Source organism: Kitasatospora sp. NPDC058170 (assembly GCF_042883905.1).
GTDB lineage: Bacteria > Actinomycetota > Actinomycetes > Streptomycetales > Streptomycetaceae > Kitasatospora.
In genome coordinates this window covers 15,674-129,656 of the sequence record NZ_JBHVUV010000024.1, presented here as the reverse complement: position 1 = coordinate 129,656, position 113,983 = coordinate 15,674, and the positions used below count along the sequence as shown (strand labels likewise).

Annotated in this window: 100 protein-coding genes and 5 tRNA genes (1 of these 105 only partly in view); 40 read left to right on the top strand and 65 right to left on the bottom strand. The window is 72.5% G+C overall.

Translation table 11 applies throughout. The annotated features are described in order from the left end of the window. From ACFVVX_RS26290 to ACFVVX_RS26280, 3 genes are all read right to left on the bottom strand, one after another. Positions 1-454, bottom strand: partial view of a DUF2142 domain-containing protein gene (locus ACFVVX_RS26290; RefSeq protein WP_387949088.1) — the beginning only. Its footprint begins 1,130 nt before the window's first position; the window shows 454 of its 1,584 coding nt (coding positions 1-454); it begins with the start codon at positions 452-454; its stop codon lies beyond the left edge, outside the window. Between the two features lie 79 nt (positions 455-533). After that, a complete protein-coding gene (locus ACFVVX_RS26285) occupies positions 534-2,183 on the bottom strand; it encodes a hypothetical protein (protein ID WP_387949087.1) in 1,650 nt (549 codons plus the stop codon). Between the two features lie 215 nt (positions 2,184-2,398). Continuing rightward, positions 2,399-2,995 (bottom strand): DUF1707 and DUF4190 domain-containing protein, encoded by a 597-nt coding sequence (locus tag ACFVVX_RS26280; RefSeq protein ID WP_387949086.1) that lies wholly within the window; start codon positions 2,993-2,995, stop codon positions 2,399-2,401. A 228-nt stretch (positions 2,996-3,223) separates the two neighbouring features. Between ACFVVX_RS26280 and ACFVVX_RS26275 the strand changes: the two genes are divergently transcribed. From ACFVVX_RS26275 to ACFVVX_RS26260, 4 genes are all read left to right on the top strand, one after another. Next, a complete protein-coding gene (locus tag ACFVVX_RS26275; protein WP_387949085.1) occupies positions 3,224-4,030 on the top strand; it encodes an ABC transporter ATP-binding protein in 807 nt (268 codons plus the stop codon). Further along, a complete protein-coding gene (locus ACFVVX_RS26270; protein WP_387949084.1) occupies positions 4,027-5,649 on the top strand; it encodes a transporter in 1,623 nt (540 codons plus the stop codon). The genes ACFVVX_RS26275 and ACFVVX_RS26270 overlap by 4 nt, the downstream gene beginning before the upstream one ends. Before the next feature lie 123 nt (positions 5,650-5,772). Beyond that, positions 5,773-7,092: a DUF2786 domain-containing protein gene (locus ACFVVX_RS26265; RefSeq protein WP_387949083.1), complete on the top strand. Its 1,320-nt coding sequence runs from the start codon at positions 5,773-5,775 to the stop codon at positions 7,090-7,092. Positions 7,093-7,199: 107 nt separating this feature from the next. Beyond that, positions 7,200-8,297 carry an ADP-ribosylglycohydrolase family protein gene (locus ACFVVX_RS26260; RefSeq protein ID WP_387949082.1) on the top strand — a complete coding sequence of 366 codons (1,098 nt, stop codon included), beginning with the start codon at positions 7,200-7,202 and terminating at the stop codon, positions 8,295-8,297. 10 nt (positions 8,298-8,307) lie between these two features. Here the strand turns inward: ACFVVX_RS26260 and ACFVVX_RS26255 are convergent, their stop codons facing one another. The 21 genes from ACFVVX_RS26255 to ACFVVX_RS26155 all read right to left on the bottom strand — a co-directional run bounded on the left by ACFVVX_RS26255 (position 8,308) and on the right by ACFVVX_RS26155 (position 32,294). Then, positions 8,308-9,657 (bottom strand): serpin family protein, encoded by a 1,350-nt coding sequence (locus ACFVVX_RS26255; protein ID WP_387949081.1) that lies wholly within the window; start codon positions 9,655-9,657, stop codon positions 8,308-8,310. Positions 9,658-9,724: 67 nt separating this feature from the next. Further along, positions 9,725-10,723 (bottom strand): ADP-ribosylglycohydrolase family protein, encoded by a 999-nt coding sequence (locus ACFVVX_RS26250; protein WP_387949080.1) that lies wholly within the window; start codon positions 10,721-10,723, stop codon positions 9,725-9,727. A 36-nt stretch (positions 10,724-10,759) separates the two neighbouring features. Continuing rightward, positions 10,760-11,974, bottom strand: a complete 1,215-nt coding sequence (locus tag ACFVVX_RS26245; protein ID WP_387949079.1) for a cytochrome P450 — start codon at positions 11,972-11,974, stop codon at positions 10,760-10,762. A 111-nt stretch (positions 11,975-12,085) separates the two neighbouring features. Then, positions 12,086-12,826 carry an NAD-dependent deacetylase gene (locus ACFVVX_RS26240; protein WP_387949078.1) on the bottom strand — a complete coding sequence of 247 codons (741 nt, stop codon included), beginning with the start codon at positions 12,824-12,826 and terminating at the stop codon, positions 12,086-12,088. Between the two features lie 84 nt (positions 12,827-12,910). After that, on the bottom strand, positions 12,911-13,519 hold the full coding sequence (locus ACFVVX_RS26235; protein ID WP_387949077.1) for a hypothetical protein: 609 nt from the start codon (positions 13,517-13,519) through the stop codon (positions 12,911-12,913). 146 nt (positions 13,520-13,665) lie between these two features. Beyond that, complete coding sequence (locus tag ACFVVX_RS26230; protein ID WP_387949076.1) at positions 13,666-14,355, bottom strand: response regulator; 690 nt, start codon at positions 14,353-14,355, stop codon at positions 13,666-13,668. After that, complete coding sequence (locus ACFVVX_RS26225; protein WP_387949075.1) at positions 14,352-15,557, bottom strand: sensor histidine kinase; 1,206 nt, start codon at positions 15,555-15,557, stop codon at positions 14,352-14,354. The genes ACFVVX_RS26230 and ACFVVX_RS26225 overlap by 4 nt, the downstream gene beginning before the upstream one ends. A gap of 73 nt (positions 15,558-15,630) precedes the next feature. Next, positions 15,631-16,299 carry a DUF4097 family beta strand repeat-containing protein gene (locus ACFVVX_RS26220; protein ID WP_387949074.1) on the bottom strand — a complete coding sequence of 223 codons (669 nt, stop codon included), beginning with the start codon at positions 16,297-16,299 and terminating at the stop codon, positions 15,631-15,633. Between the two features lie 168 nt (positions 16,300-16,467). Then, positions 16,468-16,541: transfer RNA gene (locus ACFVVX_RS26215), tRNA-Met, on the bottom strand. A gap of 181 nt (positions 16,542-16,722) precedes the next feature. Next, positions 16,723-20,616, bottom strand: coding sequence for a DNA-directed RNA polymerase subunit beta' (locus tag ACFVVX_RS26210; RefSeq protein WP_387949073.1), 3,894 nt, complete (start codon positions 20,614-20,616; stop codon positions 16,723-16,725). A 101-nt stretch (positions 20,617-20,717) separates the two neighbouring features. Next, a complete protein-coding gene (gene rpoB / locus ACFVVX_RS26205; protein ID WP_387949072.1) occupies positions 20,718-24,194 on the bottom strand; it encodes a DNA-directed RNA polymerase subunit beta in 3,477 nt (1,158 codons plus the stop codon). A 629-nt stretch (positions 24,195-24,823) separates the two neighbouring features. Further along, on the bottom strand, positions 24,824-25,207 hold the full coding sequence (gene rplL / locus ACFVVX_RS26200; RefSeq protein WP_387949071.1) for a 50S ribosomal protein L7/L12: 384 nt from the start codon (positions 25,205-25,207) through the stop codon (positions 24,824-24,826). 89 nt (positions 25,208-25,296) lie between these two features. Then, positions 25,297-25,860, bottom strand: a complete 564-nt coding sequence (gene rplJ / locus ACFVVX_RS26195; protein ID WP_387949070.1) for a 50S ribosomal protein L10 — start codon at positions 25,858-25,860, stop codon at positions 25,297-25,299. Positions 25,861-26,212: 352 nt separating this feature from the next. Beyond that, a complete protein-coding gene (locus tag ACFVVX_RS26190; protein ID WP_387949069.1) occupies positions 26,213-27,073 on the bottom strand; it encodes a hypothetical protein in 861 nt (286 codons plus the stop codon). Between the two features lie 163 nt (positions 27,074-27,236). Then, a complete protein-coding gene (locus ACFVVX_RS26185; protein ID WP_387949068.1) occupies positions 27,237-28,079 on the bottom strand; it encodes a hypothetical protein in 843 nt (280 codons plus the stop codon). A 112-nt stretch (positions 28,080-28,191) separates the two neighbouring features. Then, positions 28,192-28,977 carry a hypothetical protein gene (locus tag ACFVVX_RS26180; RefSeq protein ID WP_387949067.1) on the bottom strand — a complete coding sequence of 262 codons (786 nt, stop codon included), beginning with the start codon at positions 28,975-28,977 and terminating at the stop codon, positions 28,192-28,194. Positions 28,978-29,180: 203 nt separating this feature from the next. Continuing rightward, positions 29,181-29,903, bottom strand: a complete 723-nt coding sequence (gene rplA / locus ACFVVX_RS26175) for a 50S ribosomal protein L1 (protein WP_387949066.1) — start codon at positions 29,901-29,903, stop codon at positions 29,181-29,183. A 90-nt stretch (positions 29,904-29,993) separates the two neighbouring features. Next, positions 29,994-30,428 carry a 50S ribosomal protein L11 gene (gene rplK, locus ACFVVX_RS26170; RefSeq protein ID WP_387949065.1) on the bottom strand — a complete coding sequence of 145 codons (435 nt, stop codon included), beginning with the start codon at positions 30,426-30,428 and terminating at the stop codon, positions 29,994-29,996. Positions 30,429-30,587: 159 nt separating this feature from the next. After that, on the bottom strand, positions 30,588-31,505 hold the full coding sequence (gene nusG, locus ACFVVX_RS26165) for a transcription termination/antitermination protein NusG (protein WP_387949064.1): 918 nt from the start codon (positions 31,503-31,505) through the stop codon (positions 30,588-30,590). 213 nt (positions 31,506-31,718) lie between these two features. Beyond that, a complete protein-coding gene (secE, locus tag ACFVVX_RS26160; RefSeq protein WP_387949063.1) occupies positions 31,719-32,072 on the bottom strand; it encodes a preprotein translocase subunit SecE in 354 nt (117 codons plus the stop codon). Positions 32,073-32,221: 149 nt separating this feature from the next. Further along, positions 32,222-32,294 (bottom strand) — tRNA-Trp (locus tag ACFVVX_RS26155). 226 nt (positions 32,295-32,520) lie between these two features. On the opposite strand from ACFVVX_RS26155, the gene ACFVVX_RS26150 reads away from it, so the two are divergent. Both ACFVVX_RS26150 and ACFVVX_RS26145 read left to right on the top strand, forming a co-directional pair. Further along, positions 32,521-33,768, top strand: coding sequence for a pyridoxal phosphate-dependent aminotransferase (locus ACFVVX_RS26150; protein ID WP_387949062.1), 1,248 nt, complete (start codon positions 32,521-32,523; stop codon positions 33,766-33,768). Between the two features lie 119 nt (positions 33,769-33,887). Continuing rightward, positions 33,888-34,916, top strand: a complete 1,029-nt coding sequence (locus ACFVVX_RS26145) for an adenosine deaminase (RefSeq protein ID WP_387949120.1) — start codon at positions 33,888-33,890, stop codon at positions 34,914-34,916. Positions 34,917-34,928: 12 nt separating this feature from the next. Here ACFVVX_RS26145 and ACFVVX_RS26140 read toward each other — a convergent pair whose 3' ends face one another. The 6 genes from ACFVVX_RS26140 to ACFVVX_RS26115 form a co-directional block, all read right to left on the bottom strand. Continuing rightward, on the bottom strand, positions 34,929-35,975 hold the full coding sequence (locus ACFVVX_RS26140; RefSeq protein WP_387949119.1) for a UDP-N-acetylmuramate dehydrogenase: 1,047 nt from the start codon (positions 35,973-35,975) through the stop codon (positions 34,929-34,931). 101 nt (positions 35,976-36,076) lie between these two features. Next, a complete protein-coding gene (locus tag ACFVVX_RS26135; protein WP_387949061.1) occupies positions 36,077-36,499 on the bottom strand; it encodes a MaoC family dehydratase in 423 nt (140 codons plus the stop codon). A 4-nt stretch (positions 36,500-36,503) separates the two neighbouring features. Further along, on the bottom strand, positions 36,504-36,962 hold the full coding sequence (locus ACFVVX_RS26130) for a MaoC family dehydratase N-terminal domain-containing protein (protein WP_387949060.1): 459 nt from the start codon (positions 36,960-36,962) through the stop codon (positions 36,504-36,506). A gap of 129 nt (positions 36,963-37,091) precedes the next feature. Next, positions 37,092-37,256, bottom strand: coding sequence for a 50S ribosomal protein L33 (gene rpmG / locus ACFVVX_RS26125; protein ID WP_006604855.1), 165 nt, complete (start codon positions 37,254-37,256; stop codon positions 37,092-37,094). 83 nt (positions 37,257-37,339) lie between these two features. Then, positions 37,340-37,412 (bottom strand) — tRNA-Met (locus ACFVVX_RS26120). A 43-nt stretch (positions 37,413-37,455) separates the two neighbouring features. Next, positions 37,456-37,528 (bottom strand) — tRNA-Thr (locus tag ACFVVX_RS26115). Positions 37,529-37,827: 299 nt separating this feature from the next. Here ACFVVX_RS26115 and ACFVVX_RS26110 point away from each other — a divergent pair. Further along, complete coding sequence (locus tag ACFVVX_RS26110) at positions 37,828-39,099, top strand: hydrolase (RefSeq protein WP_387949059.1); 1,272 nt, start codon at positions 37,828-37,830, stop codon at positions 39,097-39,099. Between the two features lie 25 nt (positions 39,100-39,124). On the opposite strand, the gene ACFVVX_RS26105 is transcribed toward ACFVVX_RS26110, so the two are convergent. From ACFVVX_RS26105 to ACFVVX_RS26070, 8 genes are all read right to left on the bottom strand, one after another. Then, entirely contained in the window at positions 39,125-39,799 is a 675-nt protein-coding gene (locus ACFVVX_RS26105; protein ID WP_387949058.1) for a response regulator, read from the bottom strand. Continuing rightward, positions 39,796-42,339, bottom strand: coding sequence for an ATP-binding protein (locus ACFVVX_RS26100; RefSeq protein ID WP_387949057.1), 2,544 nt, complete (start codon positions 42,337-42,339; stop codon positions 39,796-39,798). Before ACFVVX_RS26100 ends, ACFVVX_RS26105 begins: the two co-directional genes overlap by 4 nt. A 119-nt stretch (positions 42,340-42,458) precedes the next feature. Further along, positions 42,459-43,091, bottom strand: a complete 633-nt coding sequence (kdpC, locus tag ACFVVX_RS26095; RefSeq protein WP_387949056.1) for a potassium-transporting ATPase subunit KdpC — start codon at positions 43,089-43,091, stop codon at positions 42,459-42,461. A 23-nt stretch (positions 43,092-43,114) separates the two neighbouring features. Next, positions 43,115-45,241: a potassium-transporting ATPase subunit KdpB gene (gene kdpB, locus ACFVVX_RS26090; RefSeq protein ID WP_387949055.1), complete on the bottom strand. Its 2,127-nt coding sequence runs from the start codon at positions 45,239-45,241 to the stop codon at positions 43,115-43,117. Continuing rightward, positions 45,241-46,902, bottom strand: a complete 1,662-nt coding sequence (gene kdpA, locus ACFVVX_RS26085; protein ID WP_387949054.1) for a potassium-transporting ATPase subunit KdpA — start codon at positions 46,900-46,902, stop codon at positions 45,241-45,243. Before kdpA ends, kdpB begins: the two co-directional genes overlap by 1 nt. A 1-nt stretch (position 46,903) precedes the next feature. After that, the gene (kdpF, locus tag ACFVVX_RS26080) at positions 46,904-46,993 is read right to left on the bottom strand and encodes a K(+)-transporting ATPase subunit F (protein ID WP_097237446.1); all 90 of its coding nucleotides are present in this window, start codon (positions 46,991-46,993) and stop codon (positions 46,904-46,906) included. Positions 46,994-47,337: 344 nt separating this feature from the next. Beyond that, the gene (locus ACFVVX_RS26075) at positions 47,338-49,380 is read right to left on the bottom strand and encodes an APC family permease (RefSeq protein ID WP_387949053.1); all 2,043 of its coding nucleotides are present in this window, start codon (positions 49,378-49,380) and stop codon (positions 47,338-47,340) included. 240 nt (positions 49,381-49,620) lie between these two features. After that, positions 49,621-51,453: an APC family permease gene (locus tag ACFVVX_RS26070; RefSeq protein WP_387949052.1), complete on the bottom strand. Its 1,833-nt coding sequence runs from the start codon at positions 51,451-51,453 to the stop codon at positions 49,621-49,623. A 423-nt stretch (positions 51,454-51,876) separates the two neighbouring features. Between ACFVVX_RS26070 and ACFVVX_RS26065 the strand changes: the two genes are divergently transcribed. Then, positions 51,877-52,542: an HAD family hydrolase gene (locus tag ACFVVX_RS26065; protein WP_387949051.1), complete on the top strand. Its 666-nt coding sequence runs from the start codon at positions 51,877-51,879 to the stop codon at positions 52,540-52,542. Positions 52,543-52,832: 290 nt separating this feature from the next. On the opposite strand, the gene ACFVVX_RS26060 is transcribed toward ACFVVX_RS26065, so the two are convergent. Beyond that, positions 52,833-53,303: a hypothetical protein gene (locus tag ACFVVX_RS26060; RefSeq protein WP_387949050.1), complete on the bottom strand. Its 471-nt coding sequence runs from the start codon at positions 53,301-53,303 to the stop codon at positions 52,833-52,835. A 498-nt stretch (positions 53,304-53,801) separates the two neighbouring features. After that, entirely contained in the window at positions 53,802-54,536 is a 735-nt protein-coding gene (locus ACFVVX_RS26055) for a hypothetical protein (RefSeq protein ID WP_387949049.1), read from the bottom strand. A gap of 1,291 nt (positions 54,537-55,827) precedes the next feature. Between ACFVVX_RS26055 and ACFVVX_RS26050 the strand changes: the two genes are divergently transcribed. Then, positions 55,828-55,989 (top strand): hypothetical protein, encoded by a 162-nt coding sequence (locus ACFVVX_RS26050; RefSeq protein ID WP_387949048.1) that lies wholly within the window; start codon positions 55,828-55,830, stop codon positions 55,987-55,989. Positions 55,990-56,132: 143 nt separating this feature from the next. On the opposite strand, the gene ACFVVX_RS26045 is transcribed toward ACFVVX_RS26050, so the two are convergent. Further along, positions 56,133-56,819: an HAD family hydrolase gene (locus tag ACFVVX_RS26045; RefSeq protein ID WP_387949047.1), complete on the bottom strand. Its 687-nt coding sequence runs from the start codon at positions 56,817-56,819 to the stop codon at positions 56,133-56,135. Next, positions 56,816-57,664, bottom strand: coding sequence for a GntR family transcriptional regulator (locus tag ACFVVX_RS26040; RefSeq protein ID WP_387949046.1), 849 nt, complete (start codon positions 57,662-57,664; stop codon positions 56,816-56,818). The genes ACFVVX_RS26045 and ACFVVX_RS26040 overlap by 4 nt, the downstream gene beginning before the upstream one ends. A 426-nt stretch (positions 57,665-58,090) precedes the next feature. Here ACFVVX_RS26040 and ACFVVX_RS26035 point away from each other — a divergent pair, with 426 nt between their 5' ends. From ACFVVX_RS26035 to ACFVVX_RS25980, 12 genes are all read left to right on the top strand, one after another. Continuing rightward, positions 58,091-58,369 (top strand): hypothetical protein, encoded by a 279-nt coding sequence (locus ACFVVX_RS26035; RefSeq protein ID WP_387949045.1) that lies wholly within the window; start codon positions 58,091-58,093, stop codon positions 58,367-58,369. A 91-nt stretch (positions 58,370-58,460) separates the two neighbouring features. Further along, positions 58,461-59,462 carry a DUF2637 domain-containing protein gene (locus ACFVVX_RS26030; RefSeq protein ID WP_387949044.1) on the top strand — a complete coding sequence of 334 codons (1,002 nt, stop codon included), beginning with the start codon at positions 58,461-58,463 and terminating at the stop codon, positions 59,460-59,462. After that, entirely contained in the window at positions 59,459-59,866 is a 408-nt protein-coding gene (locus tag ACFVVX_RS26025; RefSeq protein WP_387949043.1) for a hypothetical protein, read from the top strand. Before ACFVVX_RS26030 ends, ACFVVX_RS26025 begins: the two co-directional genes overlap by 4 nt. Next, positions 59,863-60,102 carry a hypothetical protein gene (locus ACFVVX_RS26020; protein ID WP_387949042.1) on the top strand — a complete coding sequence of 80 codons (240 nt, stop codon included), beginning with the start codon at positions 59,863-59,865 and terminating at the stop codon, positions 60,100-60,102. The genes ACFVVX_RS26025 and ACFVVX_RS26020 overlap by 4 nt, the downstream gene beginning before the upstream one ends. Further along, positions 60,102-60,272 carry a hypothetical protein gene (locus ACFVVX_RS26015; protein WP_387949041.1) on the top strand — a complete coding sequence of 57 codons (171 nt, stop codon included), beginning with the start codon at positions 60,102-60,104 and terminating at the stop codon, positions 60,270-60,272. The genes ACFVVX_RS26020 and ACFVVX_RS26015 overlap by 1 nt, the downstream gene beginning before the upstream one ends. Positions 60,273-60,436: 164 nt before the next feature. Further along, a complete protein-coding gene (locus tag ACFVVX_RS26010; protein ID WP_387949040.1) occupies positions 60,437-61,528 on the top strand; it encodes a hypothetical protein in 1,092 nt (363 codons plus the stop codon). A gap of 16 nt (positions 61,529-61,544) precedes the next feature. Further along, positions 61,545-61,952 carry a hypothetical protein gene (locus ACFVVX_RS26005; RefSeq protein ID WP_387949039.1) on the top strand — a complete coding sequence of 136 codons (408 nt, stop codon included), beginning with the start codon at positions 61,545-61,547 and terminating at the stop codon, positions 61,950-61,952. A 5-nt stretch (positions 61,953-61,957) separates the two neighbouring features. Beyond that, entirely contained in the window at positions 61,958-62,926 is a 969-nt protein-coding gene (locus tag ACFVVX_RS26000; RefSeq protein ID WP_387949038.1) for a hypothetical protein, read from the top strand. Between the two features lie 25 nt (positions 62,927-62,951). After that, entirely contained in the window at positions 62,952-63,113 is a 162-nt protein-coding gene (locus tag ACFVVX_RS25995) for a hypothetical protein (protein ID WP_387949037.1), read from the top strand. 117 nt (positions 63,114-63,230) lie between these two features. After that, the gene (locus ACFVVX_RS25990) at positions 63,231-65,228 is read left to right on the top strand and encodes a DUF3987 domain-containing protein (protein ID WP_387949036.1); all 1,998 of its coding nucleotides are present in this window, start codon (positions 63,231-63,233) and stop codon (positions 65,226-65,228) included. 255 nt (positions 65,229-65,483) lie between these two features. Next, positions 65,484-65,672 carry a helix-turn-helix transcriptional regulator gene (locus tag ACFVVX_RS25985; RefSeq protein WP_387949035.1) on the top strand — a complete coding sequence of 63 codons (189 nt, stop codon included), beginning with the start codon at positions 65,484-65,486 and terminating at the stop codon, positions 65,670-65,672. Continuing rightward, positions 65,672-67,048, top strand: a complete 1,377-nt coding sequence (locus tag ACFVVX_RS25980; RefSeq protein ID WP_387949034.1) for a tyrosine-type recombinase/integrase — start codon at positions 65,672-65,674, stop codon at positions 67,046-67,048. The genes ACFVVX_RS25985 and ACFVVX_RS25980 overlap by 1 nt, the downstream gene beginning before the upstream one ends. 165 nt (positions 67,049-67,213) lie before the next feature. On the opposite strand, the gene ACFVVX_RS25975 is transcribed toward ACFVVX_RS25980, so the two are convergent. Beyond that, positions 67,214-67,295: transfer RNA gene (locus tag ACFVVX_RS25975), tRNA-Tyr, on the bottom strand. Positions 67,296-67,510: 215 nt separating this feature from the next. Between ACFVVX_RS25975 and ACFVVX_RS25970 the strand changes: the two genes are divergently transcribed. After that, a complete protein-coding gene (locus ACFVVX_RS25970) occupies positions 67,511-67,999 on the top strand; it encodes a YajQ family cyclic di-GMP-binding protein (RefSeq protein ID WP_387949033.1) in 489 nt (162 codons plus the stop codon). Between the two features lie 177 nt (positions 68,000-68,176). Here the strand turns inward: ACFVVX_RS25970 and ACFVVX_RS25965 are convergent, their stop codons facing one another. Beyond that, complete coding sequence (locus ACFVVX_RS25965; RefSeq protein ID WP_387949032.1) at positions 68,177-68,887, bottom strand: hypothetical protein; 711 nt, start codon at positions 68,885-68,887, stop codon at positions 68,177-68,179. A gap of 175 nt (positions 68,888-69,062) precedes the next feature. Then, positions 69,063-69,554, bottom strand: coding sequence for a hypothetical protein (locus ACFVVX_RS25960; protein WP_387949031.1), 492 nt, complete (start codon positions 69,552-69,554; stop codon positions 69,063-69,065). A 544-nt stretch (positions 69,555-70,098) separates the two neighbouring features. On the opposite strand from ACFVVX_RS25960, the gene ACFVVX_RS25955 reads away from it, so the two are divergent. The 6 genes from ACFVVX_RS25955 (at position 70,099) to mug (ending at position 76,469) form a co-directional block, all read left to right on the top strand. After that, complete coding sequence (locus ACFVVX_RS25955; protein ID WP_387949030.1) at positions 70,099-71,625, top strand: APC family permease; 1,527 nt, start codon at positions 70,099-70,101, stop codon at positions 71,623-71,625. Further along, entirely contained in the window at positions 71,622-72,059 is a 438-nt protein-coding gene (locus ACFVVX_RS25950; RefSeq protein WP_387949029.1) for a hypothetical protein, read from the top strand. The genes ACFVVX_RS25955 and ACFVVX_RS25950 overlap by 4 nt, the downstream gene beginning before the upstream one ends. Before the next feature lie 40 nt (positions 72,060-72,099). After that, a complete protein-coding gene (locus ACFVVX_RS25945) occupies positions 72,100-73,452 on the top strand; it encodes a dipeptidase (protein WP_387949028.1) in 1,353 nt (450 codons plus the stop codon). Positions 73,453-73,493: 41 nt separating this feature from the next. Further along, a complete protein-coding gene (locus ACFVVX_RS25940) occupies positions 73,494-74,612 on the top strand; it encodes a M24 family metallopeptidase (protein ID WP_387949027.1) in 1,119 nt (372 codons plus the stop codon). A gap of 146 nt (positions 74,613-74,758) precedes the next feature. Then, positions 74,759-75,799: a phosphatase PAP2 family protein gene (locus ACFVVX_RS25935; RefSeq protein WP_387949026.1), complete on the top strand. Its 1,041-nt coding sequence runs from the start codon at positions 74,759-74,761 to the stop codon at positions 75,797-75,799. A 94-nt stretch (positions 75,800-75,893) separates the two neighbouring features. Continuing rightward, the gene (mug, locus tag ACFVVX_RS25930) at positions 75,894-76,469 is read left to right on the top strand and encodes a G/U mismatch-specific DNA glycosylase (RefSeq protein ID WP_387949025.1); all 576 of its coding nucleotides are present in this window, start codon (positions 75,894-75,896) and stop codon (positions 76,467-76,469) included. A 185-nt stretch (positions 76,470-76,654) separates the two neighbouring features. On the opposite strand, the gene ACFVVX_RS25925 is transcribed toward mug, so the two are convergent. Next, the gene (locus tag ACFVVX_RS25925; RefSeq protein WP_387949024.1) at positions 76,655-77,596 is read right to left on the bottom strand and encodes a LysR family transcriptional regulator; all 942 of its coding nucleotides are present in this window, start codon (positions 77,594-77,596) and stop codon (positions 76,655-76,657) included. 146 nt (positions 77,597-77,742) lie between these two features. On the opposite strand from ACFVVX_RS25925, the gene ACFVVX_RS25920 reads away from it, so the two are divergent. Beyond that, positions 77,743-78,807 (top strand): NADP-dependent oxidoreductase, encoded by a 1,065-nt coding sequence (locus ACFVVX_RS25920; RefSeq protein ID WP_387949023.1) that lies wholly within the window; start codon positions 77,743-77,745, stop codon positions 78,805-78,807. 158 nt (positions 78,808-78,965) lie between these two features. Further along, on the top strand, positions 78,966-81,071 hold the full coding sequence (locus ACFVVX_RS25915; protein WP_387949022.1) for a DUF262 domain-containing protein: 2,106 nt from the start codon (positions 78,966-78,968) through the stop codon (positions 81,069-81,071). Positions 81,072-81,116: 45 nt separating this feature from the next. Here the strand turns inward: ACFVVX_RS25915 and ACFVVX_RS25910 are convergent, their stop codons facing one another. Beyond that, the gene (locus tag ACFVVX_RS25910) at positions 81,117-81,518 is read right to left on the bottom strand and encodes a YccF domain-containing protein (RefSeq protein ID WP_387949021.1); all 402 of its coding nucleotides are present in this window, start codon (positions 81,516-81,518) and stop codon (positions 81,117-81,119) included. Between the two features lie 679 nt (positions 81,519-82,197). On the opposite strand from ACFVVX_RS25910, the gene ACFVVX_RS25905 reads away from it, so the two are divergent. The 6 genes from ACFVVX_RS25905 (at position 82,198) to ACFVVX_RS25880 (ending at position 90,800) form a co-directional block, all read left to right on the top strand. Beyond that, complete coding sequence (locus ACFVVX_RS25905) at positions 82,198-83,109, top strand: hypothetical protein (RefSeq protein ID WP_387949020.1); 912 nt, start codon at positions 82,198-82,200, stop codon at positions 83,107-83,109. Continuing rightward, on the top strand, positions 83,106-85,361 hold the full coding sequence (locus tag ACFVVX_RS25900) for a hypothetical protein (RefSeq protein WP_387949019.1): 2,256 nt from the start codon (positions 83,106-83,108) through the stop codon (positions 85,359-85,361). The genes ACFVVX_RS25905 and ACFVVX_RS25900 overlap by 4 nt, the downstream gene beginning before the upstream one ends. A gap of 29 nt (positions 85,362-85,390) precedes the next feature. Next, a complete protein-coding gene (locus tag ACFVVX_RS25895; protein WP_387949018.1) occupies positions 85,391-87,253 on the top strand; it encodes a hypothetical protein in 1,863 nt (620 codons plus the stop codon). A 33-nt stretch (positions 87,254-87,286) separates the two neighbouring features. Next, positions 87,287-87,964, top strand: coding sequence for a hypothetical protein (locus tag ACFVVX_RS25890; RefSeq protein WP_387949017.1), 678 nt, complete (start codon positions 87,287-87,289; stop codon positions 87,962-87,964). A 365-nt stretch (positions 87,965-88,329) separates the two neighbouring features. Continuing rightward, positions 88,330-89,220, top strand: coding sequence for a protein phosphatase 2C domain-containing protein (locus ACFVVX_RS25885; RefSeq protein WP_387949016.1), 891 nt, complete (start codon positions 88,330-88,332; stop codon positions 89,218-89,220). Continuing rightward, on the top strand, positions 89,217-90,800 hold the full coding sequence (locus tag ACFVVX_RS25880; protein WP_387949015.1) for a hypothetical protein: 1,584 nt from the start codon (positions 89,217-89,219) through the stop codon (positions 90,798-90,800). Before ACFVVX_RS25885 ends, ACFVVX_RS25880 begins: the two co-directional genes overlap by 4 nt. Positions 90,801-90,810: 10 nt before the next feature. On the opposite strand, the gene ACFVVX_RS25875 is transcribed toward ACFVVX_RS25880, so the two are convergent. The 5 genes from ACFVVX_RS25875 to ctaD all read right to left on the bottom strand — a co-directional run bounded on the left by ACFVVX_RS25875 (position 90,811) and on the right by ctaD (position 95,427). After that, positions 90,811-91,500, bottom strand: coding sequence for a Crp/Fnr family transcriptional regulator (locus tag ACFVVX_RS25875; protein WP_387949014.1), 690 nt, complete (start codon positions 91,498-91,500; stop codon positions 90,811-90,813). Positions 91,501-91,504: 4 nt separating this feature from the next. Continuing rightward, a complete protein-coding gene (locus ACFVVX_RS25870; RefSeq protein WP_387949013.1) occupies positions 91,505-92,002 on the bottom strand; it encodes a Pycsar system effector family protein in 498 nt (165 codons plus the stop codon). Positions 92,003-92,169: 167 nt separating this feature from the next. Further along, complete coding sequence (locus tag ACFVVX_RS25865) at positions 92,170-93,156, bottom strand: M48 family metalloprotease (protein ID WP_387949012.1); 987 nt, start codon at positions 93,154-93,156, stop codon at positions 92,170-92,172. A 13-nt stretch (positions 93,157-93,169) separates the two neighbouring features. After that, positions 93,170-93,595, bottom strand: coding sequence for a BlaI/MecI/CopY family transcriptional regulator (locus tag ACFVVX_RS25860; protein ID WP_387949011.1), 426 nt, complete (start codon positions 93,593-93,595; stop codon positions 93,170-93,172). Positions 93,596-93,708: 113 nt separating this feature from the next. After that, complete coding sequence (ctaD, locus tag ACFVVX_RS25855; protein ID WP_387949010.1) at positions 93,709-95,427, bottom strand: cytochrome c oxidase subunit I; 1,719 nt, start codon at positions 95,425-95,427, stop codon at positions 93,709-93,711. A gap of 200 nt (positions 95,428-95,627) precedes the next feature. Between ctaD and ACFVVX_RS25850 the strand changes: the two genes are divergently transcribed. After that, positions 95,628-96,092: a hypothetical protein gene (locus tag ACFVVX_RS25850; protein WP_387949009.1), complete on the top strand. Its 465-nt coding sequence runs from the start codon at positions 95,628-95,630 to the stop codon at positions 96,090-96,092. 64 nt (positions 96,093-96,156) lie between these two features. On the opposite strand, the gene ACFVVX_RS25845 is transcribed toward ACFVVX_RS25850, so the two are convergent. Then, on the bottom strand, positions 96,157-97,062 hold the full coding sequence (locus tag ACFVVX_RS25845; RefSeq protein ID WP_387949008.1) for a DMT family transporter: 906 nt from the start codon (positions 97,060-97,062) through the stop codon (positions 96,157-96,159). Here ACFVVX_RS25845 and ACFVVX_RS25840 point away from each other — a divergent pair. Then, positions 97,061-98,515 carry a PLP-dependent aminotransferase family protein gene (locus ACFVVX_RS25840; RefSeq protein ID WP_387949007.1) on the top strand — a complete coding sequence of 485 codons (1,455 nt, stop codon included), beginning with the start codon at positions 97,061-97,063 and terminating at the stop codon, positions 98,513-98,515. The genes ACFVVX_RS25845 and ACFVVX_RS25840 overlap by 2 nt on opposite strands. 37 nt (positions 98,516-98,552) lie before the next feature. On the opposite strand, the gene htpX is transcribed toward ACFVVX_RS25840, so the two are convergent. The 11 genes from htpX to ACFVVX_RS25785 all read right to left on the bottom strand — a co-directional run bounded on the left by htpX (position 98,553) and on the right by ACFVVX_RS25785 (position 109,804). Then, entirely contained in the window at positions 98,553-99,416 is an 864-nt protein-coding gene (gene htpX / locus ACFVVX_RS25835) for a zinc metalloprotease HtpX (RefSeq protein ID WP_387949006.1), read from the bottom strand. A gap of 139 nt (positions 99,417-99,555) precedes the next feature. Beyond that, positions 99,556-101,160, bottom strand: coding sequence for an NADH-quinone oxidoreductase subunit N (locus ACFVVX_RS25830; RefSeq protein WP_387949005.1), 1,605 nt, complete (start codon positions 101,158-101,160; stop codon positions 99,556-99,558). 2 nt (positions 101,161-101,162) lie between these two features. Continuing rightward, the gene (locus ACFVVX_RS25825; protein WP_387949004.1) at positions 101,163-102,719 is read right to left on the bottom strand and encodes a NuoM family protein; all 1,557 of its coding nucleotides are present in this window, start codon (positions 102,717-102,719) and stop codon (positions 101,163-101,165) included. A 68-nt stretch (positions 102,720-102,787) separates the two neighbouring features. After that, on the bottom strand, positions 102,788-104,827 hold the full coding sequence (locus ACFVVX_RS25820) for an NADH-quinone oxidoreductase subunit L (protein ID WP_387949003.1): 2,040 nt from the start codon (positions 104,825-104,827) through the stop codon (positions 102,788-102,790). Next, positions 104,824-105,192: an NADH-quinone oxidoreductase subunit NuoK gene (gene nuoK, locus ACFVVX_RS25815; protein WP_387949002.1), complete on the bottom strand. Its 369-nt coding sequence runs from the start codon at positions 105,190-105,192 to the stop codon at positions 104,824-104,826. The genes ACFVVX_RS25820 and nuoK overlap by 4 nt, the downstream gene beginning before the upstream one ends. 6 nt (positions 105,193-105,198) lie before the next feature. Continuing rightward, positions 105,199-105,951, bottom strand: coding sequence for an NADH-quinone oxidoreductase subunit J (locus ACFVVX_RS25810; RefSeq protein ID WP_387949001.1), 753 nt, complete (start codon positions 105,949-105,951; stop codon positions 105,199-105,201). After that, positions 105,948-106,505: a NuoI/complex I 23 kDa subunit family protein gene (locus ACFVVX_RS25805; protein ID WP_387949000.1), complete on the bottom strand. Its 558-nt coding sequence runs from the start codon at positions 106,503-106,505 to the stop codon at positions 105,948-105,950. The genes ACFVVX_RS25810 and ACFVVX_RS25805 overlap by 4 nt, the downstream gene beginning before the upstream one ends. Beyond that, positions 106,502-107,455: an NADH-quinone oxidoreductase subunit NuoH gene (gene nuoH, locus ACFVVX_RS25800; protein WP_387949118.1), complete on the bottom strand. Its 954-nt coding sequence runs from the start codon at positions 107,453-107,455 to the stop codon at positions 106,502-106,504. Before nuoH ends, ACFVVX_RS25805 begins: the two co-directional genes overlap by 4 nt. Positions 107,456-107,457: 2 nt before the next feature. Beyond that, positions 107,458-108,711 (bottom strand): NADH-quinone oxidoreductase subunit C, encoded by a 1,254-nt coding sequence (locus ACFVVX_RS25795; protein WP_387948999.1) that lies wholly within the window; start codon positions 108,709-108,711, stop codon positions 107,458-107,460. Then, positions 108,708-109,406 carry an NADH-quinone oxidoreductase subunit B gene (locus tag ACFVVX_RS25790; RefSeq protein WP_387948998.1) on the bottom strand — a complete coding sequence of 233 codons (699 nt, stop codon included), beginning with the start codon at positions 109,404-109,406 and terminating at the stop codon, positions 108,708-108,710. The genes ACFVVX_RS25795 and ACFVVX_RS25790 overlap by 4 nt, the downstream gene beginning before the upstream one ends. Beyond that, the gene (locus ACFVVX_RS25785) at positions 109,397-109,804 is read right to left on the bottom strand and encodes an NADH-quinone oxidoreductase subunit A (RefSeq protein ID WP_387948997.1); all 408 of its coding nucleotides are present in this window, start codon (positions 109,802-109,804) and stop codon (positions 109,397-109,399) included. The genes ACFVVX_RS25790 and ACFVVX_RS25785 overlap by 10 nt, the downstream gene beginning before the upstream one ends. 333 nt (positions 109,805-110,137) lie before the next feature. Between ACFVVX_RS25785 and ACFVVX_RS25780 the strand changes: the two genes are divergently transcribed. Then, on the top strand, positions 110,138-111,343 hold the full coding sequence (locus tag ACFVVX_RS25780) for a sensor histidine kinase (RefSeq protein WP_387948996.1): 1,206 nt from the start codon (positions 110,138-110,140) through the stop codon (positions 111,341-111,343). Positions 111,344-111,486: 143 nt separating this feature from the next. On the opposite strand, the gene ACFVVX_RS25775 is transcribed toward ACFVVX_RS25780, so the two are convergent. Then, a complete protein-coding gene (locus ACFVVX_RS25775; protein ID WP_387949117.1) occupies positions 111,487-112,551 on the bottom strand; it encodes a S1C family serine protease in 1,065 nt (354 codons plus the stop codon). Between the two features lie 302 nt (positions 112,552-112,853). Here ACFVVX_RS25775 and galE point away from each other — a divergent pair, with 302 nt between their 5' ends. Continuing rightward, on the top strand, positions 112,854-113,840 hold the full coding sequence (gene galE, locus ACFVVX_RS25770) for a UDP-glucose 4-epimerase GalE (protein WP_387948995.1): 987 nt from the start codon (positions 112,854-112,856) through the stop codon (positions 113,838-113,840). Positions 113,841-113,983: the final 143 nt, after the last annotated feature.

The following is a 113,983-nucleotide window of genomic DNA, read 5'->3' as shown; positions in this document are numbered from 1 at the left end:
GGCGCATCAGGTAGATCCCGGCCTCGCCGGACACCAGCAGGCTGGGCCAGCCGACGGCCAGGTAGTAGGCCGGGTTGTAGCGGCCCGCCGCGGTGGTGACCAGCACGTCGGCCTGGCCGTCCTTCAGCGCGGGCGCGCAGGCGGCCGACTTCTCGGACTGGAAGACGTAGCAGGCGTTGACGTCCTTGAGGTCCTGGTAGAACCGCGGGAGCGTCACCCCGGTCTCGGCGAAGTGGCCCTCGATCCCGGCGACCATGTGCGGGACCATCACCTCGCGGCCCTCGATCTGGCCGCGGGCGACGGCTGCGGCCCGGATCAGGTGTGCGTGCTCGTCCGGCGAGGCGCCGATCGGGGTGGCCACCGACCAGGATGCTCCCAGTGCCAGGAACAGCGCGAAGGACACGGCCCAGAGGCGCCTGGGGGTCGTCGCGAGCCGGTCGGCGAGTCGCTTCATGACGTTGATCATCGGATGCTGGGCCTCGATGGGATTCAGGTCGGTCGGGGTGCGCGCCGGGGGACCCGCCGGAGGGCCGTCACCGGATCAGGGATTCCCACGACTGGTCACCGTTCTTGGTGCACGCGCCGTCGGGGGCGAACTTCGGGCAGCTGCCGTCGAGCTTCTGCACGGTGTGCGAGACCCAGGGCAGGATCCGGTAGGTGTTCTCCTTGGCCGGCATGTAGCGGTCCGACATCGACGAGGAGACCGTGCCGAACAGGAACAGCAGGGCGAAGAGCGTGCCGACCACCGCGGCCCGCAGGTTCGGGAAGACCTCGCCGGACGCGGTGGCGGACCCGGCCGCGGTGAGCTCGCCGGTACCGGCACGGCGCTCCGCCAGCCGCAGCGAGACCAGGTGGGCGACCAGGGCGCACAGGATCAGGCCGCAGTAGAGCATCTGGTTGTTGGTGCGGGTGTAGAGCTGGACGGTCTGGGTCTCGTACATGTGCGAGGCGATGTACATCCGCATCACCCAGGCGCTGGCGAACATGCAGCATATGGTGACCACCAGCGGCTTGCGCAGGCCCAGCCAGAGTGCGGCGCCCAGGCAGACGAACATCACCACGGCGAACAGCCCCATGCCGCCGAACTCACCGGGCAGCGGCCACTCCCCCACCTTGCCGGGCATGTCGGTGCGCCACATCAGGAAGTACGCCGGGTCGACGAAGTTGTCGAACCGGAAGTTGAAGTCCTTGGTGTCCTGGCCCTCCGTCAGCATGGTCACCAGGTAGCTCCCCGCGACGGCCAGGAAGGCCGCGCCGGTCGTCCCGAGGTAGGCCAGGCCCTTGAGCCGGCCGGTCCGCCAGGGGAAGTAGAGCAGCACCGCGACCAGGACGCCCGCCGCGCTCCACAGGAACCAGCCGGAGTAGGTGAGGAAGAGCACGCCCAGCACCGCCCCGAAGGCGGCCGCCTTGAGCAGGACGGGGCGCCAGGCGGCCGTCCCGCTGCGGCGCAGCTCGACCACCAGCGCGACCAGCACCGGCACCAGCAGGACCAGCACGGTCTGGCTGTACGGCTTGTAGGCGTCGATCAGTGCGAAGGCCGGCAGCACGCCGAAGGCCAGCGCGCGCACCGGGCTGAGCAGGGTGCGCCAGGACAGGTAGACCAGCGGGCCGAACGCCGCCGCGCCGAGTATCTGCAGGTCCTTGAAGGCGTAGGCGGTGTTGCCGCCGTGGAACCACTCGGCGTAGTAGCCCAGGGTGTAGAGCGGCAGCGGCGGGTAGACGGGGGAGCCGGAGGGCTGTCCGTTGGCCACCGCGTGGGCCCATTCGACTATCCGCCCGCTGTCGCCGTTGAGGCCGAACATCGGCCACGGGGTGCCGAGCAGGGCGATGACCGCGCCGGCCGCGACGAAGCCGCTGGCGAGGCCGGCCAGGCCCGCGCTGGCGAAGCGGGCGGCTAGGTCGAAGTGGCGGCCGGCCCTCAGCCGCATCGCGACGACGACCACGGCGAGCAGGAACAGGCCGATCAGTGCGAACCGCAGCTGGAGTGCGGCGAGACCGCTCACCTGGGCGATCCGGTTGAGCGGGTTGAGGTCGAAGCCGCGGGCCAGCAGCGGCAGGACCAGGGCCGCCAGGAAGGCGGTCACCGCCTCGCCGGCCAGCAGGACGGGTGAGGAGGTCCAGAAGGAGCGGCCGGAGCCGTGGCGCCGGGTCGTCGCCGCCGGCCGGGACCGGATCCCGGTCAAGGAGGGCGTTCTGGTGTCCTCGGCACTGACTGTCACTGGACTGGTCCCTCAGCTGGTGGGTACTCCGACGGGCTGCCCACCGGGTCACGGGCCCGCCACAGGACGCGCGGGGTCCCGGCGAGGGTCCGGGGCAGCTGCTCCGGGAATCCTAAGGCCTGACCGCACAAGAGTTCACGCAGAGATCCGCCCGTCCGGCCCGCCGCAGCGCTGGATGGTCAGCGGGCGAACACGATCGCGGCGAGCATCAGGGCCCAGCCCGCGACCGAGAGCCAGCCGAGGACCAGGCCGGTGACGGCCATGCCGTCCCCTTCCTCGTTCCGGGTGGCCAGCTGGTTCTTGGCGATGTGTCCGCAGATCACAGCGGGTACACCGGTCAGCCCCATGGTCGGGACGGTCAGCACTCCGAGGACCAGGGAGGCCGTCGCGGCCGCGTTGGTGCGGCGCGGCGGCGGGGGCAGGAAGGTCGGCGGGACGAGCGGAACGGGACCGCCCATCGGGGCACCCATCGGTGCACCCATCGGGGCGACCATCGGACCGGACGGCAGGTCCGCGACCAGCATGGCCAGTTCGCCGTAGGTCTGCGCGGCGCTCGCCACGTCGAAGCGCTGGGCGTACTCGTCGGCGGAGAGCCGGCCCTCGGCGTACGCGGCCTTCAGCACGTCGATGGTGCGCTCGCGGTCGGCGTGGGCGGCCCGCATCGCGGTCTGCGGGGTGTGCGCCGGCTGCCACGGCTGGTTGTACGGCTTGGCCGGGACCTGTGGCGGTCGGCCACCCCAACCGGGGCCCTGCTCGCCCCACGGTTGAACGGCCATCCGCCACCTCCGACACCCCGGCACGCCGTGCGCGCTCACTGGCCTTCATAGTGCAGGACGAACGGGGGTCCTGAGTAGTTGCCACTTTTGCGGAGCGAGTGGCGGCGACGCTCCGGGCCTTCCCGGCCGGACCGGACGGCGAAGATCGTCCCCAGGGGAGACAGCCCGGCCGGGCGGTGGGAGGCTGGGCCGGTCCGTCCTCGTACCACCGAGCAGAGTAGGCCGCCAATGCAGGCGTCAGCGCCGCCGCCGTCCCCCGTCCCCGTGCCCAGCGCCCCGGCCGCCGTCAGCATCCAGGGGCTGTGGAAGCACTTCGGCAGCCAGGCCGCCGTCGCCGGGCTGAGCCTGGAGCTGCCCGCCGGCGCGTTCATCGGGCTGGTCGGCCCCAACGGCGCGGGCAAGACCACCACGCTGTCCATGGTCACCGGGCTGCTCCGGCCCGACCAGGGCACCGTGCTGGTGCACGGCGCCGACGTCTGGGCCGACCCGGTCGCGGTCAAGGCCCGGATCGGCATCCTGCCGGAGGGCCTGCGGATGTTCGAGCGGCTCAGCGGGCGCGAGCTGCTCCAGTACAACGGCCGGCTGCGCGGCCTGCCGGGCGCTGAGGTGGACCGCCGCGCCGAGGAGCTGCTGGCCGTCCTGGACCTGCTGGGCGACGCCGACAAGCTGGTCGCCGACTACTCGACCGGCATGCGCAAGAAGATCGGCCTGGCCTCCGCGCTGCTGCACAACCCCGACGTGCTGTTCCTGGACGAGCCCTTCGAGGGCGTCGACCCGGTCTCCGCCCAGACCATCCGCGGGGTGCTCAAGCGCTACGCGGCGGCCGGCTCCACCGTGGTCTTCTCCAGCCACGTCATGGAGCTGGTCGAGCAGCTCTGCGACTGGGTCGCGGTGGTCAACGCCGGCCGGGTGATCGCCCAGGGCCCGCTGGACACCGTGCGCGGCGGGCGCAGCCTGCACGCCGCCTTCCTGGAGCTGGTCGGCGTGCGCGAGGACGACGGCCAGGCCCTCGGCTGGCTCGGGGGCGACCGGTGAGCGCTCCGGTCCGTCCGGCCGTCCCCGACGGCCGGGTCGTCGTCCGCACCCTGGTCTCGCTCAAGCTCCGGCTGCTGCGCAACGGGCTGCGGCGCAGCCCCGGGCGGACGGCGGTCTACGTCGTCGGCAGTGTGCTGGGCCTGCTGTTCGCCGGCGGGATCGCGGTGGCCTTCGCCTTCCTGGGGCGCTTCGAGGGCGCCGGGGACGCGGGCGTGATGCTGGTCGGCGTCCTGACCATCGGCTGGGCCGCGCTGCCGCTCTTCCTCTTCTCCAGCGACGAGAGCTCCGACCCGACCCGGCTCACCATGCTGCCGCTGCGGCCCGGCCCGCTGCTGCGCGGCTCGCTGCTGGCCGCGCTGCTCGGCCCCGGCCCGCTGGTGACGCTGGTGCTGGCCACCGGCGCGGCGCTGGCGGGCGCGGACGGCGCGGGGTCGGCGGTGGCCGCGGTGGTCGGCGTGCCGCTCGCGGTGGTCTCCCTGGTGGCGCTGTCGCGCTCGGTCGCGGCGGGCAACGCCCGGCTGCTGTCCAGTCGGCGCGGCAAGGACTTCGCGATCTTCGGCGGGCTGCTCTTCGCACTGCTGGTCCAGATCGCCAACATCGGCTCGCAGAGCGTCTTCGGCAAGCCCGGCGAGAACGGCCTCGACCTCAGCCCGCTGGCGCCGATCGCGTCGGTGCTGCGCTGGGTGCCGCCGATCAGCGCCGTGGACGCCTCCCGCACCGCCGGGGAGGGGAGCTACGGACTCGCCGTGCTCCAGCTGGCCTCGGCGGCCGTGCTGCTGGCGCTGCTGCTGCGCTGGTGGCTGGGCAGCCTCCAGCAGCTGATGGTCACCGCGGACGCCTCCACCCTGGAGGTGGCGCGCGGTGTGCAGGCCTCGCGCGGCTGGGGCTTCCTGCCCGAGGGGCGGGTGGGCGCGGTGATGCAGCGCCACCTGCGGTACGCGTGGCGCGAGCCGCGGGCCAAGACCGCCGTGTTCACCAGTATCGGGATGACCCTGGTGCTCTGCGTGCTGTCGGTGGTCCAGGGCTGGGCGAGCGTCTACCTGGTGTCGATGACCGGGATGTTCCTCGGCCTGCAGATGCTCAACCTGTTCGGGATGGACGGTTCGGCGTTCTGGATGGTCGCGGCCACCCTGCTCACCCCGGCCGACGCCCGGGACGAGCTGCGCGGGCGGGCGTACGCGGTGCTGTCGTACGCCGTGCCGGTGACGGTACTGCTGGCGGGTTCGCTGGCCGCGGTCACCGGCGACTGGGCGGGCCTGGCACCCGCGCTCGGCCTGGCGCTGGCCCTGCTCGGCTGCGGCCTCGCGGTCGGCGCGGTGCTCAGCGTGCTGGCGCCGTACACGATGCCCTCCGACAGCAACCCGATGCGCAACGCCGCGCCCGGCCAGAGCGGGCTGGTGATCCTCAACAGCATGGGTTCGATGGTCGGCGCCGCGGTGCTCGGCCTGCCGGTCGGCGGCCTGGTGCTGTGGGCGCTGGCGACGGACGGACCGGGCTGGCCCGTCCTGCTGGTCGGCCCGCCGTACGGCGCGCTGATCGCCGTCCTCGGCATCCGGCTGGCCGCCGGCCGGCTGCTGGAGCGGACACCGGAGATCCTCGCCAAGGCCGTCGAGCGCTGAGGCCCCGGCCCGGCCCGTGATGCCGCAGCGCCCGGTCCCACCGGTGGGGCCGGGCGCTCCGGCATCATGGGCGGGAGACCGTTCCGATCCATCGGGCGGACGCGACGAGGAACGGGACACACCGTGGGCAAGCGCAGGCAGCAGGGCGGCGACCGGGCCGACGGGGGCGCCGGACCGCTACTGGAGCAGGCGGTGGCGGCGGTGCTGGTCGCCCCCGAGGACCGGCTCGACCTCGCGCTGGACACCGGGGCCTCGCTGCTGGCCGCCTCGGTCGCGCAGTGGCCGGCCGTGAGCCGGGCGCTGCTCGGGCACGCGGACACCGCGGTGGGCCGGTGCTGGTCGGCGGGGTGGCGCCCGGCCGACCTGGTGCGGGTGGTGCGGCGGGAGCTGAAGCCGGTGCACCTGGCGCTCGCGGTGGACCTGATCGCCGCCGAGGGCCGTCGCCACGCGGCGGCCGCGCCGGACCGCCGCTGGCTGGAGCAGCTGCGCGAGCTGGAGGTCGAGGTGTGGTGGCAGGGCGACGAGGCCTACCTCGCCGCCTTCGCCCACCGGCACCGGCTGGACCGCTTCGCGCTGGCGACCGCCGCACTGGAGCTGCTGCGGACCTGGGGCCGGCTGCCCCCGATCTCACCGGTCGGCCCGGCGCCCGGGCAGGGCCTGGCCGGGGGCGGGCCCCGGGTGGCCCGGCAGCAGAGCGGCCCGGTGCCGGGCGAGCCGCGGATGCTGTCGCGGATCCGGGCGCTGCTGGCGAAGGCCGAGTCCACCGAGTACCCGGAGGAGGCCGAGGCGCTGACCGCCAAGGCCCAGCAGCTGATGGCCCAGCACAGCATCGACGAGGCCCTGCTGGCCGTCGGCGCAGCGGACCGCAACGCCCCGGCGGCGCTGCGGATCGGGGTGGACAACCCCTACGAGAGCCCGAAGACGATGCTGCTGGACGCGGTGGCGGCGGCCAACCGCTGCCGGGTGGTGTGGGCGAAGGAGTTCGGCTTCTGCACCATCGTCGGCTTCGACGGGGACCTGGACGGCGTCGAACTGCTGTACACCTCGCTGCTGGTGCAGGCGACGGCGGCGATGCACAAGGCCGGCTCGCGCCAGCACCTGGACGGCGCCTCCCGCACCAAGGCGTTCCGGCAGTCCTTCCTGGTGGCGTACGCGGCGCGGATCCGCGAGCGGCTCACCGCCGCCACCGAGCAGGCCACCAGCGACGCGGCGGCCGGCCGGCACCTGCGCGAGGACGGCACCGAGGAGCAGCTGACGCCCGACGAGCGGCTGCTGCCGGTCCTGCTGGCGCGTGCCGAGGCGGTGGACCAGGAGGTCGGGCGGATGTTCCCGAAGCTGGTCTCGCAGCGGGTCCGGGTGAGCGACGGCGAGGGCTGGGCGGCCGGCCGCGCGGCCGCCGACCGGGCCGCCCTGCACGGCCGGGCCGGCGAGATCCGTTCCTAGGTGTCCTGTCCTGTGAGGGCGCCGGGCCCCGGCTGCGGTCCGACCGGGCGGGGCCCGCGAGGCGGGCCTGATACAACGGACAGCGTTACGAACAAGGGGGAGCAACGGTGACGGAGCCTGGGTACGCGGACCGGGTACGCGGGGCACTGCTCGGCGGCGGGATCGGAGACGCCCTGGGCTGGCCGGTGGAGTTCCAGCAGCTGTACCAGATCCGGGGGCAGCACGGCCCGGCGGGGGTGACCGGGCTGCCGACCGGCGGCCGGGTCGCCGAGGTCACCGACGACACCCAGATGACCCTGTTCACCGCCGAGGGGCTGATCCGCGGCTTCGTCCGCGGCTGGTCGGGCGACGGCGGGTCGGTGCCGGAGGCCGTCCACGGTGCCTACCAGCGCTGGCTGCTCACCCAGCAGCAGGGCGCGCCGAGCCGTCGGCCGCTCCCCCGCCCGTACGACGGCTGGCTGCTGCGGCACCCCTTCCTGTACGCGCGGCGGGCACCGGGCAACGCCTGCATGAGCGGGGTGTCGGAGCACCGGGAGTTCGAGGCGCCGGCCGCGTTCGGGCAGCCCGGTCCGATCAACGCGCACTCCAAGGGGTGCGGCACGGTGATGCGCTCGGCGCCGTTCGGGCTGGGCCGGCTGGGCGTCGAGCAGTCCTTCGGGCTGGCCGCGCAGTGCGCGCAGCTGACGCACGGGCACCCGACCGGCTATCTGGCGGCGGGCGCGTTCGCCTCGCTGGTCGAGCGGCTGGCGGACGGCACGGAGCCGTGGACGGCGGTCGGGCAGACCGTCGACCAGGTCGGCGAGTGGCCGGGCGGCAAGGAGACCGTCCAGGCGCTGCACCGGGCGGTGCGGGTGGCCGAGGCGAGCGAGCCGTCGGCGGAGGCGGTGGAGCGGGTCGGGCTCGGCTGGATCGCCGAGGAGTGCCTGGCCATCGCGGTGTACTGCCTGCTGGCCGCCTCCGGGCCGGACCCGGCGCGGGAGGCGCTGCTGCTGTCGGTGAACCACTCCGGGGACAGCGACTCCACGGGCGCGGTCTGCGGCAACCTGGTCGGCGCCGCGTACGGGGCCTCGGCCCTGCCGGCGGACTGGACCGAGGCGGTGGAGGGCGGGGAGACGCTGCTGCGGGTCGCGGACGACCTGCTGGTGCTGTTCGGCAGCCGCGAGCCCGCCCATCCGGCGCTCGGCGGCCGCTACCCCGCCTGGTAGCCCCGCCTGCTCAGCCCGCCTGCGGGTCGGTGACCTGGCCGAGGAACAGCGGGCGCCCGTTGGCGGTGTCCCGGATCAGGAACAGGAACGGCCGGTCGATGTGCAGCTGGACGGCCTCCTGCGGGGCGGCCGCGCCGGCCGCCACCATGCCCACGCCGCTGCCGGCCGCGGCCACCGTGCCCTGCTCGTCCACCTGGACGGTGGCCTTCTGCACCACCGCGCCGATCGCCAGGGGCTCCTGCGCCCCCGGCCCGGGGATGCCGCCGAAGTCGGCCGCGTCGAAGGCGGCCGAGACGCCGAGCGCGCGCAGGGCGGGCACCAGGTCGGCGGCGGCGTCGAAGTGGAAGCGCGGTACCGCCAGGTCGACCCCGCGGTCGGCCAGCGAGCCGAGCACCAGGGCGAGCTGCGCCTGGTCCAGGCCCTTGCGGAAGGCCTCGAAGCCGCCCTGCGCGGGCACCACCAGGTCCATCGCCAGCGTGCCGCCCGCGTAGGGCAGTTCGACGGCCTGCCAGGGCTCGCCGAGGATGCCGCCGGAGCCCTCGGCGTAGCGGAGCACGCCGGTCCGGCTCATCGTGGCGACCGCCGGGGCGGAGCCGTCGAGGCGGTGGAACGGCCGGTCGGAGGTGCTCCCGTGCTGGAACGGCGCGGCCCAGTCGGCCTTCAGGTGGAGCGCGTCGGTGAGGACCAGACGGGTGGTGGAGTCGATCGCCCGCTCACCGAAGAGATCCTTGATCCGGCCCTCGGTCTCCTTCTCCACCGCGGCGTTGACGGTCCGCCGGGAGCCCTCGGCGTCCTTGCGGAAGTCGGTGGTGTGGACGCCGGTGTCGAAGGCGGCGGCGAGGGTCGCCAGGTACTGCTGGTCGAGCGGGAATCCCTGCTGGACCCAGAGGTCGTCGGACTGGCGCAGGGTCAGGCCGCCGGTGGCCGGGACCCGGCGGTCGAGGGCGCCGGTGGCGAGGGCGTACTGCTGCGGGGTGAGGTCGGTGTGCAGGGCCCTGGCGAGTTCCGCCGCCGTGGCGCCGCGGGCGCCGGGCAGGACCATCGCGAGCACGGTGGCCAGACCGGACGGGGACAGCACGAGGTTGTGCCCGGCCCGGTCGGGCGCGGCGGTGAGGGTGTGCAGCAGGTCCAGGCCGAAGGCGTTGGTGGCGTCGGCGGTCGCGGCGACCTGGGCGGGGTCGACGGGGGCCGGGGTGGCGGGCGCGGAGGCCCGCAGGACCACGGCCTGCCGGTCGGCTCCCCCGCCGCAGGCGGTGGCGGTGGCGGTGAGCAGCAGTGCGGCGAGCGCGGCGGCGAGGAACGGGAGCGAGGGGCGGCGGCCGCGGCTGGCCCGGCGGGTCCGGCGGGTTCGGCTGGTCATGGCGGTTCGACGCGGCCGGGGCCCGGGAGGTTCCGCCGCGGCCCGCGAGGCCGCCGCGCCCGGAGGCTCAGTCCCAGAGCGCGCCGAGGGCGAGCAGCTCGTCCCGGTACTCGATCCGCTCCACCCAGGCCTCCGGCCAGGCCGCCCCGCCGTGCCGGGCGCCGGCGAAGGCGCCGGCCAGGCAGGCGATCGAGTCGGAGTCGCCGGAGGAGTACGCGGCCCGGCGGACGGCCGCGACCGGGTCGTCCGGGAACAGCAGGAAGCAGAGCAGACTGGTGGCGAGGGCCTCCTCGGCGATCCAGCCCTCGCCGGTGGCCAGGCACGGGTCCGCCTCGACGTCGGGCGCGGCCAGTGCCGCGTCCAGCCGGTCGAGCACGCCCAGGCAGTCCGCCCAGCCGCGGGCGACGAACGCCTCCGGCCCCGGGTCCTGCGCGTGCGCCGCGAGGTCGCCCAGCCAGACCTCGTCGTAGCGGGTGCGGCTCGCCAGCGCGTACGCCCGCAGTACCGCGGGCAGCCCGGCCGGCGGCAGTCCCTCGGAGAGCTTGCGGACGGCGTACGCGGTGAGGTCGCTGGCCGCCAGCGCGGTCGGGTGGCCGTGGGTGAGGGCGGACTGCAGCTGCGCCGCGCCGGAGAGCTGGCGCGGTGTCAACTCCTTGACCAGGCCGATCGGGGCGACCCGCATGTTGGCGCCGCAGCCCTTGGAGCCGACGTCGCTGGCCTCCTGCCAGCGCCGCCCGGGCGTGCTGAGCCGCGCGCAGGAGCTCATACAGGTAACGCCGGGGGCGCGGTTGTTCTCCGGCGAGCGCCACCAGTCGACGAACTCCTCGCGCAGCGGGCCCTCCAGGCTCAGCGGGCCGAGCGGGCCGCTCTCCAGGGCGGTGCGCAGGGCGCGTCCGAGGGCGAGCGTCATCTGGGTGTCGTCGGTGACCATCGCGTTCTCCGGCAGGGGGAGTCGACGCCAGTCCGGGTCGTACGCGGCGATCATCTCGATCGTCCGGAACTCGGTCAGCCGGCCGAGCGCGTCCCCGATCGCCAGCCCCAGCAGTGCCCCCGTCGCCTTGCCCATGTCCCGCTCCCCCTTCTCGGTCCTTCTCGGACCTTCTCAGACCTCGACCCGCAGCTCCTCCAGTCCCCGGATCACGTACCCCGGGCGCCACTCGGGCTCACGGACCAGCCGTAGGCCCGGCGCCCGGCGCAGCAGTGCGCCGTAGGACTCGGTGAGCTCCAGTCTGGCGAGCGGGGCGCCCAGACAGAAGTGGATTCCGGCGCCGAAGGTGATGTGCGGGTTGTCCGCGCGGCCGAGGTCGAGCCGGTCGGGGTCGGCGAACCGGGCCGGGTCGCGGTTGGCGGAGCCGAACAGCAGGGCGATCTCGGAGCCGCGCGGGATGGTGACGCCGCGTACCTCGACGTCCTCCAGGACCCAGCGTTCGAACATCTGCAGCGGGGTGTCCCAGCGCATCAGCTCCTCGACGGCGGTGGGCAGCAGCGCGTCCACCGAGCCGCGCAGCCGGGCGAGTTCGCCCGGGTTGCGGAACAGGGCCCACCAGCCGTTGCCGGTGGTGTTGACGGTCGCCTCGTGGCCGGCGTTGAGCAGCAGGACGCAGGTGGAGACCAGCTCCTGCTCGCTGAGCGCGTCCGAGCCCTCCTGGGCCTGGATGAGCGCGCTGATCAGGTCGTCGCCGGGGGCCGTCCGGCGCTCCCGGACGAGGGCCCGCAGGTAGTCGGAGAACTCGATGCTGGCCGTGACGGCCCGACGGGCGGTCTCCTCGCCGGGGTTGAGCTCGAACATGCCGGTGATGTCGGCGGACCACGGGCGCAGCAGGTGCCGGTCGGCCTCCGGGACGCCGAGCATCTCGGCGATCACCGCGACCGGCAGCGGCTCGGCGACGGCGCCGATCAGGTCGCCGCCGCCGGCCGCGAGCAGTCCGTCGACGAGCTCTCCGGCCAGCCGCCGGACGGTCGGCCGCAGCCCTTCGACCATGCGCGGGGTGAAGGCCTTGGAGACCAGCCGGCGGATCCGGGTGTGGTCGGGGGCCTCCAGGTCGAGCAGCCCGTTGTCGTTGAGGGTGTGGAAGGGCTCGTGCGCCGGGTCGGGCGCGGGCCGGCCGAACTCCTCGTGGCTGAAGCGGTGGGTGTAGGTCCGGCCGAGCCGGCGGTCCCGCAGCAGCGCGCTGACGTCCTCGTGCCGCGAGACCAGCCACTGGCCGGTCGGCTCGTAGTAGGTCACGGGCGCGTGCTCGCGCAGCTCGGCGTACGCGTCGTACGGGTGGGCCACGAACTCCGCCGACCAGGGGTCGAACTTCGCCGTCGTCGTCATCGATCGATCACTCCAGGCCGTGAGGGGGAGCCGGAGCGATCATCGTACGCACGCGGCCTGTCCGGGGTGGGCCCCGCCCGGTCCGGTCCCTTCCGCCCCCACCGCCCCGGTTCAGCCCTGCTCGGCGAGCAGCCTGCGCACCAGGGCCGGCAGCGCCGTGGAGATCGGCTCCCGGACCACCTCGTCCGCCACCTCGTCGAACGGCGTGGGCTCGCCGTTCACCACGACCAGCCGGGCCCCGGACTCCCGCGCGATCTGCGGCAGCGCGGCCACCGGGTAGACCTGCAGGCTGGTCCCGACCGCGACGAACAGGTCGCAGGCCTTCGCGATGGCGTCGGCCCGCTCCAGCACCACCGGGTCGAGGGCCTCGCCGAACATCACCGTGCAGGGCTTCAGCACGCCCCCGCACTCCCGGCAGGCCGGGTCCGGCTCGCCGGCCGCCACCCGCTCCAGCACCTTCTCCATCCCGCCGCGCACCCGGCAGTCCACACACTGCACCTCCCGTGCGGTGCCGTGCAGTTCGAGCACCTTGCGGTCGGGCAGGCCGGCCCGCTGGTGCAGTCCGTCCACGTTCTGGGTGAGCACCCGTACCGGCAGGCCGGCGCGCTCCAGCTCCACCAGCGCCAGGTGGCCCGCGTTCGGCTCCGCGGCCAGCGCGCCCGCGTCCCGGCGCATCAGCCAGGCCCGTCGGCGGACGTCCGGGTCGGCCAGGTACGGGCCGAGGGTGACCAGCTGCTGGGCCTGCGGATCGCGCTGCCAGAGGCCGTTCGGGCCTCGGTAGTCGGGGATGCCGGAGTCGGTGGAGATCCCGGCACCGGTGAGGACGGCGATCAGCGGGCGCTTGGCGTTCATGCCCCGGACGGTACGGGCCCGGCCGCCCGGGCCGCCACCGGAATTCCGGGGGCCCGCCGCACCGCCGACCCGGCCCTGCGCGGGTCAGGCCAGCGCGGGCCGCCCGGCGCCGCGGAACCCGGTCAGCGGGGCCAGCGCCACCAGGTACAGCACGGCGGCCGGCGCGATCATGGCCAGGTCGGCCGCCGTCAGGGCGGTGCCGAGCAGCACCAGCGCCGGGCTCCACCAGCGCAGCGTGCGCGCCGGCCCGACCGAGGCGGCGACCAGCAGCGCCAGCAGGCCGACGTAGAACAGCAGCGGGCCCACCGAGTAGAAGGCCGGCAGCACGCCCGGCTTGCTCTGGACCACGTCGAACAGCCGGTGCTGGTCGGCCTTGTCGACGGCCACCGCCCCGACGTACAGGTCGATCCCGATCTGCACCACCGAGGCCGCCAGGCCCGCGAAGGCCGCGCCGGTGGCCGCCCCGGCCGCGATCCGGCCGGCCGCACCGCGCGGTGCGAGCAGCCGCCGCAGCGCGGCGACGATCGGGGCGAACAGCAGCAGCCCCACCAGCATCAGGGAGTGGCCGACCAGCCATCCGGCGCCGGGCTCCCGGGAGCCGTCCAGCAGCCGGATCCCGCCGTACAGCGCCATCAGAGCGGGGGCGCCGGCGACGGCGTACGGGGTGAGGCGGCTGGTCTGCGAGGTGCTCATGGGCTCTCTCCTGCTCTGCGGGGCCGTTGCGACAGCACAGATCCTGTCCACCGACGCCCTCATCGCGGATCGCCCGCACCGGCGAAGTACCGCCCTCCCCCGCACGGGGGAGCCCCCGGCCCCCAGCCCCCCCGGCCCCCGCCCCCTCAGCCCTCCCCCGCCACCACCGCGCCCGCCTCGTACGCGAACACCACCGCGTGCACCCGGTCGCGCAGCCCGAGCTTGGCCAGCACATTGCTGACGTGCGTCTTCACCGTGTGCTCGCTGACCACCAGCTCGGCGGCGATCTCCGCGTTGGACAGCCCGCGCGCCAGCAGCCGCAGCGTCTCCTGCTCCCGCGCCGTCAGCTGCTCCAGCAGCCGGGACGGCGCCCGTACCGACTGGGCGCCCTGCCCCGCGCCGCCCGGCCGCCGGGCGGCGAACTCGCCGATCAGCCGGCGCGTCACCGAGGGCGCCAGCAGCGCCTCCCCCGAGGCCACCATCCGCACGCCGTGCGCCAGGTCGTCCCGCCGGACGTCCTTCAGCAGGAACCCGCTGGCCCCCGCGTACAGCGCGTCGAAGACGTAGTCGTCGATGTCGAAGGTGGTCAGCATGATCACCTTCGTGGCCGGGTACTCCGCGCACACCCGGCGGGCCGCCTCCAGGCCGTCCATCACGGGCATCCGGACGTCCAGCAGCAGCACGTCCGGGCCGTGCACCCGGACCGCCTCGATCGCCTCGACCCCGTCGCAGGCCTCCGCGACCACCTCGATGTCCGGCTGGGCGTCCAGGATCATCCCGAACCCGGCCCGCACCAGCTCCTGGTCGTCCGCCACGACCACCCGTATCGGCGTCATCCGCCCACCTCCTCCGCCAGACCGGCCGCGCCCAACGGCAGCCGGGCACTCACCAGGAAACCCCTGCCCTCCGGTCCGGGCCCGGCCTCGGCCCGGCCCCCGCAGGCGGCGGCCCGCTCCCGGATGCCGACCAGCCCCCGCCCGCCGGACCAGTCGCTCACCGCGCGGTCCGCCCGCCGGCGCACCCCGTGCCCGTTGTCGGACACCACCACCTCCAGCACCTCCCCCGCCCGGACCACCCGTACCGTCGCAAGGTCCGCGCCGGAGTGCTTGACGGTGTTGGTCAGCGCCTCCTGCACGATCCGGAAGGCCGCCGCCTCCACGTCGGCCGGCCACCCGGCGCCCTCCTCGGCCAGTTGGAGCTCCACCCGCAGCCCCGCCCGCCGCACCCGCCCGACCAGGCCCGTGAGCTCGGCCAGCCGCGGCTGCGGCGCCAGCTCCGGCGCCGCGCCCTCCTCCTTCAGCACCCCGAGCACCCGGCGCAGCTGCACCATGGCGTCGCGGCCCGAGTCGGCGATGGTGTCGAAGGCCTTGACCGCCCGTTCCGGGTCGCGGTGCACCACCAGCGGCCCGGCCTCCGCCTGGATCACCATCAGCGAGACGGCGTGCGCCAGGATGTCGTGCATCTCCCGGGCGATCCTGGCCCGCTCCTGCGCCACCGCGCGCGCCGCGTCGCTGGCGGCCCGCTGCCCGGCCTCCCGGGCCCGCTCGGTCTCCACCTGCGCCAGCCGCCGCAGCTCCCGCACCAGCGAGCCGAAGACGAACGCGCCGACCGAGGTCAGCAGCGAGAACAGCATGCCGTTCGGCGAGCGGGTGCCCACCACGTTGGCGGCCACCACCACGGCCAGCACGGCCCACCGGTGGGAGTCCCGCGCCCGGTCGGCCACCGTGTAGAGGGTGATCACCGCGTACAGCGGCAGCTGCGGCATCACCGGGTGGGCCACCACCGAGAGCGCCGCCGACACCCCGCCGCTGACCGCCAGCACCGTCATCGGTGCCCGCCGCCGCCAGGGCAGCGGCACCGCCGTCCCGAGTGCCAGCAGGTACACCCACCAGGCCCAGCCGCCGTCGTCGTGGTAGACCGACCAGAGCGAGACCGCCGCGGAGCCGAGCGCCAGCAGGCCGTCCAGCAGGTACGGGCTCACCCCGGCGAACCGGGCCCGCCAGGCCCGCCGCCGCGCGAACAGGTCCTCGTCCACCATCCCCCCGAACCCGGGGAGGCCGCCCCCGCGGAGAAGATCATGCCCTACCGGCAGTTCCACCGGTACGGCCCGCTCACGCACTGCCGACCGTCACTCCACCGGTCTCCGTGCGCGCCGTGATGCTGCGCGCCGCGCCGGGCTTGCGGGGCACCTCCACCGACACCCCGCCCGTGCCCGCCCCGGCGTCCACCGCGTACGCCTCCCCCGCCGGTACCCGCACCGTGACCCCGCCGGTCTCCGCCCGCGCCTCCACGGTGTCCGGGGCGGTCGCGAACGAGGCCTCGATCCCGCCCGTCCCGGTGGTCAGCCGGACCACCCGCGAGGTCAGCCCGGTCGCCTCCACCCCGCCGGTGCCGGCCTTCGCCTCCACCTGGCCGGCCAGCCCGCTCAGGCGCACCCCGCCGGTCTCCGAGCCGATCCGCACCTGCGTCCCGGCCGGCACGTCCACCTCGTAGCCGATCCCGCAGTCCTCGCAGTCGTAGGTCAGCGTGAGCGTGCCGTCCCTGACCTCGTGGCTGCTGCGCGGCGCGGCGCCCTTGTAGTTCTGGTGCTCGGTGACCCGCACCGCGTCCCCGCCGCCGCGGACGGTGACCCCGCCCGTGTGCCCCTCGACCACCAGCACCCGCACCGGCTCGGCCACCCCGTACCCGACGTCCCGGCGCTGCTCGTCGTCCAGCAGGCATCCCGACATGCCGACCAGTACCGCCCCGGTGATGGCCATCGCCCCCAGTGCCCGCTTCATGTCCGGCTCCCTCCGCGTCATCCGTTGTCCGACGCCAGGAGACTCCCCCGCCGGGGCCCGCCCCCGCCTCCCCCGCCCGGGCGGTCTCCCCCTCTCCCCCGCGCGGGGGAGCTGCCCGGACAACAGCGAAGGGCCCGGAGGCTTGAAGCCTCCGGGCCCTTCTCTTTGTAGCGGGGACAGGATTTGAACCTGCGACCTCTGGGTTATGAGCCCAGCGAGCTACCGAGCTGCTCCACCCCGCGTCGGTGAACACGACTCTACGCGACGATGGCCGGGGAACCTAATCGATTCCCCTCCGCCCTCGAAAACCCCCACAAATCCAGGCAGAAGGCCCGCGGAACGGCGGAAAGGCAGACCGGCCGGGAACGCCGCAGGGCGGCCACCCCCTGAGGGGTGACCGCCCTGCGATCTGTGACCTTGATCTCAGCCGGTGTACGGGCCGTAGTCGTAGTCGTCCAGCGGGACCGCCTGGCCGGAGCCGGCGCCGAAGGGCGACAGGTCGTAGTCGTCGTAGCCGACGGCCGAGTACATCGCGGCCTTGGCCTCCTCGGTCGGCTCGACCCGGATGTTGCGGTAGCGGGGCAGACCCGTACCGGCCGGGATGAGCTTACCGAGGATGACGTTCTCCTTGAGGCCCAGCAGCGGGTCCGACTTGGCGTGGATCGCCGCGTCGGTCAGGACCCGGGTCGTCTCCTGGAAGGAGGCGGCCGACAGCCAGGACTCGGTGGCCAGCGAGGCCTTGGTGATACCCATCAGCTGCGGACGGCCGGAGGCGGGGTGACCGCCCTCGGAGACCACGCGACGGTTCTCGGTCTCGAAGCGGCCGCGCTCGACGAGCTCGCCCGGGAGCAGCTCGGCGTCGCCCGACTCGATGATCGTCACGCGGCGGAGCATCTGCCGGATGATGATCTCGATGTGCTTGTCGTGGATCGACACGCCCTGCGAGTTGTAGACCTTCTGGACCTCGGCGACCAGGTGGATCTGGACGGCACGCTGGCCCATGATCCGCAGCACGTCGTGCGGGTTGGTGGCACCCATGGTCAGCTTCTGGCCGACCTCGACCGCCTCGCCCTCGCTGACGAGCAGCTTCACACGCTTCGAGACCGGGTAGGCGATCTCGTCGGTGCCGTCGTCCGGCGTGACGACCAGCTTGCGGGTCTTCTCGGTGTCCTCGATGCGGACCCGGCCCTGCGCCTCCGAGATCGGGGCCACACCCTTGGGGGTACGGGCCTCGAAGAGCTCGACGACACGCGGCAGACCCTGGGTGATGTCGTCACCCGCCACACCACCGGTGTGGAAGGTACGCATGGTCAGCTGGGTACCGGGCTCACCGATGGACTGGGCGGCGATGATGCCGACCGCCTCACCGATGTCGACCAGCTTGCCGGTGGCCAGCGAACGGCCGTAGCAGAAGGCACAGGTGCCGACGGCCGACTCACAGGTCAGGATCGAGCGGGTCTTGACCTCGCTGATGCCGTGGCGGATCAGCTCGTCGATCAGCACGTCACCGAGGTCGGTGTTGGCGGTGGCAAGGAGCTTGCCGTCCACCGTGATGTCCTCGGCGAGCATGCGGGCGTAGACGCTGGTCTCGACGTCGTCCGTCTTGCGCAGCACGCCGTCCGCACCCACGGTGCCGATGGCGAGCTTCAGGCCGCGCTCGGTGCCGCAGTCCTCCTCGCGAATGATGACGTCCTGCGAGACGTCGACCAGACGACGGGTGAGGTAGCCGGAGTCGGCGGTACGCAGAGCGGTGTCGGCCAGACCCTTACGGGCACCGTGGGTCGAGATGAAGTACTCGAGAACGGTGAGGCCCTCACGGAACGACGCCTTGATGGGACGGGCGATCGTCTCGTTCTTCGCGTTGGACACCAGACCACGCATACCGGCGATCTGACGCATCTGCATCATGTTTCCTCGAGCGCCCGAGTCCACCATCATGAAGATGGGGTTGGTCTTCTCGAAGTTGGCGTTCATCGCCTCGGCGACCTCGTTGGTCGCCCGGGTCCAGATGCCGATGAGCTCCTGCTTGCGCTCGTCGTTGGTGATCAGACCGCGCTCGTACTGCTTCTGGATCTTCTCGGCCTGCGCTTCGTAGCCCTCGAGGATCTGGGCCTTCTGCGGCGGGACGACGACGTCCGAGATCGAGACGGTGACACCCGAGCGGGTCGCCCAGTGGAAACCGGACGCCTTCAGGTTGTCCAGGGTCGCCGCGACGACGACCTTGGGGTAGCGCTCCGCCAGGTCGTTGACGATCGCGGAGAGCTGCTTCTTGCCCACCTCGTAGTCGACGAACGGGTAGTCCTCGGGCAGCAGCTCGTTGAAGAGCGCGCGGCCCAGGGTGGTGCGCAGGCGGAAGGACTCGCCCTCGAACCAGGCCGACTGACCGTCCTCGTCGACCGGCGGGGTCCAGCCGCGGGGCGGGACGGTGCCGATCGGCAGGCGGACGTCGATGACGGCCTGGACGTCCAGCTCCTTGGCGTCGAAGGCCATGACGGCCTCGGCGGTCGAGGAGAAGGAGCGGCCGGCGCCCTTGACGTTCTCACGGTCCGAGGTCAGGAAGAACAGACCCAGCACCATGTCCTGGGTCGGCATGGTGACGGGGCGACCGTCGGCCGGCTTCAGGATGTTGTTCGAGGACAGCATCAGGATGCGGGCCTCGGCCTGCGCCTCCGCGGAGAGCGGCAGGTGGACGGCCATCTGGTCACCGTCGAAGTCCGCGTTGAACGCGGTGCAGACGAGCGGGTGGATCTGGATGGCCTTGCCCTCGACCAGCTGCGGCTCGAAGGCCTGGATGCCGAGGCGGTGCAGGGTGGGTGCACGGTTCAGCAGGACCGGGTGCTCGGCGATGACCTCTTCGAGCACGTCCCACACGACCGGGCGGGCGCGCTCGACCATGCGCTTGGCCGACTTGATGTTCTGCGCGTGGTTCAGGTCGACCAGGCGCTTCATCACGAACGGCTTGAAGAGCTCCAGCGCCATGGCCTTCGGCAGACCGCACTGGTGCAGCTTGAGCTGCGGGCCGACGACGATGACCGAACGGGCCGAGTAGTCGACTCGCTTGCCGAGCAGGTTCTGGCGGAAACGACCCTGCTTGCCCTTCAGCATGTCGCTGAGGGACTTCAGCGGGCGGTTGCCCGGACCGGTGACCGGACGGCCGCGGCGGCCGTTGTCGAACAGCGCGTCGACGGCCTCCTGGAGCATGCGCTTCTCGTTGTTCACGATGATCTCGGGCGCGCCGAGGTCGAGAAGCCGCTTCAGGCGGTTGTTGCGGTTGATGACGCGGCGGTACAGGTCGTTCAGGTCGGAGGTCGCGAAGCGGCCACCGTCCAGCTGCACCATCGGACGCAGGTCCGGCGGGATGACCGGGACGCAGTCCAGCACCATGCCGTTGGGCTTGTTGGTGGTCTGCAGGAACGCGGAGACGACCTTGAGGCGCTTGAGCGCACGGGTCTTCTTCTGGCCCTTGCCGGTGCGGATGATCTCGCGCAGACGCTCGGACTCCTCCGCCAGGTCGAAGGTCTCGAGGCGGTCCTTGAGGGCCGCCGCGCCCATCGAGCCGGAGAAGTAGGTGCCGAAGCGGTCGCGCAGCTCGCGGTAGAGCAGCTCGTCGCCCTCGAGGTCCTGGACCTTGAGGTTCTTGAAGCGGGCCCACACCTCGTCGAGGCGGTCGAGCTCGCGCTGCGCGCGGTCGCGCAGCTGCTTCATCTCGCGCTCGGCACCCTCGCGCACCTTGCGGCGCACGTCGGCCTTGGCGCCCTCGGCCTCCAGCTCGGCCAGGTCGGTCTCGGCCTTCTTGGCACGGCCTTCGAGGTCGGAGTCGCGGCGGTTCTCGATCTGCTGGCGCTCGACCGAGACGTGCGCCTCCAGGGACGGGAGGTCGCGCTGGCGGCGCTCGTCGTCCACCCAGGTGATCATGTAGGCGGCGAAGTAGATGACCTTCTCGAGGTCCTTCGGCGCCAGGTCGAGCAGGTAGCCCAGGCGGGACGGGACACCCTTGAAGTACCAGATGTGGGTGACCGGGGCGGCCAGCTCGATGTGGCCCATCCGCTCACGGCGCACCTTGGCGCGGGTCACCTCGACGCCGCAGCGCTCACAGATGATGCCCTTGAAGCGGACGCGCTTGTACTTACCGCAGTAGCACTCCCAGTCCCGGGTGGGGCCGAAGATCTTCTCGCAGAAGAGCCCGTCCTTTTCCGGCTTCAGGGTGCGGTAGTTGATGGTCTCCGGCTTCTTGACCTCGCCGTGCGACCACTGGCGGATGTCGTCGGCGGTGGCCAGGCCGATGCGGAGCTCGTCGAAGAAGTTGACGTCAAGCACTGGTCGTCAAGCCCTCTTTCGTAAGTCGAGAGTCGTTCATGTGGTCTGAGGGGGGCCTGGGGGCGGGCCGGCTGCTCAGCGGGCAGCCGGCCCAACCTCCGTCAGACCTCTTCGACGCTGCTCGGCTCGCGCCGGGACAGGTCGATGCCGAGCTCCTCGGCGGCGCGGAACACGTCCTCGTCGGAGTCCCGCATCTCGATGGACTGGCCGTCCGAGGACAGCACCTCCACGTTGAGGCAGAGCGACTGCATTTCCTTGATGAGAACCTTGAAGGACTCGGGAATGCCGGGCTCGGGGATGTTCTCGCCCTTGACGATGGCCTCGTAGACCTTCACGCGGCCGAGCACGTCGTCGGACTTGATGGTGAGCAGCTCCTGCAGCGCGTAGGCCGCGCCGTACGCCTCAAGGGCCCACACCTCCATCTCACCGAAGCGCTGACCACCGAACTGCGCCTTACCACCGAGCGGCTGCTGGGTGATCATCGAGTACGGGCCGGTCGAGCGGGCGTGCAGCTTGTCGTCGACCAGGTGGTGCAGCTTGAGGATGTACATGTAGCCGACCGAGACCGGCATCGGGAACGGCTCACCGGAGCGGCCGTCGAACAGCCGGGCCTTGCCGGTGGAGTTCACCAGGCGCTCACCGTCACGGGTGAGGGTGGTGTTGTCCAGCAGGCCGGTGATCTCGTCCTCGCGGGCGCCGTCGAAGACCGGGGTGGCGAGGTTGGTGCCGCCCTGGACGGTGTCGGCGCCGATCGCCTGCAGGCGCTGGGCCCACTCGTCGGCGAGGCCGGAGACGTCCCAGCCCTGCTTGGCGAGCCACCCGAGGTGAATCTCCAGGACCTGCCCGGGGTTCATTCGGGACGGGACACCCAGCGGGTTGAGGATGATGTCGACCGGGGTGCCGTCCTCCAGGAACGGCATGTCCTCGACCGGCAGGATCTTCGAGATGACGCCCTTGTTGCCGTGGCGGCCGGCGAGCTTGTCACCGTTGGTGATCTTGCGCTTCTGGGCCACGTAGACGCGGACCAGCTGGTTCACGCCCGGGGGCAGCTCGTCGCCCTCTTCGCGGTCGAAGACGCGGACGCCGATGACCTTGCCGGACTCACCGTGCGGCACCTTCAGCGAGGTGTCGCGGACCTCACGGGCCTTCTCACCGAAGATCGCGCGGAGCAGGCGCTCCTCCGGGGTGAGCTCGGTCTCGCCCTTGGGCGTGACCTTGCCGACCAGGATGTCGCCGGTGACGACGTCGGCGCCGATCCGGATGATGCCGCGCTCGTCGAGGTCCGCGAGGACCTCCTCGGAGACGTTCGGGATGTCCCGGGTGATCTCCTCGGGGCCGAGCTTGGTGTCACGGGCGTCGACCTCGTGCTCCTCGATGTGGATCGAGGAGAGGACGTCGTCCTGCACGAGGCGCTGCGACAGGATGATCGCGTCCTCGTAGTTGTGACCCTCCCACGACATGAACGCCACGAGCAGGTTCTTGCCGAGGGCCATCTCGCCGGAGTCGGTGCAGGGGCCGTCGGCCAGCACCTGGTTGACCTCGACCCGGGAGCCCTCGTCCACGAGCACCTTCTGGTTGAAGGCGGTGCCCTGGTTGGAGCGGGTGAACTTGGCGGCCCGGTACGTGGTGTAGGTGCCGTCGTCGTTGGCCACGGTGACGTAGTCGGCCGAGACCTCCTGGACCACGCCCGACTTCTCGGCGGTGATCACGTCGGCGGCGTCGACCGCGCAGCGGTACTCCATGCCGGTGCCGACCAGCGGGGCCTCGCTCTTCAGCAGCGGCACCGCCTGGCGCATCATGTTCGAGCCCATGAGCGCGCGGTTGGCGTCGTCGTGCTCGAGGAACGGGATCATGGCGGTCGCGACCGACACCATCTGGCGCGGCGAGACGTCCATGTAGTCGATCTCGGTGCCCGGGATGTAGTCGATCTCGCCGCCACGGCGGCGGACCAGGACACGCGGCTCGGCGAAGGTCAGCTCCGGCGTCAGCGGGGCGTTGGCCTGCGCGATGACGTAGCGGTCCTCCTCGTCGGCGGTGAGGTAGTCGACCTGCTCGGTCACGGCACCGTCGACGACCTTGCGGTACGGGGTCTCGATGAAGCCGAAGGCGTTGACCCGGCCGTACGAGGCCAGCGACCCGATCAGACCGATGTTCGGGCCTTCCGGGGTCTCGATCGGACACATGCGGCCGTAGTGCGAGGGGTGCACGTCACGGACCTCGAAGCCGGCGCGCTCACGGGAGAGACCGCCGGGACCGAGTGCGGACAGACGGCGCTTGTGGGTCAGGCCCGACAGCGGGTTCGTCTGGTCCATGAACTGCGACAGCTGGCTGGTGCCGAAGAACTCCTTGATGGAGGCGACGACCGGCCGGATGTTGATCAGGGTCTGCGGCGTGATCGCCTCGACGTCCTGGGTCGTCATGCGCTCGCGCACGACGCGCTCCATACGGGCGAGACCCGTACGGACCTGGTTCTGGATGAGCTCGCCGACGTTGCGCAGGCGGCGGTTGCCGAAGTGGTCGATGTCGTCGACCTCGACCACGATGTCGCGGCCGGCGCCGTCCTGCCACTCGGTCTCGCCCGCGTGCAGCTTCACCAGGTACTTGATCGCACCGATGATGTCGGGCTCGGTGAGCACGCCGGAATCCAGCGACTCGGCGTTGCCCAGCTTGCGGTTGACCTTGTAGCGACCGACCTTCGCGAGGTCGTAGCGCTTCGGGTTGAAGTAGAGGTTCTCGAGCAGCGTCTGCGCGGCCTCACGGGTCGGCGGCTCGCCGGGGCGCAGCTTGCGGTAGATGTCGAGCAGCGCGTCGTCCTGGCCCTGGGTGTGGTCCTTCTCCAGGGTGGCGCGCATCGACTCGTACTCGCCGAACTCCTCGAGAATCATCTCGTTGGTCCAGCCGAGAGCCTTCAGCAGCACGGTGACGGACTGCTTGCGCTTGCGGTCGATGCGGACGCCGACCATGTCGCGCTTGTCGATCTCCATCTCCAGCCAGGCACCACGCGAGGGGATGACCTTGCAGGAGTAGATGTCCTTGTCGGACACCTTGTCCAGGGTGGAGTCGAAGTACACACCCGGGGAGCGGACGAGCTGCGACACGACGACACGCTCGGTGCCGTTGATCACGAACGTGCCCTTGTGGGTCATGAGCGGGAAGTCGCCCATGAAGACCGTCTGAGACTTGATCTCACCGGTCTCGTTGTTGGTGAACTCGGCCGTGACGAAGAGCGGGGCCGCGAACGTGAAGTCGCGGTCCTTGCACTCGTCAATGGAGTTCTTCGGCGGCTCGAAACGGTGGTCGCGGAAGGTCAGCGACATCGACCCGCTGAAGTCCTCGATCGGGGAGATCTCCTCGAAGATCTCCTCCAGACCGGACTTCGTGGGGACGTCCTGACCACTCTCCAGGGCCGCCTCGACCCGGGACTTCCAGGCCGCGTTGCCGAGCAGCCAGTCAAAGCTCTCGGTCTGCAGGGCCAGGAGGTTGGGTACCTCGAGGGGCTCCTTGATCTTCGCGAACGAGACGCGGAGCGGGGCGGTGGATGCGGCGGAATTGTTCGAGGCGTTGCGCGGCGCGGCCAAGAGGGGGGTCCTTCCGAGGGCTCGGAGCTCACTACGCGCGTACCGGCCGGGCCTTGCCGAGGGAGAACTCCCAGGTCAGGGCAGTGCACGCTCCGGGCGACGAGTCACGGAGCAGCTAACAGGCAGCGCAAAGGGACAGTGTAGCCAAACGGCACACTGCTGTCCAGCTCTGATTCGGAAACCGAATCGGAGACTCCTCCCGGTAGCCGGCGGACGCGTACGCCCACCGGGTACTGCACTCGCCCGGACGATGCCGGGCCCCCACAACTCACGTGGAGTCACTTCCCGCCGGAGCCACTGGTTATGCATCCAGAAGCAAACCAACCGGGCGGACTCGCGCCTTGAGAATCGCGCGCCGCGCCTGGTTCGTCAAGGGCCCGCCTCCGGCGCGGGCCTCGACCTGTCTATCGGCCGAGGAGCCCCCGGCGTTACAGAAGCCGTGGTGGGGGCCACTCTCGATGACAGCGATCACCATACCCGTCCGCACCGACAGTGCCGAGTGCCCTCTCGGCCACACCGGTGGTGGCGGGTCTGCGCGCCCGCCTGGGGCCGGGTACGCGAAAAGGCCGGGCCGACCACCCGCAAGGGTGATCGGCCCGGCCTCAGGCCCCCTCAGAGGGGGCGAGAAGTCACTTGACGGTGACCTTGGCGCCGGCACCCTCGAGGGCGGCCTTGGCCTTCTCGGCAACGTCCTTGGCAACCTTCTCCAGGACCTTGGCACCAGCGGTGTCAACGAGGTCCTTGGCCTCCTTCAGGCCGAGGGAGGTCAGGGTGCGCACCTCCTTGATGACCTGGATCTTCTTGTCGCCGGCACCGTCGAGGATGACGTCGAACTCGTCCTGCTCCTCAACGGCCTCGGCAACGGCGCCCGGGCCGGCGATGCCGGCCACGGCGACCGGGGCGGCCGCGGTGACGTCGAACTTCTCCTCGAAGGCCTTCACGAAGGCAGCGAGCTCGATGAGGGTGAGCTCCTCGAACTGCGCGAGCAGCTCGTCCTGGGACAGCTTCGCCATGATGGCGTCCTTCCACTAAATCGGCAGGTGGTGCCGTATGTACGGGTTGGGCGGGCACGGGCCCGCAGCGAGGCGTGAGCCTGGCCGAATTACTCGGCGGCAGCGTCCTCGGCGGCGGGAGCCGGCGTACCGGCACCGCCCTGCTCGACCTTGTCGCGAAGCGCGTCCACGGTGCGGACGAGCTTCGAGGGCAGGGCCTGGAAGAGCGCGGCAGCCTGAGACTGCTTGCCCTTCATGGCGCCGGCCAGCTTGGCGAGCAGCACCTCGCGGGACTCGAGGTCCGCGAGCTTCTTGATGTCATCGGCGGACAGCGCCTTGCCATCAAGGACACCGCCCTTGATGATCAGAGCGGGGTTCTCCTTGGCGAAGTCACGCAGAGCCTTCGCCGACTCCACCGGGTCACCGGTGACGAAGGCGACAGCCGTCGGACCCGCGAACAGGTCGTCGAGCTCCGTGATCCCGGCCTCGTTGGCCGCAATCTTGGTCAGCGTGTTCTTCACCACGGCGTACTGGGCGTTGTCACCCAGCGAGCGACGCAGGGTCTTGACCTGCTTCACCGTCAGACCGCGGTACTCGGTCAGCACGGCCGCGTTCGAGGCACGGAACTTGTCCGTGATCTCGGCGACGGCTGCAGCCTTGTCGGGCCTTGCCATAGGCGTACGCCTCCTTCCGTGATGTCGAAATCGGGCCGACCGCGAAAGTCGACCATCTGCGCCTCGGACCGACCGGTCGTGCGGAAGGAAAGCTCCTGCGGAAAAGCAGATGAGCCCCGGTGCGCAGGCGCACGGGGCTCAGTACGACCTCGACAGGTCCGCGAACAAACGCGGACCCGGAAGTCCAAGCTCCAAACACTCCTGCGCGGGCTGCCTGCGACGAATCGCAGATCCTTCGGTCCCCGGCACCTTTGCAGGCGCATGGCGACAACCAGCGGTCTTTGGCTTCCGCAACAGTAGCCGGAGCGCACCGCCCGGGGCAAATCGCCCGGGGCGGGCGTCCGGAGGCCGCTCAGCGGGCCAGCGGGGAGGTGCTGCGGGTGCCCGCGTCCACGGTGTCGGCCTCGGCTGGCGCCTGCACCGAGAGGCTGCCGGCGAAGTCGGAGTAGACCACCGAGTCGTCCTGGCGGCCGCTGTCCCCCGTCCCGGTGCGCTGCAGCCTGACCAGCTGGTCCCGGTCGTTCAGCCAGAGGTCCAGGGTCAGCGAGACCGAGCCGCCGGGGGCGAGCGCGGTGCGCAGTCCGTCCCGGCGGGCCTGGCCCAGCTGGGTCTGGGCGGTCGCGTACCGCTCGGCGGTGGTGGTGACCCGGTAGTGCTCGACCGCCGAGTCGTCGAACTTCTCCTCGCCGACGTACTGCGCGTCCACCCCGTCGGCGGTGGCGGCGGCCAGCGCCGCCATCGGGTTGAGCAGGTCGATCAGACCGGCGTACGGGATCTCCCGGTGGCCGTCCTGGCCGGGCGCGCCGGAGAACCGCTCCCAGTGCCTGCCGCCCTGCCGGGCCGCGGTGGCGGCGTCGCCGCCCTGGTAGGCCACGGTGTCCACGACGATCAGCTGCTCGGCCTCGGCCGGGGTGGAGCGGCGGACCTGCAGGGCCGTCTTCGGCAGCCAGAACAGCGGTCCGCCGCCGGCGTCCGCGCCCAGCCGGTAGCTCACCTTGGCCCGGCGGGCGGTCTGCATGGCGAGCTGGGAGGAGAGCAGGACGCCGTGCGGCGACCGGTCGGTGGGCTTGGCCGGGCCGGTCGGGGAGGCGCTGGTCGGGGACGGCGTGCCGGACGGCGCCGGCGGCTCGGAGCCGCCCCCGCCGCAGGCCGTCAGGCCGCTCGCCAGCAGCACGGTGGCCACCGTGGCCGCCAGCCGCTGCCGCACCGCCATGTCCCGTCTCCCCTTCTCCCGGCCGCCGCCGACGGCGACCCTGCTCCGAGCCACCATGCCACCCGGACCCGGGTCGGCCGGTGGCGCCCCCCTCGGCCGGCCCGGCGACTTCACCGGACGCCGGCCGCGCCGGCCGCGACGGCCGGGTCCGCCGGGCCTGCGGTCAGCGCGAGGGCTGCCCGCCGAGAATGATCTTGGTGAAGTCCGCCGCACCGGCGACGTCGCCCGCGGCGGGCGTCTCGATCTTCGGTGCGGCGCCGAGCCCCGAGTACGTGACGATGACGCTCGCCTTCTCGCCGCCCTTGTCGCCGTACTCCTTGAGCCGGACGAGCTCCTGCTTGGCATTGATCCAGAACTCGACGGTCAGCGTCTTGCCGTAGGCCTCCAGGGCCTTCTGGACGCTCGCACGCTGATCGGCCCCGAGCGCGGCGAGCCCCTCGGCCAGCTTGGCGGTGTCCTCGACGGCGCGGTAGTGCGTGGTCTGCACCCCTTCGACCGTCTCCGACCCGAGCTTTTCGGGCTTGCCGGCCTGGGCGGCCGCCGTCAGCTGGAGGACCGGGTTGATCATCTGGGCCATGGTGAGGAACATCCCCGCCATCGGGCCCACCAGCGGGTCCTTGGCGTCGCCCCTGGCCCAGTGCTTGCCGCCGAGCCCGGCCGTCACCTTCGGGCCGCCGCCGAGGAAGACCTCGTCCCCGATGATCCGCGCCTTGGTGCCGCCCTCGGCCTGGCCGGTCAGGTCGGAGGAGGACTTCGGGTGCTGCCATTCGGCCGTCCCGGCGACGTTGTCCTCCTGCGCCACGATCCGCACGCTGCCGTTGCCGGCCTTCTGCATCACCAGGGCCGAGGCGGCCAGGGCGGCCTTCGGGTCCAGGTCGAGCACCTTCCCCCCGACCGCGTCCCCGGCGGCCTTCGGGTCGGCCTTGCCGCCACTGCCGCAGGCCGACAGGCCGGCCACCAGGACGGCAGCCGTGACGGCCACCGAGACCAGACGCACAGCGCCCATGAGAATTCCCCCCGTTGTCAGCTGATCCCGTGATTCCCGTGTTCCCGGACAATCCCCGGCGGACTCTAACGGACGGCCCCGGCGGCCCGGCACCGGGTTTCCCCCGCCCCGCTCACCCCGCCGCGGCCGGTGTCTCCGTCATCGCCCCGGGCTCGGAGACGTCCGTCGTGGTGACCACGGTTCCGCCCGTGCCCTGGGCCGTGGCACGCAGTCGCAGCAGGCGGTCCCCCGGCGCGACCCAGAAGTCGTAGCCGATCGCCGCGACCCCGCGCTCCCGGTAGTAGGCCAGCACCGCGGAGAGCCGCTCGGGGGTGAGCCCCTGGTCGGCCTCGAAGAACTCGGCGACCGGCGCGCTGCCGCGGTAGTGCGCCACCGTGGTCCCCGAGAGCTGCTCGCCGCCGAGCGAGTTGAGCCGCCCCACCAGGGCCATCGCGTGCACCCGGCCGCCCGGGTTGGAGACCAGCCCGCTCAGCCAGCCGCCGGCGTACCCGGCGCCGCCGCCGCGCGGGTCCAGCGACTCGGCCTCGGCCCGCTCCGCCCGCTTCGGCGGCGCGCCGTCGTAGGCGAGGTCGAGCGTGCCGTCCACGGCCCGCAGCCGGCCGGTGCCCCGCTCGTCGGTGACGGTCAGCTCGGCCGCGTCCTGGGATCCCCAGACGAGGGTCCCGGTGGCGGAGCGCCGTCCGGCCGGGCCCTCCTCGACCACCTGGACGCGCGCGCCGCCGGCGTCGTCCAGGGCCTGCGAGGCCGACAGCAGCACCTGCTTGGGCGGCCGGACGGTCGCCGGGGCACCCTCCGGGGTGCGGTCCCCCGAGACGGCCAGCAGGCTGCACGCGGTCAGGGCGCCGGCGAGCAGGAGCAGGGCCGCCCCCGAGGCGGCGGGGCGAGAGGCGGACGGCACGGCACACTCCGGCGGTGGGCTGCAGGCATGTTCCGAACGGATGATCGGACCGGCCGAGCGTACGACGAGCCGTACAACAGTTCCTCCCCCGCCCGGTCTCGATCCGGAAACGGCGACGGGCCCGCACCCCCCGGAGGGGGTACGGGCCCGTCGTACGGACTGCTGCTGCGCCCAGGACGCGGCTACCGGTCGGAGCTGAGGGCTCAGACGGCGGCCGGGTCCTCCTCGACCAGGAGGTTGCGGGTGCGGTTCGGGTCGACCAGGATGCCGGGGCCGATCGTGGTGGAGACCGCGGTCTTCTTGATGTAGCGGCCCTTGGCGGCGGACGGCTTGGCGCGGAGCACCTCGTCCAGCGCGGCGGCGTAGTTCTCGACCAGCTGCTCGTCGGTGAAGGAGGCCTTACCGATGATGAAGTGCAGGTTCGAGTGCTTGTCGACGCGGAACTCGATCTTGCCGCCCTTGATCTCGTTCACGGCCTTGGCCACGTCCGGGGTCACGGTGCCGGTCTTCGGGTTCGGCATCAGGCCACGGGGACCGAGCACGCGGCCGAGGCGGCCGACCTTGCCCATGAGGTCCGGGGTGGCGACGACGGCGTCGAAGTCGAGGCGGCCCTTGGCGACCTCGTCGATGAGCTCGTCGGAGCCGACGATGTCGGCGCCCGCAGCACGCGCGGCCTCGGCACGGTCGCCGGTCGCGAAGACCAGGACCCGAGCGGTCTTACCGGTGCCGTGCGGGAGGATCACGGTGCTGCGGACCATCTGGTCGGCCTTGCGCGGGTCGACGCCCAGACGCATGGCGACCTCGACGGTGCCGTCGAACTTGCTGGTGCTGGTCGCCTTGGCGAGGCGGATGGCCTCGAGGGGGGCGTAGAGGCGGTCGCGGTCGACCTGAGCGTCCGCGGCCTTCAGAGCCTTGCTGCGCTTCACTGCTGCTCCTGAATGGTGAATGGAGTTGTGGTATGCACGGGCCGCGCGGGCCCTACCACAGGGACGAGAAGGGTTCTACCGACGGGTAGATCAGCCCTCGACGGTGATGCCCATCGACCGGGCGGTGCCGGCGATGATCTTCGCCGCCGCGTCCAGGTCGTTGGCGTTCAGGTCGGGCATCTTCACCGTGGCGATGTCGCGGACCTGGGCGCTGGTGAGCTTGGCGACCTTGGTCTTGTGCGGCTCGGCGGAGCCCTTGTCGACACCGGCAGCCTTCAGGATGAGGCGCGCGGCCGGCGGCGTCTTCGTGATGAAGGTGAAGGAGCGGTCGTCGTAGACCGTGATCTCCACCGGCACGATCATGCCGCGCTGCGACTCGGTCGCAGCGTTGTAGGCCTTGCAGAACTCCATGATGTTGACGCCGTGCTGACCCAGCGCGGGGCCGACCGGCGGCGCCGGGTTGGCCGCACCGGCGTTGATCTGGAGCTTGATAAGCCCCGTGACCTTCTTCTTCTTGGGAGGCATTTCTCTCCGGGTCCTTCCGAGAGGTGATTGCTGGTGCGTGCGCAGTCGGGGCGACACCCGGCCAGCACACACATCGGACCAGGCTAACGCGGATGCGCCGCTGGACCAAAACGGATTCGGGGCGGAGCCGTGGCCCCGCCCCGAATCCGAAGCTCTGTACTAGTTCTTCTGGATCTGGTCGAAGGAGAGCTCGACCGGGGTCTCCCGGCCGAAGATCTCGACCAGGCCCTTGACCTTCTTCGAGTCCGGGTTGATCTCGTTGATGGTCGCCTGCAGGGTGGCGAACGGGCCGTCGGTGACGGTGACCGAGTCGCCGACCTCGAAGTCGAGGACCTGGATCTCGCTGGGCTTGACCGGGGAGGGCTTGCCCGCGTCCTTGGCCGCCTGGCGCTCCACGTCGGGGGCGAGCATCTTGACGACCTCGTCCAGGGTCAGCGGGTACGGGTCGTAGGCGTTGCCGACGAAGCCGGTGACACCGGGGGTGTTGCGCACGACGCCCCAGGACTCCGGGGTGAGGTCCATGCGCACCAGGACGTAGCCGGGGAGCTTGTTCTGGCGGATGGTCTTGCGGTCGCCGTTCTTGATCTGGACGACCTCCTCCTGCGGCACCTCGGCCTGGAAGATGTACTCCTCGACGTTCAGCGAGACGGCGCGCTGCTCCAGGTTCTGCTTCACCCGGTTCTCGTAGCCGGCGTAGGTGTGGATCACGTACCACTCGCCCGGCATGAACCGGAGGTCCTCGCGGAACTTGGCGACCGGGTCGACCTCGACGGCCTCCTCGGCCTCCTCGACCTCGGCCTCGGCCTCCTCGGCGCCCTCCTCGTCGGCGGCCTCCTCCGCGGCGGCCTCGTCGACGGCGAGCTCCTCGTCGGACTCCTCGTGCAGCGCGGCCTCCTCGGCCGGCTCGCCGGCCTCGGCCTCGTCGTACGCCTCGACCTCGTCCTCTTCGCTGTCCGCGGCGTCCACGATCTGCTCGGCCGACTCGGCTTCGTCAGCCAGCTCGGCCGCGTCCAGCTCGGCGGCGACATCCGCCTCGCGGACGGTCTCGTCGGCGTCGTACAGGGGGGACTCAGACACGGTGGCTGCTTCTTTCCTGGAGATGGTGAAGGTGGCGCGCTCCGGGCCGCTCCGGCACAGCCCCGCTCCCGCGGGCGCGTCAGGAAAACGACTCGGAGACTTCAACAGTACCGAGTCAACGGTAGCGGCCTCGTACGTTCGGCGCCGACAGCTCGACCCGGACCGAAGAATCGGCCCGGGTCGGGAAGCTGTTTCACAGGTGGTGCGGTTCGGTCAGCCGAAGATCCAGAGGCTCAGCTTGGAGAACCCGTAGTCGAGGCCGGCCACGAAGGCCATCACGACCACGACGAACACGACGACGACGGTCGTGTAGTTGACCAGCTCGTTGCGCGAGGGCCAGACGACCTTGCGCAGCTCGGCGATGATCTGGCGGTAGAACAGCGCGAGCCGGGCGAATGCGCCCATCTTGGCCCGCTTGCCGGACTTCTTGTCGCCGGACCGGTTGGCCCGCTTGCGGTCGCGACGCGACTGCGACTCACCCTCGGCGGGCGTCGTCTCGGCAGCGCCGTCGGCCCCCTCGGGGTTGCCGCTCTCAGGCGTTGCGGTGGAGCCCGTGGTCTCCGTCACTCGTCCTCACCTGAATCCGGGTCCTGCCGAGCGTCACCTGCGTACCCGAGAGGGTACGAGCGGCCGGCGAAAGCGGTGCTGATCGGTGCCCTCTCCGCATCAAGCCCGCTCGCTCTGTGGAGCGAACGGGCTGAATACGGATCAAGCAGCAGGGCAAGAGGGACTTGAACCCCCAACCGCCGGTTTTGGAGACCGGTGCTCTACCAATTGAGCTATTGCCCTACGGTGCCTTGCGGCTCCAGTAGCGACCACCAACCTACCGCATCCCCCACCGCTGTATGCACAGGCAGTGGAAGTTTTGGCTTCTCGGTGGCCGTCGAGCAGTGAGTGTACGTGGTCCGAGGGTGTTTGGTCGAACCTCTTTCTTTCGGGGCCGCCATGTGGACCGGCGCGAACACATGGTGAAACCGCCATGCCCGGTCCGTCCCCGTTCTGCGACGATGCAGGCATGAGCGCTTCCACCCCGCAGCCCGACAGTTCCGTCCGCCCCGCCGACCGCCGCGTCTCCGCCCGGATCGGCGCCATCGCCGAGTCGGCGACCCTCGCGGTCGATGCCAAGGCCAAGGCCCTCAAGGCGGCCGGCCGACCGGTCATCGGCTTCGGCGCCGGCGAGCCGGACTTCCCCACTCCGGACTACATCGTCGAGGCGGCCGTCGAGGCCTGCCGCGACCCGAAGAACCACCGCTACACCCCGGCCGGCGGCCTGCCCGAGCTGAAGGCCGCGATCGCCGCCAAGACGCTGCGCGACTCCGGCTACGAGGTGGACGCCTCGCAGGTGCTGGTGACCAACGGCGGCAAGCAGGCGATCTACGAGGCGTTCGCGGCGATCCTCGACCCGGGCGACGAGGTCATCATCCCGGCGCCGTACTGGACCACCTACCCGGAGTCGGTCCAGCTGGCCGGCGGTGTGCCGGTCGAGGTCGTGTCCGACGAGACCACCGGCTACAAGGTCTCCGTCGAGCAGCTGGAGGCCGCCCGCACCGAGAACACCAAGGTGGTGCTGTTCGTCTCGCCGTCCAACCCGACCGGCGCGGTGTACACCGAGGCCGAGGCCCGGGCGATCGGCGAGTGGGCGCTGGAGCACGGCCTCTGGGTGCTCACCGACGAGATCTACGAGCACCTGGTCTACGGCGACGCCACCTTCACCTCGCTGCCGGCCCTGCTGCCCGCGCTCGCGGACAAGACCATCGTGGTCAACGGCGTGGCCAAGACCTACGCGATGACCGGCTGGCGGGTGGGCTGGGTGATCGGCCCCAAGGACGTCGTCAAGGCCGCGACCAACCTGCAGTCGCACGCCACCTCGAACGTCTCCAACGTCGCGCAGCGCGCCGCGATCGCCGCGGTCAGCGGCGACCTGTCCGCCGTGCACGAGATGCGCACCGCCTTCGACCGGCGCCGCAGGACGATCGTACGGATGCTCAACGAGATCGAGGGCGTCCTGTGCCCCGAGCCCGAGGGCGCGTTCTACGTCTACCCGTCCGTCAAGGCCCTGCTGGGCAAGGAGATCCGCGGCAAGCGCCCGCAGACCTCCGCCGAGCTGGCCACCCTGATCCTGGACGAGGCCGAGGTCGCGGTCGTCCCCGGCGAGGCCTTCGGCACCCCGGGCTACCTGCGGCTGTCCTACGCGCTGGGCGACGCCGACCTGGCCGAGGGCGTCGGCCGGATCCAGAAGCTGCTCGGCGAGGCCCGCGACTGACCTCGCGGCCCGTCCTCGTCAACCACTGACGGGCACCGCCCCCTTCACCCCTTCGAGGGACGTGGAGGGGGCGGTTCCCGTACCGGGTCCGGATGCGGCAGTATCGGCGAATGGAACGCCTGTCACAGCCACGAGACGTCAGGGACCTCCCCAAGGCCCACCTCCACCTGCACTTCACCGGGTCGATGCGCCCGGCCACCCTGCTGGAGCTGGCCGACAAGCACCGGGTGCGGCTGCCGGAGGCGCTCAGCTCCGCCGAGCCGCCCAGCCTGCGGGCGACCGACGAGCGCGGCTGGTTCCGCTTCCAGCGCCTGTACGACACCGCCCGCTCGGTGCTGCGCGACGAGCAGGACATCCGCCGGCTGGTGCTGGAGACCGCCGAGGACGAGCGGCGGGACGGCTCGCGCTGGCTGGAGATCCAGGTCGACCCGACCTCCTACGCGCCCCGGCTCGGCGGTCTGATCCCCGCCCTGGAGCTGATCCTGGACGCCGTGGAGCAGGCCGCCGAGGCCACCGGGGTGGGCATCCGGGTGCTGGTCGCGGCCAACCGGATGAAGTCCCCGATGGACGCCCGCACCCTGGCCCGCCTGGCGGTCCGGTACGCCGACCGCGGCGTGGTCGGGTTCGGCCTCTCCAACGACGAGCGGCGCGGCCTCGCCCGGGACTTCGACCGGGCCTTCGACATCGCCCGTGCCGGCGGGCTGCTGGCCGCCCCGCACGGCGGCGAGCTGGCCGGGCCGGAGTCGGTCCGGGACTGCCTGGACGACCTGGGAGCGGGCCGGATCGGCCACGGCGTCCGGGCCGCCGAGGACCCCCGGCTGATGCAGCGGCTGGCGGACCGCCAGGTCACCTGCGAGGTCTGCCCGTCCTCCAACGTCTCGCTGGGCGTCTACGAGCGGCCCGAGGACGTCCCGCTGCGGAGGCTGTTCGACGCCGGTGTGCCGATGGCGCTGGGCGCCGACGACCCGCTGCTGTTCGGCAGCCGACTGGCCGACCAGTACGACCTGGCCCGGGACGTGCTCGGCTTCGACGACGCGGAGCTCGCCGAGCTGGCCCGCCAGTCGGTGCGCGGCTCGCGCGCCCCGGAGAGCGTGCGCAAGGAGCTGCTGGCGGACATCGACGCCTGGCTGGTGGACGGCCCGGCGTAGCGGCCGCTCACCCTAGAGCTTGACGCCGACCATCACCGGTTCGTTGACCAGCTCGACGCCGAAGGCCGCCCGGACGCCGTCGCGGATCTCCCGGGCGAGGGCCAGCAGATCCTCGGCGGTGGCCGCGCCGCGGTTGGTCAGGGCCAGCGTGTGCTTGCTGGAGAGGGTGGCCGGGCCGCTTCCGTAGCCCTTGCCGAAGCCGGCCTTGTCGATCAGCCAGGCCGCCGAGGTCTTGGTGCGGCCGTCCGGCGCGGGGTAGGCCGGGGCGGTGAGCTCGCGCTCGGCGACCAGGGCCAGGAAGGCGGCGTACTGCTCGCCGGTCAGCACCGGGTTGGTGAAGAAGGAGCCCGCCGACCAGGTGTCGTGGTCCGCCGGGTCGAGCACCATGCCCTTGCCCGAGCGCAGCCGCAGCACGGCCGCGTGGGCCTCGCGCAGGTCGACCGCCTCGCCCTGCTCGACGCCCAGGTGCCGGGCCGTCTCGGCGTAGGCGACCGGGGTGGAGAGCCCGCCGTTGTCCTGCAGGCCGAAGCGGACCCGCAGCACGACGTAGCGGTCCGGGTCGGCCTTGAAGCGGCTGTGCCGGTAGGAGAACTCGCAGGCGGCGTTGGAGAGGGTGACGACCTCGCCGGCCCGGCGGTCGTAGGCGACCACCCCGGTGACGGACTGCGCCACCTCCTGGCCGTACGCGCCGACGTTCTGGACGGGCGTGGCGCCGGCCGAGCCGGGGATGCCGGCCAGGAACTCGATGCCGGCCAGACCGTGCTCCAGCACCGTCCTGGTCACCGCGTCGGCCCAGACCTCGCCGGCCGCCAGCTCCAGCTCCGGGCCGTCCAGCGTGAAGCCGGTGGTCGCGATCCGCAGCACCGTGCCGGGGTAGCCGGCGTCGCCGATCACCAGGTTGGAGCCGCCGCCGAGGACCAGCAGCGGCTCGCCGGCCGCATCGGCCTCGCGGACGGCGGCGACCACCTCGTCGTCGGTGGTCGCGGTCACCAGCCGCCGGGCCGGGCCGCCGAGCCTGAGGGTGGTCAGCGGGGCGAGGGGGGCGTCGAGTTCTACCAGCACGCCCCCAGCGTACGGGGAACGGACCCGGGTGCAGCTCCCTCCCCGGGTCCGTTCCCGGCCGTGCGGGCCGGTCAGGCCGTTCGGGCCGTTCGGGCCGGTCAGGCCAGCCGGACGACGGCGCGGGACATGCCCAGCACCTTCTGGCCGCCGTAGGTCGCCAGCAGGTCGACCTGCACCCGGCGGTCGTCCAGCAGCTTGGCCACCTTGGCGGTGACGTCGATCACGGAGCCGACGCCGTCGTCGGGCACCGGCACCGGGCGGGTGAAGCGCACGCCGTACTCGACCACCGCGGCCGGGTCGCCGACCCAGTCGGTGACCACCCGGATCGCCTCGGCCATGGTGAACATGCCGTGGGCGATGACGTCCGGCAGGCCCACCTCCCGGGCGAACCGCTCGTTCCAGTGGATCGGGTTGAAGTCGCCGGAGGCGCCCGCGTACTGCACCAGCGCGGCGCGCGTCACCGGGAAGGACTGCGCCGGCAGCTCGGTGCCGACCGCGACCTCGTCGTAGCTGATCGCCATCGTGTTACTCCCCCGCCTCGTCGGCGGCCCGGGCCACCAGGGTCATGACCGACGTCACCACGTGCTCGCCGCTCTCGTCCGTGACCTCGCCGCGCACGGTGAGCACGTCGTTGCCCGCGAGCGACTTGATGTTGTCGATGGTCACCACGACCGAGAGCCGGTCGCCGGCCCGCACCGGGCGGGTGTAGGCGAACTTCTGGTCGCCGTGCACCACCCGGCTGTAGTCCAGGCCCAGCTGCGGGTCGGCGACGACCTGGCCGGCGGCGCCGTAGGTGAGCACGAACGGGAAGGTCGGCGGGGCGATCACGTCCGGGTGGCCGAGCGCCTTGGCCGCCTCCGGGTCGCTGTACGCCGGGTTGGCGTCGCCCACGGCGACGGCGAACTCGCGGATCTTCTCCCGGCCGACCTCGTACGGCTCGGTGGGCGGGTACGTCCGCCCGATGAAGGAGGGGTCGAGTGCCACGGGCAACTCCTCGTACTGTCCGGTGGTGACGACGACGGGTAGCAAAAAAACTCCGGGCCGCACCCCAAGAGGGATGCGGCCCGGAGTCGGAGACCTGTTTCACACAGGCCCGGTGACACCTGAGAGGGGTCAGCGGGTCTCGCGGTGCGCGGTGTGCGAGTTGCAGCGGGGGCAGTGCTTCTTCATCTCAAGACGGTCCGGGTCGTTACGCCGGTTCTTCTTGGTGATGTAGTTCCGCTCCTTGCACTCCACGCAGGCCAGCGTGATCTTCGGGCGGACATCGGTGGCAGCCACGGGAGTGCCTTCCTTGGACAATGAATAAGAACACAACAAGAGTAGCCGACCGGGAGTGCGATCTCCCGACCGACTACGCGGGGTAGCGGTGACCGGACTTGAACCGGTGACACAGCGATTATGAGCCGCTTGCTCTACCAACTGAGCTACACCGCCACAGTGATCCGCAGCACAGCCGAAGCTGACTCCTTCTCACCAGAGCCCCCATGCGGAATCGAACCGCAGACCTTCTCCTTACCATGGAGACGCTCTACCGACTGAGCTATAGGGGCGAACGAGGAAGAGATTACACGTTCCGCGCCCAGAGGTGAAATCCGTATCCCGCAGGGAAGACCGCAGGTCGGCGGGCCGCACGGACGAACGATCCAAGGCCGGGCGTTCGACCGGCCCGCACCGGGCACGGCCCGACCCGATACGACTTTTGCCCGCCTCCCGGCAGGCCGCGCCCGGGCGCCATAGGCTCGACGCTCATCGATCGTGACAGGCCGGGACCAGGCCGGACCGGGATCCGGACAGGCCAGGACCGGTCCGACCAGCGGCCGACCGGGCCAGGGGCAGAAGGAGCCGGGCGATGGACAACGCACCCTCCGACGGACCGCATCCCGGCCCCGGCCCGGCCGCCAACCCGCTCGGCCACGGCCCGGTCCTGCTGCTCACCGGCGCCCGGCTCGCCGACGGCCGGGTGGTGGACGTCCGGATCAGCGGCGACCGGATCCAGGCCGTCGGCACCGCCGGCAGCCTCGGCCCGATGCCCGCCCTGCCCGGCGCGCCCACCGCCACCACCGGCGCCCGGATCGACCTCGGCGGCTACCTGCTGCTGCCGGCCCCCGCCGAGGCGCACGCCCACTACGACGTGGCCTTCTCCGCCGCGCTGGCCACCCCGCCCCCGGAGACCGCCGCCGACCTCACCCGCCGGGTCACCGAGGCCGCGCTCACCTCGCTCGGCTACGGCGCCACCGCCCAGCGCACCCACGTGCGGATCGGCGACGTGCACGGGCTGCGCCGGCTGGAGGCCGTGCTGACCGCCCGGCAGGCGCTGCGCGGGCTGGCCGAGCTTCAGGCGGTCGCCATGCCCCGGCTGCTCACCGGCCTGGCCGGCGCGGACGGCCGGGCGCAGCTGCGCGACGCGCTGAAGCTGGGCGCCACCGCCGCCGGCGGCTGCCCGGAGCTGGACCCCGACCCCGCGGGGTACGTCCACCTGCTGCTGGAGGCCGCCCGGGAGGCGGACTGCCCGGTCGACCTGCACACCACCGCCGCCGACTCGGCGCAGCTGGCCCGGCTGGCGAGCGCGCTGGCGCCGCTGCGGCCGCGGGTGGCCCTGGGGCCGTGCGGGGCACTGGCGCCGGGCGGCTCGGGCGTGCTGGCCAGCAGCGGGGTGCGGGTGGTCTGCCTGCCGCAGAACGGCTGCTGCACCGGGCTGGAGGGCCGCTCGGCGGGGTTGCGGCCGGGGCTGCTGCGCGAGCTGGCGACGGCCCGGGTGCCGCTGGCGGCGGGCAGCGGCTCGCTGCGCGACGGGGCCAACCCGGTCGGGCGGGCGGATCCGCTGGAGGCCGCGTACCTGCTGGCGGCCGGCGGGGCGCTGGACCCGGACGCGGCGTACGACGCGGTGGCGAACCAGGCGCGGGCGGTGCTTGGGCTGCCGCCGGTCAGGGTGGACGCCGGGTTCCCGGCGGAGCTGCTGGCGGTGCGCGGGGACAGCCTGGCGGGGGCGCTCGCGGGCGGGCACAGCCGACTGGTGGTGCACAGCGGACGGATCGTCAGCAGGACCAGTGCGGTACGGGAGTTCGCCGACACGGTGGCGCTGGCGCTGCCCCGGCAGTCGGGGAGCGCCGGAGGCGGCTAGTGCCGCCGGCGCCGGTGGCGCGCGGTCAGGGCTCGTAGCGGTAGCCGATCCCCGGTTCGGTGATCAGGTGGCGGGGGCGGCCCGGGTCGCGCTCCAGCTTGCGGCGCAGGCCGGCCAGGTAGACCCGCAGGTAGTTGCCGCGATCCTCCTGCCCCGGGCCCCAGACCTCGCGCAGGATCTGCCGCCCGGGCACCAGCCGGCCCGGGTGGGCGAGCAGCAGGATGAGGATCCGCCATTCGGTGGGGGTGAGCCGTACCGGGCCCCCGGGGCCGGTGACGGTGGTGGCGGCGAGGTCCACGGTGTGGTCGCCGATCACCGGGGCGGGCGGGGCCAGGCCGCCCGGCGGACGGCGCAGGACGGCCCGCAGCCGGGCCAGCAGTTCCTCCATCAGGAAGGGCTTGGTGAGGTAGTCGTCGGCGCCGGCGTCGAGCGCGCCGACCTTGTCGGCGGCGTCGCTGCGGCCGGAGAGCACGATGATCGGCACGGCGCTGCGGCTGCGCAGGCCGCGGATGACCTCCATGCCGTCGAGGTCGGGCAGGCCGAGGTCGAGCAGCACGGCGTCCGGCGCGGTGCGCGCGGCGCGGTCCAGGGCCTCGCCGCCGCTGGCGGCCGTGCGGACGGCGTACCGGCGGGCGCTGAGGTTGATCCGCAGGGTGCGCAGCAGCGCCGGTTCGTCGTCGACGATCAGGATCTCGCTCATGCGGGTGCTCCTCCCGGGCCTCCCGGCTGTGCGGCGGGCAGGGTGAGCAGCATGGTGGTGCCGCCGCCGGGGGTGTCCTCGACCTCCAGGCTGCCGCCCATGGCCTCGGCGAGGCCGCGGGAGAGCGCGAGCCCCAGGCCGACGCCGGTGGTGTTGTCGGTGTCGCCGAGGCGCTGGAAGGGCAGGAAGACGCGGTCGCGGTCCTCGGGGGCGATGCCCGGTCCGCGGTCGACGACGCGGATCTCGACCCGGTTCTGGTGGTGGCTGGCGGCGACCAGGACGGGTGCGCCGGGGGCGTTGTGGCGCAGGGCGTTGGTGATGACGTTGGCGAGGACGCGTTCGAGCAGCGGCGGGTCGGCGAGGACGGCGGGCGCGGTGTCCAGGTCGAGCGGCTGGACCGGCGCGTAGGGGTCGGGGAGGGTGTCGAGGGCGCGGGGCAGGATCTCGTCGAGGTGGGTCTCGGCGAGGTGCAGGGTGAGGGCGCCGGCCTGGAGGCGGCTCATGTCGAGCAGGTTGTCGACCAGCCGGGTGAGCTTGACCAGGGACTCGTCGGCGGTGGCGAGGAGTTCGGCCTGGTCCTCGGGCGAGAACTCGACGTCGGGGCTGCGCAGCGAGCCGACCGAGGCGAGGGCGGCGGCGAGCGGGGTGCGCAGGTCGTGGCTGACCGCGGCGAGCAGGGCGGTGCGCATCCGGTCGGCGGCCTTGATCGGCTCGACCTCGGCGGCGACGGTGGCGAGCCGGTCGCGTTCCCGGGCGGCGGCGACGTGGGCGGCGAAGGCGGTGAGCACGCGCTGGTCGGCGGCGGGCAGCCGGCGGCCGGTCAGGACCAGGACGGCGTCGGCGCCGACCGGGACTTCGGTGGCCTCCCCCTCGCCCGCGGGTGCGCCCTCGTCGTCGCTGCGGGCCAGCACCTCGCCGCCGGTGCGTTCCAGCAGGGCGACGGAGTTCATGCCGAAGGCCGTCCGGGACTTGTCCAGCAGGGCGGGCAGGGCGTCGGCGCCGCGCAGCACGCTGCCGGCCAGGGTGCTGAGGGTCTCGGCCTCGGCGGTGGCCCGGGCGGCGCGGGAGGTGAGCCGGCTCGCGTGGTCGACCACGGTCGAGACGGCGAGGGCGACGGCGGCGAAGACGATCAGGGCGACGATGTTGTTGGTCTCGCCGATGGTCAGGGTGTGGACGGGCGGGATGAAGAAGTAGTTCAGCAGCACCGAGGCGACCACGGAGGCGAGCAGCGCCGAGGTGGCGCCGCCCAGCAGGGCGACGACGACCACGCCGAGCTGGAAGATCAGCGCGTCGGTGGTGAGGTTGACGGTGTCGTGGGCCTGCGAGAGCACGGCGGTGAGCAGCCAGGGGACGACCAGCCCGGAGAGGTAGCCGGCGATGGTGCGGCGCGTGGAGTGCCGGCGGCCGAGCGAGGGCAGTCGGCCGCGGCCGGTGAACTCGTGGGTGACCATGTGGACGTCGATGTCCTCGGAGGCGTCCACCGTGGTCTCGCCGATGCCGGGGCCGGTGAGGAAGCGGGTGATCCGGCCGCGCCGGCTGGTGCCGAGGACCAGCTGGGTGGCGTCGTGGGCGCGGGCGAAGGCGAGCAGCGCGGTGGGGATGTCGTCCCCGACCACCACGTGGTAGCCGCCGCCGAGGGTCTCGACGAGCTGGCGCTGCTGGGCGAGGGCGCCGGAGGAGGCGCCGGCCAGGCCGTCGCTGCGGGTGACGTGGACGGCGAGCAGGTCGCCGCCGGCCGTGCGGTCGGCGATCCGGGCGGCGCGGCGGACGAGGGTCTCGCCCTCGGGGCCGCCGGTGAGGGCGACCACGACGCGTTCGCGGGTCTCCCAGACGCGGTCGATGTTGTGGCTGGCCCGGTAGTCGCGCAGGCCCTCGTCGACCCGCCCGGCCACCCAGAGCAGGGCGAGCTCGCGCAGGGCGGTCAAGTTGCCGACCCGGAAGTAGTTGGAGAGCGCGGCGTCCACCTTCTCCGCCTTGTAGACGTTGCCGTGGGCCATCCGGCGGCGCAGCGCCTGGGGGGCCATGTCGACGAGCTCGATCTGGTCGGCCCGGCGGACCACCTCGTCCGGGACGGTCTCGCGCTGGGGGATGCCGGTGATCTTCTGGACGACGTCGTTCAACGACTCCAGGTGCTGGATGTTGACGGTGGTGATGACGTCGATCCCGGCGTCCAGCAGGTCCTCGACGTCCTGCCAGCGCTTGGCGTTGCGGCCGCCGGGGATGTTGGTGTGGGCCAGCTCGTCGACCAGCACCACGGCGGGCCGCCGGGCGAGGACGGCGTCGAGGTCCATCTCCTCGAACTCGGCGTCCCGGTAGGAGCGGAGGGTGCGGGGGACGGCCTCCAGGGCGCCGATCATGGACTCGGTGTGCCGGCGCCCGTGGCACTCGATGTACCCGACCACGACGTCCGCGCCGCGCTCCCGTCTGCGCCCGGCCTCGTCCAGCATCCGGTAGGTCTTGCCGACACCGGGGGCGGAACCGAGGTACACCCTCAGCCTGCCGCGGCGGTGCACGGTGCCGGGGGTGAGGTCGCGGGCCATGGGCGCTGCTCTTTCGTCTGCTGCTTCGTCTGACGGGGTCGGGACGCGCGGCCGACCCGGGCGCGGGGGCGCTGCCCCGGCCCGGGTCGGCCTGCTTCACTCGTTCAGCCGGTCGGCCGTCACTTCTGTTCCGCCAGAGCGGTGTTGAGCCGGACGATGTTGACGCCCTCGCCGCCGAGGAAGCCGAGGGAGCGGCCCTCGGTGTACTTCGCGACGAGCCCGTCCAGCGTCTGGGTCGACAGGTTGCGGGCCTTGGCGACCCGGGCGACCTGCTCCCTGGCGTAGGCCACCGAGACGTGCGGGTCGAGGCCGGAGCCGGAGGCGGTGACGGCGTCCACCGGGACGCTCGCCGGGTCGACCCCGTCGAACGCGGCGACGGCGGCGCGCCGGGCCTCGACCGTCTTGGCGAGGTCCTCGCTGTTCGGGCCCAGGTTGGAGGCGCCGGAGGCCTTCGGGTCGTAGCCGTTGGCGGAGGGTCGGGGCTGGAACCACTGCGGGTCCGGCCTGGCCTCCTCGTCGGCGTCGTCGGGGTTCTGCTTGGGCAGGTCGTAGCTCTGGCCCAGCAGGCTGGAGCCGATCTCCTTGCCGTCGGCGGTCCTCACGATGGAGCCGTTGGCCTTGTCGCCGAAGGCGGCCTGGCCGATGCCGGCGATCAGCAGCGGGTAGGCGAGGCCGAGGATCACCGTCATCACCAGCAGCATCCGCAGTGCGGTGAAGTGCGTGCGCACGGTGGTGGGCAGGGGCTTGGACATGATGCGTTCCTCCTTTCCGTGGATCAGCTGAGGCCGGGGATGAACTGGACGACGAGGTCGATCAGCTTGATCCCGACGAAGGGGACCACCAGGCCGCCGAGGCCGTAGACCCCGATGTTGCGGCGAAGCAGTGAACTCGCGTCGGACGGGCGGTACTTGACGCCGCGCAGGGCGAGCGGGATGAGGCCGACGATGACCAGGGCGTTGAAGACGACGGCCGAGGTGATCGCGGACTGGGGGCTGTGCAGGCCCATGATGTTGAGCTTGTCCAGGCCCGGGTGGACCGCCGCGAACATCGCCGGGATGATCGCGAAGTACTTGGCGACGTCGTTGGCGATCGAGAACGTGGTCAGGGCGCCGCGGGTGATCAGGAGCTGCTTGCCGATCTCGACGATCTCGATCAGCTTGGTGGGGTTGGAGTCGAGGTCGACCATGTTGCCGGCCTCCTTGGCCGCCATGGTCCCGGTGTTCATCGCGACGCCGACGTCGGCCTGGGCGAGCGCGGGGGCGTCGTTGGTGCCGTCCCCGGTCATCGCGACCAGCTTGCCGCCCTCCTGCTCCTTCTTGATCAGGGCCATCTTGTCCTCGGGCGTGGCCTCGGCGAGGAAGTCGTCCACGCCGGCCTCCTGCGCGATCGCCCGGGCGGTCAGCGGGTTGTCGCCCGTGATCATGATGGTCTTGATGCCCATCCGGCGCAGTTCGTCGAACCGCTCCTTCATGCCCTCCTTGACCACGTCCTTGAGGTGGATCACGCCCAGGGCCCTGGGGGCGGCGGTGCCGATCCGGGAGGCGACGAGCAGCGGGGTGCCGCCCGCGGCGGAGATGCCGTCGACCAGGTCGGCGACGTCCCTGCCGACCGTGCCGCCGTTCTCCGTCACCCAGTTGGTGACCGAGCCCGCCGCGCCCTTGCGCACCGAGTGGACCTCCTCGGCCTCCTCCAGGTCGACGCCGGACATCCGGGTCTGCGCGGTGAACGGCACCCAGGTGGCGTGCGTCAACTCGCCCTGGGCGCGGGCCCGCAGGCCGTACCCGGTCTTGGCGAGGACGACGATCGAGCGGCCCTCCGGCGTCTCGTCGGCGAGCGAGGACAGCTGGGCGGCGTCCGCCAGCTCGTCGACCGTGACGCCGGTGGCCGGCTGGAACTCGGCGGCCTGGCGGTTGCCCAGGGTGATGGTGCCGGTCTTGTCGAGGAGCAGGGTGTTGACGTCGCCGGCGGCCTCGACGGCGCGCCCGGACATCGCCAGCACGTTGCGCTGCACCAGCCGGTCCATGCCCGCGATGCCGATCGCGGAGAGCAGCGCGCCGATGGTGGTCGGGATGAGCGCCACGATCAGGGCGACCAGCACGATCATCGACTGCGGGGCGCCCGCGTAGGTGGCCATCGGCTGCAGGGTGACGACCGCGATCAGGAAGACGATCGTCAGCGAGGCCAGCAGGATGTTCAGCGCGATCTCGTTCGGCGTCTTCTGCCGGGCCGCGCCCTCGACCAGGGCGATCATGCGGTCGATGAAGGTCTTGCCGGGCTCGGAGGCGATCTTCACCACGATCCGGTCGGACAGCACCTTGGTGCCGCCGGTCACCGCACTGCGGTCGCCGCCGGACTCGCGGATCACCGGAGCGGACTCGCCGGTGATCGCCGACTCGTCCACCGAGGCGACGCCCTCGACCACGTCCCCGTCCCCCGGGATGACCTGTCCGGCCTCGACCACCACGTGGTCACCGAGCCGCAGCGCGGTGCCGGAGACCTCCTCCTCGGCCCGGCTCCCCGGCCAGCCGGTGAGCCGGCGGGCCATGGTGTCGGACTTGGTCTTGCGCAGGGTGTCCGCCTGCGCCTTGCCGCGGCCCTCGGCCACGGCCTCGGCCAGGTTGGCGAACACGGTGGTCAGCCAGAGCCAGACGGTGATCGACCAGGCGAACACCGACGGGTCCGCGATCGCGGCGACGGTGGTGACCACCGAGCCGACCTCGACCACGAACATCACCGGGTTCTTCACCATCACCCGCGGGTCGAGCTTCTTCACCGCGTCCGGCAGGGAGGCGACGATCAGCTTCGGGTCCAGCAGGCCGCCGGACACTCTGTGCGGCGCCTGGGCCGGTTCCGGCTGCTGGGCGGCCGGCTTCCCGGCCTTCTCGGTCAGGGTGGGGGACATCAGGAGAGACCTTCCGCGATCGGCCCGAGAGCCAGGGCCGGGAAGTAGGTGAGGCCGACGACGATCAGGACGACGCCCGACAGCAGGCCCACGAACAGCGGCTTGTGGGTGGGCAGGGTGCCCGGAGTGGCAGGGACCGGCTGCTGCCGGGCGAGCGAACCCGCCAGCGCCAGCACGAACACCATCGGCAGGAACCGGCCGAACACCATCGCCAGGCCGATCGCCGTGTCGTACCAGTCGGTGTTCACCGTGATCCCGGCGAACGCCGAACCGTTGTTGTTCGCACCCGAGGTGAACGCGTACAGCACCTCGGAGAAGCCGTGCGCACCGGAGTTGAGCATCCCGGCCCGCTCACCGGGCAGCGCCATCGCCACACCCGTGCCGATCAGCACGATCGTCGGCGTGGTCAGGATGTACAGGGAGGCGAACTTCATCTCCCGCCCGCCCAGCTTCTTGCCCAGGTACTCCGGGGTGCGCCCGACCATCAGACCGGCCACGAACACCGCCACGATCGCCAGGACGAGCATCCCGTACAGACCCGAACCGGTACCGCCGGGCGCGATCTCGCCCAGCATCATGTTGAACATCGTCAGCCCGCCGCCGAACGGCGAGTACGAGTCGTGGAAGGAGTTCACCGCACCCGTCGAGGTGAGCGTGGTGGAGGCCGCGAAGAGGCTGGAGCCGGCGATGCCGAACCGCTGCTCCTTGCCCTCCATCGCCCCGCCGGCCGCCTGCAACGCGGCACCGGTGTGCTGTGTCTCGAAGAAGGTGATCAGCGCGACCGAGGCCACCCAGAACAGGCCCATCACCGCGACGATCGCGTAGCCCTGCCGGTTGTCGCCGACCATCCGGCCGAAGGCCCGCGGCAGCGCGAACGGGATCAGCAGGATCAGGAACACCTGCAGCACGTTGGTGAACCCGGTCGGGTTCTCGAACGGGTGCGACGAGTTGGCGTTGTAGAAGCCGCCGCCGTTGGTGCCCAGCAGCTTGATGACCTCCTGCGAGGCCACCGGCCCGCCCGGCACCGACTGCGCGCCGCCGCCCAGCGTGGCCACCTCGTGGAAGCCGTGGAAGTTCTGCACGACGCCGTTGGCCAGCAGCACCAGCGCGAAGACGATCGAGATCGGCAGCAGCAGCCGCAGCGAGATCCGGGTCAGGTCCACCCAGAAGTTGCCCACCCGGTCGGTGCGGTTGCGGGTGAACCCGCGGATCAGCGCCGCCACGATCGCGATGCCCACGGCCGCGGAGACGAAGTTCTGCACCGCCAGACCCGCCATCTGCACCAGGTGGCCCATCGCGGACTCGCCGCTGTAGGACTGCCAGTTGGTGTTGGCCACGAAGGAGATCGCGGTGTTCCACGCCTGGTGGCCCGACATCTGCTCGACGCCGAGGTTGAGCAGAAGGTGGCCCTGCAGGCGGATCAGGCCGTAGAGGAAGAGGACCGAGACGGCCGAGAACGCCAGCACCGAGCGCAGGTACACCGGCCAGCGCTGGTCGGCGTCACCGTCCACACCGATGACCTTGTACAGGCCGCGCTCTGCTCTGAGGTGCTTGGAGGTGGTCAGAATGCGGGCGATGTAGTCGCCCAGCGGCCGGTAGCACAGGGCCAGGGCGCCCACCAGGGCGATGACCTGCAACCAGCCCGCGAGAGTCGAACCCATGTCAGAACTTCTCCGGGTAGATCAGCGCCACGACGAGGTAGCCGACGAGCGCGACAGCGACAATGAGACCCGCGATGTTCTCCGCGCTCACAGCTTCTCCACCCCCCGCGCGATCAGGGCGATGACGGCGAACACGGCGACCGTGACACCGACGTAGATGAGATCGGACATGGGCTCCACCACAGTGGTTCGGGGTGGCCGCGCGCTCCTGAACGGACCGGACGCGGCACCGGCGGCGGGCCGGCACGCCCAGCAAATCGCCCGTTCAGGGCCTCGCCGCCGTTCTTGACGCCCTCCATACGGCGCCCGTTCGATTGTTGACGGCCTCCATACGGGCCCCCGGCGGCGGGGGTCGCCCCCGGCCGGGGGCGGGCGGGCAGCACACGGCCGGGGCCCCGGACAGCAGTGCTGTCCGGGGCCCCTGGTGGCCGTTCGTCAGGCGTTCTCGGGCGCCGGGAGCCGCTCGCGCTCCGAGCGCACCGTCGGCTCGCCGCGCCGGACCGATCCCGGGGCCCGTCGGGAGGGCTGGTCCGCCCGGCCGGAGGAGCTCAGCTGCCAGGGCACGCTGATCACCATCACGCCGGGGGTGAAGAGCAGCCTGCTCTTCAGCCAGAGCGCCGACTGGTTGTGCAGCAGGTGCTCCCACCAGTGGCCGACCACGTACTCGGGGATGAACACCGCCACGGCGTCCCGCGGACTGGTCCGCCGGTACTCGCGGACGTACGCCACCACCGGCTTGGTGATCTCCCGGTACGGCGAGTCCAGCACCTTCAGCGGCACCTGGACGTCCAGCACGCCCCATTGCTGCTCCAGTTCGCTGGTGGCCTCGCGCTCCACCGCGACGGTCAGCGCCTCCAGCGAGTCCGGTCGGAACGCCTGGGCGTAGCCGAGCGCCCGCAGGGTGGGCTTGTGCAGCTTGGAGACCAGCACGATGCCGTGCACCTGGGACGGCCGCACCGAGTCCGCGTCCGGGTCGTCCACCGCCAGCTCGTCGGCGACGCTGTCGTAGTGCCGGCGGATGCCGCGCATCATCACCCAGAGCACGATCGCGGCGACCACGGCCAGCCAGGCGCCCTGGGTGAACTTGGTCAGCAGCACGATCACCAGCACCAGCGCCGTGGTGACGGCGCCGAACGCGTTGATCACCCGCGAGCGCTGGGCCGGGCCGCGCACGGCCGGGTCGGTCGCGCCGCGCAGCACGCCGTTCCAGTGCTTCACCATGCCGATCTGCGACAGCGTGAAGGAGGTGAAAACGCCCAGGATGTAGAGGTGGATCAGGCTGGTGACGTCCGCGTCGTACAGCCACAGCAGCCCGCCGGCCACCACCGCGAGGGCGATGATGCCGTTGGAGAAGGCGAGCCGGTCGCCGCGGGTGTGCATCTGCCGGGGCAGGTAGCGGTGCTCGGCCAGGATCGAGGCCAGCAGCGGGAAGCCGTTGAAGGCGGTGTTGGCCGCCAGGATCAGCACCAGCGCGGTGACGGCCTGGATGAAGTAGAAGAGGACGCTCTGGTCGCCGCCGAAGATCGCGGCCGCCAGCTGGGCGATCACGGTCTGCTGGGGCGCGGTGTGGCAGTCCCCGGGGAAGTTGGTCAGCTGGCAGGCGTCGTCGGTGATGTGCACCTTGGACATCAGGGCCAGCGCGGTGATGCCGACGAACATGACCACGGCCGTGGTGCCCATCACGGCCATCGTGGTGGCGGCGTTCTTCGACTTGGGCGCCCGGAAGGCCGGCACGCCGTTGGATATCGCCTCCACGCCGGTCAGCGCCGTGCAGCCGGAGGCGAACGCCCGCAGGCCCAGCATCAGCAGTCCGAGCCCGGCCAGGGTGTCCTTGCCGTCCACCGGCAGCACCCCGTACGAGGCGCTGGCCGCCACCGGGGTGTCCCCGAAGACGGCCTTGACCAGGCCGGTGACCACCATCAGCAGCATGCCGCCGATGAACAGGTACGTCGGCGCCGCGAAGGCCTTGCCGGACTCCCGGACACCGCGCAGGTTCATCGCCGCGAGCAGCACGACGAAGGCGACCGCCAGCTCGACCCGGTGGTCCGCGAGCGAGGGCAGTGCCGAGATGATGTTGTCCACGCCCGAGGCGACCGACACCGCGACGGTCATCACGTAGTCGACCATCAGCGAGGCGGCCACCACCAGGCCGGAGTTGGCACCGAGGTTGCGGGACACCACCTCGTACGAGCCGCCGCCGCTCGGGTAGGCGTGCACGACCTGGCGGTACGACAGCACCACGACGGCCATCAGCGCGACCACACCGGCCGCGACCCACGGGGTCAGGTAGAGGAAGGCGGTGCCACCGACGGTGAGCACCAGCAGGATCTCCTGGGTCGCGTAGGCGACCGAGGAGAGCGGGTCGGAAGCGAAGATCGGCAGGGCCAGCCGCTTGGGGAGCAGCGTCTCGCCCAGCTCCTCGCTGCGCATGGCCTTGCCGATCACTAGGCGCTTGAGCGCCTGGGGCACGTTGAACACATGGGCGAGCGTAAGGGCCCGGAACGGCGGGGCAATGGGCCCTGCCGGAGTACCGGAAAGGCCCGGCGCGCCCTTTGGGTGGAATGTTCCCGCAGGTCGGAGGCGCTATAAGCGCGGCGTGCCGGGCGCGCCCGGGGCATATCGGGGGCGTTAAGCCCCCCCGTTAAGACATCGTCAAGATATGCCCAGCAAATCGGTCATTAAGCCCAAGAGCTGACAATCCGCCGCGCCGGTCACCCGCTACATCCGCATCCGCAGCCGGCAGACGACGGCGTCGGTGTGGCGGCGCAGGGCGCGGTCGATGACGGCGCCGCGCCGGTTCTGCAGCGGGCGCTGCCAGGGGCGGGTGGGTTCGACCTCGGGGATGAGGACGGTGAGGCGGTCGTAGGCGTGCTCGGTGGCGAGCCGGTTGACGAAGTCGGCGATCGGGGGGCCCAGGCGGCGGTGGCCGTCCGGGATCTCGATCAGCGGGACGCCGGGCTGCCACAGTTCCCAGTCGCGGCGCAGCGCCTCGGTTTCGGCGCCGTCGTGGACCACGGTGACGGCCAGGACCTCGTCGCCCAGGGAGAGGGCGGCGGAGAGGGCGTCGCGGGTGAGGCGGGTGATCGCGGTGACGGGGACGACCACGAGGCTGCGGCTGCGGGTGACGGCGCCGGGGATGCGGCCGAGTTCCAGGCGCTCGCCGATCCGGGCGTAGCCGCGGTGGATCGCCTCGAAGAGCAGGACGAGCAGGGGCAGGGCCAGGCAGATGCCCCAGGCGCCTTCGGTGAACTTGGTGGCGGTGACGACGATCGCGGCGATGCCGGTGAGCAGCGCGCCGAAGCCGTTGAGGGCGGCCCTGGCGCGCCAGTGGGCGGGCCGGGCCAGGTGCCAGTGGCGGACCATGCCGATCTGGCAGACGGTGAAGCCGACGAACACCCCGATGGCGAACAGCGGGACGAGGCGGTTGACGTCGCCGCCGGAGCCGGCCAGCAGGACGGCGGACACCAGGGCGAGGAAGAGGACGCCGTGGCGGTGGACCTGGCGATCGGCGCGCAGGGCGAAGACGTGCGGCAGGTGGTTGTCGCGGGCCAGCAGGTGGAGCAGGACGGGCAGGCCGCCGAAGGAGGTGTTCGCGGCCAGACCGAGGAGCACGACGGTGGCGAACTGGACCAGGTAGAAGCCGGCGCCGTGGCCGAGCGAGGCGTCGGCGAGCTGGGCGAGGACGGTGACGCCCTCGACCGGCTGGAGGTGGAAGCGGCCGATCAGGACGGCCAGTCCGATCAGCATCACGCCCAGCAGCGCGCCGAGGGCGACCTCGGTGTGCTGCGCCCGCCTGACGCCCGGGGTGCGGAAGGAGGGGACGGCGTTGGCCACCGCCTCCACGCCGGTCAGCGCCGAGCAGCCGGCCGCGAAGGCCTTCAGCAGCAGCAGCGCGCCCACCGTCGTGGCGTTGCCCGCCAGCGCGGAGGCGTGACCGGCGGCGGCCTCGGTGCTCGCCGGGGCGTCCCGGAACAGGCCGACCACGATGATCGCCAGGATGGACAGCACGAACACCGCGGTGGGCGCCATGAACCAGCGCGCCGACTCCGCGATGCCGCGCAGGTTGACGGCGGTGACCAGCGCCAGCACGCCCAGGCACAGCCAGACCCGGTCGCCGTAGAGGCCGGGCACCGCCGAGGTCAGCGCCGCGACCCCGGCCGTCACCGAGACCGCCACGTTCAGGATGTAGTCGATCACCAGCGACGCGGCGGCGGTCAGCGCCGTGCGCCGCCCCAGGTGCGCCTTGGCGACCGCGTACGCGCCGCCGCCGTCCGGAAACGCCGCGATCACCTGCCGGTACGAGGCCACCAGCACGGCCAGCAGCACGGCGATCGCCACCGTCACCGGCAGCGTGAACCCCAGCCCGTACGCCCCGGCCGCCGCCAGCACCAGCACGATCGACTCCGGCCCGTACGCCACCGACGCCATCGCGTCCAGCGACAGCGCGGCCAGCCCGCCGAGCGCGGTGAGACGGTGGCGGTCCTCCGGAGCCGCGCCGGTATCCGGGGGCTCGGGCTCGGCGGTGACGGCCGGGGTGATGGCGCTGGACATCGGACGGGACCTCCGCAGTCGGGTGTTGCTCCGATCCTGCGGGCCCCCGGCGGGGCGGGCCGTCGACCTCTACGCGTTCCTGACGCCCGACCGGTCGGCCCTGACGCCTCGTTAACGCGGCGGCTCCGGGCCGCGGGCGGGGCGCGGCAAGCCCGGTCGGGCGTGGTTGGGGTGGTGGTCGGGGTGGTCGGGGTGGTCGGGCCGGTGTCCCGGCGGGCGCCGGTTGGGAAGACGATCAGCTCTGACGGAGGACTCCCGGCGCGTACCTCGGCACGCCCGGGGCTTCTCAGCGGGGAGGCTGAACGGCCCGACCCACCCCTGGAGACCCACTCTGCTGCCTGCTGAACGTAATTGCAAGTAATGCGCAATAACGCGCCGCCAGGCCGATCACACGGTACGCGCCCACTCGACTACTCTCCGCATGTGATCTGCTCCAGCCCCCTCCTGCTCATCGACCTCGACCACACCCTGGTCGAACGCGTCGGCGGCCCCGACGCCTGGACCCCCGCGTTCTGCGCCCACCACGGCATCCCCGCCGAGGACGCCCCCGCCGTCTTCGCGACCCTCCGCGCCGACCGCTCCCCCGCCGGCTTCACCCGGATCGCCGACCGGTACGGCCTGCCCCACTCCGGCGCCGCCCTCTGGGAGGCCCACGTCGCCCAGGAGGCCGCCCGCACCCATCCGATCCCCGGCGTCCACGCCGCCCTCGCCGCCCTGCGCGAAGCCGGCTGGACCATCGGCGTCGTCACCAACGGCTCCACCGACATCCAGCGCGCCAAACTCGCCCGCGCCGGCCTGCTCCCCGCCGTCGACGCCGTCTGCGTCTCCGAGGAGGCCGGCGCCCGCAAACCGGCACCCGAGATCTTCCACCTCGCCGCCGCCCGCCTCGGCCGCACCCTCACCCCCGCCGACTGGATGGTCGGCAACAACCCCGCCACCGACCTCCGGGGCGCCCACGCCACCGGGCTGCGCACCATCTGGATCACCCCGACCCCCGCACCGCCGCTCCCCCCGGAGCACCCCGCCCCCACCTACACCGCCCCCGATACCCCCGCCGCGGCCACCCTGCTGCTCTCCACCCCCGCCTGACGCCCCAAAACAGAACCGGCCCCGAACAGCGTTTCCGCTGTTCGGGGCCGGTCTGGTAATCCAGTGGCTGGTGTAGGGTTCGAACCTACGTAGGCTATGCCGGCAGATTTACAGGCCGCTGACCAGGGACGCCCTGACCTGCGAAGCCTTGCCCCCGGGCCCGATCCGGTCCGCCACTGGTCCGGATCATGGTCTCAACGGCCCCCTACCGACCCACCTCAGCGACCACCCGAAGGGCCGGGTCCGGGCAGCATCTCCGCTGCCCGGACCCGGCCCTTCCGTGTTCCTGATCACGCTCCGCCAGCCGGGCTTCCGACGCCGAGGTCGAGCCGGGCCTGTGCGTGGTACGCGTTGAGCAACTCGACCAGGACGGCACCGTTGGACACCTCGGTGTGCTCGCGGGCAGCGATCTCCGACTCCCACAGCGCGGCGTTCACCGCCTTCGCCGCCTCCACCGCGGCCGGACTCGCGAGCAGAACGAGGGTCTCGAAGAGCGCCGACCGCTGGATCTCCGCCTGCTCCATCCTCGCCAGGAACTCCGCCCTCGCCGTCGACCCCGCCTCGGCCTGCCTGGCCCGCTTGGCGACCGAGTCGATCTCCTTCACGCACGTCGCGTACTGCACGTAGGTGTCGAGCTTCCGCTCATCCCACCGCGCGGCCATCACCCTCCGATACTTGGTCCGCTCCGCCCACCCGGTGGCCACGAACGAGGTGAGCGCCCCCAGCAGGACGCCCACCAGCGTGACGATCTGAGTAATCACCACCCAGAACCTACCGACGCCACGAACACCGCAACAGAGCGCAGCTTTCACGACGAACTCCCTGCAAAGGCTTTCCGGTTGCGGCCAGGGTCGAAGCCGCAACCCGGATTAGCTTCACCCGAGGTGCCGCAAGATCGCGGAAGCGAGGTGCTGGCCGGTGGTAGTCAGCGCGCCAGTGGCCAGCGCGATGACTAGCGGTCGCCCGCGTCGCCACCACTGACCCCAGGGGTCGGGAGTGGCGGGAGTCGACAGGGGGCCGACGATCACGCGCACAACCAGACCTCGCGCCGGCTTGGCAGGCAGCTTCATAGGCATGCCGAATCCTCCTGGGAGGTAGGGGAGTTGCCCCGATCGGGGTTCCATGAACGTAGCGCGGTTCCTGGCTTGCCATTTGGGCCGATTGAAGATCAAAAACGCCCATGAAGCGTGCAGTTCGCGCGTGCGCGCGCGCGCGAGGACATTCGTTATCTCGACGTTATGGAGATCCCGGGATGGGTGCTACTTCTTCCCGCGCTTCCGCCTGCGTCGCCGTTGCTTGGCTGGCTGGAGCCGGTAGGGGTACTGCTCGCCTTCCCATTTGATCCGGACGTACCGAAGCTTGCCTTCGGCCGGCGGTTGCCAGTCCCGTCCGTTCCACTCCGCTCGGCGCTCTGCCATGACCGCCAAGGCCTCATCCCTCAGCTTGGCGCTCCAACTGTTGCGACCCCGGGTGGTCCACTTTGCTGGAGTCATCCGCAATCCGCTGCGGACCTGCTCCACGCGAGCCTGTCGCGCGGCCTGGCGAACGATCCGGTCAGCAGTGGCATACCAGCGTTCGACCGTTCCAAGCGTGTACCCGCTGATCTCTGCAACGTCCTCGGGTTCAACGCCTCGCTGCCAAGCAAGTCCTGCAGCTTGTTCAGCCTGGCGCGCCAGAGCACGGTCGGCTTCTGCCAGACGATGACGAGTCTGCTTGATGGCCCGGAGGGCCGATCTCGCGTCATCGAGAGACAGGCTCACGACGTGAGCCCGACGCGCACGTTTCACCCATCCTTCGATGGTTCGACCGCTGTAGCCAGTCAACTCTCTGACCTCATCTGGCCTGATGCCAGAGAGAAGCGCGACTGCGACGGCCTCGCGTGCCGCCCTCACAAGGTCGGCAGTCTGCTGCTTCAGCAAGGCGCGCTCCTGCGAGATCCTCTGCAAGTCGGCTTCGACCTGTGCGACAGCATCGTCAACTTCGCCGGGTGCCATGGTCACTAATCATGCCGATGTAGAGCGTCGAGCGCCCGGGCCTGCCGGGGCTAGGACGCTCCATCCGATCACCGGTTGTTGGTCAGTCACGCTCCTTGAAGATGTGATCTTGGCTGGAGTGCTCGCCGGGGTGCCCAGGAGGTTGCTTCCCAGTGCCAACTCCCAGCTCTCGTCGAGAGCCTTGGTCGCGGTCTTGCGGGCGCGATTGCTCAGACAGGCGATCAAGGCTGACCCGGTATGCGTTCCTCAACCGCTGGTAGTCGAAGTCGCTGCCCTGGGGGACCCGAGTCACGCGAAGCAGCTGATGACGCTCAAGCTCGGCTCGCGCCTTCGTCCAAGTTCCGTGCGAAAGGCCGTACCGGCTCCGTCGTTCAGTAGTGACATACCGGGGCTCCTTGTAGCCCCCTTGGTGTTCCAGCAGAACCAGCAGCAGCGCGAGCGCTGTTGCTGAGAGATCGATGATCCAACCGTTCTTCCACAGGTCGATAGGTACGCCCACGTAGCGTCCCTGGTTGATGGGCCTGGAACCGTAAGGCGTGCCTGGCTCCGAAGGGTTCATCAGTGCAATGGAGGGCGGCCCGCCCCACCTGGGGGTCAACGTGATCAGTCCGCTGCCTGCTAGCCACTTCAAGTTGCTGGCGATGCGGCGGGGACCAGTGTCAGGCGGCAAGCCGAGAAGCCGAGACCAAGCCGCTGGCGTTCGAGGTGCCTTCAGGTCGTACGGCTCCCTTGTGGCCATCATCGTGATGCACAAGTACAGCTTGAGGCGCACCTCACCCCCTCGACCCCCATGGATCATCCGCGCGAGAGGCGGAGGCCCGTCCCCCAGCGGCGAGATCACGAAGCCGGGCGGGAAGGCGACATTGCCGGACCGCTGAGCCTTCGACACGGCCGACGCCATGTTCTCCATGGCTGTACTGCGTAGATCTGCCGACGTCACGACTTTTCCCTTTGTGATGGAGAAACAGGGGGTGCGGGGGTCACGGGGGTACAGGGGGTCACGGGGGTCACTGTTATACCTCCCCCTCCCGCGGAAACGCTGATGGACTGCACTGCTAATGCTCTATCGCCAGCTTGCAAGAGCGAAAGGACTCCACCAGGCCAGCTCATAGGCTGCATTGAAGTGGGAAATTTACTCCATCACAAGCGCCCCAAATGGCGTTTGACCTGCAGATTTACTGAGTGGCAACCTTCAGATGCCGACCGAGGGGGTCGACATAAGGGAGATAACGTCACATTAGGGGTAATTGCTGTGGGTAACGAGAACGAGGCGTCGTCGCGAGGACTTTGGGTGCTGGTCATCATGCTGGCCGGGAGCCTGGGGGGAGTGCTGGCCGGCCTCTCGATGCGCCTTGCCGGAGGAAGCCTGCCCGTCGCGCTGGCGGCTGCTGGCGGGGCGTTCGTGAGTATCGCCAGCCTGGGCATGGCCGTCCACAAGTTCATGCGAGAGTAGGGCAGGCCTCGGAATGTCGAGTCGCCCTCGTAGCGACCAGCGCTGACCAACGTTAACGACTCGTAAATGCCAAACGGGCTGGCCAGCGAGTCGAGGGAGCGTCCCGCCGCGGATCAGGCCGATGCTTGATCAGACCTTGAACATCAGGTCAGGGCATCCGCGATGAACTCCATTGAGTCCACAACCACCACGGCGCCGGCGGCGACCAGCTTGATGTCCTTGCCCGGCTTGTTGGCGTAGCCGAACGTGGGGACGCCAGCCGCTTCCCCGGCCTCGACGTCGCGGGCCGCGTCGCCGATGAAGATGCAGTGCTCCGGCCCTGTGCCCGCGGCCTCCATAGCCGCGAGCAGGAGTCGCGGGTTCGGCTTCATAGAGGTGGGGTCGCCCGGGACTCGGCCGAAGACGCCAGCCACGTAGTCGTTGAGGCCATGCTCGGTGAGGTAGGCCTCGATGGCCGTGCCCGCATTGTTGCTGACCACGGAGACCAGCCGACCGGAGCGGGCAGCCGACCGCAGAACCGATTCTCCGCCCGGGGTCGGGCGGGCGACCCGAACTGCTTCGGTCTCCAGCGCGGCCAGCGCAGCGTCCGTGCTCTCCGTGAGGTCCGGCCGGGCGTCCGCGACCAGCCGGAGCAGGGCGAGAGGGTCAGTCTCCTCCTCCGACCCGGCCGGGGCCTGCTCGCCCGCGGCCAGCAGGCCCTCCAGGAGGCGTCGTGCGACCTCCGGAGCCGGGAGGCCGGCGAAGACCGAGCACACCGGGCCGTCGAAGTCGAGGAGAACGTGCTTCACCGGCCGCAGCACGTCGGCGAGTTGCTGAGTTGTGGCGGTCACGGCTGACGCTCGTAGGCGATCGTGCTCCACACGCTGTCGAACCACATCTGGGCCTGCTGGACGTACTGCGATCCGAGCGAGGCGTCGTCCGGGCCGGCGGCGTGGTGGAACAGGGTGGTGTCCTTGCCGGTTACGTCGTAGAAGGTGTGGTCGGTGTCGTCGATCGACACGGTGCGCTCGCGGAGCGGGTAGAAGCCGAAGAAGGCCTCCGACCGGTTCAAGATGTACAGCTTGAACAGGCTGGACGCCCGGTGCACCTTGACCTGGACGCTCGCCTCCTGGACCAGGCCCAACTCAGCCAGCATCTCCACCGAGTGCGCGATCCCGCCGGCATTCGTCAGGGCGATGTTGCGGGCACGCTGCCGGAGGGCGGACTCGTCCTGGAGGCCGTCGACCAAGACCGGCACGGCCATGGGCGCGGTGGTGTCCGGCAGCAGCAGGCGGACCGTGATGGACTCCGGGGCCAGCCGGCCGGAGCGGACCTTGTCGAGCGGCTCCTGCAGCGCGTTGTGCAGCGTCTCGCTGGAGAAACCGGCGAAGTCGAGGGTCACCTGCTGCCGCTCGAAGGCGGCCTCGAGGTGAGGCCGCAGCCCGACCGGCCGGGATGTTCGCTCCCTCACGAAGGAACCGCTCCCCTGCCGAGTCACGATCAGCCCCTCGGTACGGAGCAGGTCGAGCGCCTTGTCCACCGTGCCGCGCGCCACGCCGAAGTGCTTCGCCAGTTCGGGGCCTGAGGGGAGCTTGTCGCCGGTCTCGAAGCCCGGTTTCTTCGTCAGGATCGAGGCCCGCAGAGAGCTGCCGACCTGCTGATACGGGGGGCGCGAGTCGTCCGGGTCCAAGGCCATGGGCCAATGCTAGGGCAGGTGCCCAACAGGCGCGAGAAACCCAACTCTCTTGACCTGCCTAAGCAGGTTCTCTATGTTGTGAGTGTCGCACCGAGTGAGACAGGGGTGACACAGAGGGGCCTTCCTTGGGCTGCTCTGACCTGCACGAATGCGCCCGTGAATGGCCGGCCTGCCGCCGCGTCCAGGGCGAAGGGGCCCGGGACAGATCGGGCCGAGGCATCCCGGCGCCTTGTCAGATCGGAGACCTAGATCAAAAAGGCCGCGCCCGCCTGCAAGGGCGCAGACCTGCTGGCCGCCCTGGGCAACTGGGGCGGCCAGTGCTGTTGATCAACGTTGGCCGGGCCTGTGAAAACGGGGCCGCCGCGCCTTCCTTGGCCGGAGCGCGGCGACCCTCACGGGCCCACACCCCAGAGAAGAGGTAGGCCCATGAGGCTGATTATCGCGGGCCAGACGGCCGCGGACGACGACGAGTTCGCCGAATTGGCGCTCGGCGTGGACGAGCAGCTGTTCGCCGGGATGCCCGGCGAGGACGAGATCGAGCGCGCGGCCCGGCTGGACGCGGCACGCTCGATGCTGGCGGACCTGCGACGGGAGGACCCGGAGCTGGCCGTCTTCGCCGAGCGTCTGCTGCGGTCGGCGCCGGTGCCGCTGCGGAGGCCGACCGCCATCCGCCGCATCGCGAGCGCTGCCCGGGTGGCGGCGTGAACGCCAGCGTGTTCGCAGCGCTCACGGCCGCCGTGGACGTGCTCACCGGCCTCTCACGGTGCCCGAATCGGGGGCCGCGATGAAGACGGCGATGAGTCCCGCTCACATCCGCTCCGCCGAGCGGGCGCTGACCGCCGGAACGTGGGCGATCACGTTCGGTGCGGTCCTCTACAGCGTGCTCACGGTGACCCCGCTCATGGCCGGCCACACGCCGAAGGGGTGGGAGTGGACGGCGCCGATCCTGCCGCTCGTGGTCGACGCGGCGGTGGTGATCGTGGTGCGCATGGACGCCACGCTCGCCCGCCTGAACGGCGACGGCGGACGCTGGCCGGTGGTCCTGCGCTGGATGACCGGCCTCATGACGGTGCTGCTCAACGTGGGTCTCTCCGCCCTGGACCGGGATCCGGTCGGGGTGGCAGTCCACGCGGTGGCGCCGCTGCTGCTGATCGTCACGGCCGAAACCTCCCTCGCCTACCGGCGCGCGATTAGCACCGCGCTGGCTACCCGCGAGGCCGCTGAGCGGGCCGAGCGCGAGCAGCGCGAACAGCGGGCCGAGGCCCGGCGACAGGAGGAGCGGGCCGACCGCATCGAGCGCTTCAAGGCCGCCGAACGAGGCGAGCGTGAACGCCGTGAGCACGAAGCCCGGCTCGCCCATGAGCAGCGTGAGCACGACGCGAACATGGCCCGCGACCAACGCGAGGAGACCGCCCGCCGAGAGGCCGCGGCACGCGAGGAGAAGACCCAGCGGGAGGCCGCCGAGCGGGCGGAGCGTGAGCGGCGTGAGCGCGAGGCGAGCGAGCGTGAGCGGCGTGAGCGCGAGGCGAGCGAGCGTGAGCGCCGTGAGCGGGAGGCCGCCGGGCGGGCCCGCGCCGCGCTGCTGTCCGCCGGCCCGGCCGCCGAGCGGCTGCCGGAGGAGCGGGCCCGCGAGGTGGTCAGGGCCGCCGTCGAGGCCGGGTTGCCGCAGCGCCAGGCGGTGGAGCTGACCGGCTGGTCCGTCGGCTGGATCGCCGCCCGCTACAAGGAACACCCCGCCGTCCGGCCCGCCCTGCACGCCGTCCCCAGCACTGCCACCGACGAGGAGCAGGCATCGTGACCACCAACCACACCGCTTCCGGGCTGATCAACGCGGCCGGGGCGCTGATGGCCGCGCTCAGCGCCCACGCCGACCTGCCCGCCCCGAGGGTCACCAGCGAGCAGGTCGTGTCCGCCGAACGCGACGCCTCCGGCGACCTGATCCTCACCTGGGGCCTGGGCTTCGGCTTCCACCGCGACACCGCGCTGAGCGACTTCGAGCAGTGGCGCCAGGCCCTCGTGGTCGACCCCGCCACTGTCGATCACGGCAGCACCGGTCCCCACGCCTGGCTGAGCGCCGCCACCACCTACGCCGGCGTCCCGCTGACCCTGACCGGCTACTACACCCTCGCCCTGCGCAATCACGTCCGCGACCCGCACGTCGAGCCCGGAATGCCGGTCGGCAAGGGCGGCGGTGCGAAGTGAGCAAGCCGATCACTTCCCTGCCGCTGGTCGGCACCGTCCGCCGCGACGGCGTCGCCTACCGCGTCGCCGACCCCGTACCGCTGGACGTGGTCAGCGGCCTGATCCGCGAGTCCTGGTGCTCGCGACTGGTCGTCACCGACGCCCGGAGCGGCGGCGCCTGCCCCGGCGAGTTCTCCGCGATGTGTGTGGTCAACGGCGAGCCGTTCGTCCTCGTCGGCCGCATCAGGCAGCGCTGATGTTCGGCCGCGACCCGAAGCCGCCCAAGTCCGGCCAGCAGCGGCGCGCGAAGGCCGTCCGCGAGGCGGACCGCGCCGGGCAGCGCCAGATCGACTCCCGCCGCACCAGCCGGTCCACCACCGCCTGGCACCGCGCCGAGTCCCCCCGCGCCTGGTGGCGCTCCTCCTGACCCGCTCCCCGATGCGTGCCCCGCACCCCCTCGGTGTGCGGGGCGCGCACCTTCTCTGACCTGGGAGTTTCCATGGGCTACCTGTTGAGCCTGTTCCTCGTGCTCCTCGACGCCGCGATCGCCGGCGTCGCCGTGCGCGAACTGATCCGCCGGGGGTCGAACCGATGACCACCCCACACAACGGCGACTGGGACGACGACCTGGCCGACGTCCTGCAGAGGCTCGTCACCCTCGCCCCTCCCACCTCCGCCCCGTCGGCCCCGCCCATTCCGCCGATGCCGTCGGTGCCGCCGACGGTCCCGCCCCAGACCCCGCCCGCCGCTCCGGCCGGCACCGGGCCGGTGGTCGACGAGTGGTGGCGCAAGTCCGGCCCCGTCGTCCACACCCCCGTCCCGCTCGGCGTCGACCAGCCCGCCCAGCCGTCCTTCGAGGCCGCCGCGGCCGCGTTCTGGGCCCCGGTCGGCCGGATCCTGTCCGAGCAGGTCCCGACGATCGCCTCGCAGGTCGGGCAGCAGGTGAACCTGCTCCTGACCGAGACCGAGGCCCAGCGCGCGGCCCGCGAGCAGGTCCAGTACGAGACCTTGATCGCCCAGCAGCGCGCCGAGCGCGACGCGGCGTTCGCCGCCGCCGGTGAGAGTGCCGAGCAGCGGGCCGAGCGCCACCGCGTCGAGCAGCTGCTCGCGCCCGACCGGCACCGCGACGACCTCGTCGGCATGGTCGACCTGCTCGCCGAGCGGATCACAGAGACCCCCGACGAGCGGGCCACCCGCCGCCAGGCCGAACACGAGCTGGACCGGCAGCGGGCCCGCGCCCGGGAGGACGCCGCCCGGGCCGCCGCCGGGGAGACCCCCGAGCAGCGCACCCGGCGCCACCGCGAGCAGCGGCTCGCCGACCAGCGCGAGGCCCGCACCCGGGCCCGCCGCCAGCGCCGCCGCGCTGCCCGCACCGCCGGTCCGTCCGACCGCACCCGGCGCTTTCGCCGCTGGTGCGTGCTCACCGCGATCAGCGCGACCGGCGGCTACGCGACCGGCCTGGTGTCGCTGATCGCCCCGGGCGGGCCCTTCGTCGGCCTGCTGGTCGCCGCCTTCGGCTGGGCCCTGGACCTTCAGGTCCGCGACCGGGGCCGCCAGCGCGTCTCCGAGGTCTGCGGCCCGTGGCCGCTGGTGACCCTCCTCGCCCTGCGCGTCCCGGTCGCCTCCGGTCTGGCCGTGGCCGCCGGCATCGACCGCCTCTTCGCCGCGCTCCCCCTCCACTGAGCCCAGGAGACACACCATGAGCAGCCTCATCGCACTCGGCACGGGCGGCGCCGCCACCGTCACCACGATGTACCTGTACGTCGGCGTGCGCGGCAAGAACAAGATCAACGTTGCGGACGAGCACGTCCCCTTCTGGGCGTTCGGGATCGGTCTGCTGTCCGCCAACGCGGGCACCGCGTTCCAGCAGCTGGCGGGCGTCGGCCAGCAGCTGAGCAGTTCCTTCCAGGGGAACGCCGCCCTGGGGGAGTGGCAGACCGGCGCGACCGCGGCCGTCCTGACGATCGCCGTGTTCGGGCTCAAGCCGAAGCCGTGGAAGGACGCGCTGTGCGGCGCCGTCGCCCCGTCCCTGTTCGCCGCCGCCGGCGGACTCTGGGCCCTCCCGGCCAGCATCCTCAGCGGGCTCATCACCTCGTTCATCGGCTGACCGCGATGACCGAGAAGATCTTCCCCACCGAGACGCTTAGCGCCACCCTGCTCTACCCGGTCACCGGCCTCGCCGCGGGCACGCCTGTCCTCGTCCGCAAGCTGATGGCCCCCCAGCGCAAGCGCCGGGCCGAGGCCGCCGCGCTCAAGGCCAAGCGCGACGAGATCACCACCCAGGCCGCCGAAGCCGCCGAGGCCGCCTTCACCCAGAAGCTCTTGGCTGAGGCGGACCCGGTCAAGCGCGCAGCGATGCTCCAGGCCCGGGAGGCCGCGCAGGTCACGGCGCGCCAGGTCGAGCTGGAGCAGGCCAAGGCGGCCCGCAAGGAGCAGCGGAGCAAGCTCGGCGACACCGCCGGCGCGGCGGCCCTGCTGCTGGTCGTCGGCGGACCGCTGGTCTGGTCCCTCGCCCGCCCCTGGATCCAGCCCGGGATCGGCGTTCTCCTCGGAGTCTGGTGGATCGCCGCCCTGATCCACGCCCCCGCCCACGGCAAGACGGCCCCCACCGAGGGCCGGGAGGACCAGGAGCAGCCGATGCCCGCAGTCGAGGAGGAGCCCACCGAGGCCCCCAGGGCAAGCGTCCCGACCCCCGTCGAGGCCCACTCCCTGGCCGCCTCCCTGACGGCCTCCGGCAGCTCCGTTCTGCTGACCCGGCTGGCCGCCGATCTGGGCGCCGCCCGCCCCTCCTGGACGGGCTCCACCAAGGCCGTCCGCGCGCTCCTCTCGGAGGCCGGCGTCCCCGTCCGCGAGGGGGTCCGCACCCCGGACGGCAACGGGCCCGGCGTCCACCACCAGGACGTGCCCCCGCTCCCCTCCCCTTCCGAGACCCCCGTTGTTGCCAACGTTGGCCCAGGTCAGAGTGCCAACGCCAACGCCAACAACGCCCGGGAGTGGTCCACCCGAGAGGGGTTCGTCATGCGGGCCGACCCGGACAACCCGGCGCGGACGATCATCGTCGGCCGCACCACCGCCGCCTGAACCACCGACCCGAGAGGCACCTGCCATGACCGACCGCTGGCCCGACAAGACGATCCCCGAGTTCACCGACACCGAGCTGTCCGCTGCGATCGAGCGCCACCAGGACGACCCCGACTCCGTCGTCCAGGAGATCGTCCGCAGCTGCGTCCGCGAGTGGGAGCGCCGCCACGGTCTGCCCCGGACCTGACCCCCCAGCCCGCCTCGGGCACCGGACCCGACGCCCTCTTCCGACCGCCCTCCTCTTCGGCCCGCGCCCGGCACCGCCCGGGTGCGGGCCGCCCTGCTCCGTATGAAAGGAGCCGCGTTGAGCACCGAGCCCGCGCACCCGAACGTGATTCCGTTCCGGCCCGAACCCGCCGAGATCAAGGCCGCCGAACAGGCCGTCATCGGCGCCGCCCTGCTCGACCCCGTCCAGATCCCCGCGCTCGCCGCCCAGCTCGGCGACCCCGGCGCGTTCTACCACCCCGCGCACGAGACCATCTGGCGCACCATCACCCGCATGGCCGACGGCGAGCGCCCGGTGGACCCGCTGCTGCTGACCAGCGTCCTGCGCGCGCAGGGCGACCTCGGACGCATCGGCGGCCCCGGCTACCTGCACGCCTGTGTCGAGGCGACCCCCACCGCGGCGAACGGCGACTACTACGCCGAGATCGTGCGCGTCGCCGCCGAGCGGCGCCGGATCAACACCGCCACCAGTCGCCTGGCCCACATGGCCGGCGACGGCCAGGCCGACCTGGACGACGTGCGCGCCGCCGCCCTGGCCGCGCTCGCCGACCTCGCCACCGGCGAGACCTGGCTCGACCCCGTCCCACTCGGCTCCCACACCGGCCTGCCCACCTTTCCCGTGAAGGCCCTGCCCGGGTGGGTCGGCGCCTACGTCGACGCGGTCGCGGAGTTCACGCAGACCCCGCCCGACGCCGCCGCGACCATGGCCCTGGCCGCGCTGTCGACGGCGGCAGGCGGGCGGGTGGGGGTGGAGATCCGGCCCGGCTGGCGCGAGCAGTCGAACCTCTACCTGACGTGCGCGATGCCGCCGGCCAGCCGCAAGTCCGACGTCTTCGCGTTCACCATGGGCCCGGTCTACAAGGTCGAGGCCGAGCTGCAGGCCGACGCCCGGGCGGCGATCATCGAGGCCGAGACCACCCGGGACGCCGCCCTGGCCGAGGTCGAGGCGCTGATGGCGAAGGCGCGCAAGAACCCGGAGGCCGACCGGACCCAGCTCGTCGCGGAGGTCTCCGCCGCGAAGATGCTCGCCGAGCAGATCGTGGTCCCGCCGACCCCGCGCCTGACGCTGTCGGGGGACATCACCGCCGAGACCGTCACCCACCATCTCGGTGTCCACCGGTGCCTAGCCGCGCTCTCCCCCGAGGGCGACCTGTTCGACAGCATCGTCGGCCGCTACAGCAGCAAGCCCAACCTCGGCGTCTTCCTCCAGGCCCACAAGGGCGAGCGGCTCCAGACCGACCGGATCACCCGCGAGCAGCCCACCGTCGACAAGCCCGCGCTCACGATCGGCGTCACCCCGCAGCCCGCCGTCCTGCAGGAGCTCGGCGCCGCCCCCGGCGCCCGCGACCGCGGCCTGCTCGCCCGCTTCTTGTACTCCCTGCCGCCCTCCAACCTCGGCTGGCGCAAGGTCCGCACCGACCCGATCCCCGACAAGGTCGCGAACGCCTACGACCGCAACCTGACCCGCCTGCTCCGCGCCATGACCGACCTCCCCGAACCCGTGGTTGTCGCCATGGACCAAGCCGCCGACCTCGCCGTCGAGAAGCTGCAGGAACGCGTCGAGGTCCAGCTCCGCCCCGACCAGCCGCTCGCCCACATCAAGGACTGGGCCGGCAAACTCGTCGGCCACATCGCCCGCATCGCCGTCCTGCTCCACCTCGCCGACCACATCGCTGGCGACCAGGACAGCAACGCCTGGCGCGCCGACCTGCAGGCCAACGTCGTCGACCGGGCCGCCGAGATCGCCGACTACTACACCGCGCATACCCTCGCCGTCTTCGACCTCATCGCCGCCGACCCCGCCACCGAGGACGCCCACGCCCTCCTCCAGTGGCTCCAGCGGCCGAAGCGGGACGGCACCCACCGCACCCACATCAAGGCCCACGACGCCGTCGCCAGCAGCCGTCGGTACAAGAAGGTCGCGGACGTCGAGCCCGCCCTGCAGCTGCTCGAACAGCATGGTTGGCTCCGCGCCGACCAGCCCCCGGCCGGCGGTCAGCGCGGCCGCCCGCAGGCCGTCACCTACCGCGTCCACCCGGCCGTGAGCACCCCCACGGACACGGAAACGATCACGTGACCGTCAGGAGTGTCAGGACAAAGCCCTGACCAGCAGAAACACTTCTGGACGGCCCGTCAGGGAACGTCAGGGCTGTCAGGGATAACCGAGATCCCCTGACAGCCCTGACAACCCCTGACGCCCTGCCCGGATCCAAAGTCGCAGGTCAGCGGTTTCCCCTGACATCCCTGACGCTCTCCGCCCTCCGCGCCCGTCCGCGAGAGGGCCCGCAACACTCCGCAACCACCATTCGCACTCGCCGATGGAGTCGCCGCCATGCCCACGCAGGACCCGAAGCTCAAGCTCGTCGAGGTGCTCGAAGAGCTGGAGATGTCCCGCTCCGCCTTCTACCGCATGGTCGCCCGAGGGAAGGGCCCGAAGCTCATGAAGCTCCCCAACAACCAGATCCGTGTCCGCCGCAGCGCCCTCGACGCGTGGTGGGCCGAGCAGGAAGTCGCCGCCTGATGCCCACCTCGTACAAGGTGAAGTTCTGGGAGCACCGCCACCGGCCGGACCGGCGGACGCCGTGGATGGTGCGGTGGACAGTGGCCGGCCGGGAGTTCTCCGAGTCGTACCTGACGAAGACCCAGGCCGACGGCCGGAAGGCCGAGCTGCTGGTGGCCGTCGCCTCGCACCAGCCGTTCGACGTCGAGACGGGGCTTCCGCTGGCCGAGCTGCGCAAGCGCCAGCAGGAGGAGAACGCCGTCACCTGGTACCAGCACGGCCGGAACTACGTGGAGGCCCGGTGGGACGGGGCGCCGGCGAAGACGCGGACGACGTGGGCCGATGCGCTGGCCAGCGTGACGTTCGAGCTGGTCAGCAGCAAGGCCGGGATGCCGGACAAGCGGGTCGTCCGGCGGGCGCTGTACGGCTGGGCGTTCAACGTGAACCGGTGGGCGGAGGAGCCGCCGGCCGAGGTCGCCAAGGCGCTCGCGTGGGTCGCGCGGCACTCGGTGGATGTCTCCGCGTTGGAGAACCCGAAGGTGGTCCGGAAGCTGCTGGCCGCGCTGTCGGTGAAGTTGGACGGCACGAAGGCCGCCGCATCCACGATCCTGCGCAAGCGCCGGATCGTCCACCACGTCATCGGCCGGGCCGTCGAGGACGGGCTGCTGACCGCCAATCCGCTGCCGCTGGTCCAGTGGCAGCCCCCACAGGTCGAGGAGGAGGTCGACCCCGAGTACGTGATGAGCCCGGAGCAGGCCGCCGCGATGATGGAGGCGGTCGGGCGTCAGGGGCGGCGCGGGCCACGGCTGGTGGCATTCTTCGCGTGCATCTACTACGCGGGCATGCGCCCCGGCGAGGTCGTCCACCTGCGGAAGGACCGCTGCGTGCTGCCCGCGGAGGGGTGGGGGAAGCTCAACCTCAACGGGAACAGCCCGCGGGTGGGATCCGCATGGACCGACACCGGCACCTCGCACGACCCTCGGGGCCTGAAGCACCGCGCAGAGAAGGCGACCCGGCCGGTCCCGATCCCGCCCGAACTGGTGAAGCTGCTGCGGGAGCACATCGAGGCGTACGGCACAGCGCCGGACGGACGGTTGTTCAGGACCTTCCGCGACGGCATGGTGCAGGAGAGCGGCTACGGCGTGGTGTGGGCGGCGGCCCGGGCCGAGGTGCTGAGCCCGGAGGAGCAGGCCAGCCCGCTGGCGAAGCGGCCGTACGACGGCCGGCACGCCGGGATCTCGCTGTGGCTGGCCTCCGGGATGGCGCCCGCCGAGTGCGCCCGCCGGGCCGGGCACAGCATCGCCGTCCTGCTCCGGGTCTACGCGAAGTGCATCCACGGTGACGAAGACCACGCCAACCAGCTGATCACCCAACGCCTGCAGCGACGACCCGGCTGACCCTGGTCCGCGACTGGTCCGGAACCGCTGGTCAACGCCGGGATCCGGGCGGCGAGATGTGGGACAAACCTCGCGAAACGGCCCTCCGGGCGCCGCGGACGTTCGACTGAACGAGAAGGGCCCCTGATCCGCGTTTCCGCAGATCAGGGGCCCTTCTTTATCCTGTGGCTGGTGTAGGGTTCGAACCTACGTAGGCTATGCCGGCAGATTTACAGTCTGCTCCCTTTGGCCGCTCGGGCAACCAGCCAGGATTGGCGTCTCGCGGGGCTTGCCCCGCTCGACTCCGTAAACAATACCCGATGCCGGGGGGTGGTTCGCCACTCGATTGGTCACGTGACGATCAAGGGGTACGGCGTGGCTGTCGGGGGCGGCGGCGGGGTGGTGCTGGATAGGCTGGGGCGGCGGACGCCCGGTGGGGCGGGCCGTGTCAGTGAAGCCAGAGCATCAAGGAGACCAACACCCATGGCCGACTCCAGTTTCGACATCGTCTCGAAGGTCGAGTGGCAGGAGGTCGACAACGCGATCAACCAGACCTCCCGTGAGCTCGCCACCCGCTTCGACTTCAAGAACGTCGGCGCCGAGATCAGCCGATCCGGCGAGACGATCGAGATGAAGGCCAGCGGCGAGGAGCGGGTGAAGGCCGTGCTGGACGTGCTGCAGAGCAAGTTCATCAAGCGCGGCCTGTCGCTGAAGGCGCTGGACGCCAAGGACCCGCAGCTGTCCGGCAAGGAGTACAAGATCTTCGCGGACGTGAAGGAGGGCATCACCCAGGACGATGCCAAGAAGGTCGCGAAGATCATCCGCGATGAGGGCCCGAAGGGCGTGAAGGCCCAGGTCCAGGGCGATGAGCTGCGCGTCACCTCGAAGAGCCGCGACGACCTGCAGACGGTGCAGAACCTGCTCAAGGGCAAGGACCTGGACTTCGCGATCCAGTTCGTCAACTACCGCTGAGCGGAGCCCCGGCCGGAAAGGCCCCGTGACGGCCCCTGGGTTCTCCTGGCCGTCGCGGGGCCTTCCTGCTGTCCGGACGCGGGTGCGGTGCTCCGGCGCGGGTGCGGTGCTCCGGGCAGGGGCGAGCCCCGGGCCCGAGGGGTCGGGGCCGGGGCTCGCCGGTGGGGTGGGGCCTGCCTAGAGGCCGGTGAGGCGGGTGACCGTGGCGGTGGCCGTGCCGAGGACGTCGGGGGCCAGGCCGGTGACGGCCTGCTGGACGGCGGCGGGATCGGGCTTGGCCGCGGTGGCGGCGTCGACCAGGGTCGAGGCCTTCGCCTTGAGGGCGGTGAGCTGGTCCTCGATGGAGAGGGCGGGCAGCGGCACCGCCGCGCGGGGCTGCTGATCCACCGGCAGCGGCGCGGGGACGGGCGCGGCCACCGGGGCCGCGGGCAGCTGGCCGAGCAGGGCCTTCGCCGCGGACTCGATCGCGGCGAGCAACTGCTGCAGGACGCCGACGTCCGGCGCCCCGGTCGACGGGGTCGCGGCGGTCAGCAGGCCGTCGACCAGCGTGAGGATGTCGCCGAGGCCGCCGAGCGCCCCGAGGGTGGCAGCCGGGTCCGCCGCAGCAGCGGGCGGGGTGACGGTCGGCGGGGTCGCGACCGGGGGAACCCCGACGGGCGGGGCGGCAACGGGAGGGACTCCGACGGGCGGAGCGGCGACGGGGGGAACCCCGACAGGCGGAGCCCCGACCGGGAGAGGGGTGTCGGCGCGGGGCACGGATACGAGGTGGGGGACCGCGGCGTCGGAGCCAGTGGCAGTACCCGGGCCGGCGGTGGTGGCGGACGCCGTGGCGACCGGGGTCAGCACAACGGCTGCGGTCAGCGCGGCGGCCATCCAGGTGGAACGCATGGGTGGTGCTTCCTTTCGATGCGAAACAGGCGAAATGCCTGATTCACACGTTGGGGCACACCAGTTGGCCCAGCCACCGCTCGTACGCCGAACGGTTCACCGCCGGTCAACCGGGCGGCTCGGCCGGGGCGAAGCGGGCCGGGGCGAAGCGGGGCCGGGGCCGTCGGCCCGCCGCTCAGCCGGCCGCCGCCCAGCCGCTGGTACTGCGGTGCGCGGACAGCCCGACCGCGTCGAACTCGTCCAGGTGGCCGCCCTCCACCCGGGCGCCGATCCGGCGCAGGACGCGGGAGATCGGGCCGCCCTCGGGCGGGAAGGGCTCGAACTCGGCGCTGGTGAGCGGGCCGAGGTCGAGTCGGCCGTCGGCCCAGACCGCGGCACGCTGGGTGCCGGTGCCGCCGAAGTAGTCGGCCTCGACGCAGGCGATCGGACCGGCCTTGGACCAGGCGGCGAGGCGGCGCTCGAAGCCGCCCGGGAACCACTCGAAGCCGCCCTCACCGCCGTGCACCCCCTCCTCTCCGCCCAGTTGGAGGGCGGCCAGGAAGACGGCGGTGGCCGGGAGCAGCGCCAGCCCCTGGGTCAGCGGGGCGATGCGCGCGGCCGGGACCTCGGCGGCCGCCACCGTGAGCAGCTCCACCGGCCCTATCAGCGCCTGAAGTTCGTATGACATTCAGTCATCCTGGCTCATCCCACTGACAGTCCGCCCGGGATTTACGATTCCGTGCCCGGAGTGGAACCGGACCGCGCCGAGGCGCCCCGCGCGGCCTGGTCCGGGGTGGGGGGTCGGGGCGCTCGCGGTGCGCGCCGGTCTGCGCGCCGGTCCGCTCGCCGCCGCCCTGCTGCCCGCGACCGCCACCCGGACGCTGCGCCGCGCGGTCCGGCCCGCGTCGACCGGCGGAGCCGACCGAGCCGACCGGGCTGACCGAGCTGGCCAGGTGGCCGGACGACCGGGTGAGCGGTGAGCGGGGCAGGCGAGCGGGCAGGCGAGGGGACCGACCGGGCGAGCGGGCGACTGGGCCGACCGGGTGGCCGCGCCCAAACCTCCGGCACGCGCCCCTGACAGTCGATCACCCGTGCGGGTGCACGCCGCATGCGGCGGCCTCGGCAACCGGGTGAACTGACCGGGTACGGCCCGCCCCCGGGGCCCTCCCGGCGCGGACGGACGAACCGGTCCGGCGGACGCGCGGATCCGGGCCGTACCCGGAGGAGGACCCATGAGTTCCATGGACACACCCGCACCGGGTGGCCAGGGAGGCCCCGCCACCCGGGACCGGGGCGGGGCGGTGGCGACCCGGATGGCCAGCGCACCGCGCATGTCCTGGCTGACGCTCGCCCTGATGACGACCGCCTCGGTGGCCAGCCTCCGGGCCGCGCCGACGATGGCCGTCTACGGCCTGGCCTGCGTCTTCCTCTACCTCGTCCCCGCCATCGTCTTCCTGCTGCCGACGGCCCTGGTCTCCGCCGAACTGGCCTCCGGCTGGGAGGGCGGCGTCTACCGCTGGGTGTCGGAGGGCCTGTCGAAGCCGCTCGGCTTCCTCGCGGTCTGGTGCCAGTTCGCGATGACGATCTTCTACTACCCGTCCCTGCTCGCCTACGTGGCCTCGACCATCGCCTACGTGATCAACCCGAGCCTGGCCAGCAACGGCCCGTACACCGCCATCGTGATCGTGGTCCTGTACTGGACCGGCGTCTGGGTCTCCTCGCGCGGGACGAAGGCCGTGGCCGGCCTCTCCTCCTGGGGCCTGGTGATCGGCACCCTGATCCCCGGCACGCTGCTGGTCGTCCTCGGCCTCGTCTTCCTCGGCCAGGGCAACCCCTCCGCCGCCCCGATGAACGCCGCGCACATCTTCCCGCAGTGGACCGGCCTGGCCAGCCTGGTGCTGATCGTCAACAACTTCCTCAGCTACTCCGGCATGGAGATGAACGCGGTGCACGTCTCCTCACTGCGCAACCCGGGCCGGGAGTTCCCGCGCTCGATGTTCACCGCCTCCGGCATGGTGCTGCTGATCTTCATCCTGCCCGCGCTGGCGATCAGCTGGGTGGTGCCGTCCAGCGAGCTGAGCCTGACGGCCGGCGTGATGCAGGCCTTCGACTCCTTCTTCCAGTACTTCCACATCGGCTGGCTCACCCCGGTGATCGCGGTGGCGCTGATCGCCGCCTCGCTCGGCGGCATGCTCACCTGGCTGGCCGGGCCGTCCAAGGGCCTGCTGATGATCTCCCGGCAGGAGGGCTACCTGCCGCCGTTCCTGCAACAGCTCAACAAGGAGGGGATCCAGCAGAACCTGCTGGTCACCCAGGGTGTGGTCACCACGATCATCGCCCTCGCCTACGCGCTCATCCCGAACGTCTCCAGCGCCTACTGGATCTTCTCGGTGATCACCACGCAGGTGTACCTGATCGTCTACCTGCTGATGTTCGCCGCCGCGATCCGGCTGCGCCGCACCCAGCCGGACCACCCGCGCGGCTACCGCGCCCCCGCGCTGGTGCTGATCTGCGTGACCGGCCTGCTGGCCTCGGCGGCCGCGATGGCGATCGGGTTCGTGCCGTCCTCGCAGTTCGGCAGCGGCAGCGTCTGGCAGTACGTGGCGATCGTCGGCGGCGGCCTGGTGCTGCTCGGCCTGGTGATCCCCTTCACCTTCCTCAAACTGAGCAGGCCCTCCTGGCGGTCCCCCGAAGCCCAGGCCGAACTGGCCGAGCAGGAGGCCGAGGAGCGGCGCGGCACCACCGGAGGTGCGGAATGACCGGCACGATGATGGCCTCCCGCCACCGCTGGATCTACCTGGGCGCGATCGTCGTGCTGATCGGCATGCTGATCACCGGCCTGCTGACGTACTCCCAGCTGCACGCGACCAACCAGGCCAACGACAAGGCCAAACAGCTCTCCGCCGCACTCACCTCGGCCGGCTACCCGGTGCCCAGCCAGAGCCAGATCGTGCACACCCTGGGCGAGGACGGGGGCGCCGTCTGCGAGAACCCGGCGAACGCGCTGACCCAGGCGCAGTGGAAGTACGGCATGTCCAACGGCGCGGGCGGGCCCGGGCAGCGACCGGTGCTCTCCGACCGCGAGGTGGTGTACGCCGAGTCGCTGGTGCTCTCGGTGTACTGCCCGGACAAGCTCGAAGCCATCCAGAACAAGATCGACGACCTCAAGCTCCGCGACACCATCCGCAACTGACGCTACGTCACATACGTTCAACGCCACAGGAGTCGCACCCATGACCGACGAACTCGCCCGCCGGATCGCCGAACTGATGCCCCGGGCCAAGGCCGACCTGGCCGAACTGGTCGCCATCCCCTCCGTCGCCGACGCCCGGCAGTACCCTCCGGAGAAGTGCCGCGAGGCCGCCGAGTGGGTCGCCGCCGCCTTCGCCGACGCCGGGCTGCACGACGTCCACCTGGAGGAGACCCCGGACGGCAGCCACGCCGTGATCGGCCACCGCCCACCGCCGCCCGGCGCCCCGACCGTCCTGCTCTACTGCCACTACGACGTCCAACCGCCGCTCGACGACGCCGCCTGGACCTCCCCGCCGTTCGAACTCACCGAGCGCGACGGGCGCTGGTACGGGCGGGGCACCGCCGACTGCAAGGGCAACATCGTCATGCACCTCACCGCGCTGCGGGCACTCGGTGAGGACATCCCGGTCGGCCTCAAGCTCGTCTCCGAGGGCTCGGAGGAGCAGGGTACCGGCGGACTCGAAGCCTATGTACCCCCGCACGCGGGCGAGTTGCACGCCGACGCGCTGCTGGTCTGCGACACCGGCAACGCCGCGGTCGGCATGCCCACCGCCACCACCTCGCTGCGCGGGCTCGCCAACGTGGTGGTCACCGTCTCCGCCCTGCACGGCGACATGCACTCCGGCATGTTCGGCGGCCCGGCCCCGGACGCGCTGGCGGCGCTGATCCGGATGCTCGACTCGCTGCGCGGCCCCGACGGCGGCACCCGGATCGACGGGCTCGACTGCGACGGCGCCTGGAGCGGCGTCGGGTACGACGAGGAGCAGTTCCGGCAGGACTCCGGAGTCCTGGACGGCGTCCGGCTGACCGGCTCCGGCAGCGTCGCCGACCGGCTCTGGGCCCGGCCCGCCGTCACCGTGCTCGGCATCGACTGCCCGCCGGTGGTCGGCTCGGCCGCCGCCATCCCGGCCACCGCCCGGGCCCGGGTCAGCCTGCGGATCCCGCCCGGTACCGAGGCGCACACCGCCCAGGAGGCGCTGATCGCGCACCTGAAGGCGGCCGCACCGTGGGGCGTCCGGGTGGAGGTCCAGCCGGAGAGCACCGGCTCGCCGTTCCGCGCCGCCACCGGCGGGCCCGCGTACGGGGCACTCGACAAGGCCATGCAGGAGGTCTACGGCAAGCCGATGGCCTTCCTCGGCCAGGGCGGCTCGATCCCGCTCTGCAACGTGTTCGCGCAGACCTACCCGGAGGCGGAGATCATCCTGATGGGCGTGGAGGAGCCGCGCTGCCTGATCCACGCCCCCAACGAGAGCGTCGACCCCGGCGAGATCGAGCACATGGCCAACGTCGAGGCGCTGTTCCTCCGGCACTACGCCAACTCGGCGGGCACGTGATGGAGTTCGGTTTACCAGGGACAGATCCGAGGAGGAACCCCATGCCACGACCGTTCACCACCGAGGACTACAGCGCCCGGATGGCCCGGGCCACCGCCGACGCGACCGCCGCCGGGCTGGCGGGCCTGGTCGTCGCCCCCGGGCCCGACCTGGTCTACCTGTGCGGCTACCAGCCCACCGCGATCACCGAGCGGCTGACCGCCCTCGTCCTCACCGCCGGGCGCCAACCCGCCCTGATCGTCCCCAAACTGGAGCGCCCCGACGCCGAGAAGGCCCCCGGCGCCCCCGCCGTACGGCTGCTCGACTGGACCGACGGCGAGGACCCGTACGCCACCGCCGTCCCGCTGATCGACCCGGCCGGCCGGTACGGCGTCTCGGACAACGCCTGGGCCATGCACCTGCTCGGCCTCCAGGCCGCCCTGCCCGGCACCGGCTACACCTCGCTCACCGACACCCTGCCGATGCTGCGCGCGGTCAAGGACTCCGACGAGCTGGACCGCCTCGCCGCCGCCGGAGGGGCCGCCGACGCCGCGTACCGGGGCATCCTGGAGGTCGAGTTCGCCGGGCGCCGGGAGACCGACGTCGCCGCCGACCTCAGCGCGCTGCTCATCCAGTACGGGCACAGCCAGGTCGACTTCACCGTGGTCGGCTCCGGCCCCAACGGCGCCAACCCGCACCACGAGGCCGGCGACCGGGTGATCCAGCCCGGTGACACCGTCGTCCTGGACTTCGGCGGCCTCAAGGACGGCTACGGCTCCGACACCACCCGCACCGTGCACGTCGGCGGCGACGTGCCGACCGAGGTGCGGAAGGTGCACGACGTCGTCCGGCAGGCGCAGCAGACCGCGTTCGAGGCCGTCCGGCCCGGGGTGAGCTGCCAGGAGATCGACCGGATCGCCCGCCAGGTGATCACCGAGGCCGGGTACGGCGAGTACTTCATCCACCGGACCGGCCACGGCATCGGCATCACCACGCACGAACCGCCGTACCTGGTCGAGGGCGAGGAGCGGCCGCTCGTGCCCGGCATGTGCTTCTCGATCGAGCCGGGCATCTACCTGCCCGGCCGGTTCGGGGTGCGGATCGAGGACATCGTCACGGTGACCGAGCAGGGCGGGCGGCGGTTCAACAACACCCCGCACGAGTTGGGCATCGTCTCGTGAGGGGCACGAAGGGTGGGTGGGGTGGGGTGGGTGTGGCGGCGTAACGGCTGCTCAAGGGTACGGCATTCCGCTGTCTGAGTTTTTTCTGGACGACCGGCGGTTCGCGTGAAGAGTTCTCCAAGAATGGCTTGCTAGCTTCGACCGACATGACAAAGCTGCTCCGCCCGGCGCCGACCCCACCCCCGCGCGCCGGGCGGCTGCGTCCGGTGTCCCGGCCCCTGCCCAGTGCGCGCGCGACCGCACTGGCCCGGTTGCGGCTCCTGGCGTGGCCGCTCTACCTCCTCGCCCTGGTGCAGTACGTGCGCATCAACGGCGTGCCGTACGCCAACGACGTGGTGTTCTGCTGGCTGATCGGCGCGCTGCTCGCCGCCGCCGTGCACGCCGGCCACGGCCTGCGCCGCTTCCTGCTCGTCCTGCGCGACTGGGTGCCGGTGATGGCCGCCGTCTGGACGTACTCGCTGCTGCGCGGCTACGGCGCGCACACCCCGTGGGCCCCGCACTGGCGCCCGCAGCTGCTCGCCGACCGGGTGCTCGGCTTCGGCGAGACCTGGACGGTCCGGCTGCAGCACGCGCTGTACACGCCGGGCTCGCCGCACTGGTACGACTACGTGGCCGTCACCGTCTACATGTCGCACTTCTTCGCGGTCTTCCTGATCCTCGCGGTGCTCTGGCGGCGGCGGCACGACCGGTTCCGGCAACTGCTCGTCTGCTACCTGGTGCTGACCTACGCCGGGTTCGCGACCTATGTGCTCTTCCCGGCCGACCCGCCGTGGCTGGTCGCCCAGGAGGGCCACCTGCCGCAGCTCACCCGGGTCGTCTCCGAAGTCCTGGCCGAGAGCGGACTGCCCCGGGCCGGTTCGGTGTTCGAGAACGGCAGCCGGTTCGCCAACGACGTCGCCGCGATGCCCTCGCTGCACTCGGCCTACCCGATGATGCTGACGCTGTTCTTCTGGCCGACGGCCGGGCGCCGGCTCCGGGTACTGCTCGCCGTGTACCCGCTCGCGATGGCGTTCACCCTGGTGTACGGCGCCGAGCACTTCATCGTCGACGTGTTCGCGGGCTGGGCCTACGCGGCGGCCACGGTGTACGGGGTGCGGTGGGCGCGGGACCGGCGGGTACGGGCGCGGGAGGCGCGGGCCCGGGAGGCGCGGGCCCGGGCCGCGTCCGGGGTGTCGCTCGGCGGCTGACCGGCGGCAGCTGACCGGTGGGGAGGGGCGGGGAGGGGCGGCTGCGGGGTTGCTTCGGGCCTGCGAGGCTTTCGGTGGACAGCTCCGGGGCCCGATGGACCAGACTTGGCCGGTGCCCACTCCGTCGAAACCCACCGCCGAGCAGCTGCTCGCCGCCCGTGACACCACGATCCCCGATGTCGTCGCGCCCGGCCTGCGCGTGCTGTTCTGCGGCATCAACCCCGGTCTGTGGTCCGGCGCCACCGGCCACCACTTCGCCCGTCCCGGCAACCGCTTCTGGCCCGCGCTGCACCGCTCCGGGTTCACCCCGCGCCAGCTGCGCCCGGACGAGCAGGGCGAACTGCTCGCCCTCGGCCTCGGCATCACCAACGTCGCCCCGCGTGCCACCGCCAAGGCCGACGAGCTCACCGCCGACGAGCTGCGCGCGGGCGGGGCCGCCCTCACCGAACGCGTCCTGCGGCTGCGCCCACAGGTGCTGGCCGTGCTGGGCATCGGTGCCTACCGGACGGCCTTCGGGCGGCGCGGCGCGGCGATCGGGCGGCAGGAGGACGGGGTCGGCGACACCGAGGTCTGGGTGCTGCCCAACCCGAGCGGTCTGAACGCCCACTACACCCCGGCGAGCCTCGCCGAGGAGTTCCGCCGACTGCGCGAGGCCGTGGAGGCGGTGTAGCGGCGGTGCCGTCTTGCTACGTTGGCTGCGGTGGCTGCGGTGGCTGCGGTGGCTGCGGTGCGGTGCTGGTGCTGCGATGGTGGCACGCAGGCGACAACGGTCTCTACGTGACCGCGCACAACGCCCCGGGTGCGCGGGTCGACCGGATCGAGGTCCGCCTCGCCCCGGCGCGGACCCGCCCCCGGTCAGGCCGCCGCCAGCCCCTCCGGCAGCGCCAGCTCGCGCAGTTCGCGGATCAGCGCCCGGACGGCCGCCGTCCCGGCCAGTTCGGGCGTGGTGACGTAGCCGACGTACCGGCTGGGCGGGCGCGGTCCCAGGTCCGTGACGGCCAGCCCGGCCGGGGCGCCCAGCAGGGCCGTCCGGGGCATGATCGCCATGCCGAGGCCCTGGGAGACCAGCGACACCGCGACCGTGTCGTCCTCCACGTCGATCGTGGCGGGCGGGATCCAGTCCTGGCGGTCCCACCAGTCACGGGTGTACGAGCCGCAGTTCTCGTCCCAGTCGACCAGCGGCAGCCCGCGCGGCGCCGGGTGGCCCTGCGGGTGCACCAGCGCGTACTCCTCCGTGAAGAGCCGTGCCGCGACCAGCCCGGGAACGGGCGAGGCCCCGGCGCCGTCGAGGGTGGCGAGCCCGAGGTCGGCGCGCCCGTGCGCGACCTCGCCCGCGGTGCCCCGGCCGAGTTCGCGGACGATCCGGACCTGCGGGGTCAGCCCGGGGTGCCGGGCGGTGAGCCGGGCCAGCACGGGCGGCAGCAGGTGGGCGGCGACGCTGCGGAAGGCCGCGATCCGCAACGGTCCGGCCACCTCCCCGGCTCCCGCACCGGCGCCGGCCGCCCGGACCTCCGGGCCCATCGCCTCCAGCAGCCGCAGGATCCGCCGCGCGTACGCGACGGCCCGCGTGCCCGCCTCCGTGGGGCGCGCGCCGTGGCGCCCACGGTCGAAGAGCACCGTGCCGAGCTTCCGTTCGCAGCCGCGCACGGCGCGCGAGACGGCGGACTGGGTCATCCCCAGGCGCGCGGCCGCCGCCGTGAAGCCCCGCTCCTGATCGACGGCGACCAGGATGCGCAGTTCGTGCGGGGCGAGCTCCGGGGCCGGGCGTGGCTTCGGAGCCGCAACGGGATCGATCATGTACCCGAATCTAGCGGCATCCGCGGCATCCATCGACGCCGCTCATGGAACCCCGCCTTCCATCGATCCGGCCCCCTGCCCGGAGCCCCGGCGCCTCCGTACGGTGATCGCACACCCCACCCCGCACCAACCCGCCGGAGTCCGCCATGCCCCGCCCCGCCACCCAGACCACCGAGACCACCCAGGCCACCCCGACCGCCCAGACCGCTCAAGCCGTCCGGGCGGTCCACCAGGTCTCCCGCCCGGTCGGCCCGCCCACCGCCGACGACTTCGCCTTCGTCGAGGAGCCCGCCCCGGCCCTGGCCGAGGGCGAGGCGCTGGTCGAGAACATCTACCAGTCCGTCGACCCGTACATGCGCGAGGAGATGGAGGAGGGCGGCTGGGAGCTCAACGCCCCGCTGGAGGGCCGCACCCTCGGCCGGGTCGTGAAGTCCCGCACCCCCGCACTGCCGGTCGGCGCACTCGTCCACCACCGCAAGGCCTGGCGCACCCACTCCGCGGTCACCCCGGCCGGAGCCACCGTCCTGCCCGACTTCCCCGGCGTCCCGCTGAGCGCCCACCTGAGCGTCCTCGGCGGCACCGGCCTCTCCGCCTGGGTCGGCCTGACCAGGGTCGCCCGCCTCCAGCCCGGCGAGGACCTCTTCATCTCGGCGGCCGCCGGCGGCGTGGGCACCGCCGCCGGACAGTTCGCCCGCCTGCTCGGCGCCGGCCGGATCATCGGCAGCGCCGGCTCCGCCGCCAAGGTCGAGCACCTCACCGGGCACCTCGGCTTCGACGCCGCGTTCGACTACCACGACGGCCCGGTCGCCGAGCAGCTCCGCGCGGCCGCCCCGAGCGGCATCGACGTCTACCTCGACAACGTCGGCGGCGACCACCTGGAGGGCGCGATCAGCGTTCTGCGCGACCACGGCCGGATCGCCTGGTGCGGCGCGGTCGCCCAGTACAACAACCTCCGGCAGCCGCCGGCCGCACCCCGCAACCTCTACGACGTGGTCGGCAAGAGCCTGCGACTGGAGGGCTTCCTGGTCCGCAACCACCTCGACGCCAGGCCCGAGTTGTACGACTTCCTCGTCCCGCACCTGCGTTCCGGCGCCGTCGTCCCCGACGAGACCGTGGTGCGGGGCTTCGAGCACGTCGTGGACGCCTTCCTCGGTGTGCTCCGGGGCGCCAACACCGGCAAGATGATCGTCCAGCTCACCGACGCCCCGTAAACCGCACCCCCACCTCCGGCCCTACCGGCGCCCCGACCCAGAACCCCCCACGCGCCAACAGCCCTTCGAGTCACCATGCCTGACGCATTGTCACTGTGCCTCGATAGACTCGCCCCAGCTCATAGACCCACCTGGCAAGCGAGTTAGGACAGTCCCGAATGGCCACCCAGCTGTACTCCACCACCTCCTCCCCCGTCTCCCGGCTGGTACAGGACATCGAGCGTGGCGAAATCGGCCTTCCGGACCTGCAACGGCCGTACGTCTGGTCCGCCACCGGCGCCCGGGACCTCTTCGACTCGATGTACAAGGGGTTCCCGGTCGGGTACCTGCTCTTCTGGGGGACGGACGCCGAGCCGGGCACCAAGCAGATCGGCGCGGGCTCCAAGGAGCGTGTGCCCCGGCAGATCATCATCGACGGCCAGCAGCGCCTGACCTCGCTCTTCGCCGTCATGACCGGCGCGGAGGTGACACACGAGGACTACTCGACCGGCCGGGTGCGACTGGCCTTCCGCCCTTCGGACGAGACCTTCGCCGTCTCCGGCGCCGCGATCGAGAAGGACGCGGAGTACCTGCCGGACATCAGCGTGCTCTGGCAGTCCGACTCGAACGTCCTCAAGAAGACCGTCCGGGCGTTCCTCAACAGGCTCGCCGAGAAGCGCGAGTTGGACGAGGACGAACGCGACCGCCTGGAGTCCGCGATCGGCCATGTCCACGGGCTCAGCCTGTACAGCTTCCAGATCGTCGAACTCTCCGCGGACATCAGCCTAGAGGAGGTGTCCGAGATCTTCGTGCGCATCAACAGCAAGGGCGTGAAGCTGAAGCAGTCCGACTTCATCCTCACCCTGATGTCGGTGTCCTGGGACGAGGGCCGCCGCGAGCTGGAGCAGTTCTGCCGGGACAGCCAACTCCCCTCGCGCTCCGGCGCATCGCCGTTCAACTGGTTCCTGGAGCCCCAGCCGTCCGACCTGCTGCGGGTGACGACCGCGCTGGCCCTGCGCCGGGCCGTGCTCAAGCAGGTCTACATCGTGCTCAGCGGACGCGATCCGGACACCGGGAAGGCCTCGTCGACCCTCCGGGACAGGCAGTTCGCGAAACTTCAGGAGGCGCAGCAGAGCGTCCTGGACCTGACGAACTGGCACGAGTTCTTCCAGTGCCTGGAGCGGGCCGGCTTCCGCGGCTCGAAGATGATCTCCAGCAACAACGCCATCCTGTACAGCTACGCCATGTGGCTCATCGGCAGGATCCACTACAAGGTGCCGCTCGACCGCCTCCGGGAGGCGATCGCCCGCTGGTTCTTCATGGCGCACGGGACGGCCCGCTACTCGGGGTCACTGGAGAGCCAGGTGGAGCAGGACCTGAGCCGCTTCCGCGAGATCCCCGACGGTGACCCGGACGCCTTCATCGCCGTCCTCGACAAGATCATTTCCGATACCCTGACCTCGGACTACTGGAGCATCACGCTCCCCAACGAGCTGAACGCCTCGGCCTCCAAGACACCGGCCCTGCTGTCCTACATCGCGGCCCTGAACATCCTCGACGCCGATGCGCTGCTGTCCCGGGGCAAGGTCCGCAGCCGCCTCGACCCGGCGATCACCACGAAGCGGGGAATCGAGCGGCACCACCTCTTCCCGAAGGCCCACCTGGCTCGCGCCCTCGGGGTCCGGGAGAGCCAGAAGATCAACCAGATCGCCAACATGACCCTGGTCGAGTGGCACAAGAACATCGACATCTCGGACCAGGCGCCGGCCGTCTACTGGCCCCAGCAGATCGCCGCCCGGCAGCTGGACCCTGACCGCCTGGCCCAGCAGCAGTACTGGCACGCGCTGCCGGACGGCTGGGAGTCCATGGAGTACGAGGACTTCCTGGGTGCCCGCAGGCAGCTCATGGCCACCGTGGTCCGGGACGCGTTCGTGCAACTGGGTACCAGCGACTACCACCCCTGCTATCCCGCGCCCGATGTCCTCGCCAACCCGTCGATGCGCCAGGGAGGGTCCCGGCTGCCCCTGCACAAGCTGATCCACGCGGGCCTGCTGGAGCCGGGCGCCATCCTCAAGCCGTCCTGGGCCGGGCACTCGGTGACGGCGAGCGTCAACGAGCGCGGCCTCATCGAGGTCGACGGCGAGGCGTACGACACGCCCTCCGGCGCGGCCAAGGCCAGCGGAATCCATACCAACGGTTGGGAGTTCTGGTCCGTGGTCACCCCCCAGGGGCCGGTGCCGCTCGACAAGCTGCGGTCCGAGTACACCGCCGAGACGCTCTGGTGACCGCGCCCCGGCGGGCGACCTGAAAGGGGCGGAGCGCCCGCCTCCTCAGCGGGCGCCGAACTTCTCGTCGGTGGGGACGACCTCGCGGCCCAGCGGCATCAGCGAGATCGGGATCATCTTGAGGTTGGCCCAGCCGAAGGGGATGCCGATGATCGACAGGAACAGGGGGATGCTGGTGATCAGGTGGCCGAGCGCCAGCCACCAGCCCGCGAAGACCAGCCAGATCACGTTGCCGACGCAGGACGGCGCCCCGGCGTCCGGCTTCTCGACCGTCGTCCGGCCGAAGGGCCAGATGACGTAGCCGGCAATGCGAAAGGCGGCGACGCCGAACGGGATCGTGACGATCAGAATGCAGCAGATGATGCCCGCGACGGCGTAGCCGATGGCCATCCAGATGCCGCAGAAGATCAGCCAGAGCACGTTGAGGACGAATCCGATCACCTTCATGTTGCTCAGCCTCCCATGGGTCGTCGCTTCCAGACTGGTATACCCACCCGGGCGCGTCCCTACGTGGGGCTACACGGTGCTACGGGATCGATGGGGGATCCCCGAGGGGCCTGGCGGATCCCCGCCGACTGCCCCCGCGGAGGTCGAGGCCCGCTAGGGCGGCCACAGCCGGGCGGTGTCCGGCTCCGGGGAGACCGCACCTGCATGCCGGTCCGGGCGGCGGTGACGGCCGGGTCCGGGTGCTCGGCGGGCGCACTCCTGTAGGCGCCGACCCGGACGTCGCTGCACTCGGTGGGGACGGTGGTCAGCGGGCCGCACCGGGGCGGGTGGCGCGGTTCCAGCGGGCGCAGTCGATGTCGCCCGGCGTGATCGCGAAGGCGTGCACGCCGTGACCGCTCTGGCCGACACATGCCCTTCGGGAAAGCAGGTATGGCGACTCGTCAGATGAAGCAGCGTCAGTTCTTGTCATTTCAGTGGTGCTTCGTGGATCAGATCGCTACCGTCGCTGACGCGACCCGGGCGGAGTCGGAAGACCTGACAGTCCTGGCGGAAACCCCCGACGGGATCACAACCGATCCCGTTGTGCGCCACGTGACGCAGACGCGAACAGCCGCAGGGCCTATCCAAGTAGATGACGGGGCTGCCCTCATGCCCCGTCCACGTTCGGGAGGGAACGCGCATGGTGTCGCCGGATCCGCAGAGCCACTGGATCGCGCTCGTGGACATCGAGGATTTCAGCCTGCGCCCCGAGACCGTGCAGGCCACCCTCCACGAGGAGCTGTACGAGGTGGTCTGGTTCGCCTTCGGGCGGGCCCGGCTGGAGCGGTCCGCCTGCCAGGTGCAGGACCGCGGGGACGGCATGCTGGTCCTGCTCCCCGCCTCGACCAGCCCGGCCGTGCTGCTCCGGGAGCTGCTGCGCGGACTGCAGGACGCGCTGGCCGAGCACCACGCCAAGTACCGCGACGACCACCGGATGCGGCTGCGGGTCGGGCTGCACCAGGGGCTGGTGATCCAGCACGACGAGCGCTGGGCCGGCACCGCGATCAACGACCTGGCCCGGCTGGTGGACGCCGGACCGGTCAGGCGGGCGCTCGCGGCGGCCGAGCGGGCGCACCTGGTGGTGGTGGTCTCGGAGGAGCTCCACCGCACGGTGGTGCTCGGCCGGTACCCGGGCATCGACGCGGCCGCGTACCTCCCGGCCGACTTCGTCACCAAGCACGGGGAGCCGCGCCGGGGATGGGTGACCGTCCCGGGGTACCCGGCTCCTCCAGGACTCCCCCCGGCGACGGGGGAGCTGCCGACCGGGGTCGGGGGACGACCCGGGGGCGGCGGTCTCGCCGGGGGGCCGGACGGCGGAGCCGGGACGGGGGACCCGGCTCCGCCCGTTCCGCAGCAGCCACCGACAGCCACGGCGTCCCAGACCCTCGAAGCGGCGCCCGCGGCGCCCCGGACCCCCGAAGCAGCACCCGCGGCGCCTGCCGCGTCCCCCGCACCGCCCGCGCCCGCCACCCGGCGGATCAGCGTCAAGGGCGACTACGTCGAGGGCGACAAGCACGTCACCATCCACCCGGCCGGCCCGGTCCGACCGTGAGCACTCCCCCCGCGACACCGACAGCCGCACCGACACCCGCACCGGCGGCCCCGGCTCCGGCGCCCGCCGGCGGGGCCGCACCCCCGCCCGCTCCCCCGTCCGACGGCCCGTCCCCGGCCCCCGATCCGGGCGCGGCCCCGGGCCCCGGCGGCGAGTCCGCCCCGGCCGGCGATCCGGCCGCGCAGGCCGCCCCCAGCCACAGTGTCGGGGCCGGCGAGAGCGCCGCCGAGGCCACCGCCCGGACCGGCCAGAGCAGCAAGCGCAAGGGCCTGCTGCGGCAGGCACGGCTGCGCGTCGAGGGCGACGCGGTCGGCGGCGACAAGATCGTCATCATGGCCGGCGAGGAGCACCGGATCACCCTGCGCTCCCTGTCGCCCGCCGTCGTCGAGGCCGTCCGGCACTCCTTCCAGGAGCCGCCCCGCTGGGACGAGATCCGCACCAACGCCTGGCGCCGCCGCTCGGTGGTGCTGCGCGGCCCGGCCGGCGCCGGAAAGACCGCGGCCGCCGTCCGGCTGCTGCTCACCGCGCAGTCCCGCGCGTGGTACCTGCTGGACTCGGTCGCCCAGCTCGCCCGGCTCACCGCCGTCGAGCAACTCGGCCAGGGTGCCGGGCTGCTGCTCAACTGCCCGGCCGACGCCGCCGAGCTGCGCGGCCCGCTGCTGGAGTCGCTGGAGCACGAACTGGAGCGCTCCGGCGCGCATCTGGTGCTGACCGTCGGCACGGACGTCCTGCTCGACCGGGGCGTCGGCGAGTACGTCCAACGGCTCGACCGGCCGCCCGCCCTCGACGCGGTGGTCCGCGCCCATCTCGCCCGGCGGATCGGCGAGTCCGCGGCCGACGACACCCTCGACTGCGGCGACCTGAAGGACCTGGTGGCCGAACTGCTGGCCGCGGACGGGTCCTGCCGGATCGCCGCCCGGCTGGCCGAGGTGCTCGCCGACGAGCACGCCGGGGGCGTACTGGACCCGGACCGGGTCCGCACCCTGATGGACCAGGGCGACGGCCAGTCCGTCGACGACTGGTTCGACGGCCTCGGCAAGCCCGAACTGCGCGCCCGCGCGGTCGCACTGGCGGTCCTCAACGGCCTCCCCCAGGAGGACGTGGCGGCGGGCGGCGCCGCGCTGCTGGCCCGGTTCCACAGCGACCGGACGCTGGTCACCGTCCCGGCCGGCGGCCAACCCCCGCTCGCCCGGGACCCGTTCGCCACCCCGCGGCGCGCCCTGCTGGAGCAGCTGGGGGCCCGGACGGTGGCGACGGTGACCCGAGGCCAGTACGGCTGGCTGCCCTGCACCATCACCGAGTACCGGGACGCCGGCCACGCCCCCCGGGTCATCCGGCACGTCTGGTCCGAGTACGACATCCAGGCCGAACTGCTCGACTGGCTCGGCGAGTTGGTCGACTCGGCCTCCGAGCAGGTGCGCAGCTTCGCCGGGACGGCACTCGGCGTGGTCGCCACCGGCGCGTTCGACCACCTGAGCACCTGGGTCTTCCCCGGCTGGATCCGCGACGAGGACACCGGCACCCTGCGCCGCGAGGCCGTCGCGTACGCGCTGCGGGTCTGCGTCGAGGACCCGGCGCTGCGGGCCGGCGTCCGGGCCATGGTGGACGGCTGGTACCTCTCCGGCTCCTGGCAGGCCCAGGCCGCGGCGGCCCGCGCCTACGGGCTCTGCCTGGGCGGCGCCGACCTCGCCACCGCCGTGGAGGCGCTGGCCCGGCTGGGCACGGTGGACGACATCCGGGTCGCCATCGCCGTCGGGGACAGCTTCGCCGACCTGATCGAGGAGGACGTCGAGGGCAACACCCCCGTGGTGCTGGCGGCGCTGGTCGGCATGATGCGGCGGCACGAGAGCCGGGCCACCGGGCACCTCGCCTTCCTGATCCTCGCCGACGCCCTGGTCACCGAGCTCCCACCGCCCGGTCCCGGCGCCGCCCCGCGCAGCCGGCCCACGCTGCTGCACCTCGTCTCCCAGCAGGACGGCCTGCGCGAACAGCTCGCCCACCTCTGGTCCGAGGTGATCGGCGGGGAGCTGTTCGGGGCCGAGGCCGCCGGTGTGCTGCGGATGTGGGCGAGCCAGGCCGAGGCCGATCCGCACCTGCTCGACGACCTGCTCCGCATGCTCCGCGACCTCGCCCAGCGGACCGCCCGCAACCGGGACATCCTGCTGCGCTACGCCTCCCGCTGGGACGCCTACGACGCGCTGCGACCGCTGCGCCGCTCGGCCGCCCTGCTGCGCGCCGTCCTGGCCCCCTGAACCGACCCCCACAAGGAGACGCCCCGGCCATGGAACCGGTGTCACTGATCATCAGCAAGGCCCCGATGTCCGCGCTCGCCCTGGGCCCCGCCAAGGGCGCCAGCCCGCACGTCGCGGTCGTCTACGTCACCCCGCGCGGTGAGGTGGACTGCTTCGAGGGCCGCCCGATGACCTACTCCCAGCAGGCCTTCTCCAAGTACCGCACCCGCTTCGAGGTGGACATGCGGGACCACCAGCGCACGGTGACGATCGGCCGCAGCCCGCTGGTCTCCCGCGACCAGGTCCACGCCTTCGAGGTCGTCGTCACCCTCGCCTTCCGGGTCGACGGCTGGGACGGCGCCAAGGACTGGGTGCGCAGCGGGCTCCCGGACGCCCTCCCGGTGGTGTACGACCACATCAACCATCTGTTCCACGGCGCCGGGCAGGGCTTCGACATCGAGGACTCCTTCGGCCTCCAGCAGCACCTGAACCGGCTCTGCGGCCCGCCGAGGGCGGTCGGCGCCGGTCTGCTGGTGCACGGCTGCCGGGTGAACGTCCGGCCCGACGCCAAGTCCCGGGAGTTCCTGGAGGGGCTGGTGGAGGCCGCGCGCGAGGAGCGCACCGGCGCCGCCCGGCACGTGTCCGGCCGGGGCGGGACGCACCGCGAGATCGAGCTGAGGCGGATCCAGCAGGAGGCCGAGATCGCCGCCACCCGGCGCCAGTCCGAGGCGCTCAACGGGATGCTGATGACCAGCGAGAACCTCATCCGGCAGTACCTGGTCACCCACCCGCAGGACGCCGCCGGGGCGGTCGAGATGATGCGGCAGCTGGAGGAGGCCCGGTCGGCCCGGGAGGACCTGCGGGACGCCCGGTCGCTGGCACTGTTCCAGCTGATGGCGGACAAGGGGCTGGTCCTCCCCGGCGACCTCAACGACATGCGCCGCCAGCTGGTCGGCCAGGTCCAGCGGGCCACCGGCGTCGGACCGGCCGCGCCGTACGCGCCCGCGGTGTCCTGGGACGCCCCGCTGGCGCTCGGCTCCGCCCCGCCGGCCCCGGCCGCCCATGCCGCCTCCGCCCCCGGCTACGCCCCCACCGCCGACCCCGCGGGCCGGTCCGTCCCGTACGAGGCCGCCCCGTACGAGGGCGTCCCGTACGAGGCCGCCCCGCCACGGCCGGGCGTCGCGGACACGGCCAGCCTGTACGAGCCGACCGTGGTGGTACCCGCTGCGACCCCGCACGCCCCCACCGCGTTCCCCGGCGCGGCCCTGATCTACCTCGTCCTGGACGAGTCGCTCGACTCCGCCAGCCTGGACGAGCTCAACCGCGGGCTGCGCAACCTGCACGACGCCCTGTCCGCGAGCCCCGAGGTGGCCGCCCGGCTGCGGATCTGCGTGGTCGGCATGGCCGCGGGGGCCGAACTGCGGCTGCCGCTGGAGGCCGTCGGCCCGGGCACCCGGACGCCGATCCTGATGCGCCGCCCGGGGCTCTCCTACCGGGAGGCCTTCCGTACCCTGCGCACCCTGCTGCCGCAGGACGTGGCGCTGGTGAAGGCGGAGCCGACGACCGCGCTGCGGCCGATGGTGTTCTTCGTCAGCGGCGGCACGCCCGGCGAGGGCGGCGACTGGCAGGACGCCCACGACGAACTGGTGGACCGGTCCCGGCACCCGTCGGCCCCGCACATCGTGGCCTGCGGCCTGGCCGCCGCCGACCCGCGCGCCGTCCAACGGATCGCCACCCGGCCGGAGTTCGGCCACATGGCCGCGCCGAACACGGATGCCGGCTCGGCGGCGCACAGCTGCGCGGCCTTCCTGCGGGACGCGGTCGTCGGCTACGGCAGGCGGCTGGCCGCGGGTTCCACCGAGTTCAGCATCGTCGGCCCGGACGGCTTCCGTCCGGCGGCCGACACCCTCTGAGAGCGCGGACACCGGAGAAGGGATCGCAACACCATGGACGGCAATCGGGGCCACCTGCTCCCCATCTACGTACTCGCCGACGAGTCGGGCTCGATGAGCAGCCACATCGACGAACTCAACGACGGGCTGAGGTCACTGCACCAGGCGCTGCTCGGCGAGCCGATGGCGGCGGCCAAGGTCCGCTTCTCGGTCCTGGGCTTCTCGGACGACGTGGTGGAGCGGGTCAGCATGGTCGACCTGCGCGGCGCCAACGAGTTCCCCCGGCTGCGCACCCGGGGCATGACCAGCTACGCCAAGGCCTTCGAGGACCTCATCGCGCGGATCCCGAACGACGTGGCCGGGCTCAAGGGCGAGGGCTACCAGGTGCACCGGCCCGCGGTGTTCTTCCTCAGCGACGGGGTCCCGAACCACGGCGAGGACTGGCAGGGCGCCCACCGCCGGCTCACCGACCGGAGCATCACCCCGGCCGCCCCGAACATCATCGCCTGCGGGATCGGGAACGCCGACGCGGCGGTGATCGCCAGAGTGGCCACCAGCCAGGAGTTCGGCTTCGTCGCCAACAAGGGGGTCGACGTGGGTCAGGCCATCGCCAAGTTCTGCACCGCGCTCACCAAGAGCGTGATCGCCTCGGGCCGTTCGCTCAGCTCGGCCGAGCCGCAGCTGGTCGTGGACCGGCCGGAAGGCTTCACCGTCGCAATCGATGTGATCTGACCGTGGCACCTCTGTTCAACCGCAGGGACGACGACGAGGACCTTCCCCAGCCCGCGGTGCCTCCGCCGACGCCCCCGCCGTCCCGGCTCTCCCGTTCGCCGCACCACTGGCTGCCGACCCCGGCCCGGGGCCCGGCGCCGGGCCGGCCCCACAGCCATCCCCAGGGCCAGCCCCAAGGCCACCCGGCAGCCGAGCCGCCGACCGAGCCGCCACCGGCCCGGCCGCACGCGGAGCCCCACCCACACCCGCACCCGCACGCGGAGCCCCACCCACACGCACACCCGCACGCGCAGCCACCGCGGCCGGCGCTCCCGCCCACCGTCGGCCCCGCGGCCCCGGCCGCACCGCCGCCGCCCAGCCCCGCCATGCCCGAGCTCTGGCAGCCCGTGGTGGTCGGCGACCCGGTGGCGGTCTTCGACCCGCGCCCGCCCTCCGGCCTGTCGTACCGCCCGGACACCGTCTGCGACGGCTGGTCCACCCCCGCGCTCGACCTGCGGCTGGCCTCCGTCCGCGGCTACCAGCACCGCTACGACGGCCGCCCCCGGGAGGACGACGCCGCCTGCGCCTGGGACCGCGCCACCGGCACGGTGGTCTTCGCCGTCGCCGACGGCGTGTCCAGCGCCGGGCAGCCGCACATCGGCTCCCAACTGGCCTGCCGCAGCGCGGTCGACGAGCTGCTGGCCCAGGTCCGGGTCGGTGCCGGCCGGGTGGGCGACTGGGAGAAGCTGCTGGGCACCGTCCAGTGGCAGCTGATCGAGCAGGCCCGGCGCATCCTCAAGCAGCCGGGCGCCGGCATCGAGGCCACCGCCCAGCTGCTCGCCACCACCCTGGTGGCCGGCACCGCCACCCCGACCGGGAACGGGGTGACCATCGAGGTGGTGTCGGTGGGCGACTCCGGCGTGTGGCAGATCAAGTACGACCGGATCTACCAGCTGCTCGGCGGCAAGTCGGCCGGCCCGGACGGGCTGGTCTCCTCCTCGGTGGAGCCGCTGCCGGGCGTGCCGACCCGGATCCGCCCGATGGACTTCTACCTGGACCCCGGCTCGGTCGTGCTGATCGGCACCGACGGCTTCGGCGACCCGGTGGGCAACGGCCGCGGCGAGGTCGCCCGGCTGTTCGTCGAGGGTCTGCGCCGGCCCGTGCCACCGCTCGGCTTCGCCCACCTGCTGGACTTCTCCCGCGAGACCTTCGACGACGACCGCACCCTGGTCGCGCTCTGGCCGCGTGAGCACCCCTCGCACGGGAGGCCGCGGTGAGCGTGATCCGCTTCCGGCCCGACCAGCTGGGCGACTACAAGCAGCACGAACTGGGCAAGGGCGGACAGGGGTTCGTCTACGAGGTCCCCGTGCCGCCGCCCGGCCTCAGCGGGCCGCTGGTCTACAAGGAGTACCGCGCCGGGATGCTGCTGGACCCGGGCGTCCTGGTGGAGATGGCCGAATTCCCGGACTCCCTCGGCCCGGCCGACCGCGCCTTTCTCCTGGACCGGCTCGCCTGGCCGCTCGCCCTGGCCGAACGCGGCTCGCAGATCAGCGGGTTCGCGATGCGCAAGGTCCCCCCGGAGTTCTTCATCGCCATGCCGGACGGCGCCAAGCCGCAGGGCTTCCAGTTCCTGCTGAACGACGCCGCCTTCCTGCAGCGGATCGGCCTGCACATCGACGACGAGCAACGACTGCTCCTGCTGCGGGACTTGGCTGCCCTGATCGCCCGACTGCACGGCCACGGGGCGGCGGTGGGCGACCTCTCCCCCAACAACGTGCTGTTCACCCTGGCCGGCTCACCCCGCTGCCTGCTCATCGACTGCGACTCGATGAGCCTGCACGGGCGCTCCGCCGTCGAGCAGGTGGAGACGCCGGACTGGGAGGTGCCGGAGGCCGCCAAGGCCACCCCCGCGTCGGACGCCGCCAAGTTCGGACGGTTCGTCCTGCGGCTGTTCAACGGCGAGCAGCACAGCCTGGACGACACCCGGCTGCGCGCCCTGTCCCCGGAGCTGGCCCGACTGGCCGGGTGGAGCCAGCACGCCGACCCGACCGCCCGGCCGCCGGCCGCCGCCTGGATCGGCCCGCTGGACCAGGCGCTGCACACCGTCCGCACCCTCGGCCCGGCGGCTCCGCCCCCGCCGCCGCCCTCAGCGCCGCCTCGGCCGGGAACGCCTCCGCAGGCGGCGCCGCCCACCCCCGCCAGGCCGCGCCGCCGGGTCGCGCCGGTCCTCGTCGGCCTGCTGGTCGCGGCCGCCCTGCTGGTGGGCGGCGACCGGCTGGTCGAGTACTACCGGGCCTCCACGACGGCCTCGTCCACCGAGTCCACCGGTTCCACCGGCTCCACGGGCTCGACCGGGGCCGCCCCGGCGCCCACCTGGCAGCCGACCGCCCCGGCCACCACCGTGAAGCCGCCCGCCCCCGCCCCCACGACCCCCGACAACACCGTCCCGGTGGACACCGGCCAGGTCGCCGGACACCCCGAAGCCCCGGGCGTGGCAACCCTGTTCAGCCGGTTCTTCACCGCCGTGAACACCCGCCAGTACGACACCGCACTCGGCTACTACGACCCCGACACCACGGCGCTCGACCTCAGCTCCGAGGAGGAACGCGCCGACTGGCGGCGCATCATGGCCACCACCCAGGACTCGAACGTCGCCATCGCCGCCATCACCGGCGCCGGCCCCTACACCCGCGCGACCGTCCGGTTCCGCAGCCGCCAGGCCGCCGGCTACGGCCCCCAGGGGCACGAGGACCAGACCTGCACGGACTGGCAGCTCACCTACAACCTCTCCCGCTCCGGCAGCGGTTACCGCATCGTCAGCGCCCCCGGCTCCGGCGTGAGCTTCCGCGGATGCTGAACCGGCCGCCTCAGCCGCCGAAGGCGGCCAGCTTGAGCCCGTCCACCGAGGTGATCCGCAGCGACTGCCGGCCGGTGGCGATCAGCCCCTGGCCCCGCCACTGCTCCAGCACCCGGCTGACCGTCCGGCGCGAGCTCAGCACCAGCCCGGCCAGGTCGTCCTGGGAGAGGTTGAGCCCGATCCTGATCCCGCCGGTGTGCGGCACCGGCTCGCCGCAGCGCTCGCCGAGGTCCAGCAGGAGCGCGGCGAGCCGGACGGCGACCGGCTCGGTGACGTTGGTCCGGTGCTCGTCCGCCTCGCGCAGCCGACGGGAGAGGGTCTGCTCCAGGGCCGCGGCGGTGCCCTGGCGGGACTGCGCGAAGGCACGGAAGCGGGCTGCGGTCAGCTGCAGCACCTCGACCCCGGTGGCGGCCAGCAGCGAGGCCGAGCGCGGGCGCCCCTCCAGGACGGCCTGCTCCCCCAGGAGGTCCCCGGGGCCGCGCAGGGCGAGCAGGGCGCGGTACCCGGCCGAGGAGTACGAGACCACCTTGATCCAGCCGCCCAGGACGACGACCACGTAGTCGGAGGCGTCGCCCTGGGCGAAGAGCTGGGTGTCCGCCGCCAGGGCGACCCGGGTGCCCAGCCCGAGCAGCGCGTCGCGGTCGGCCGCGTCGAGCGCCGACCAGAAGGTGACGGGCCCGCCCGTCGGCCTGCCGCCCACCGCACTAGCCGACGATCCAGGCCAGGCCGACCGCCGCGACCCCGGCGACCGCGAACTGCAGGGACTGCTGGACGCGCCGGTGCTTCGTCCAGGCGATCTGGCTCATCACCACCAGTTGCCGGCTCAGCGTCTCCAGCGGCGGGGTAGCGGCGATCTTCTCGGCCAGCCGCTCCGGCTCCCAGTGCCGCAGGTGCCCGAAGTAGACGAAGTGCTCCCGCCAGTCGTCTCCGCCGCCCTTGGTCCGCAGCCGGGGGCTCACCACGGACACCGCGGCCAGCGCGGAGAGCGCGAGCAGCGCGATACCCAGCCAGAACACGCTCTTGGGGAACACGCCGGTCAGCCGCTCCGACTGGTTGCCGGTGCCGAAGAAGGCGGTCAGGACGCCGATCGCGGCCGATTCGAGGGTGAGCGCGAAGGCCGCCTTGGCGTCCACCTTCCCGGTCCAGTCCTGCAACGAGGCGTGGATCTTCCAGGCCGTCTCCACCGGATCCGTCTCGGCCATGAACCCCCCATTCCGCTGAGCCGTCCCCCGGGTGCGAAGCACCAGTGTGGCACCTCGCCGCCCCGGTGAGCAGGGCCTTGCGCAAGTGATCTCCCGCTCCCCGCAGCCGAGTTCGGCCCCGGGGCCGGCGCCGCCACCGGCCCCCGGCAAGATCGGCCGGACAGGACCTACAACGGGGTGACGGCCTTCAGCACCAGCAGCAGTGCCACCGCCGCGTTGAGCGCGCAGAGCGCGGACGCCGCCGCCCCCGCCGCGGCCACCATCGCGGCCAGGCCCGCCCGGGTGTGCGCGGGCGGCCAGTTCCGCGAGGACGGCACCGGGCCGAGCAGCGCGGCCACCCGGCGCGGGACCGGCCCGGGCACCGGGCCCGGCGCGGCGAAGGCCGCGAAGCCGGGGACGGGCGCCCGGCGCGAGACCAGGGCGGCGCGGGCCACCGCGCGGGCCGTGATCCGGCGGTCGCCCACCACCTGCGCGGACTCCTCGTCCGCCCAGCGCTCGGCGCTGTACGCCACCGCCTGCTGCAACGGCCGGAGGAACGGATTGACGCACCCGGCCAGCTGGGTGGTCAGCAGGTGGCGGTGGTGCCGGTGGACGAGGTGCGCCCGCTCGTGGGCGAGCAGCGCCTCCCGCTCGTCCGCGGCCAGCCCGGCCAGCATGCCGGTGGACACCACCACCCGCCCGGGCGAGCCGGGCAGCGCGTACGCGTACGGGGTCCCGTCCGGCAGCACGGCGACATCGCCGAAGAGGCCGGGGCCGCCCGCCGGGGCGACGGCATCGGGACCGCCGGGCGGCAGCCCCTCCAGCGCCCGCCGGGCCCGGCCCCGGACCCGCAGGTGCCGCACGACCGTCCTGGTGGTGGCCGCGGCCACCACCAGGAGCACGCAGATCGCCGCCGTCCCGATCGTCTCGTGGTACTGCAGCGCCGCCCGCACCTCCGGGTCGGACCAGCTGTCCGGCAGCGGGTTGCCCGGGATCTGCGCGGTGCCCACCACGCCGATCAGCCCGAGGCAGAGCGCGCTGCACAGCGCCATCACCGCGCTGATCGCGGTGAGCAGCCGGGCCGCGCCGCGCGGGTGCAGGTGCTGACCGGCGAGCCGGGCGATCGGCACCGCCGTCAGCGGGAGGATGAGCGGGAGGAAGACGAAGACGCCCACGGTTCGGCTCTGTTCAGTTCTCGCGGTCGGCCGCGGCCGGATCGGCGGACGCACTGTCCAGCAGCGTCCGCAGCAGTTCCTCGTCGTGCGGCAGCAGGGCGGTGACGAAGCTGGCCAGCACGGCGTCCCGGTCCGGCTCGCCGTCGAGCATCCGGCGCATCCGCAGGGCGGCCAGGCCGGCCGCGTCGGAGGAGGCCTGCCAGCGGTAGGAGCGGCCCGAACGGGTCCGGGAGACGGCCTTCTTGGCGTGCAGCCGGGACAGGATGGTCATCACGGTGGTGTAGGCGAGGCCGCCGTCCAGCCGTTCCTGCACCCACCCCGCCGTGGCCGGGCCGGGCGCCCGCTGGAGCACCGCGAGCACCTGGGCCTCCAGCTCGCCCTGGCCGCGCCGTCTGGCCCGCGGATCCCCGGCCGCCGGGGCGTGCCTCTCCTCAGCCATGACGGCCGCTCCCTCCGGATGCCGCGCCCCGCCGACGGCGGGACACCCTGCCATCCTAACGAGCGGCCCTTTCGCGGCCCGCTCGCAGCCCTTTCGCGGTGTGCCCGGCGGGCTCAGTGCAGCGGCAGTCCGGCGTTCTGCCGCCGGTCCAGCTCGGCGATGTCCGGGTGGTGCAGGTCGAAGGCCGGGGATTCGGAGCGGATCCGGGGCAGCGTGGTGAAGTTGTGCCGCGGCGGCGGGCACGAGGTGGCCCACTCCAGCGAGCGCCCGTACCCCCACGGGTCGTCCGCGGTGACCGGCTCGCCGTACCGCGCGGTGCGCCAGACGTTGTAGAGGAACGGCAGCGTGGAGAGGCCGAGCAGGAACGAGCCGATGCTGGAGACGGTGTTGAGCGTGGTGAAGCCGTCCGAGGCCAGGTAGTCGGCGTAGCGGCGGGGCATCCCTTCTGCGCCCAGCCAGTGCTGCACCAGGAAGGTGGCGTGGAAGCCGACGAAGAGCGTCCAGAAGTGGATCCGCCCGAGCCGCTCGTCCAGCATCCGCCCGGTGAACTTGGGCCACCAGAAGTGGAAGCCGGCGAACATCGCGAAGACGACCGTCCCGAACACCACGTAGTGGAAGTGGGCGACGACGAAGTACGAGTCGGAGACCTGGAAGTCGATCGGCGGCGCGGCCAGCAGCACCCCGGTCAGGCCCCCGAACAGGAAGGTGACCAGGAAGCCGACGGTCCAGAGCATCGGCGCCTCGAAGCTCAGCGAGCCGTGCCACATGGTGCCGATCCAGTTGAAGAACTTCACCCCGGTCGGCACCGCGATCAGCATCGTCATGATCGCGAAGAACGGCAGCAGCACCTGCCCGGTGACGAACATGTGGTGGGCCCAGACCGTGATCGACAGGCCGGTGATGGCGAGGGTGGCCGCGACCAGGCCGCTGTAGCCGAACACCGGCTTGCGGCTGAACACCGGGATCACCTCGGTGATGATGCCGAAGAACGGCAGCGCGATGATGTACACCTCGGGGTGGCCGAAGAACCAGAACAGGTGCTGCCACAGCAGCGCCCCGCCGTTGGCCGGGTCGAAGACGTGCGAGCCGAACTTGCGGTCCGACTCCAGGCAGAGCAGCGCCGCCGCCAGCACCGGGAAGGCGAACAGCACCAGCACGGCGGTCAGCAGGATGTTCCAGACGAAGATCGGCATCCGGAAGAGCGTCATGCCCGGCGCCCGGAAGCAGACGATCGTGGTGATGAAGTTGACCGCGCCGAGGATGGTCCCGAACCCGGAGAGCGCCAGGCCCATGATCCAGAGGTCCGCGCCGATGCCCGGGCTGTGCTGGAGGCTGTTCAGCGGCGCGTAGGCGAACCAGCCGAAGTCGGCCGCGCCGTCCGGGGTCAGCAGGCCGGCCATCACGATCAGCGAGCCGAACAGGTAGAACCAGTAGGCGAGCGCGTTCAGCCGGGGGAAGGCCACGTCGGGCGCGCCGATCTGCAGCGGCATGATCCAGTTGGCGAACCCGGCGAACAGCGGGGTCGCGAACATCAGCAGCATGATCGTGCCGTGCATGGTGAACAGCTGGTTGAACTGCTCGTTGGAGAGCAACTGCAGCCCCGGCCGGGCCAGCTCGATCCGCATCAGCATCGCCATCAGGCCGCCCGCCAGGAAGAACCCGAACGCCGTGGTCATGTAGAGGGTGCCGATGCGCTTGTGGTCGGTGGTGGTCAGCCAGCCGACCAGGGCCCGGCCGCGGCGGCGCCGACCGGCGGCCAGCCAGCGGTCCAGCCGGGGGGTGCGTGAGGGGTGCGGGGCCTGCTCCGGGACGTCCTGCGGCAGAAGCGTCATGCACCGCGCCTTCCGTGCTCGGGGCCGGCGGCCGCCTCCCCACGGCCACCGGACGGTCGTCGGACAAGCACTACCAGTCGCGGGCCGCGCCGACCGGGGGCACGCGGGCGCGTCACCCGAACAGGTGCGGCCCGGTTGCCCGGCGCCCGGGCCGGGCGGACCGTCGAAGTCCGTACGACTGTTCGGTCTAGGAGGAGTCCATGAGCAGCCAGTCCGCCCCCGACCAACCCCCGCCCTGGCGCTCGGGCACCAACGCGCCGCCTCCGCCGGGGACGAACAAGTTCAGCGACTGGGCGCCCGGCCTGGTGATCTTCGCCGGTGTCCTGATGCTGCTGAACGGCTTCATGGAGATGCTGCGCGGGATCATGGCGATCGCCGACGACGACGTCTTCCTCACCACCCAGCGGTACGTCTTCCGCTTCGACCTCACCGGGTGGGGCTGGATCCACGTGATCGTCGGCGCGCTGGTCGCGGTGGTCGGCGCCTTCCTGCTCAAGGGCGCCCCCTGGGCCCGGTACGCCGGTATCGTCCTCACCGTCGTGAGCGCCCTGGACAGCTTCCTCGCCGTGCCGTACTACCCGTTCTGGTCGTTCATCGTGATCGCGCTGGACGTCTTCATCATCTGGGCCCTGTGCGTCTACCGCCCGGAGGACACCGTGTTCTGACCGCCCGCCCGGCACCGCGCCCGCGCCCGCGCCCGTCCGGGGCGCGGGCGCACGGCCGCCCGGATCAGACCCGGGCCCGCTGGGTGACGGCGATGCAGACCAGCACCACCAGCGCGGTGACCAGCGCCGCCGCGGGGAACCCCTCGCCCAGCAGCAGCACCGACCAGCCCAGCGTCAGCAGCGGCTGCGCGAGCTGCAGCTGACTGGCCCTCGGCACACCGATCTGCGCCATCCCCCGGTACCAGAGCACGAACCCGCCGAACTGCGAGACCGCCGCCGTGTACGCCAGCCCGGCCACCGCCTTCGCCCCGAACCGGACCGGTTCGGCGGTCAGCGCGATCCCGGCGGTCAGGACCGTCACCGGCAGCGCCACCACCACCGCCCAGGCGATCACCTGCCAGCCCGGCAGCTCCCGGGAGATCCGCCCGCCCTCCGCGTACCCGGCCGCGCAGACCAGCAGCGCGGCGAACAGGTAGAGGTCGGCGACGGTCGGCCGCCCGTGGCTCTGCAGCAGGGTGAAGGCCAGCACGGCCGCCGCCCCGGCGAGCGCGGCGCACCAGAACCGGCGGGACGGGCGGCCGCCGGTGCGCAGCGCCGCGGCCACCGCGGTGGCCAGCGGCAGCACCCCGATGACGACCGCCGAGTGCGCGGTCGAGGAGGTGCGCAGCGCCAGCGTGGTCAGCAGCGGGAACCCGAGGACGCAGCCGGCCGAGACCACCAGCAGTCCCGGCCAGTGCCGGCGTTCGGGCAGTGGGACGCGGGCGGCCGCCAGGCAGATCGCGGCGAGCAGGCCGGCCAGCGCGCAACGCAGTCCGGCGGACGTCCAGGGGCCGAAGTCGGCCAGCGTCCAGGTGGTCGCGGGGAAGCTGAAGGAGAAGGAGAGGACCGCGAGTGCGGCGAGGGCCGTACCGGACCGCTCCTGCGGGCCTGCTACTGCCGAATGCCGGATAGCGCTATCTTGTACCGTCATGAATGAGCGTACCAGCGTGACCGATCTCGCCGACAGGCTGCGGCGGGAGGTGGAGCGCTACCCGGAGGGCGGGAAGCTGCCGCCCAGCCGGGCCCTGATGGAGCGCTATCAGGTCAGCCCGGTGACGGTCTCGCGGGCGATCGCCGTCCTGGCCGCCGAGGGGCTGGTGCTCTCCCGGCCGGGCGCCGGGGTGTTCCGGGCCGCCGCCTTCCGCGGCTCGGGCGGCCCGGCGGCGGTGAGCGCGACCCGCCCCGGTGACCTCTCCTGGCAGGAGGTGGCGCTCAGCGCCGACGCCGGACCGCGCGACCTCGGCGCGGGTCCGCTGTTCGCGACCCTGGCGGTGCCCTCGCCCGAGGTGATCGACCTGAACGGCGGCTACCCGCACGCCTCGCTCCAGCCGGAGCGCCTGCTGGCCGCCGCGCTGGCGCGGGCCGGGCGGCGGCCGGGTGCCTGGGAGCGGCCGCCGGCGGCGGGGCTGACCGAGCTGCGCGCCTGGTTCGCCCGGGACATCGGCGGCAGCGGCGGGCTGCTCGGCGCGGGCGACGTCCTGGTCACCGCCGGCGGCCAGAGCGCGCTGACCGTCGCCATGCGCTCGCTGATCGCCCCGGGCGCCCCCGTCCTGGTGGAGTCGCCGACCTATCCGGGCATCCTCGCGGTGGCCCGGTCCGCGGGGCTGCGGCCGGTCCCCGTCCCGGTGGACGCGGACGGGGTGCGGACCGACCTGCTGGCGGACGCCTTCGACGCCACCCGGGCCCGGGCGTTCGTCTGCCAGCCGCTGTTCCAGAACCCGACCGGCGCGGTGCTGTCGCCCGAGCGGCGGACCGAGGTGCTGCGGATCGCCCGGGCGGCCGGGGCGTTCGTCATCGAGGACGACTTCGCCCGGCGCCTGGTGCACACCGACTCGCCCGTGCTGCCGCGCCCGCTCGCCGCCGACGACCCGGACGGCGTGGTGGTGCACCTGCACTCGCTGACCAAGGCCACCTCGCCCAACCTTCGGGTCGGCGCGCTCACCGCGCGCGGCCCGGCCCTGGAGCGGCTGCGGGCCGCCCAGGTGGTGGACAGCTTCTTCGTCCCCCGGCCGCTCCAGGAGGCGACGCTGGAGCTGGTGGCCGACCCGGGCTGGGCCCGCCACCTGCGCGCCCTCGGCGCGGAGCTGCGCGACCGGCGGGTGGCCGCGGTGGCCGCGCTCCGCCGGGAGCTGCCCGGTCTGCTCGGCCCGCACCAGGCCGGGGGCTACCACCTCTGGCTGCGTCTGCCGGACGGCGCCGACGAGAGCGCCCTCACCGCGGCCGCCCTGCGCGCCGGGGTCCTGGTCACGCCCGGCCGCCCCTACTACGCCGCCGAGCCGCCGGCCCCGCACCTGCGCCTGAGCTACGCCGCCGTGGACAGCTCCACCCGGATCGCCGAGGGCGTCCACCAGCTGCGCCGCGCCTACGAGGAGGTGGTCGGCTGAGCCGGGGCCCGGCCGGACCGGGCCCGGTGGCGGACCGTCACCGCCGGTAGCCCGCCATCCGCTCCAGCCGGGCGATCCGCTCCGCCATCGGCGGGTGGGTGGAGAACAGCCTGGCACCCGCCTCGCCCGGGCGGAACGGGCTGGCGATCATCATGTGGCTGGCCGTCTGGAGCTGCGGCTCCGGTGGCAGCGGCAGCTGCCGGGTGCCGGCCTCCAGCTTGCGCAGGGCGCTCGCCAGGGCGAGCGGGTCGCCGGTGATCCGGGCGCCGTCGGCGTCGGCCTGGTACTCGCGGGAGCGGCTGACGGCCAGCTGGATCAGCGCGGCGGCCAGCGGGCCCAGGATCATGATCGCGAGCATTCCGAACAGCCCGGGGCCGTCGTCGTCGTCGCTGCGGCCGAACGGGATCAGCCAGGCGAAGTTCACCAGGAACATCACCACCGAGGCGAGCGCCCCGGCGACCGAGGAGATCAGGATGTCCCGGTTGTAGACGTGGCTCAGCTCGTGCCCGAGCACGCCGCGCAGCTCCCGCTCGTCCAGCAGCCGCAGGATGCCGTCCGTGCAGCAGACCGCCGCGTTGCGCGGGTTGCGCCCGGTCGCGAAGGCGTTCGGCGCCGGGGTCGGGGAGATGTACAGACGCGGCATCGGCTGGCGCGCGGAGGTGGAGAGCTCACGGACGATCCGGTACAGCCGCGGCGCCTCGATCTCGCTCACCGGGCGGGCCCGCATCGCCCGCAGCGCGAGCTTGTCGCTGTTCCAGTAGGCGTAGGCGTTGGTGCCGAGGGCGACCAGCAGGGCGATCACGAAGCCCGTGCGGCCGAAGAAGGAGCCGATCACCAGGATCAGCGCCGAGAGGCCGCCGAGCAGTGCTGCGGTCCTCAGTCCGTTGTGCCGGCGGTGCACGGCAGGCCCTCCAATGGTGCGGTGGGGAAGCCCTCTCTGCCTCGTCCCTCTGCCCCGACAACGGGCGGGGCCGTCGGCCTTGTTCCCTTGTGCGCACCCTGTCGCCCGCCCGGCCCGGGCGGGCGACCGAGGACGGATCCTAGAAGAGCGTGCCGCCCGCGACCTGGAGGACCAGCTGCGGGGCGACCGAGAGCACCACCGCCACCGAGGCGGTCAGGCCGAGGGTGGCCGCCAGCGGGACGGGCAGCCGGTGTTCGGCCGGCCGCTCCTCGGCGCCGCCGCCGTCCGGCGCGAACAGCCGCGCCGTCCAGAGCAGGTAGTAGTACAGCGCGATGACCACGTTGACGGCCATCACCACGGCGAGCCAGCCCAGCCCGGCGTCGACGGCGGCGCGGAACACCACCACCTTGCCGAACAGGCCGATGACGCCCGGCGGCAGCCCGGCCAGGCACAGCAGGAAGAAGGCCAGTGCCAGGGCCGTCCAGCGACGGCGGGCGAACAGGCCGCGGAAGTCGTCGACCCTGGTCCCGGCGCGGCGGCCGACCGCGGCGACCACGCCGAAGGCGCCCAGGTTCACCACCCCGTAGATCAGCGCGTACGCGGCGGTCGCGCCCAGCGGGTCGGCCCCGGTCGGCGCGTAGCCGGCCGCGGCCAGCGGTACCAGCAGGTAGCCGGCCTGGCCGACCGAGGACCAGGCCAGCAGCCGCACCGCGCTGTGCCGGGTGTCGAAGCGCTGGCGCAGCGCGCCCACGTTGCCCACCGTCATGGTGACGGCGGCCAGCACCGCCAGCACCAGGCCCCAGGTGTGCGCGTACGGGCGGAAGGCGATGGTGGTGGCCAGCGCCAGGCCGGAGAGGCCGGCCGCCTTTCCGACCACCGAGAGGTAGCCGGCCACCGGCAGCGGGGCCCCGGTGTAGGTGTCGGGCACCCAGAAGTGGAACGGGACGGCGGCGACCTTGAAGGCGAAGCCGACCAGGGTGAGCACCGCGCCGGCCTCGGCCAGCGGCTTCAGCTGGGCGGGGGCGTGCTCCAGGCCCTCGGCGACCGCGCCCAGGTGCAGGCTGCCGCTGGCGGCGTAGACGAAGCCGACGCCGAGCAGCATCACGGCGGTGGCGGTGACGGAGGAGAGGAAGAACTTCAGCGCGGCCTCCGCGCCGCGGCCGTCGCGGCGCAGCGCGACCAGGGCGAAGGCGGGCAGCGAGGCCACCTCCAGCGCGATCACCAGGGTGGCGAGGTCGCGGGAGGCCGGCAGCAGCGCGGCGCCGCTGGCACTGGCGAGCAGCAGGAACCAGTACTCCCCGCCGGGCAGCCACTCCTCCTCGACGGTGTGCACCGACAGCAGCGCGGCGATCAGCGCGCCGCCGAGCGCGAGCAGCTGGAAGACCAGCGCGAAGTGGTCGGCCACGTAGGAGCAACCCGCGATGTCAGTGGCGCCTGTTACGTTCTGCGCACAGAAGGTGGCTCGTGGTGAGCCCCCGGTGAGCGGGAGGAGGGCGAGGAGCGCGAGGGCGAGCCCGGCCGCGGAGAACCAGCCGAGCAGCTTCTTGTGGCGCTCGGGCAGGAAGAGGTCGGTGATGAGCACGGCCAGGGCGGCCACGGCGGCGATCAGCGGGGGCGCGATCGCCACCCAGTCCACGGACTGGATCAGTCCGCCCGGGTCGGCTACGGCGAGGGAGGTCACAGTGGGCTGCCCCGTGGAGTGAGATCCGAGTGCGGGCTGGGCGCCGAGCAGGGTGCCGGTCATGATCAGCCACCCCCGAGGAGGTGCTTGACGGCGGGGTCGGACAGGCCGAGCAGGAGCGCGGGCCACAGGCCCGCGAGCAGGGTGAGGGCGGCCAGCGGCGTCCAGCTGACGGCCTCGTACGGGCGCAGGTCGGCCACCTCCGGTACCGGGGCGGGCTGCTTCGGGTCGCCCATGCAGACCCGCTTGACCACGATCAGGAGGTACGCGGCGGTGAGGAGGGTGCCGAGGCCGGCCAGGACCATGTAGGTGACGAACGCGGGGCGCGACAGGCCCTCGGCCGGGTCGAACGCGCCGAACATCGCGAGCAGCTCGCCCCAGAAGCCGGCCAGCCCGGGCAGACCGAGGCTGGCCACGGCGGCGAAGGCGAGCAGCGCGCCGATCCGCGGCGCCCGTCCGTAGAGGGCGCCGCCGGTGGCGCCCGCGAGGGTGTCGAGGTCCGCGGTGCCGTAGCGGTCCTTGAGCGCGCCCACGATGAAGAACAGCAGGCCGGTGACCAGTCCGTGGGCGATGTTGGCGAACAGCGCGCCGTTGACGCCCACCGGGGTGAGGGAGGCGATGCCCAGCAGGACGAAGCCCATGTGGCCCACGGAGGAGTAGGCGATCAGGCGCTTGAGGTCGCCCTTGGCTCCGGGGCGGGCGAGGGCGAGGCAGGCCAGCGAGCCGTAGACGATGCCGACGGCGGCGAACGCGCCCAGGTAGGGGGCGAGCGTCGTGGTGCCGTCGGGCACGACCGGGAGGAGGACCCGGACCAGACCGTACGTACCCATCTTCAGCAGCACGCCGGCGAGCAGCACCGAGCCGACGGTGGGCGCCGCCGTGTGCGCGTCCGGGAGCCAGCTGTGCAGCGGCCAGGCGGGGGCCTTGACCGCGAGCCCGATCATGATCGCCAGCGCGGCGACCACCTGGGTGGTGTGGCTCATGCCGCTGCCGTGCGCGGCGGCCAGGGCCTGCATGTCGAAGGTGCCCGCCTTGCTGCCCACCAGCAGGAAGCCGAGCAGCATCACGGCCGAGCCGAGCAGCGTGTACAGGATGAACCGGTTGGCGGCCGGCGCCTTCGCCCCGCTCCCCCAGCGGGCGATCAGGAAGTACATCGGGATCAGCACGATCTCGAAGGCCAGGAAGAAGAGCACCAGGTCCAGCACCGCGAAGGTGGCGAGCATGCCGACTTCGAGGAGGAGGAACAGCCCGACGAACGACCGGGCGGTCGGCACGCCGTCCCCCGAGGGCAGGCGCCGCTCCGAGTACACCGCGCAGAGGAAGGTGAGCAGCGAGGTCAGGACGATCAGGGGCAGGGAGACGCCGTCCACGCCGAGGTGGAAGCGCACGCCGATGGCCGGGATCCAGGCCACGTCGGTGGTGGCCTGCATCCGGGCGGGCTCGTCGTGGTCGAAGCCCGCCGCGAGGGCGACGGTGAGCAGGAGCACCGCGCCCGTGACGGCGGTGTTCAGCCGCAGGGCCCGCCGGTCGGCGGTGGGCCCGTCGGTGCCGAACACCGGTGCCAGGGTGACGGCGGCGCCGAGCAGCGGCAGCACCAGGAGGGCGATGAGGACTGCGTTCATCGGGTGCTCCAAGCTGCTGCGGTCGGGGCGGCGGTCGGCCGGTTCGAAGTGCTGCGGTCGGGCATGCGCTACACCGCCACCAGGACGGCCAGCAGCACGACGCCGGCGAGCAGTGCGCTGAGGTAGGTCTGCGCGTTGCCGGTCTGCGCGAGCCGGACGGCCCGGCCGAGCAGGTTGGCGCCGACCCCGCTGCCGCGTACGTACGTCTCGACGACCTCGCGGTCGAGGAAGCGGACCAGCCGCGCGGCGGCGCCCACCGGGCGGACGAACAGCGCGCTGTAGAGGCGGTCCACCCCGAAGCCGTGCCGGGCCGGGCCGAACAGCGGGCCGAGCAGGGTGCGCCCGGGGTCGGCGACGATCACCTCGGCGGCCGGGGCTCCGGCCTGCTCGGGTACCCGGCCCTCGGCCGCCGGGGCCGGTCGGCCGGCGGTGAGCCGTGCGGTGGCGGAGCGCCAGGCCGCGTACGCCAGCAGGATGCCCGCCACGGCGAGGCCGGTGCCGATCACGGCGGTGGCGGGCGAGGGCCGCAGCGAGCCGCCGTCCAGCAGGGCGGGCAGCCAGTCCGAGCGCAGGCCGGCCACGCCGAGGCCCATGGTCGGAACGGCCAGCACCCAGAGCGGCCAGCGCATCGCGGGCGGTTCGGCGGTGGCCGGGTCGGCCTCGTCCACCTCGGGCGAGTACGGCGCGTCCGCCTCGGGCTCGGCCGGTACGGCGGCGGCGGCGGTCGCGGCGCGGGCGCCGTCCGGCCCGTGGAACGCGACCAGGAACAGCCGGGTCGCGTACGCGGCGGTGAGCAGCGCGGTGAGCCCGGCCGAGATCAGCACGATCCACCCGGCCGCCACCGGGACGGCGGAGGCGGGGCCGAGTCCGTTGGTCAGCGCCTCGCCGTTGGCGGCGTGCTCGGCGGCGGTGAGCACCGCCTCCTTGCTGAAGAAGCCGACGAACGGCGGGAGGCCGACCAGGGCGGCCAGCGCGATGCCCATCGTCCAGTAGGCGTCCGGGACGCGTCGGCGCAGCCCGGGCATCCGGGACATCGCCGAGAGGGAGTTGGTGTGCGCGGCGTGGATCACCACACCGGCCGCCAGGAACAGCAGCGCCTTGAAGACACCGTGGCTGATCAGGTGGAACACCGAGGCCTCGCGGTCACCGCTGGCCAGCGCGCCGGCCATGTAGCCGAGCTGGCCGACGGTCGAGTACGCGAGCACCCGCTTCAGGTCGTCCTGGGCGAGCGCGCAGAGTGCCGATCCGATCATCGTCACGGCGGCCATCACCGCGAGCACGACCAGGGCCGCACCCGACAGCAGGAAGACCGGCATCAGCCGGGCGACCAGGTAGATGCCGGCCGCGACCATGGTGGCGGCGTGGATCAGCGCGGAGACCGGCGTCGGGCCGGCCATCGCGTCCGGGAGCCAGGTGTGCAGCGGGAACTGCGCGCTCTTGCCGGCCACGCCGCAGAGCAGCAGCAGCGCGATCAGGGTCGGGTGGCCGAGCCGTCCGTCGGCGGCCGCCGACAGGACGTCCTCGATCCGGAAGCTCCCGGCGTCGGCGCCGAGCAGGAAGAGGCCGAACAGGAACGGCACGTCGCCGAGCTTGGTGACCAGGAAGGCCTTCAGCGAGGCCGAGCGGGCGTCGGCGGTCTCCCAGTGGTGGCCGATCAGGAAGTACGAGCAGATGCCCATGACCTCCCAGCCGACCAGCAGCACGATCAGGTCGCCCGAGTAGACGACCAGGAACATCGCCGCCGTGAACAGCGAGACCAGCGCCGCGTAGGAGGGGTAGCGCGGGTCGTCCTTGAGGTACGCGGTCGAGTAGACCTGCACACAGGTGGCGACCAGGCCGACCAGGACGGAGATCAGCGAGCTGAACCCGTCCAGGTGGATCGCGAGCGCGATGTCCGGCCCGCCGGTCGGGGTGAGCCGGGTGGCGGCGTCCAGCGCCTGGCCGCTGCCGAGCTGGAGCGCGACGACCAGGGCGAGCACGGCCGAGACGGCGACCGGCACGATCGCCAGCGGCCGGGCCAGGCCCGGGGCCCGCTTGCCGACGGCCAGGGTGGCGGCGGCACCGAGCGCGGGCAGGGCGGGGACGAGGACGGGCAGGGCGAGGTTCATGCGACGGCCTGGCCCTTCAGTCCGCTGTCGGCTTCCGCCGTCTCGGGCGCGTCCTCGGACGGATCGCCGAGTGCGGTGACCTTGTCGATGTCCGCGGTGCCCCGCGCCCGGAAGAGCAGCAGGACGATGGCGAGCCCGAGGCCGATCTCGGCGGCGGCGATGGTGATGGTGAACAGGGTGAGCGCCTGGCCTGCGTGCAGCGAGTCGCGCAGCCAGGCGTCGAAGGCGACGAGGTTGAGGTTGACGGCGTTGAGCATCAGCTCGACGGACATCAGCACCAGGACGACGTTGCGCCGGGCGAGCACGCCGTACACGCCGACGCTGAACAGCAGCGCGGCGAGGACGACGGGATAGGCGAGGTGCATCGGCGGTCAGCCCTCCTGAGGCGGAGTCGTCGAAGCCGGAGCAGCGGCGTCGGCAGCGGCGTCAGCGGCGGCGTCGGCAGCGGCCGGGGAGGCCGGCGCGGACGGCTCCGGGCGGGGCGCCGTCGCGGCGACGGTCCCGTTCGAGCCCACCGGCCGCCCGGCCCGGAGCCGCCCGGCCCGGGGTGCCGGCACCCGCCGCTGGGCGCCGCGCGACAGCACGATCGCCCCGACCAGCGCGGCCAGCAGCAGCACGGAGAGCGCCTCGAAGGGCAGCACCCAGGTCCGGAACAGGCTGGCACCCGTCACCGCGGCCGAGCCGCCGCCCGCGCCCAGGTCGATCCAGGAGGTCCGGAAGGCGTCCACGACCAGCGTCACCAAGGTCCCGGCCGAGGCCAGCGCCACCGCCAGGGCCACCCAGCGGTTGCCCGAGTCGGCATCCGGCGAGCGACCGATCGGCGCCCTGGTGAGCATCAGGCCGAACAGCACCAGGACGACCACCGAGCCGAGGTAGATCAGTACCTGCACCCAGGCGATGAACTCGGCCGTGAGCAGCAGGAACTCCACCGCCAGTCCGCCGAGCGCGACCACCAGCCAGAGCGCGGCGTGCACCAGCTGCTTGGTGGTGACGGCGACCAGGGCCGAGCCGAGCACGGCGATGCCGACCAGCAGGAAGACGATCTCCACCCCGGTCGGGGAGAGGAAGGAGCGGCCGGCCGGGTCCAGCGGACCGGTCGCGGCGAGCAGGGCGACGGCGCTCACTGCCCCTCACCCCCCTCGTCCGACGCGGCGGCGGCAGCGGCCGCCAGCTTGTCCGCGGCCTTGCGCGCGGTGGCGATCTCCTTGGGCTCCTCGGCCGCCGGGTCCAGCGCCGGCGGCGCCGGGACGGTCCACATCCACTCGCGGAGCCTGTCCCGCTCGTGGGTCAGCTCCAGGATGTCCGTCTCGGCGTACTCGAACTCCGGCGACCAGAACAGCGCGTCGAACGGGCAGACCTCGATGCAGATCCCGCAGTACATGCAGAGCGAGAAGTCGATCGCGAAGCGGTCCAGCACGTTGCGGGTACGGGCCCGGGCGTTGGGATCGGCGGCCGGCAGCGTCTCCTTGTGGGAGTCGATGTAGATGCACCAGTCCGGGCACTCACGGGCGCAGAGCATGCAGACCGTGCAGTTCTCCTCCAGCAGCGCGATCACACCGCGCGAACGCGGCGGCAGCACGGGCTGGACGTCGGGGTACTGCGCGGTGACGCTCTTCTTCGTCATCGTCCGCAGCGTGACGGCCAGGCCCTTGGCCAGGCCGGAGCCGGGAAAGCTCATGAGATCGCCACCTTGATGATGCCGGTGAGGGCGAGCTGGACGAGGGCGAGCGGGATCAGCACCGTCCACGCGAAGCGCATCAGCTGGTCCTCCCGCAGACGCGGGTAGGTGACCCGCAGCCAGATCACCACGAAGGCCAGCGCGAAGGTCTTCAGGATCGTCCAGAGCCAGCCGAGCTCGTCCGGCAGCGGGCCGTGCCAGCCGCCCAGGAAGAGCACCGCGGTCAGCCCGGAGACCACCAGGATGCCCACGTACTCGGAGAGCAGGAACAACGCGAAGCGCAGGCCGGTGTACTCGGTGTACGCGCCGAAGATGATCTCCGAGTCGGCGATCGGCATGTCGAACGGCGGGCGCTGCAGCTCGGCCAGACCGGCCGTGAAGAACACGAACGCGCCGATGATCTGCCACGGGATCCAGTACCACTGCCAGGCGTCCACGATCCCGGGCAGCGACAGCGTCCCGGCCGCCATGGCGACGGAGGCGGCCGCGAGCACCATCGGCAGCTCGTAGGACATCAGCTGGGCGGCCGTGCGCAGACCGCCGAGCAGCGAGAACTTGTTCGCCGAGGCCCAGCCGGCCATCAGCTTGCCGATCACCCCGACGCCCATCACGGCCAGGACGAAGAACAGACCGGCGTCGACGGCCTGGCCGACGAAGCCGTCCGGGCCGACCGGGATGGCGAGCAGCACGAACAGGTACGGCAGCAGCGAGACGGCGGGCGCCAGCTGGAAGATCCGGCGGTCCGCCCCGGCCGGGACGATGTCCTCCTTCTGCGCGAACTTCACACCGTCGGCGACCAGCTGCGCCCACCCGTGGAAGCCGCCGGCGTACATCGGGCCGAGCCGGCCCTGCATGTGCGCCATCACCTTGTGCTCGGTCTGGCCGATGATCAGGGGGAAGGTGAGGAAGACGACGAGCGTGGCGACGCAGCGGAGCAACGTGTCGAGCAGGTTCACGCGCTGTCTCCGTCCTGGTCGGGGGCCTGATCGGCGGGGGTCTCGGCAGGGGCTTCGGCACCGGAAGTCGGCCCGTCCGACGTCCCGGGCCCGGCGGGCGGCTGCGGCACCGCAGGCCTCACCGGCTCGGCGGCCTTCCCGGCCTCGGCAGCCTTCTCGGCCTCCACGGCCTTCTCAGGTCCGGCAGCCTTCTCCGGCTCCACGGCCTTCTCGGGACCGGTCGGCTCGTGCGCCGGCGACGGCGTGTGCCAGGGCGCGTCCGAGGACTGCGTCCGGGCCGGCGCCGCCCGCTCGGGCTTCGCCGGGGCACCCTCGGCGGGCGCGACGGCCGCAGCCGCCTCGGCAGCGTCGGCGGCAGGAGCCGCCTGGCTCGCCGAACCCTCCGACACCGACCTGGTCCGCCGCGGCCGGTCGGCGCGCAGCGGCGCCCCGCCCTCGGCGGCGGCACCCCCCGCGCCCTCGGCCGCGGGCGCGCCCTCGGCCGCGGGCGCGCCCTCGGCCGCCTGGCTCACCGAGCCCGCGTCGACGGACCGCGTCCGCCGGGGCCGGTCCGCCCGCACGGCGGGAGCACCCTCGGCCGCACCGGCGCCGACACCGGCACCGGCCGCAGCCCCGGCCGCACGCGGCGTACGCGCCGCCCCCGCCGCCCGCGCACCACGCGCGGGCCGCTCGGCGACCGGCGGCAGGGTTCCCTTCAGCGGGCCCCACTCGTTCGGGTCCGGCACACCGGCCGGCTGCATCTTGCGCCGCGCCGGGCCGTCGCCGTGGTCCGACTCGCCCGGCTCCTTGGCCCCCGGCCAGGCCTTGGCGACCCGGGCCGCGAGCACGAACTCCTTGCGCAGCGGGTACCCCTCGAAGCCGTCCGGCAGCAGCAGGGTGGCCAGGTAGGGGTGCCCGGGAAACTCGATGCCGAACATCTCGTGCGTCTCGCGCTCGTGCCAGGCGGCACCGGCGTACACCGCCACGGCGGTCGGCAGCGCGGCCTTGTCCCGGGGCACCCGGGTCCGCAGCGCGAGGTGGCGGACGCCGGGCGCCTGCGGGGCGGCCAGGTGCGCGACCACGGAGAAGCCCTCGGCCAGCTCGTCGACGGCGCTCAGCCAGTCGAAGAAGCTCAGCCCCAGCCCGTCCCGGGCGGCGGTCAGCGCCTCGATCCAGTGCTCGGCGGGCACGTCGACGGTGATCAGCCCGTACGCCTCGGCGCCGGTGGCCCACTCGCCGACCGACGCCGCGTACTGCTCGGCGCTGCTCATGAGGCTCCCCCTTCCACAGCAGGGCCCACAGCCGGACCCGCAGCCGGGCCCTCGGCCGGACCCGGGTCCGCAGCCGGCCCCGCGACCAGCGGACGGCGCAGCGCGGCGGCGGGCGCGGCGTACCGCTGGGGCAGCGACTCGGCGGCGATCTTCTCCTGGAGCTTGAGGATGCCCTGGAGCAGCGCCTCCGGCCGCGGCGGGCAGCCGGGCACGTAGACGTCGACCGGGATGATCTGGTCGACGCCCTTGGTGACGGAGTAGGAGTCCCAGTAGGGCCCGCCGGAGTTGGAGCAGGCCCCGAAGGAGATGACGTACTTCGGCTCGGGCATCTGCTCGTAGAGGCGCTTCACGGCGGGCGCCATCTTGTCGGTCACCGTCCCCGAGACGATCATCAGGTCGGCCTGTCGGGGGCCGGGCGCGAACGGGATCACACCCATCCGGATGAAGTCGTGCTTGGCCATGGACGCGGCGATGAACTCGATCGCACAGCAGGCCAGGCCGAAGTTGAAGCACCAGAGGCTGTAGCGGCGGCCCCAGTTCAGGACCACCTTGACCGGGTCCGGCGCGAGCCGGGCCAGCGGGCCGAGAGCGCGCCGCTCCATCGCGGCACCGGGGCGCGCCGGGTCCGGGAGGCCCAGCGGGACCGGTCCGCCGGAGGCGCCCTGCGCGTGCGAGTGGTTGTGCGTCACGTCCATTCCAGAACGCCCTTCTTCCAGGCGTAGAGCAGCCCGACCGCGAGGAAGCCGATGAAGACGAACATCTCGATCAGCGTCCCGGCGCCGTACCCGGCGGTGGCGAAGACGGTCGCCCACGGGAACAGGTAGATCGCGTCGACCGCGAAGATCACGTACAGGAAGGCGTAGACGTAGTAGCGGATCTGGGTGTGCGCCCAGTCCTCCCCCACCGGGTCCACGCCGCACTCGTAGGCGAGGAGCTTCTCCGGCGAGTACACCACCGGCCGCAGCAGCCGGTTGGCGGTGAACGCCACGGCGACGAAGAGCACGCCGACGACGGCGAGCAGGCCCATCGCGGCATACGCGTCGAAGTAGCCGCTGCCGGCCGCCGGGTCGGCAGCCGCGTGCTGCGCCTCCATGCCCCTCGCCTCCACATCGGCCGTGAGAACCGCCTGGAGGGCAGTTCTACGACGTTTCTTTACACGGTCATAACCATCGCCAATGCGTGAGTCTAAGTGCACGGCTCGGATGCCCCCGCACCCCGCCCGATCCTCAAGACGGCCCGTGGACAACCGGTGGACAGCCGGTGGACACCCGGGCGCCGGCCGGCGGCCTTCCGGGCCGCGCCCCGGTACGGGCCGCCGGGGTGGGGATAACCCCCGCCCGGGAAGACGTATCACCCCCATGGCACCGGCCGGCCCCCACCAGGGAAGCTTGGATCACCAGCTCGACGAGAGGGACGGTAGATCCAGATGAAGCCTCTGCACCGCGCCGCGGGTGCCAACAAGGAGCAGGACGCGCACCATGAGCGCGACCGGCTGTACGGCGCGCGGATGTGGAAGCAGGTCGGGCAGCTGATGCTCAACCTGCCGATCGGCATCGCGGGGTTCGTCTTCACGATCGCGCTGCTGTCGATCGGCCTGTCGCTGTCGATCACCGTGATCGGCCTGCCGCTGCTGGCGGCCGGCCTGGCCGGCTGCCGGGGACTGGGCGCGGTCGCCCGCCGCCGGGCCCGCTCGGTGTACGGCTCCGAGGTGCACGAGCCGGAGCCGGTGCACCGGCCCCGCCCGGGTGCCACCGGGTACGCGATCGCCCACCTCACCGACGCGCTGAGCTGGCGGTCCGCGCTGTACAACGTGCTGCTGCTGCCCTGGGGCGTGCTCAGCTTCGCCGTGACGCTGGTCTGTGTGATCGTCGGCTGGCCGGTGCTGCCCTGGGTGGTCCGTTTCGAGGGGGCCGTGGACCGGATGCTGGTGGAGACCCTGCTCTACCCCGGCGCGCTGTCCGAGCGGGTCCGCGAGCTGGAGGACGACCGGGGCACGGTGGTCGACACCGCCGCCGCCGACCTGCGCCGGATCGAGCGCGACCTGCACGACGGCGCCCAGGCCCGGCTGGTGGCGCTGGCGATGGACCTCGGCCTGGCCAAGATGAAGCTGGAGGAGGACCCGGTCGCCGCCGCGAAGATGGTGGACAACGCGCACGGCGAGGTGAAGCTCGCCCTCCAGGAGCTGCGCGACCTGGCCCGCGGCATCCACCCGGCGGTGCTCACCGACCGGGGGCTGGACGCGGCGCTCTCCGCGGTGGCCGCCCGCTGCACGGTGCCCGACGGCGTCAAGGTGAACGTCGAGCTGAAGAACGCCGGGGGCGAGGTGGAACGCCCGGACTCCGCCGTGGAGGGCATCGCGTACTTCACCGTCAGCGAGCTGCTGACCAACGTCTCCAAGCACGCCGGCGCCCGCTCCGCCGCGGTGGACGTCTGGCGGGCCGGCGACCAGCTGATGCTGCTGGTCCAGGACGACGGCAAGGGCGGCGCGGCCCCCTACCCGGGCAGCGGCCTGGCCGGGCTGGCCGACCGGATCCGGGCGGTGGACGGGGTGTTCCTGGTGGAGAGCCCGCACGGCGGTCCGACCACGGTCACCATCGAGCTCCCCTGGCGCACCCGCGCCGCCCGCCGCTGACCCCCGGCAGGACCCCGGCAGAACCGCAGCAGACGGCAAAAGGCCGGGACCTCGTCGAGGCAGTGACGAGGTCCCGGCCGTTCCCGTACGGCGCCCCGCCCGCGGACCCTTGCGCGGCGGGCGGGCGGAGCGCCGACAGGGGCTCAGGGTGTCTGCAGGGTCCCGAGGGTGACATCGGCGGTCCTGGACTGCCCGTCGCGGGTGTAGGTGACGGTGACCTTGGTGCCCGGGGTGAGCGAGGCCAGCGCGGTGGTCAGCGAGTTCAGCGAATCGACCGGGGTGTCGCCGATCCTGGTGATCACGTCGCCGACCTGGAGGCCCGCCGAGTCGGCCGGTCCGCCCCCGGCGACGGCCACGATGGTGGCCCCCGCCGGCCGGAAGTTCTGGTCGAAGTAGGTCCGGGCGGTGATGCCGAGCGCCGCGCGGCCGGAGTTGGTGACCTTGCCGTCCTTGATCAGCTGGTCGGTGATGCTGGTGATGGTGGACGCGGGGATGGCGAAGCCGATGCCGGGGGCGGCGGCGCCGTTGGTCTCCGGCTCGGTGGCGGCCAGCGTGTTGATGCCGATCACCCGGCTGTCCAGGTTGACCAGTGCGCCGCCGCTGTTGCCCGGGTTGATCGCCGCCGAGGTCTGCACCATGTTGCCGATGGTGGCGCCCGGCGAGCCGCCGCCCTGCGGCTCGGAGACGGTCCGGCCGGTGGCCGAGACGATGCCCTGGGTGACGCTGCTCGACAGCCCCAGCGGGCTGCCCATGGCCAGCGTGATCTGGCCCAGCTCGACCTTGGCGGAGTCACCGAAGGCGGCCGGCCGGAGGCCGTTCGGCGGGCTGGTCAGCCTGATCACCGCGAGGTCGGACTCCGGGTAGCTGGCGACCAGCGTGGCGTCCAGCGCCTTGGTGCTGTTGGCCAGGGTGACGCCGAAGGTGGTGGCGGTGCCGACCACGTGGGCGTTGGTGACGATGTCGCCCTTGTTGTCGTAGACGATGCCGGAGCCCAGGCCGTTGGCGGTGGTGATCTGCACCACCGAGGGCAGCACGTCGGCGATCACCTTCTGGTAGGCGTCCTGGAGCTGGTTGCCGCTGGCCGTCGGGGAGGAGGACGAGGAGGAGGCGCCGGCCGCGACCGAGGAGGACGAGCTCTCCGAGGAGCCGCTGCTGCACCCGGCCAGTGCCAGGGCGGTCAGCGCGGCGACCGCCCCGGGCGCGAGCAGTCGGGCGCCGAAGGCCTTGGGACCGGTGGGGCGGGGCCCGGCCGGGAGCGGGCGGGTGGGTTCCTTCTTGCGGTTCACCTGGGCTGCCTCCGATTCCGTCGCCACACGCGGGGATCGCGCGGGGATCACCCGCAGACCGCCCGGAGCCGCCCGCGGAACGACCGAAGGGCGGCCGGAGGGCTCACTGCCGGGATCATCGGGAGATCACAGAGCTCTTTGTGAGCATTTCACCGATATGTCCGAATCTTTGCGCCGACTCGCCCGGCACCGGACGGAAACCCGGAACGCCTAGGATGCGGGCCATGACTTGGTTGATCACCGGCGGTGCCGGATACATCGGCGGGCACGTGGTGCAGCAGCTCCTCGACGCGGGCGAGCGCGTGGCCGTCCTGGACGACTTCAGCACCGGTGACCGCACCCGGCTGCCGCAGGGGGTCGCCCTGATCGAGGGCTCCACCCTGGACCGGACCGTCCTGGACGCGGCGATCCGCGAGCACGGCGTGCAGGGGATCCTGCACTTCGCGGCGAAGAAGCAGGTCGGCGAGTCGGTCGAGCAGCCGTTCTTCTACTACCGCGAGAACATGATCGGCCTGCAGACCGTGCTGGAGGCGGCCGCCGAGGGCGGGGTGAAGCGCTTCCTGTTCTCCTCCTCCGCCGCCGTCTACGGCATGCCCGACGTGGACCTGGTCACCGAGTCCACCCCGTGCGCGCCGATGAGCCCCTACGGCGAGACCAAGCTGGCCGGCGAGTGGCTGGTGTCCGCGGTCGGCAAGGCCCACGGCATGTCCACCGTCTCGCTGCGCTACTTCAACGTGGCCGGCGCGGCCTCGCCCGAGCTGTCCGACGCGGGCGTGTTCAACCTGATCCCGATGGTCTTCGAGCGGCTCACCGCCGGCACCGCCCCGCGGATCTTCGGCGCCGACTACCCGACCCCCGACGGCACCTGCGTGCGCGACTTCATCCACGTCGCGGACATCGCCTCCGCCCACGTCGCGGCCGCCAGGCGGCTGGCCGCCGACCCGGCCGGCGAGACGGCTCTGATCCTCAACATCGGCCGCGGCGAGGGCGTCAGCGTCAAGGAGATGCTGGACGTGATCGGCAAGGTCACCGGCTACGACGCCACCGGCGAGGTCACCCCGCGCCGCGCCGGCGACCCGGCCCGGGTGGTCGCCTCCGCCGAGCTGATCCGCCGCGAGCTGGACTGGACCGCCCGGTACGGCGTCGAGGAGATGGCGGCCTCGGCGTGGGAGGGCTGGTGCAGCCGCCACCCGGAGGCCCGGAAGAGCTAGGTTCCGCCCGGTCGGGGGGGGGCCCCCGCCCCCCCCCCCCGCCCCCGCCCCCCCGGGGGGGCCCCCCGGGGGCGGAGCACGCCGCCCGCGCGGAAACGCCACGGGACATTCAGCCCACCGACAACCCCCCCCCCCGCGCCCCC

Coding starts and splice junctions, on each gene's coding strand:
- ACFVVX_RS26280 (WP_387949086.1), bottom strand. CDS start 2,995: ATGGCCGTTCAACCGTGGGGCGAGCAGGGCCCCGGTTGGGGTGGCCGA.
- ACFVVX_RS26275 (WP_387949085.1), top strand. CDS start 3,224: ATGCAGGCGTCAGCGCCGCCGCCGTCCCCCGTCCCCGTGCCCAGCGCC.
- ACFVVX_RS26255 (WP_387949081.1), bottom strand. CDS start 9,657: ATGACCAGCCGAACCCGCCGGACCCGCCGGGCCAGCCGCGGCCGCCGC.
- ACFVVX_RS26250 (WP_387949080.1), bottom strand. CDS start 10,723: ATGGGCAAGGCGACGGGGGCACTGCTGGGGCTGGCGATCGGGGACGCG.
- ACFVVX_RS26245 (WP_387949079.1), bottom strand. CDS start 11,974: ATGACGACGACGGCGAAGTTCGACCCCTGGTCGGCGGAGTTCGTGGCC.
- ACFVVX_RS26240 (WP_387949078.1), bottom strand. CDS start 12,826: ATGAACGCCAAGCGCCCGCTGATCGCCGTCCTCACCGGTGCCGGGATC.
- ACFVVX_RS26235 (WP_387949077.1), bottom strand. CDS start 13,519: ATGAGCACCTCGCAGACCAGCCGCCTCACCCCGTACGCCGTCGCCGGC.
- ACFVVX_RS26230 (WP_387949076.1), bottom strand. CDS start 14,355: ATGACGCCGATACGGGTGGTCGTGGCGGACGACCAGGAGCTGGTGCGG.
- ACFVVX_RS26225 (WP_387949075.1), bottom strand. CDS start 15,557: ATGGTGGACGAGGACCTGTTCGCGCGGCGGCGGGCCTGGCGGGCCCGG.
- ACFVVX_RS26220 (WP_387949074.1), bottom strand. CDS start 16,299: ATGAAGCGGGCACTGGGGGCGATGGCCATCACCGGGGCGGTACTGGTC.
- rplL (WP_387949071.1), bottom strand. CDS start 25,207: ATGGCGAAGCTGTCCCAGGACGAGCTGCTCGCGCAGTTCGAGGAGCTC.
- rplJ (WP_387949070.1), bottom strand. CDS start 25,860: ATGGCAAGGCCCGACAAGGCTGCAGCCGTCGCCGAGATCACGGACAAG.
- ACFVVX_RS26190 (WP_387949069.1), bottom strand. CDS start 27,073: ATGGCGGTGCGGCAGCGGCTGGCGGCCACGGTGGCCACCGTGCTGCTG.
- ACFVVX_RS26185 (WP_387949068.1), bottom strand. CDS start 28,079: ATGGGCGCTGTGCGTCTGGTCTCGGTGGCCGTCACGGCTGCCGTCCTG.
- rplK (WP_387949065.1), bottom strand. CDS start 30,428: ATGCCTCCCAAGAAGAAGAAGGTCACGGGGCTTATCAAGCTCCAGATC.
- ACFVVX_RS26150 (WP_387949062.1), top strand. CDS start 32,521: ATGAGCGCTTCCACCCCGCAGCCCGACAGTTCCGTCCGCCCCGCCGAC.
- ACFVVX_RS26135 (WP_387949061.1), bottom strand. CDS start 36,499: ATGGCGATCAGCTACGACGAGGTCGCGGTCGGCACCGAGCTGCCGGCG.
- ACFVVX_RS26110 (WP_387949059.1), top strand. CDS start 37,828: ATGGACAACGCACCCTCCGACGGACCGCATCCCGGCCCCGGCCCGGCC.
- ACFVVX_RS26105 (WP_387949058.1), bottom strand. CDS start 39,799: ATGAGCGAGATCCTGATCGTCGACGACGAACCGGCGCTGCTGCGCACC.
- ACFVVX_RS26100 (WP_387949057.1), bottom strand. CDS start 42,339: ATGGCCCGCGACCTCACCCCCGGCACCGTGCACCGCCGCGGCAGGCTG.
- kdpC (WP_387949056.1), bottom strand. CDS start 43,091: ATGTCCAAGCCCCTGCCCACCACCGTGCGCACGCACTTCACCGCACTG.
- kdpB (WP_387949055.1), bottom strand. CDS start 45,241: ATGTCCCCCACCCTGACCGAGAAGGCCGGGAAGCCGGCCGCCCAGCAG.
- kdpA (WP_387949054.1), bottom strand. CDS start 46,902: ATGGGTTCGACTCTCGCGGGCTGGTTGCAGGTCATCGCCCTGGTGGGC.
- ACFVVX_RS26070 (WP_387949052.1), bottom strand. CDS start 51,453: ATGTCCAGCGCCATCACCCCGGCCGTCACCGCCGAGCCCGAGCCCCCG.
- ACFVVX_RS26055 (WP_387949049.1), bottom strand. CDS start 54,536: ATGGCACCCGGCGAAGTTGACGATGCTGTCGCACAGGTCGAAGCCGAC.
- ACFVVX_RS26040 (WP_387949046.1), bottom strand. CDS start 57,664: ATGGCCTTGGACCCGGACGACTCGCGCCCCCCGTATCAGCAGGTCGGC.
- ACFVVX_RS26035 (WP_387949045.1), top strand. CDS start 58,091: ATGAGGCTGATTATCGCGGGCCAGACGGCCGCGGACGACGACGAGTTC.
- ACFVVX_RS26030 (WP_387949044.1), top strand. CDS start 58,461: ATGAGTCCCGCTCACATCCGCTCCGCCGAGCGGGCGCTGACCGCCGGA.
- ACFVVX_RS26015 (WP_387949041.1), top strand. CDS start 60,102: ATGTTCGGCCGCGACCCGAAGCCGCCCAAGTCCGGCCAGCAGCGGCGC.
- ACFVVX_RS26010 (WP_387949040.1), top strand. CDS start 60,437: ATGACCACCCCACACAACGGCGACTGGGACGACGACCTGGCCGACGTC.
- ACFVVX_RS26005 (WP_387949039.1), top strand. CDS start 61,545: ATGAGCAGCCTCATCGCACTCGGCACGGGCGGCGCCGCCACCGTCACC.
- ACFVVX_RS26000 (WP_387949038.1), top strand. CDS start 61,958: ATGACCGAGAAGATCTTCCCCACCGAGACGCTTAGCGCCACCCTGCTC.
- ACFVVX_RS25995 (WP_387949037.1), top strand. CDS start 62,952: ATGACCGACCGCTGGCCCGACAAGACGATCCCCGAGTTCACCGACACC.
- ACFVVX_RS25985 (WP_387949035.1), top strand. CDS start 65,484: ATGCCCACGCAGGACCCGAAGCTCAAGCTCGTCGAGGTGCTCGAAGAG.
- ACFVVX_RS25980 (WP_387949034.1), top strand. CDS start 65,672: ATGCCCACCTCGTACAAGGTGAAGTTCTGGGAGCACCGCCACCGGCCG.
- ACFVVX_RS25970 (WP_387949033.1), top strand. CDS start 67,511: ATGGCCGACTCCAGTTTCGACATCGTCTCGAAGGTCGAGTGGCAGGAG.
- ACFVVX_RS25965 (WP_387949032.1), bottom strand. CDS start 68,887: ATGCGTTCCACCTGGATGGCCGCCGCGCTGACCGCAGCCGTTGTGCTG.
- ACFVVX_RS25960 (WP_387949031.1), bottom strand. CDS start 69,554: ATGTCATACGAACTTCAGGCGCTGATAGGGCCGGTGGAGCTGCTCACG.
- ACFVVX_RS25955 (WP_387949030.1), top strand. CDS start 70,099: ATGAGTTCCATGGACACACCCGCACCGGGTGGCCAGGGAGGCCCCGCC.
- ACFVVX_RS25950 (WP_387949029.1), top strand. CDS start 71,622: ATGACCGGCACGATGATGGCCTCCCGCCACCGCTGGATCTACCTGGGC.
- ACFVVX_RS25945 (WP_387949028.1), top strand. CDS start 72,100: ATGACCGACGAACTCGCCCGCCGGATCGCCGAACTGATGCCCCGGGCC.
- ACFVVX_RS25940 (WP_387949027.1), top strand. CDS start 73,494: ATGCCACGACCGTTCACCACCGAGGACTACAGCGCCCGGATGGCCCGG.
- ACFVVX_RS25935 (WP_387949026.1), top strand. CDS start 74,759: ATGACAAAGCTGCTCCGCCCGGCGCCGACCCCACCCCCGCGCGCCGGG.
- mug (WP_387949025.1), top strand. CDS start 75,894: ATGGACCAGACTTGGCCGGTGCCCACTCCGTCGAAACCCACCGCCGAG.
- ACFVVX_RS25925 (WP_387949024.1), bottom strand. CDS start 77,596: ATGATCGATCCCGTTGCGGCTCCGAAGCCACGCCCGGCCCCGGAGCTC.
- ACFVVX_RS25920 (WP_387949023.1), top strand. CDS start 77,743: ATGCCCCGCCCCGCCACCCAGACCACCGAGACCACCCAGGCCACCCCG.
- ACFVVX_RS25915 (WP_387949022.1), top strand. CDS start 78,966: ATGGCCACCCAGCTGTACTCCACCACCTCCTCCCCCGTCTCCCGGCTG.
- ACFVVX_RS25910 (WP_387949021.1), bottom strand. CDS start 81,518: ATGAAGGTGATCGGATTCGTCCTCAACGTGCTCTGGCTGATCTTCTGC.
- ACFVVX_RS25905 (WP_387949020.1), top strand. CDS start 82,198: ATGGTGTCGCCGGATCCGCAGAGCCACTGGATCGCGCTCGTGGACATC.
- ACFVVX_RS25895 (WP_387949018.1), top strand. CDS start 85,391: ATGGAACCGGTGTCACTGATCATCAGCAAGGCCCCGATGTCCGCGCTC.
- ACFVVX_RS25890 (WP_387949017.1), top strand. CDS start 87,287: ATGGACGGCAATCGGGGCCACCTGCTCCCCATCTACGTACTCGCCGAC.
- ACFVVX_RS25885 (WP_387949016.1), top strand. CDS start 88,330: ATGCCCGAGCTCTGGCAGCCCGTGGTGGTCGGCGACCCGGTGGCGGTC.
- ACFVVX_RS25870 (WP_387949013.1), bottom strand. CDS start 92,002: ATGGCCGAGACGGATCCGGTGGAGACGGCCTGGAAGATCCACGCCTCG.
- ACFVVX_RS25860 (WP_387949011.1), bottom strand. CDS start 93,595: ATGGCTGAGGAGAGGCACGCCCCGGCGGCCGGGGATCCGCGGGCCAGA.
- ctaD (WP_387949010.1), bottom strand. CDS start 95,427: ATGACGCTTCTGCCGCAGGACGTCCCGGAGCAGGCCCCGCACCCCTCA.
- ACFVVX_RS25850 (WP_387949009.1), top strand. CDS start 95,628: ATGAGCAGCCAGTCCGCCCCCGACCAACCCCCGCCCTGGCGCTCGGGC.
- ACFVVX_RS25840 (WP_387949007.1), top strand. CDS start 97,061: ATGAATGAGCGTACCAGCGTGACCGATCTCGCCGACAGGCTGCGGCGG.
- ACFVVX_RS25845 (WP_387949008.1), bottom strand. CDS start 97,062: ATGACGGTACAAGATAGCGCTATCCGGCATTCGGCAGTAGCAGGCCCG.
- ACFVVX_RS25830 (WP_387949005.1), bottom strand. CDS start 101,160: ATGACCGGCACCCTGCTCGGCGCCCAGCCCGCACTCGGATCTCACTCC.
- ACFVVX_RS25825 (WP_387949004.1), bottom strand. CDS start 102,719: ATGAACGCAGTCCTCATCGCCCTCCTGGTGCTGCCGCTGCTCGGCGCC.
- ACFVVX_RS25820 (WP_387949003.1), bottom strand. CDS start 104,827: ATGAACCTCGCCCTGCCCGTCCTCGTCCCCGCCCTGCCCGCGCTCGGT.
- nuoK (WP_387949002.1), bottom strand. CDS start 105,192: ATGCACCTCGCCTATCCCGTCGTCCTCGCCGCGCTGCTGTTCAGCGTC.
- ACFVVX_RS25805 (WP_387949000.1), bottom strand. CDS start 106,505: ATGAGCTTTCCCGGCTCCGGCCTGGCCAAGGGCCTGGCCGTCACGCTG.
- ACFVVX_RS25795 (WP_387948999.1), bottom strand. CDS start 108,711: ATGAGCAGCGCCGAGCAGTACGCGGCGTCGGTCGGCGAGTGGGCCACC.
- ACFVVX_RS25790 (WP_387948998.1), bottom strand. CDS start 109,406: ATGGACGTGACGCACAACCACTCGCACGCGCAGGGCGCCTCCGGCGGA.
- ACFVVX_RS25785 (WP_387948997.1), bottom strand. CDS start 109,804: ATGGAGGCGCAGCACGCGGCTGCCGACCCGGCGGCCGGCAGCGGCTAC.
- ACFVVX_RS25780 (WP_387948996.1), top strand. CDS start 110,138: ATGAAGCCTCTGCACCGCGCCGCGGGTGCCAACAAGGAGCAGGACGCG.
- galE (WP_387948995.1), top strand. CDS start 112,854: ATGACTTGGTTGATCACCGGCGGTGCCGGATACATCGGCGGGCACGTG.